Here is a 113,331-nt window from a genome sequence, read left to right on the forward strand (position 1 = left end):
GCGGACGCCGTCCTCCTTGTTCTTCACCTTGCGGATGAAGGAGTCGACATCGCCGCCGTCGGCGCGGATGCCCTCGAGCATCTCCAGCACCGACTGGTTGGCGCCGCCGTGCAGCGGGCCCCACAGGGCGGAGATGCCCGCGGAGATCGAGGCGAACATGTTGGCCTGCGAGGAGCCGACCAGGCGCACGGTGGAGGTCGAGCAGTTCTGCTCGTGGTCCGCGTGCAGGATGAGCAGCTTGTCCAGGGCGGCCACGACGACCGGGTCGAGGTCGTAGTCCTGGGCGGGGACCGAGAACGTCATGCGCAGGAAGTTCTCGACGTAGCCGAGGTCGTTGCGCGGGTAGACGAACGGGTGGCCGACCGACTTCTTGTACGCGTAGGCCGCGATCGTCGGAAGCTTGGCGAGCAGGCGGATGGTGGAGAGGTTGCGCTGCTGCTCGTCGAACGGGTTGTGACTGTCCTGGTAGAACGTGGACAGCGCGGAGACGACCGACGACAGCATCGCCATCGGGTGGGCGTCGCGCGGGAAGCCCTTGTAGAAGTTCTTGACGTCCTCGTGCAGCAGGGTGTGCTGCGTGATCTCGCCCTTGAACGTGGCCAGCTCGTCGACCGTCGGCAGCTCGCCGTTGATCAGCAGGTAGGCGACCTCCAGGAAGGTGGAGCGCTCCGCCAGCTGCTCGATCGGGTAGCCGCGGTACCGGAGGATGCCGGCCTCGCCGTCGAGATAGGTGACACCGGATTTATAGGCCGCGGTGTTGCCGTAGCCGCTGTCCAGCGTCACCAGACCGGTCTGGGCGCGGAGCTTTCCGATGTCGAAGCCCTTGTCACCGACGGTGCTGTCGATCACCGGGTAGGTGTACTCGCTGCCGTTGTACCGCAGTACTACAGAGTTGTCGCTCACGTCTTCCCTCACCGACGTTGTGCCTCATCTTCGAGGTGCCCTGACTGTCTCTACCATCCCCCACTCGGCTCAGGAGAGTGCACTCGGGGTCGACCATCGGGCCTATCGGCGGCACTGAGTGCCGCCAACTTGCCCATCCTGCCCGCTGTGTTCCTCTTCCGGAAGGCCTCTGTGACCTTCGTGACTCATTTGATCGATCATTTTTTGATGACGGACCGCTCACAGCGGTGATTCACCCGTTCGAGAGGCGGGCTCCGGCGAGCCGGAAGTCCAGTGCCGTGCACCGGCGGCCCGCGGAGACCGTGCGCACCGCCTGTCCGATCGCCTTGCGGGACCCGACGAGGACGACCAGCTGCTTGGCCCGGGTGACCGCCGTGTAGAGCAGGTTGCGCTGGAGCATCATCCAGGCGCCGGTGGTGACCGGGATGACGACCGCCGGGTACTCGCTGCCCTGGGAGCGGTGGATGGTCACGGCGTAGGCGTGCGCCAGTTCGTCCAGCTCGTCGAAGTCGTACGGCACCTCCTCGTCCTCGTCGGTCAGCACCGTCAGGCGCTGGTCGACCGGGTCGAGCGAGGTGACCACGCCCACGGTGCCGTTGAAGACCCCGTTCTCCCCCTTCTCGTAATTGTTGCGAATCTGGGTCACCTTGTCGCCGACGCGGAAGACCCGGCCGCCGAACCGCTTCTCGGCGAGGTCGGGGCGGCCGGGGGTGACGGCCTGCTGGAGCAGCCCGTTGAGCGTGCCCGCGCCGGCCGGGCCGCGGTGCATGGGGGCGAGGACCTGCACGTCCCGGCGGGGGTCGAGGCCGAACTTCGCCGGGATGCGGCGGGCCGCGACGTCGACGGTGAGCCGGCCGGTCTCCTCGGTGTCGTCCTCGACGAAGAGGAAGAAGTCCTTCATGCCGTCCGTGACGGGGTGCTGCCCGGCGTTGATCCGGTGCGCGTTGGTCACCACGCCGGACTGCTGGGCCTGGCGGAAGACCCGGGTGAGCCGGACGGCGGGGACGGGACCGCCGTCCGCGAGCAGGTCCCGCAGCACCTCCCCCGCGCCGACGCTGGGCAGCTGGTCGACGTCCCCGACGAAGAGCAGGTGGGCGCCCGGCGGGACGGCCTTGACCAGCTTGTTCGCGAGGAGCAGGTCCAGCATGGACGCCTCGTCGACCACGACCAGGTCGGCGTCGAGCGGACGGTCCCGGTCGTAGGCCGCGTCGCCGCCGGGCCTGAGCTCCAGCAGCCGGTGGACGGTGGAGGCCTCCGCGCCGGTCAGCTCGGCGAGCCGCTTGGCGGCGCGGCCGGTCGGGGCGGCCAGGACGACCTTGGCCTTCTTGGCGCGGGCCAGCTCCACGATCGACCGGACGGTGAAGGACTTGCCGCAGCCGGGTCCGCCGGTGAGGACGGCGACCTTCTCGGTCAGCGCCAGCCTGACGGCGGCCTCCTGCTCGGGGGCGAGGTCGGTGCCGGTACGGCCCCTCAGCCAGCCGAGGGCCTTGTCCCAGGCGACGTCCCGGAAGGCCGGCATCCGGTCCTCGTCGGTGCGCAGGAGCCGCAGCAGCTGGGCGGAGAGGGCGAGTTCGGCGCGGTGGAAGGGGACCAGGTAGACGGCGGTGACGGGGTCACCGCCCTCCGGGTCCGGCACCCTCTCGCGCACGACACCGGGGTCCTCGCCGTCCTCCGGCTCGGCGGCCAGCTCGGCGAGGCACTCGATGACGAGGCCGGTGTCCACCTGGAGGAGCTTCACGGCGTCGGCGATCAGCTTCTCCTCGGGGAGATAGCAGTGCCCCTGGTCGGTGGCCTGCGACAGCGCGTACTGCAGTCCCGCCTTGACCCGGTCCGGGCTGTCGTGCGGGATGCCGACGGACTGGGCGATCCTGTCGGCGGTGAGGAAGCCGATGCCCCAGACGTCGGCGGCGAGCCGGTACGGCTGGTTCTTGACCACGGAGATCGAGGCGTCGCCGTACTTCTTGTAGATGCGCACGGCGATGGAGGTGGAGACCTCGACGGTCTGGAGGAAGAGCATGACCTCCTTGATCGCCTTCTGCTCCTCCCAGGCGTCGGCGATCTTCCTGGTCCGCTTGGGCCCGAGCCCGGGAACCTCGATGAGCCGCTTGGGCTCCTCCTCGATGATGGTGAGCGTGTCGACGCCGAAGTGCTGGGTGATGCGGTCGGCGAAGACCGGGCCGATCCCCTTGACCAGGCCCGAGCCCAGGTAACGGCGGATGCCCTGCACCGTGGCCGGCAGCACGGTCGTGTAGTTCTCCACGTGGAACTGCTTGCCGTACTGCGGGTGCGACCCCCAGCGCCCCTCCATCCGCAGCGACTCCCCCACCTGCGCACCGAGCAGCGCGCCGACGACGGTGAGGAGGTCACCGGCGCCTCTGCCGGTGTCGACCCTGGCGACGGTGTAGCCGTTCTCCTCGTTGGAGTACGTGATGCGTTCCAGGACGCCTTCGAGGATGGCGAGCCGGCGCTCGCCGGGGGTGTCGCCCGCGGACTGGGTGGCCATGATCCGACGTTACCGGTGGGGTGTGACAGGGGACGCCCCGGACCGGGTCTGCTCGGTACTCTTGGGGCATGGACTACGCAAGGATGCGCGCCCTCGCCCAAGACCTTGGGGCTTACGCAGAGCAGCTCGAAGGGTCCTGGAGTGTCGAGATCGGGCCGTCGGGTCCGATACTGGCGATGATGTGCCCGTCGAAGCGGCACGAGGGAGCAGTCCGCCGCATCTGCAAGCAGTTGGACGCGCAACTCCTCAACACCCACCCCGGGTACATCTGCGCGAACGGCCCCGAGATCGAGCATCCGGCCCTCGGACGCATGCGGCGCCCCGACGCGGTCGTGATCCCCGAAGCCACCCTTGACGAAGAGGGCCTGGCCGTCGACGCGACGCAAGTGCTGGCCGCCGTCGAGATCGTCTCGCCGTCCAACCCGAGCAACGACTACGACGAGAAGCTGGCTGACTATCCGGCCATGGGCATCCCGCACTACATGATCGTCGACCCGCGCACCGGCACGATCCAGGTGCACTCCGAGCCGTGCAAGGGCCGCTACAGCAGCAAGGAGCCGTACATCTTCGGCGACTCGGTGCCGTTCGGCCCGTGGACGGTGGAGACTTCGGAGTTCCGCCGGTACGGCAAGGACGGCTGACGGTCGGGCCGGCGCCCGGTCAGGTTCGTAGCTGTACGAGTTCGTCCGCTCGGCGGTGGTCCTTCGGCCGGCCGAGAGCTCGCCGCATACGGATCAGATCGTCGAGTGCGGCGTAGCGGATGGCGAAGCCCTCCGGGTCACGAGTGGTCTCCGCCCGGGTGAGGCACGTCGTGACGTCCATGTCGCCCCAAGGGAGAGCGGGGGTGCACAGGTCTCCACCGGCACCGGTGACCCGGTACCCCACCTGTTCGCGGGTGAGATCGGGCAATTCGGTGCAGCCGCACCGGGCAAGGGCGTCACGCAAGGCGTCCGCCTCGTCGGAGGTGCCGTCCCACAGCAGGTCGAGGTCCCCGGTCAGTTCGGTGGAGCCGTGCATGATGCCGGCGACCTGGCCGATGACCATCGCACGCGAGCCGACGGCGTGGAGCGCTCGGAGGAAGGGGAAGGGGTCGAAGCCGAGGGCGCCGTCCGTGGCGAAGGTGCCCAGCACATCGTCGGCCTCCTCCGGGTGACGCCCGACGGGGGTCCGCTCTCGCGTCACGTCCTCTGTCCGGGCGATCGCCTGCCGCAGGCGCAGGGCAGCGGCCTGACCCTGGCAGCGATCACCGTTGGCGAAGGCGTACGGCACCGGCCCGTTCAGAGGACGCCGTCCATGCTCGGGGCCTTCTTCAACGCCCCGACGAAGAGGGCGAAGGCGGCGGCCGGGAAGGCGAGGGTGGCGCGGGTCGGGGCCTTGCTGTCGCGGACGGCTGTGTGGGTGGGTGAGTTCGCGATTTCTACGCACTCGTTGCCGTCACCGGGGCCGGAGTAGGAGGACTTTCGCCAGTTGTCAGGTGCGGTGGGGTGCCTCACGGCTGCTTCACGGCTTCCAGGAAGGGGGCGAAGGCTTCCGCGCGGAAGGTCAGGGTGGCCCGGGTGGGGGCCTTGGAGTCGCGGACGGCTATGTAGGTGGGTGAGTGGGCGATCTCCACACAGTTGTTGCCGTCGCCGCCGCCGGAATGGGATGACCTGCGCCAGTTGTCAGGGGTAGACACGGAGCCTCACAGTTCCTTGGCCAGTCTGTGGATGAGGTCCCGCGACTTGCCGGGGTCGAGGGACACGTCCACCACTCTACGGAACACCGTTCGAAAGACGCCGAGTTGTGCCTCGGAGTCGATGAACCCGGTGCCGTGGGGTGCGTCGCGAACGGCTGTGTCCAGCTTGGGCACCGTCGCGCCCGCCAGCATCATGGGGCTCCAGGCACCACCGAAGCCGTCCAGGTCGAACGGGATGACACTCACGCTGATGTGATCGGCCTCGGAGAGTTCCAGGACGCGAGTGAGCTGCGCCCGCGCGGTGGCTCGGTCCCCGACCCTGATGCGCAGCGCTGCTTCGTGGATCACGGCCTGGTACGGGGCCAGGGATTCGAGGATCACCTTTCGCTGCATCCGGTGGCGCACTCGCAAGTCCAACTCCGCTGGAGGAAGCTCGGGCACCCGAGAGGAGAAGGCGGCGCGGGCGTAGTCCTCCGTTTGAAGCAGGCCAGGGATGAACAGGAACTCGACGTCGCGCCGGTATGTGGCGTGGTACTCCAACTCGGCGAGATCCAGGAACGCTGTAGGCAGTAGACCCCGGTACTCCTCCCACCACCCACGAGTCCGGTCCGTCGCCATGACGACGAGGGCGTCGATGAACGCCTCGTCCGTGCACGAGTAGTGCGCAGCGAGACGGCGTAGGCGTTCCTCACTCACACCTGCAAGTCCGGACTCGATGTGGCTGATCTGAACGCGGTTCACTCCAAGCAGTGCCGCCGCCTCGATGGCAGAGAGTCCTGCCGCGTCTCGCAGCCTGCGCAATTCGACCGCCAGTCGCAACTGACGTGCGGTGCATTCGCGCCTCAAGACCATGCAGGGCTCCCTCCGTTCAACGGGCCGATCCGCGCGACCCGTTCGGGGTCAGATTAGGGGATCAGCTTGCCCCGTATGACATGTTAGCCCTACCGTCAGTGATGCCGCGCACACCGTGCGCGATCGGAAGCGCACCGCTCCGTCCTGCCATGGCGGCTGCGGCGACGACACCGAGGCTTGCCTCCAACCACCCCCACCTGAAACGGAGTTCCGCATGCCCGAAAACGAACCGTGGGAGTACTCCCTGCACATCCCCAACGACCTCCGCGCCGTCACCGTCAGCCGCCGCACCCTGCGCCTGATCCTGACCATGCACGGACTGATCCGCCTCGTCGACGTGGCCGAACTGCTCGCCACGGAGCTGGTGTCCAACGCCGTGCGGCACACCAAGGGCCCCGCCGCCCTGCGCGTGCGCTGGTCGCCGCCGGGGACGTTGCGGATCGGGGCGTGGGACGCGGACCCCGGGCCTCCGGAGCCGCCGCGGCCCTTCGGGCAGGCGGCGGAGCGGGAGGACGGGCGGGGCCTCGCCCTGGTGCGGGCGTGCGCCGACGTGTGGGGCTGGCAGCCGCTGGCCAGGGAGGGCAGCCGGGGCAAGTACGTCTGGTGCGAGCTGGGCGCCGCCTAGGCCCGCCGGAGGATCCCCTCGACGCCCGCCAGGAAGGTCTCGGTGACCAGGTCGGGGTCGAAGAGGCAGCCGGCCGCCATCGCACCGTCCCGCAGCATGACGAGGTGCCGGCCCGCCTCGTCCCCGGGCTCGCGGCCGGCCCGCGCCAGCAGGTCCGTGACGGTTTCCAGGAACCACTGACGGTGCGCCAGCACGGCCTGGTGGACGGGGTGGGCCGGGTCCGGGTACTCGGCCACCGCGTTGAGGAAGGCGCATCCGCGGAACCCCGGGGACCGGATGCCCTCGGCGATGGACCGGGCGACGACCCTGACCTCGTCGGCGGCCGTCCCGGCACCCTCCCGCGCGGCAGCGACCTGCCCCCGGATGCCCTGGTCGGCCACGTCGAGGTAGGCGAGGACGAGGGCCTCCTTGCCCGTGAAGTGCCGGTAGAGCGTCGCCCGGGTCACCTGCGCCTCAGCGATGATCCGGTCGACGCCGACGGAGTGGATCCCCTCGGCGTAGAAGATCCGTGTCGCCGTGCCGAGCAGCCTCGCCCGCGCCTCGGATGTGCTGCCGCCCGCTGTGCCCCGACTCATGGGGCCGAGGCTACCAAAGCGTGAGGGAGAACGTTCGGTCTTGACAACGGCCACGACCGCCCTCTTTGATGCACAGGTAGACCGAACGTTCTCCCTCACCCTCGCCGGGAAGGCACCCCATGGACACCCTCGTCGCCACCACCCCCGCCACCGATGCCCCCGCGGCCCTGCGCAGGCTGTACTTCCTGCGCTTCGCGTTCGCCGCGGTCTGGGCCGCCCTGCTGTTCGCGACCGCCGACGAGCTCACCGCGCCGAGCGCGGTGCTGCTGGTGGTCTATCCGCTGTTCGACGTGGCCTGCGCCGTCGTCGACGTCCGGTCCGCCAGGGCGCACGGCGGCCCGGTGCGCCATCTGTACCTGAACATCGCGCTCAGCGCCCTCACCGGCGTCGGGCTCGCGGTCGCCGCCACGTCCGGGATCCCGGCGGTGCTGCGCGTCTGGGGCGTCTGGGCCGTCACCGCGGGTCTCGTGCAGCTGCTCGTCGGCGTCGCCCGCCGCCGGCTGGGGGGACAGTGGGCGATGATCGCCAGCGGCGGCATCTCCACCCTCGCCGGCGCCTCCTTCTTCGCGCAGGCGGGCAAGGAGGGCGCCTCCCTGAGCGGTCTGGCCGGCTACGCCTTCCTCGGCGGCGCCTTCTTCCTCGTCTCCGCCCTCCGCCTGGGGCGCGCGAGCAAGGGCGCGTGACCGGCGGGCTCCGGGCGGCGCAGACCACCGGGTGGCCGGCGGGAGCCGGGCCGCCCGGTGGTCACGATTCGGTTTCGGCCACCCGTCAGCCTCTTGCCATCCGCCCGTGTAATCGTTTCCAATCCTCCGTGTAATCGATTCCACGAGGAGGTGGAAACGGCGATGGCGAGCATCAAGGACGTCGCTGCCGAGGCGGGGCTGTCCGTCGCCACGGTGTCGCGGGTGCTGAACGACCACCCGTCGGTCAGCGAGGACGCCCGCAGACGGGTGACGGCCGCCGTCGAGCGGCTGGGCTACCGGCCGAACGCCGTCGCCCGCTCCCTGCGCACCGACCAGACCCGCACCCTCGGCCTGGTCATCAGCGACGTGATGAACCCGTACTTCACCGAGCTGGCCCGCTCCGTGGAGGAGGAGGCCCGCGCGCTCGGGTACAGCGTGATCATCGGCAACGCCGACGAGCGGCCCGACCTCCAGGACCACCACGTCACCACCCTGCTGGACCGCCGTATCGACGGCCTGCTCGTCTCCCCCACCGACGGCGGGTCGCCCGGCATGCTGGGCGCCGCACGTGCCGGGACGCCGATGGTGTTCGTCGACCGGTGGATCCCGGGCGTGGACGTGCCGGTCGTCAGGTCGGACGGGCGGGCCGCCGTACGGGACCTCGTCGCGCACCTGTACGCCCTCGGTCACCGGCGGCTCGCGATCATCGCCGGGCCCGCCGCGACCACCACCGGCCGCGAGCGCGTGGACGCCTTCCGGGAGGCGCTCGGCGCGTACGGGCTCGACCTCCCCGACGCCTACACCGGCCAGGGCGACTTCCAGGCCGACAGCGGACGCCGGGTCACCGAGGGGTTCCTCGACCTGGCCGAGCCGCCCGAGGTCGTGTTCGCGGCCGACAACCTGATGGCGCTCGGCGCCCTGGACGCCATCCGCGCCCGCGGACTGCGGGTGCCCGACGACATCGCGCTGGCCGCCTTCGACGACGTGCGCTGGTTCGTGCACACCGATCCGCCGGTCACCGCGATCGCCCAGCCCACGGGCGCGCTCGGCCGGGCCGCCGTACGCGCGCTCGTCGAGCGGATCGAGGGCGGGCCCGGAGAGTCCGTCACCCTTCCCGCCCGGCTCGTCGTACGCCGCTCGTGCGGCGAGCCGGCACCGTCCCCGTCCCCCGTACGAAGGAGTACGCCGTGAGCAGCCCGGACGAGTTGCTGCGCATCGAGGGCATCCGCAAGACCTTCCCCGGCGTGGTCGCGCTCGACAGCGTCGACTTCGACCTGCGCCGGGGCGAGGTGCATGTGCTCCTCGGTGAGAACGGCGCGGGCAAGAGCACGCTGATCAAGATGCTCTCCGGCGCCTACACGCCCGACACCGGCCGCATCGTGGTCGGCGGCGAGGAGGTGCGCATCCACGGTGCGCAGGACTCCGAGCGGCTCGGGATCGCCACCATCTACCAGGAGTTCAACCTCGTACCCGATCTGTCGGTGGCCGAGAACATCTTCCTGGGCCGGCAGCCGCGCCGGTTCGGGATGATCGACCGGAAGAGGATGGACGCCGACGCCGAGGTGCTGCTGAAGCGCGTCGGGGTCGACGTCTCCCCCCGGGCACTGGTGCGCGAACTCGGTATCGCGCGGCTCCAGATGGTCGAGATCGCCAAGGCGCTCAGCCTGGACGCGCGGGTGCTCATCATGGACGAGCCGACCGCCGTGCTGACCTCCGAGGAGGTCGAGAAGCTGTTCGCGATCGTGCGGCGGCTGCGCGAGGACGGCGTCGGGATCGTCTTCATCACGCACCACCTGGAGGAGATCGCCGCCCTGGGCGACCGGGTCACCGTCATCCGGGACGGCAGGAGCGTCGGCCAGGTGCCCGCGTCCACGCCCGAGGACGAGCTCGTACGGCTCATGGTCGGGCGGTCCATCGAGCAGCAGTACCCGCGCGAGCGTGCCGACGCCGGGGCCGCGCTGCTCACGGTGGAGGGGCTGACCCGGGACGGGGTCTTCCACGACGTGAGCTTCGAGGTGCGGGCCGGTGAGGTCGTCGGCATCGCGGGGCTCGTCGGGGCCGGGCGGACCGAGGTGGTCCGGGCGGTGTTCGGGGCCGACCCGTACGACGCCGGGGCCGTGCACGTCGCGGGGGCGCCGCTGCGCCGCCACGACGTGAACGCCGCCATGGCGGCCGGGATCGGGCTGGTGCCCGAGGACCGCAAGGGGCAGGGGCTCGTCCTGGACGCCTCCGTCGAGGAGAACCTCGGCCTGGTCACCCTGCGGTCCTCCTCCCGCGCGGGGCTCGTCGACCTCAAGGGGCAGCACGAGTCGGCCGGGCGGATCGCCGGGCAGCTCGGCGTGCGGATGGCCGGGCTCGGCCAGCACGTGCGCACGCTCTCCGGCGGCAACCAGCAGAAGGTCGTCATCGGCAAGTGGCTGCTGGCCGACACCAAGGTGCTCATCCTCGACGAGCCGACGCGCGGCATCGACGTCGGCGCCAAGGTCGAGATCTACCAGCTCATCAACGAACTGACGGCCGCCGGCGCCGCGGTGCTCATGATCTCCAGCGATCTGCCGGAGGTGCTGGGCATGAGCGACCGGGTGGTGGTCATGGCGCAGGGCCGTGTCGCGGGCGAACTCACCGCCGCGCAGGCCACCCAGGACGCCGTGATGGCCCTCGCCGTCAGCACTCCCCACACGAACGGAACGGAGGCCTCCGGTGGCCACTGACACGCTCAAGAGCAAGCCGGGCGCGCAGGGCGGCGCCACGGGCGGCCTGCGCCGCCTGCTCCTCGACAACGGCGCGCTGACCGCGCTGATCGTCCTCGTGATCGCCATGTCGGCGCTGTCCGGGGACTTCCTGACCGCCGACAACCTCCTCAACGTCGGCGTCCAGGCCGCCGTGACCGCGATCCTCGCCTTCGGCGTCACCTTCGTGATCGTCTCGGCGGGCATCGACCTGTCGGTCGGCTCGGTCGCCGCGCTGTCCGCGACCGTGCTGGCGTGGAGCGCGACCGAGGCCGGTATCCCGGTCGTCCTGGCGGTGCTGCTGGCCGTCGCGACCGGCATCGCCTGCGGCCTGGTGAACGGCTTCCTCATCTCGTACGGGAAGCTGCCGCCGTTCATCGCGACGCTGGCCATGCTGTCGGTGGGGCGCGGTCTGTCGCTCGTCATCTCGCAGGGCTCGCCCATCGCCTTCCCCGACTCGGTCTCGCACCTCGGTGACACGCTGGGCGGCTGGCTGCCGGTGCCGGTGCTCGTGATGATCGTGATGGGGCTGATCACGGCCTTCGTCCTCGGCCGGACCTACATCGGGCGTTCCATGTATGCCATCGGCGGCAACGAGGAGGCCGCGCGCCTCTCCGGTCTGCGCGTGAAGCGGCAGAAGCTCGCCATCTACGCCTTCTCCGGCCTCTTCGCCGCCGCCGCGGGCATCGTGCTCGCCTCCCGGCTGTCCTCCGCGCAGCCGCAGGCCGCGCAGGGCTACGAACTGGACGCGATCGCCGCCGTCGTCATCGGCGGCGCCTCCCTGGCGGGCGGCACCGGCAAGGCGTCGGGCACGCTGATCGGCGCGCTGATCCTCGCGGTGCTGCGCAACGGGCTCAACCTCCTGTCGGTGTCCGCGTTCTGGCAGCAGGTCGTCATCGGCGTGGTCATCGCGCTGGCGGTGCTGTTCGACACGCTGCGCCGCAAGGCGGGCGCGACCACCCCGGCGGCCGGGACGTCCGGAGGCGGGAACCGGCGCAAGCAGGCACTCACGTACGTGATCGCCGCCGTCGTCGCCGTCGCGGTCGTCGGCGCCACCTCGCTGCTGCACAACGGGTCCTCGGCGGCCAAGACGCAGAAGATCGGTCTGTCGCTGTCGACGCTCAACAACCCGTTCTTCGTGCAGATCCGGGCCGGCGCCGAGGACGAGGCGAAGAAGCTGGGCGTCGACCTCACGGTCACCGACGCGCAGAACGACGCCTCCCAGCAGGCCAACCAGCTGCAGAACTTCACCAGCGGCTCGCTCTCCGCGGTCGTCGTCAACCCGGTGGACTCCGACGCGGCCGGTCCCGCGGTGCGCGGCGCGAACAAGGCGGGCATCCCCGTCGTCGCCGTGGACCGCGGTGTGAACAAGGCGGACACGGCGGCGCTCGTCGCCTCCGACAACGTCGAGGGCGGCGCGCTGGGCGCCAAGGCGCTCGCCGAGAAGCTCGGCGGCAAGGGCACCATCGTCATCCTCCAGGGCCAGGCCGGCACCTCCGCCAGCCGCGAGCGCGGCGCGGGCTTCGCCGAGGGCCTGAAGGACTACCCGGGCATCAAGGTCGTCGCCAAGCAGCCCGCGGACTTCGACCGCACCAAGGGCCTGGACGTGATGACGAACCTGCTGCAGGCGCACCCGGACGTCGACGGCGTCTTCGCCGAGAACGACGAGATGGCGCTCGGCGCGATCAAGGCGCTCGGCTCGAAGGCCGGGAAGTCCGTCCAGGTCGTCGGCTTCGACGGCACGCCTGACGGGCTCAAGGCGGTCGAGGCGGGCACGCTGTACGCGTCCGTCGCGCAGCAGCCGTCGGAGCTCGGCAGGATCGCGGTGCGCAACGCGCTGCGGGCCGCCGAGGACAAGAAGACGGAGAACATGGTGAAGGTGCCGGTGAAGGTGGTCACCAAGGACAACGTGGCCGGCTTCGAGGGCTGACGCCGGGATTCGGGAGCGATTCATGTACGACTACGACCTCCTGGTCGTCGGCTCGGCCAACGCCGACCTGGTGATCGGTGTCGAGCGCCGGCCGGGCGCCGGGGAGACGGTCCTCGGTTCCGACCTGGCCGTCCACCCGGGCGGCAAGGGCGCGAACCAGGCCGTCGCGGCCGCCCGGCTGGGCGCCCGTACGGCCCTGCTGGCCCGGGTCGGCGACGACGGGCACGGCCGGCTGCTGCTGGAGTCCCAGCGGGCGGCCGGGGTGGACACGGCGGGCGTGCTGGTGGGCGGGGCCCCGACCGGGGTCGCGCTGATCACGGTGGACCCGTCCGGCGACAACAGCATCGTCGTCTCGCCGGGCGCCAACGGCCGGCTGACGCCGGCCGACGTCAGGGCGGCCGGGGACCTGTTCCGCGCCTCCCGGGTGGTCTCCACGCAGTTGGAGATCCCGCTGGAGACGGTCCTGGAGGTGGCCCGGAACCTGGCGCCGGGCACCCGCCTGGTGCTGAACCCGTCCCCGCCGCAGCCGCTTCCGGCGGAGGTCCTGGCGGCCTGCGACCCGCTGATCGTCAACGAGCACGAGGCGAAGGTGATCCTCGGCGACACCGCCGGGGCGGGCGACCGGCCCGAGGACTGGGCGCGGCTGCTGCTCGAGAAGGGCCCGCGTTCGGTGGTCGTGACCCTGGGCGGCGAGGGCGCGCTGGTGGCCTCCCCGGAGGGGGTCGCACGGGTGCCCTCCGTCAAGGTGCGCGCCGTGGACACCACCGGTGCCGGTGACGCGTTCACCGCCGCGCTGGCCTGGCGGCTGGGCGCGGGCGAGCCGCTCGCCGAGGCCGCGGCGTACGCCGCCCGGGTGGGCGCGGTGGCGGTCACCCGGGAGGGCGCCCAGGTGTCCTACCCGACGGCGGCGGAGGTCGCCGCGCTGTGAAGAAGCACGGAATACTCAACCGCCACCTCTCCGGCGCGCTGGCCGCACTCGGTCACGGGGACGGGGTGCTGGTGTGCGACGCCGGGATGCCGATACCCGACGGTCCCCGCGTGGTGGACCTGGCCTTCCGGGCCGGGGTGCCGTCATTCGCCGAGGTCCTGGACGGGCTGCTGGCCGAGCTGGTGGTGGAGGGCGCTACGGCGGCGACCGAGGTACGGGACGCCAATCCGGCGGCGGCGGAACTGCTGGACGGTCACTTCCCCACGCTCGCGCTGGTCCCGCACGAGCGGCTGAAGGAGCTGAGCGCCGGGGCGCGGCTCGTGGTCCGCACCGGTGAGGCGCGGCCGTACGCGAACGTGCTGCTGCGCTGCGGCGTGTTCTTCTGACGCGGGGAAACTTCGAGGGGGCCCGGTCCGTCGACCGGGCCCCCTCGGCTCCCTCCCCCTGCCAGAACCCCTCAAGTCCCCCCCGGGTCCCCCCCCCAGAGGTCCTGACACCAAGTACGACCCGCGAGGTGGGGGGAGGGTTGCACGGGCTCCGCGAATTTTTTCCGGGGCCCGCTCACGCTCCCTGTCGGGTGTGCTCCACGAAGCGTGCCGCGGTCTCGGCGAGCAGCTCACGGCCGTCGCGGGCCCACAGTTCGTCGTTGAACAGTTCCACCTCGATGGGGCCGGTGTAGCCGGCCGCCTCGACGTGGCCCTGCCACTCGCGCATGTCGATCGCGCCGTCGCCGATCTGGCCGCGGCCGTTGAGGACGCCCTCGGGCAGCGGGGTGGTCCAGTCGGCGAGCTGGAAGGTGTGGATGCGGCCTTGGGCGCCCGCGCGGGCGATCTGCGCGGGGGCGGTGTCGTCCCACCAGATGTGGTACGTGTCGACGGTGACGCCGACCTGGTGGGCGGGGAAGCGTTCCGCGATGTCCAGGGCCTGGGCGAGCGTCGAGACCACGCAGCGGTCGGAGGCGAACATGGGGTGGAGCGGCTCGATGGCCAGTCTCACCCCGTTCTCCTCGGCGTAGGGGCCGAGTTCGGCGAGGGCGTCCGCGATGCGTTCGCGGGCGCCGCGCAGGTCCCGGGAGCCGGCCGGGAGTCCGCCGGAGACCAGGACGAGGGTGTCGGTGCCGAGGGTGGCGGCCTCGTCGACGGCGCGGCGGTTGTCGGCCAGGGCGGCGGCGCGCTCGGCGGGGTCGGTGGCGGTGAGGAAGCCGCCGCGGCAGAGCGTCGTCACCGCCAGGCCCGCGTCCCGGACCAGTTTCGCGGCCGCGTCGAGCCCGTACGCCTGGACGGGCTCGCGCCACAGGCCGACGCCCGGCACGCCCAGGTCGCGGCAGGCGTCGACGAGTTCCGGCAGCGACAGCTGCTTGACGGTCATCTGGTTGATGCTGAAGCGCGCGAGGTCGGTCACGGGGTCACTCCGTACAGGTGCAGCAGGGTCCTCATGCGTTCCTCGGCGAGCTTGGGGTCGGGGAACAGGCCCAGGCCGTCGGCGAGTTCGTAGGCGCGGGAGAGGTGCGGCAGGGAGCGCGCCGACTGCAGGCCGCCGACCATGGTGAAGTGGCTCTGGTGGCCGGCCAGCCACGCCAGAAAGACCACGCCCGTCTTGTAGAAGCGGGTGGGGGCCTGGAAGAGGTGGCGGGAGAGCTCGACGGTGGGGTCGAGGAGGGCGCGGAAGCCCTCCGTGTTCCCGGTGTCGAGGACCCGGACCGCCTCCGCGGCCAGCGGGCCGAGCGGATCGAAGATGCCCAGCAGGGCGTGGCTGAAGCCCTGCTCGTCGCCGGCGATCAGCTCGGGGTAGTTGAAGTCGTCGCCGGTGTAGCAGCGCACGCCCTGCGGGAGACGGCGGCGCAGGTCGACCTCGCGCCGGGCGTCCAGCAGCGAGACCTTGATGCCGTCGACCTTGTCGGGGTGGGCGGCGATGACCTCGAGGAAGGTGTCGGTGGCCGCGTCCAGGTCGGACGAGCCCCAGTAGCCCTCCAGCGCCGGGTCGAACATGGGGCCGAGCCAGTGCAGCACGACCGGTTCGGCGGCCTGGCGCAGGAGGTGGCCGTAGACCTCCAGGTAGTCGTCCGGGCCCTGCGCCGTCGCGGCGAGGGCGCGGGACGCCATCAGGATGGCCTGCGCGCCCGACTCCTCGACCACCGCGAGCTGTTCCTCGTACGCCGCCCGGACCTCGGCGAGGGTGCCGCCGGTGATCTGGTCGGTGCCGACGCCGCAGGCGATGCGGCCGCCGACCGCCTTCGCCTCGGCGGCGGAGCGGCGGATCAGCTCGGCCGCGCCGGCCCAGTCCAGGCCCATGCCGCGCTGGGCGGTGTCCATGGCCTCGGCGACGCCCAGGCCGTGCGACCACAGGTGGCGGCGGAAGGCGAGGGTGGCGTCCCAGTCGACGGCGGCCGGTGAGTCGGGGGTGGTGTCGGCGTACGGGTCGGCGACGACGTGCGCCGCGGAGAAGACCGTACGGGAGGTGAGGGGCGCGCCGGGGGTGAGGGCGAGGGGCTCGGTGCGCGGCTCGTAGGCGCGCAGGGCGCCGTCGGCGCCGGGGAGGTGGAGGGTCACAGCGCGATCTCCGGCACGTCGAGGCGGCGGCCCTCGGCGGAGGACTTCAGGCCCAGCTCGGCGAGCTGGACGCCGCGGGCGCCGGCCAGCAGGTCCCAGTGGTAGGGGGCGTCGGCGTAGACGTGGCGCAGGAACAGCTCCCACTGGGCCTTGAAGCCGTTGTCGAACTCGCCGTTGTCCGGGACCTCCTGCCACTGGTCGCGGAAGACCTCGGTGGCGGGGATGTCCGGGTTCCACACCGGCTTGGGGGTGGCGGAGCGGTGCTGGACGCGGCAGTTGCGCAGGCCGGCGACGGCGGATCCCTCGGTGCCGTCCACCTGGAACTCGACGAGTTCGTCGCGGTTGACGCGGACCGCCCAGGAGGAGTTGATCTGGGCGATCGCGCCGCCGTCCAGCTCGAAGACGCCGTAGGCGGCGTCGTCGGCGGTGGCGTCGTAGGGCTTGCCGTTCTCGTCCCAGCGCTGCGGGACGTGGGTGGCGGTGAGGGCCTGCACGGACTTCACGCGGCCGAACAGTTCGTGCAGCACGTACTCCCAGTGCGGGAACATGTCGACGACGATGCCGCCGCCGTCCTCCGCGCGGTAGTTCCAGGACGGGCGCTGGGCCTCCTGCCAGTCGCCCTCGAACACCCAGTAGCCGAACTCGCCGCGCACGGAGAGGATGCGGCCGAAGAAGCCGCCGTCGATGAGGCGCTTCAGCTTGAGCAGGCCGGGGAGGAAGAGCTTGTCCTGGACGACGCCGTGCTTGATGCCGGCCGCGTTCGCCAGGCGGGCGAGCTCCAGGGCGCCGTCGAGGCCGGTGGCGGTCGGCTTCTCGGTGTAGATGTGCTTGCCCGCCGCGATCGCCTTCTTGAGGGCGTCCTCGCGGGCGGAGGTGACCTGCGCGTCGAAGTAGATGTCGACGCTGTCGTCGGCGAGGACGGCGTCCACGTCGGTGGAGACGTGCTCAAGTCCGTGGCGGTCGGCCAGCGCCTTCAGGGCGTGCTCCCGGCGGCCGACCAGGATCGGCTCCGGCCACAGCACGGTGCCGTCACCGAGGTCGAGGCCGCCCTGTTCGCGGAGGGCCAGGATGGAGCGGACGAGGTGCTGGCGGTAGCCCATGCGCCCGGTCACACCGTTCATGGCGATACGCACCGTCTTGCGTGTCACGTCATTCCCTTCGTACGCGGTTCGCCCGCCGGGTACGCCCCACTGACGAGCGTGACAGCAAGCGCTTTCTATGTAGGGAGAAGCTAGCCTCTGAACGGCTCCGGGGACAAGACCGCGGCCAACCGGACTTGTTCGAGGGGGCGAACAGCCGCACGGATGGCCGTAGGGTCTGCTCGGAACCACGGGTGTGGGCGTGGGTGTGTACGACGGCGTACGGCGGGACGCTCGAGGCGGAGGACGAGACATGACGGTGACCCTGGCGGACGTGGCGGCTCGCGCGCAGGTCTCCCCCGCGACGGTGTCGCGCGTGCTCAACGGGAACTATCCCGTGGCCGCGACCACCCGGGAGCGGGTGCTGAAGGCCGTGGACGAGCTGGACTACGTCCTCAACGGGCCCGCGAGCGCGCTGGCCGCCGCCACCTCCGACCTCGTCGGCATCCTGGTGAACGACATCGCCGACCCGTTCTTCGGGATCATGGCGAGCGCGATCCAGGCGGAGATCGGGGGGCCTGGCGGGCGCGCGGGCGGGGAGAGACTCGCCGTCGTGTGCAACACGGGCGGATCGCCCGAGCGCGAACTGACCTATCTCACGCTGCTCCAGCGGCAGCGGGCGGCGGCGGTGGTGCTGACCGGCGGCGCGATCGAGGACGCGCCGCACAAGGCGGCGATGGACGCGAAGCTGCGCAAGCTGGCGGACGCGGGGACCCGGGTGGTGCTGTGCGGGCGGCCGCAGGCGCCGGAGACCGGGGCGATCGCGCTGACCTTCGACAACCGGGGCGGCGGGCGGGAACTCACCGAGCACCTGATCGGGCTGGGGCACCGGCGGCTGGGGTACATCGCGGGGCCGCAGGAACGGACCACGACGCGGCACCGGCTGGAAGGCCACCGGGAGGCGCTGGCCGCGCACGGCATCGAGGAGGACCCGCGGTGGACCGTGCACGGGCGGTACGACCGGGGGTCGGGGTACGAGGCGACGCTCGAACTCCTGCGGCGGGATCCGTCGTTGACGGCGATCGTCGCGGCGAACGACTCCGTCGCGCTGGGGGCGTGTGCGGCGCTGCGGGACTCGGGGCTGCGGATTCCGGACGACGTGTCGGTGGCGGGGTTCGACGATCTGCCGTTCAGCATCGACGCGGTGCCGGCGTTGACGACGGTGCGGTTGCCGTTGGCGGAGGCGGGGGGCAGGGCGGGGCGGATCGCCATGGGGCGGGAGGAGGCGCCGGTGGGAGGGGTTGCGGGGGTGCGGGGGGAGTTGATGGTGCGGGGGTCCACCGCGGGGCCGCGGGATTGATCTGACCTGGAGGTCTGGGGGTTGGGGGGCTCTTGTGGCCCTGGGGGGCTGAGGTGCGTGGGTTGGTGCCGGCCGTTGGGGGTTTTCGCGCAGTTCCCCGCGCCCCTAGGGGGTGTCGTGGGGGGTGGTTTCGGTGTGGGGGAGGAGTCAGGTTGGGGGGCGTGGGTAGGGTCCGTTTTTATGAAGCTCGCGTTCTCCACGCTCGGTGTTCCCGGGCTGCCGCTCAATGACGTGCTGGCCCTCGCGACCGCACACGGTTACCACGGGGTCGAGCTGCGCGCCCACCCCGAGGAACCCGTCCACCCCGGGCTCACGCCCGCTCAACGCTCCGACGTCGTCGCCGCGTTCAAGGCGTCCGGGGTCGAACTCCTCGGCCTCGCCGGATACGCCCGGGTCGCCGCGCCGGGTGAGGACGAACCCGTCCTCACCGAGATCCGGGCGCTCCTCGACCTCGCCCGGGACCTCGGCGCGCCGTTCGTCCGGGTCTTCCCCGGCGGCGGCACCGAGCAGAGTCCCGAGGAGGCGGACGCGACGGCCGCCCGACGGCTGGGCACGGCCGCCGAGTACGCCGCCGACCTGGACGTACGGATCCTGCTGGAGACCCACGACTCGCACCGCACCGGCGCCGACGCCATGCGGATCCTCGGCCTGGTCGGCCACCGGCAGGTCGGCGCGCTGTGGGACGTGATGCACACCTGGGTCGGCGGCGAGCAGCCCGTGGAGAGCTACGCGGCGCTCTCCCCGCACCTCGGCTACGTCCAGGTGAAGGACATCGCCTCCGCCGACGAGACGGCCCCGCTCCCGCTCGGCGACGGTGTCCTCCCGCTCAGCGACGTCGTGGAGGTCCTCTCCCGGCACGCCTGGGACGGCTGGCTGTGCTGGGAGTACGAGAAGCGCTGGTACGAGGACGCCGCCCCGCTTCCCGGCCTCCTCACACCCGGCCGTGAGCACCTGACCAGGCTGCTGAACGAGTCGGCCTGACGGACACGGAAATTCACTGGCCGGGGCGGCGGGCGGCCGGATAGCGTCTTCCGCCGTGTCTCAGCCCGTGCCCCGCCCCGCCGTCCCCCGTTCGTGAGCCTGTCCCGCACGCTGATCGACGTGCGTCCGCTGCGTACCTCGCCGGTCTTCCGGCGGCTGCTGATCGGGCGCACGGTGTCCGTGCTCGGCAGCTTCATGACCATGGTCACCGTCATGTACCAGGTCTGGGAGATGACGCACAGCGCGGCCTGGAGCGGCGCGGTGGGTCTCGCGCAGGCGCTGCCGCTGGTGTGCTTCGGCCTGTTCGCCGGGGCCTGGGTCGACCGGGGCGACCGGCGCCGGATCTATCTGGCGGCGACGGTGGGCCAGGCGCTGTTCTCGCTGCTGCTGGCGGTACAGGGCTTCACCGGGCAGGTGCCGGTGGGCGGGGTGCTCGCCCTGGTCGCCGCCCAGTCCGCCTGCGCGGCGGTCGGCGGCCCGGCGGCCGGTGTGTTCGTCCCCCGACTGCTGCCCAGGGAGCAGGTGGCCTCCGGTCTGGCGCTGTACCAGGTCACCGCGCAGTCGATGATGCTGGTCGGCCCCGCCCTCGGGGGTCTGATGCTCGGCTGGTTCGGCATCGGCGTCTGCTACCTGGTGGACGCGCTGAGCTTCCTCATCGCCTTCTACGGCGCGTTCGGGCTGCCCGCGCTGCCGCCCGAGGGGGAGCCGTCGCGGGCCGGGCTCCACGGGGTGCTGGACGGGCTGCGCTTCCTGGCCGGCCACCGGGTCGTGCGCGGCGCGCTGGTCACCGACCTCGCCGCCACCGTGCTGTCGATGCCGGTCAGCCTGTTCCCGCTGATCAACGAGGAGCGGTTCGGCGGCGATCCGCGCACGCTGGGCCTGTTCCAGTCGTCGGTCGCGATCGGCGGCGTACTGGCGTCGGCGTTCTCCGGGGCGGTGACACGGCGGGGGCGTCCCGGTCTCGTCATGCTCTGCGGCGCCGCCGTCTGGGGGGCCGCGCTGGCCGCGTTCGGTGTGATGAGCAGTCCGTGGGTGGGGCTGGGGCTGCTGACGCTGGCCGGGGCGGCCGACGCCCTCTCGGTGCTCTCCCGCACCACGATCGTGCAGACCCGTACGCCCGACGCGCTGCTGGGCCGGGTCACGGCCGCGGAGCAGATCGTCGGGCAGGCGGGACCGCACCTCGGCAACATGCGGGCGGGACTGGTGGCGGGCGCGACCTCCGGCGCGACGGCCCTGGTGACGGGCGGTCTGCTGTGCCTGCTCGCGGTGGTCTGGGTCGCCTCGGGCACGCCGGAGCTGCGCGAGGGGGCCCCTCCGGGGCACATGTGAGTGGGGTGCCTTGTCGGGCGGGTGCGGGTGGGTGGGGGCTGGTCGCGCAGTTCCCCGCGCCCCCAGGGGGGTTTCGCTTCCCGGTGTCTTAGGGCTTGGTGGGGACCGGTCGGCACGGGTGTGCGGGAGTCGCGCACCGGGCCTTGTCGGGCGGGTGCGGGTGGGTGGGGGCTGGTCGCGCAGTTCCCCGCGCCCCCAAGGGGGTTTCGCTCCCCGGCGTCTCAGGGCTCGGTGGGGACCGGTCGGCACGGGTGTGCGGGAGCGCGCACCGGGCCTAGTCGGGTGGGTGGGGGCTGGTCGCGCAGTTCCCCGCGCCCCCAGGCCAGGGGGGTCGCTCACCGGCGTTTCAGGGGCGGGTGAGGAGCGGATCCGGGGTCGGGGCCGGGGTTTGTCGCCCGGGCCGCGTGACCGAGGCGAGGGCCACGCCGCCCACCAGCAGTGCCGCCGCGCACCAGCGCAGCGGGGTGACCGACTCGCCGAGGAACAGCGCGGCCGACGACATCCCGAACACCGGTACGAGCAGGGAGAACGGCGCGACCGTGGAGGCGGGGTGGCGGCGGAGCAGCCAGCCCCAGGCGCCGAAGCCGAACACCGTGGCGGCCCAGGCGACGAAGAGCACCGTGCCCACGCCCGCCGGGTCGAGGCCCCGCAGCGCGTCCAGGTCCGCCGACGGGCCCTCCAGCAGCAGGGAGAGGACGAGCAGCGGGAGGACCGGCACCGTGCTCACCCAGATCATGAAGTTCAGCGCGTCCGGGGGCGCCGCCTTGCGGGTGAGGATGTTGGAGACGCCCCAGCAGGCGGCCGCCGCGACGACCAGGGCGAAGCCGAGCAGCGGGCCCGAGGCGCCCTCGTCGACCGCCGCCACGCCGATCCCGGCCAGCGCCACCGCCATGCCCACCAGACGTCTGCCGGAGGGGCGTTCGCCGAGGAGGGCGAAGGCGAACAGGGCGGTGAACACCGCCTGGATCTGGAGCACCAGGGAGGACAGGCCGCCCGGCATCCCCGCGTTCATGCCGACGAAGAGCAGCCCGAACTTGGCGACCCCCAGCGCCAGCCCCACGCCCACGATCCACTTCCACGCCACCTTGGGCCGCCCCACGAGGAACACCGCGGGCAGCGCCGCCACCAGGAACCGCAGCGCCGAGAAGAGCAGCGGCGGGAAGTGGTCGAGGCCGACCTCGATGACGGTGAAGTTCACCCCCCACACGGCGGTGACGAGGACGGCGAGGAGCACGTGGGAAGGTCGCATACGTCGAGGATCACCGGCTTCACTCTTCAGCACCAGCGATGATTCCTGCATGGTTGGATGAAGCATCGCTAACCGATCGGGGAGCCGCCGCCATGCTCGACCTGCAGCGTCTGCGCGCCCTGCACGCCGTCTCCGTGCACGGCACCGTCGGCGCGGCCGCCGTGGCGCTCGGGTACACCTCCTCCGCGGTCTCCCAGCAGATCGCCAAGCTGGAGCGGGAGACCAGGACGGTGCTGCTGGAGCGGGAGGGCCGGGGTGTGCGGCTGACCGACGAGGCGCATCAACTGGTGCGCGCCGCCCGGGAGCTGATCGCCATCGTGGAGCGGGCCGAGACGGAACTGGAGCAGCGGCGCGGGGTGCCGGCCGGGCGGCTGACCATCGCCGCGTTCGCGTCGGCGGCCCGCGGGCTGATGCCGCCCGTGCTGGCCGACCTGGCCCGCCGGCACCCCGCGCTCGACACCCGGCTCACCGAGATCGACCCGCACCTCTCCGTGGACCTGGTCGCCAAGGGCGCGGTGGACCTGGTGGTCGCGCACGACTGGGACATCGCCCCGCTGCCCGCGCCGGCGGGCGTGGAGCAGGCGGTCGTCGGTGACGACCTGTGCGATCTGCTGGTGCCCGAGGGGCATCCCTTCGCGGGGCGTACGGCGGTGCGGCGGGAGGAGCTGGGCGGTGAGCGGTGGATCTGTCAGCCGCCGGGGCGGGTCTGCCACGAGTGGCTGGTGCGCACCCTGCGGGCGGCCGGGCACGAGCCGGAGATCGTCCACCAGGCCGACGAGAACCCGACCCTGGTCGCCCTGGTCGCGGCCGGGCTCGGCATCGCGCTGATCCCCCGGCTGGGGCGCGGCCCGCTGCCCGCGGGGGTGGTGGAGGTGCCGCTGGACCCCATGCCCGTACGGCGGCTGTACGCGCTGTGGCGCACCGGCGCGGCCCGCCGCCCGGCGATCGCGGAGACCGTCCGCACCCTGGGCGCGCACTGGCCCGCCGTGTCGGCGCACACACCCCGCTGACTGCCGGCACACGCCCCGCCGACCCCGCCCGGCCCCGGTGCCCCGACTTCGGGGAGGGCCGGTCCGAAAAGGGAACCCGGACCCGCCGCCGTCCGTCCCAGGGGCAGGCTGCCGGATGAGTCTCCGCGGCGCGGTGTCGGCACTCGCCGGCTGCGATCGCCGACCCACCCCTCTCCGCCGTGCCGCGGCCGGCAGCACGCCGTCACCGGCGCGCCCCCTCCCGCTGCGCCGGTGACGGCCCCTCACCCCTCACCCGATGCTGCGCACCGTCTTGACTGGCAGTCTTGACTGGCAGAAACTTCCCGGACATTGGTCACCTCCTGGCAGTTTCCTTCAAGCGGATCCCGGGTCCCCGGGGATCACCTTCCAAAGGAGCGCACGTGCCCGACAGCAGCAACGGAAGCACGGGAAGCACCGCGCGTCCGTCGAGACGCACCGTCCTCGCCGCGACGGCGGGTGTCACCACGGCCCTGGCGGCCGGCGGCACCGTCCACGCGGCCACCGGCCCGTCCGCCCCCGACGACAGAAAGCTGCGCGCCCTCATCTCCCGCATGACGCTGGAGGAGAAGGTCGGCCAGCTGTTCGTGATGCGGGTCTACGGCCACTCGGCCACCGACCCGGACCAGGCCGACATCGACGCCAACCTCAAGGAGATCGGCGTCCGCACGGCCGCCGAGATGCTCGCCCGGTACCGGGTCGGCGGCATCATCTACTTCGCCTGGGCGCACAACACCCGTGACCCGCACCAGATCGCGGACCTGTCCAACGGCATCCAGAAGGCGTCCCTCGGCCTGCCGCGCGGGCTGCCCGTGCTGGTCTCCACCGACCAGGAGCACGGCATCGTCGCCCGGGTGGGCGAGCCCGCCACCCTGTTCCCCGGGGCGATGGCCGTCGGCGCGGGCGGTTCGCGGGCCGACGCCCGCACCCTCGGCCGGATCGCGGGCCTCGAACTGCGCGCGCTGGGCATCCGCCAGAACTACTCACCGGTGGCCGACGTCAACGTCAACCCGGCCAACCCCGTCATCGGCGTGCGCTCCTTCGGCTCCGACCCGCAGTCCGTCGCGGACCTGGTGGCGGCGGAGGTCAAGGGCTACGAGTCGTCCCACATCGCCTCGACGGCCAAGCACTTCCCCGGACACGGCGACACCGTCGACGACAGCCACGCCAAGCTGCCGTACATCCACCACACCCGCGACCAGTGGGAGCAGCTGGACGCGCCGCCGTTCGAGGCCGCGATCGCCGCCGGCATCGACTCGATCATGACGGCCCACATCGTCGTGCCGGCGCTCGATCCCTCCGAGGACCCCGCCACCCTCTCCCGCCCGATCCTCACCGGCATCCTGCGCGAGGAACTGGGCTACGACGGCGTCGTGGTGACCGACTCCCTCGGCATGGAGGGCGTACGCACCAAGTACGGCGACGACCGGGTGCCGGTGCTGGCGCTGAAGGCGGGCGTCGACCAGCTCCTCAACCCGCCGTCCCTGGACGTCGCCTGGAACGCGGTCCTGAACGCCGTACGGGACGGCGAGCTGACCGAGGACCGGCTCGACGAATCGATCCTGCGGGTGCTGCGGATGAAGGCGAAGCTGGGCCTGTTCAAGGACCCGTACGTCACGCACGCCGGCGTCGACCGCACCGTGGGCACACGCTCGCACCTGGCCACCGCCGACCGGATCACCGAGCGGACCACCACCCTGCTCGTCAACGAGGGCGGCCTGCTGCCGCTGTCCCGCCGCAGGACGCCGAAGCTGCTGGTGGTCGGCGCCGACCCGGCCTCCCCGTCCGGCACGACGGGACCGCCGACCGGGGTCCTCGCGGGCGCCCTGACCGAGCTGGGCTTCACGGCCACCGCCCTGTCCACCGGCACGGCGCCGTCCGCCGCCACCGTCGCCAAGGCGGTCGCGGCTGCCGGGGACGCGGACGCGGTGGTCGTCGCCACGTACAACGTCACCGCCTCCAGCAGCCAGAAGACGCTCGTCGAGCAGTTGCTGGCGACGGGGAAGCCGGTCGTCGCGGTGGCGGTCCGCAACCCCTACGACGTGGCGCACCTGCCCGGCGTGAAGGCGTACCTGGCGACGTACTCCTGGACCGACGTCGAACTGCGGGCGGCGGCACGGGTGATCGCGGGCAAGGTGGACCCGAGGGGCAAGCTGCCGGTGCCGGTGCAGCGCGCGGACGACCCGGCGACGGTGCTCCACCCGGTCGGGTACGGGCTGACGTACTAGGAGCCGCCGACGCCACGTCACCCTCGGACGGGTGATGGTCCGAGGGTGACGTGGTGTGCGGACAGCCCTACGTGACGGGGCAGTTGGCGACGAGGGCGTTGTCAGATACCTGCTCTAGCGTGTTGACCGGGCACCGGGCCACGTCCGCGCGGTGCCGGTCAACCGCTCCCCCGGCAGAAAGCGACATCGTGAGCAACTGGGACAGCACCGCCGGCCCCTCCGGCGATCCCGTGGGGCAGACGTCCCGCAGCAGCGCCTTCCGCGCCTTCGCCCGGCGGCACGGGGTGTCCGACGACGCCATCACCCGCCTGCTGTGGAGCATGGAGCCGGCGGTGCACTTCGACTGGAAGGCCCCGGAGAGCGTCCGGCCCGGCGACCGGGTGATCGGTCACATCGGAGGGGCGCCGGCGCTGCCCCTGGACGTGGAGTGGGAGATGGGCGACATCTTCGTCGCGTCCTTCGACCTCGCGGCGGTGCCCCGGACCCTCTTCGACGACGGGCTCCCACGGGAGGGGCACCTCCTGCTGTTCACCTGGTCGGACGCCGGCGGCGGCAAGGCGCTCCACATACCGCCCGGGATCGAGACGACCGTGCGCCCGGTACCCGTCCCGAGCGAACTGGACCTGCAGTTCGGGTCCTCCCACAGGGTGCTGGACCGCTGGGCCATGGTCGCCTCCCGTGACGACGCCTGGGACGCCCACGCCTGGCTCATCGGCGAGGACCACGGGGGCATCTGGGGCGAGGCGGAAGGCGAAGAGGCCGAGTGGCACGCTCGGCTAGAGGCCGCCGTCGAGGAGTACGCCGCCAAGGTCGGCGTCAGGCCGGCCATGGACAACAGCACCGACAAACTGCGGGGAGTGCAGCGGAACGTCCACCGCAGCTGGGACAAGAGCACCGACGCGTTCCAGCGCCTGCGGGAGGAGGCGGTCCTCGAACTCAGGGACGCCCCGGAGCGGTTCGACGAGGTCTACGACCGGGCGTGGCGGGAGCTGCCCGGACAGCCGCTGTTGCACCTCGCGACCTTCAACATGGAGGCGCTCCAGTACGACTGGATGGACGGCGACATCAGCTGGTTGATCAGCCGCGACGCCCTCCGCGCCGGACGGCTCGACGAGGCCGAGCACCACTGGCTGGGCTGACCCCGGCGGCTCGCGCACACGCCCCCGCCTGGCCGGGCGGGCGTAGAACCGGTACGTCACCCGCGCGGGCCGACCGACCCCATACGAGCGAACCATCCCACATGTCCGGCGTGTCCCGTGATCGACCGGCCACACTGGACCGGGGGTCTGCCAGGGGGTCGACGATGCGTGTGAGAACCAGGTGGGTGGCGCCGGCCACGCTCGCGGCGGTGGGCGCGGCGCTGCTCACCGGCTGCCAGAGCGCACCGGGCGGCGCGGCCGAGGAGCGCGGGCGCGCGAGCGGGGAGACGGCGAAGGTGACACCGGAGGCGGTCAGGCCGTCCGGGTACGGGGCGGAGTTCCTCGGGGTCGACGAGTGCAGCTCCTTCGGCCGTACCAGCTTCACCGAGGCGTCCTGCGCCGGTGAGCGTGCCGCGGCCCGCGTGATCGCCCGTCACGACGGCACCGCCCGCGACGGGCCGCGCTGCCCGGCGACCACGGACTTCGTGCTGCACATCAGCGAGCAGCACCCCTCCTCCGACGAGGACGGCGACGGCGTGGTGCCGCGCGGCTACGCCTGCATGCGCCATCTCCAGCCGCCGCACCCCGGCGACCCGGGCGGCGGGGGCGGGCCGCGCACCATCGTCGGCGACTGCGTCTACGACCTGGGCGACGGCCGGGTCCGCGAAACGGCCTGCGACGGCGGCGCCGAGCGGAAACCGGAGTTCAAGGTGACGAAGGCCGTGGACGACCGGTCGGATTGCCCGGCGTCCACGGCCCTCTACGTGCGGCTCGGCGGCGCCTCACCGGTGGGCTGCGCCCGCCCGGTGTAGTGCCGCCCCGCCCCTGCTACGGACGCAGCGTCCGCTCCCGCTCGACGTCCCGCTTGTCCAGCTTGGCGTCGAACTTCGCCAGCGGCTTCGCCGCCGCCGGGTTCTCCTGCACCTTCGCCGGGGCGACATCAGCCCAGTCGAGGATGCGGGCGGTGGCGAACGCCTTCTCGTCGGCGACCAGACCGGCCACGTTCGCGCCGTGGTTCATGCCGGGCGCGGTGAACACGTAGGAGTCGCGCGCGCCGTGCCCGACGCGGAACGGCTCGGCGCCCCACGGGTCGTTCTCGCCGTACACGAACAGCATCTGCCGGGCGTTGTGCCGGACCCAGGTGTCGACGTCCCGCATGACCGACGGCTGGAACCTCATGTCGATCGAGCGCGGCACGAAGTTGCGCGGCGGCTGGTAGCCGTAGCGGACGTACTTCTTCTCGATGTGCGGGAACTGGATCGTCGGGGCGCCCAGCTGCGTACCGGCCTGGTAGTAGTACGGCGTGTACGGGCTGAGGCCCTGATCCGTGTAGAACGAGAAGCCGGAGATCGTGTCGACCGAGGTCCAGATCTCCTCGTCGGTCGCGTTCCTGGCGTCCGCCGGGATGTCCGCGCAGTCGGCGACGGTGCTGTACTGCCAGAAGCCCCACACGTAGTCGAGGACGACGGCCTCGTACGCGCGGTCCAGGCTGCCGATGGTGTCGAAGGTGTAGCCGTTCTCGGCGGCGTACGCCTCGTACTTCTTCTCCAGCGGCGCCCGGCGCACCAGCGCCTCGCGCTGCACCCCGTTCAGCCGGTCGCGGCACTCCTTGGTGCCGACGCCCGCGAAGAACCGGTCGTAGGCCGAGTCCTCCTTGTTCACCACGTCGTTGGGCGCCACGTAGGCGACCACGCCGTCCATGTCGCGGGGGTAGAAGCGCTCGTAGTACGTGGCGGTCATGCCGCCCTTGGAGCCGCCGGTGGAGATCCAGTTCTGGGAGTAGATCTTCTTCAGCGCGGTGAAGATGCGGTGCTGGTCGCTGGCGGCCTGCCAGATGTCCAGCTTCGACCAGTCGGCCGGCTCGGGCCGGGACGGCGTGAAGAAGCGGTACTCCATGGAGATCTGGTTGCCGTCCACGATCTGGGTCGGCTCGGAGCGGCGGGGCGTCGTGGAGACGCTGTAGCCGCCGGTGTAGAAGACGGTCGGCCGCGCGGTGTCCTTGTGCAGCACGGTGATCCGCTGCTCGAACGTGCCCTTGGAGGGCCTGCGGTGGTCGACCGGCTGGGTGTAGTTGAGGACGAAGAAGCGGTACCCGGTGTACGGCTTCTCCTCGATCAGGCTCATCCCCGGTACGGAGAGCAGCCTCTCCTTGATGTCAGTGGTGCCGGTGGCCTCCGGCTCGGCGGCGGTGGCCGCCCCGGCCGTACTCAGTGTGCCTATGAGCACCGTGAGCGCCAGCAGCCATCTGAGCGCCTTGCGCATGCGCACTCCCCTGTGAGACAGATGTGCGCCGGAAGCTATCCGATCAGGTCACCGCGGCAACAGGGGACATGGGGATAACCCTCGGTCAAGGGGCCGTCGGCGTAAGGCTGTCAGCACAGGATCCAGCCGGAGCTGACGGACCCTCCGCCGACCCTGCCCTTCACCCACACGCAGCGGCGCCCGGCGTGCACGGTCACCGGACCGGCGTGGTGCTTGAAGTTGCCCTCGTCGACGACCGGGCGGCCACCGCGCGCCCGGACGCTCACCGACATCTTCCGCTTGGTGCCGGGCTTCTTGGCGAGGGTGACGGCGCAGACGTAGCCGCCCCGCTTGTAGACCACCACCGAGCCGGTGGAGAAGGGCAGCGTGCGCACCTTGCGCCCGGCGCAGGAGGCGGCGGCGTGCGCGTCGCCCGGCGCGGCGACGGCGAGCAGCCCCGCGGCGGTCACCACCGCGAGGCCGAGCGAGAATCGCCGGCGTATCGCTCCACTGCCCACAGTCGTCCTCCCGTACGGCTACGGCGTCTGCCGCGCCAGGCGGCGTACGCGTGTACGGACGCCTGACGTATGCCGGATGGTTGCGTGCCCGGACGGTCTCTCACGCGGGCGCCGGGACGTCCTCCCCTATGAACGTCCGCCACAGCGCGGCGTACTTGCCGTCGAGCCGGAGCAGTTCGTCGTGCGTGCCGTCCTCCGCGACCCTGCCGTGGTCCATGACGACCACCCGGTCGGCGCGGGCGGCCGTGGTGAGGCGGTGCGCGACGACCAGCGTCGTACGGCGGCCCGCCAGCCGGTCCGTCGCCTGGTTGACCTGCGCCTCGGTGGCGAGGTCCAGCGCGGCGGTGGCCTCGTCGAGCAGCAGCACGTCCGGGGCGACGAGTTCGGCCCGGGCGAGCGCGATCAGCTGGCGCTGTCCGGCGGACAGGTTGCGGCCCCGCTCGGCGACCTCGTGGAGGTAGCCGCCCTCCAGCGTGGCGATCATGTCGTGCGCGCCGACCGCGCGGGCGGCGGCCTCCACCTCGGCGTCGGTGGCGTCCGGGCGGCCGTAGGCGATGGCGTCCCGGAGGGTGCCCGGGAAGAGGTACGCCTCCTGCGGCACGACCCCGAGCCGGTGCCGGTAGGCGGTGAGGTCCAGGTCCCTCAGGTCCGTGCCGTCGACGGTGACCCGGCCGCCGGTCGGGTCGTAGAACCGGGCGACCAGCTTGACCAGAGTGGACTTCCCCGCTCCGGTCTCGCCGACGAAGGCGACGGTCTGCCCGGCGGGAATGGTGAGGTCGATGCCGTCGAGCGCCTCCTCGCCGTCCCCGTACGCGAAGCGCACGTCCTCGAAGGCGATCTCGCCGCGCAGCGACGGCACGTCCAGCGGCTCGGCGGCGGGCCGGGTGGAGGCCGGCTCGCGCAGCAGCTCCTGGATGCGGCCCAGCGAGACGGACGCCTGCTGGTAGCCGTCGAAGACCTGGGAGAGCTGCTGCACCGGGGCGAAGAACAGGTCGATGTAGAGCAGGTACGCCACCAGCGAGCCGATCGCCAGCGTCCCGTCGTCGACCCGGCCCCCGCCCACGACCAGCACCGCCACGGCCGCGACCGACGACAGGAACTGCACGAACGGGAAGTACACCGAGATCAGCCACTGGCCCCGGATGCGGGCGCTGCGGTAGCTCGCGCTGCGCTCGCCGAACCGGCGCCTGCCGTCGCTCTCCCGGCGGAACGCCTGCACGATCCGCAGCCCGGACATCGACTCCTGCAGATCGGCGTTGACGCCCGAGACCCGCTCCCGCGCCAGCTCGTACGCCTTCACGCTGGCCCGGCGGAAGAAGAAGGTGCCGATGATCAGCGGGGGCAGCGTGGCGAAGACGACGAGCGCGAGCCCGACGTCGAGGACCAGCAGGGCGACCATGATGCCGAAGAAGGTGACCACCGAGACGAACGCGGTGACCAGGCCGGTCTGCAGGAACGTCGACAGCGCGTCGACGTCGGTCGTCATCCTGGTCGTGATCCGGCCGGTCAGCTCGCGCTCGTAGTAGTCGAGGCCGAGCCGCTGGAGCTGGGCGAAGATCTTCAGCCGCAGCGAGTACAGGACGCGCTCGCCGGTGCGCCCGGTCATCCGGGTCTCGCCGATCTGCGCCGCCCACTGGACGATCACGGTGACCAGGCCCAGCAGGGAGGCCGCCCAGACCGCGCCGAGGGCCGCCTGGGTGACGCCCTGGTCGATGCCGTGCCGGATCAGCACCGGCAGCAGCAGGCCCATGCCGGCGTCGACGGCGACCAGGCCGAGGCTGATGAGCAGGGGGGTGCGGAAGCCGCGCAGCAGACGGCGCAGGCCGTAGGAGTCCTCGGGGCGGACGGCACGCTCCTCGTCGACGTCGGGGACGTCGACGGCCGGGGGCAGCGCCGCGACCTGGGCGAGCAGCTCCGGGGTGGCCGGGGCGCCGGCCAGGGCGGTGTCCTTGGGCTCGCGGTCGCCGGTCCACAGATGGGGGGTGACCCCGCGTTCGGCGTCGAACTCGGCGTCCAGCTCCGCGCGGACCGAGGTGTCCTCCTCCCGCGGTCCGGCGGGCGGGGTGTGGCCCGGGGAGACGCCGCCCAGTTCGTCGGGGTCGGTGAGCAGCCTGCGGTAGAGGGCGGAGCGCCGCTGCAGCTCCTCGTGGGTGCCGAGGTCGGCGAGGCGGCCGTCGTCGAGGACGGCGATGCGGTCGGCGAGGTTCAGGGTGGAGCGGCGGTGGGCGATCAGCAGGGTGGTGCGGCCCCGCATGACGCTCTTCAGCGCCTCGTGGATCTCGTGCTCGACGCGGGCGTCCACGGCGGAGGTCGCGTCGTCCAGGACCAGCAGGCGCGGGTCGGTGAGGATGGCGCGGGCCAGGGCGACGCGCTGGCGCTGGCCGCCGGAGAGGGTCAGTCCGTGCTCGCCGACGGCGGTGTCGTAGCCGTCGGGCAGCTCGGCGATGAACCGGTCCGCCTGGGCCGCGCGGGCGGCGGCGGTGATCTGCTCGTCGGTGGCGTCCGGGCGGCCGTAGGCGATGTTGTTGCGCACGGTGTCGGAGAAGAGGAAGGAGTCCTCGGGCACCAGCCCGATCGCGGCGCGCAGCGACTCGGTGGTCAGCTCGCGCACGTCGTGGCCGCCGACCAGGACGGCGCCGTGCGTCACGTCGTAGAAGCGCGGCAGCAGCAGGGAGACGGTGGACTTGCCGGAGCCGGAGGCGCCGACGACGGCGAGGGTCTCCCCGGGGCGGATCTCGAAGGAGAGGCCGTCCAGGACCGGCCGGCCGGGGTCGTAGCCGAAGGAGACGTCGTCGAACTCGACGGTCGCGGGCGCGTCGGCGGGCAGTTCCTTGGTGCCGTCGGTCAGCGACGGCTCGGTGTCGATCAGCTCCAGGACGCGTTCGGTGCCGGCGCGGGCCTGCTGGCCGACGGTGAGGACGACGGCGAGCATCCGGACCGGGCCGACGAGCTGGGCGAGGTAGGTGGAGAAGGCGACGAAGGTGCCCAGCGTGATGTGCCCGCCCACCGCGAGCCAGCCGCCGAGCGCCAGCATGGCCACCTGGCCGAGGGCCGGGACGGCCTGCAGGGCCGGGGTGTAGCGCGAGTTCAGCCGGATGGTGCGCAGCCGTCCCGCGTACAGCCGCCGTCCGACCTCGCGCAGCTTGCCGGTCTCCTGCGCCTCCTGCCCGAAGCCCTTCACCACGCGTACGCCGCCGACCGCGCCGTCGACCACGCCGGCGACGGCTCCCGCCTGCGCCTGCGCGTACCAGGTGGAGGGGTGCAGCCGGGTGCGGCTGCGCTTGGCGATCCACCACAGGGCGGGCGCGACGGCGACGGCCACGGCCGTCAGGGGCAGCGACAGCCACGCCATGATCACCAGGGAGATCAGGAACAGCAGGAGGTTGCCGAGGGTCATCGGCAGCATGAAGAGCAGGCCCTGGATCAGCTGGAGGTCGCTGGTGGCGCGTCCGACGACCTGACCAGTGGACAGCTCGTCCTGGCGTCTGCCGTCGAGCCGGGTGATCGTCCCGTACATCTCGGTGCGCAGGTCGTGCTGGACGTCGAGGGCGAACCGGCCGCCGTAGTAGCGGCGGATGTAGGTGAGGACGTAGACGGCGAGGGCGGCGACGAGGAGGAGGCCGGCCCAGGTGGTCATGGACCGGGTCTTGGCGCCGATGACGTCGTCGATGATCACCTTGGTGATCAGCGGGACCAGCGCCATCACGGCCATGCCGCCGAGGGACGAGCCCAGCGCGAGGACGACGTCCCTCGGATGACGCCACGCGTATGCGGCCAGTCGCCGTGCCCATCCCCGTTGCGGTGTCACGCGGGTGCCCTCCGATCGTCCTGATCTGCCGCAAGGCACCAACGCGGTGAGCGGCGGATTTCATCCCGCCGCAACGTTCGGGGGCGTTTCTCGTCGTATCCGCCGCCCTCTGTGCCGGTCACTTCTCACCGACACATGACCGACACCTTTCCTTCACCCCTACGCCTACATGTCCATGTCACGCTTCAAGCGGCCACTCCATCAACCCGCGTAGATCGGACGTCCCCACATGCCCGTGACACCCATGCGCCGCCACTGGAAGAGCCTCGCCCTGGCCACCTCGGCCGTCCTGGTAGGTCTGTCCGTCCCGGCGCTGACCGCGCCGCCCGCCGGCGCCGCGACGTCCGCGACGTCCGCGACCACGGCGACCACAGCGACCTCGGCGTACGACGCCTCGTACTACGACGGCGCGACCGGCAAGACCGGTACGGCGCTGAAGGACGCCCTCAACACGATCATCAGCGACCAGACGAAGATCTCGTACTCGGCGGTCTGGAACGCCCTGAAGGTCACCGACCAGGACCCGAACAACAGCAACAACGTGATCCTGCTGTACTCGGGCATCTCCCGCAGCAAGTCCCTCAACGGCGGCGACGTGGGCGACTGGAACCGCGAGCACGTGTGGGCCAAGTCCCACGGCGACTTCGGCACCGCCACCGGACCCGGCACCGACCTGCACCACCTGCGCCCCGAGGACGTCCAGGTCAACTCCATCCGCAGCAACAAGGACTTCGACAACGGCGGCAGCTCGTTCACCAACAGCGGCGGCAGCCTGACCGACTCGAACTCCTTCGAGCCCCGCGACGCCGTCAAGGGCGACGTGGCCCGCATGATCCTCTACATGGCCGTCCGCTACGAGGGCACCGACGGCTGGCCGGACCTGGAGCCCAACGACTCCGTCACCAACGGCAGCAACCCGTACCACGGCCGCCTCTCGGTCCTGAAGCAGTGGCACGAGCAGGACCCGCCGAGCGCCTTCGAGAAGAACCGCAACGACGTCATCTACAACTCCTACCAGCACAACAGGAACCCGTTCATCGACCACCCTGAGTGGGTCGAGTCGATCTGGTAGCGCCGGGCGCCGGTGCTCCGGGGGCGCGCACGCCCCGCGCGGCCGCGCCCTCCGCCCGGCGGGGAACGCTCCGCCGGGCCCCGGGTTCGCTCCATCAGGTGGTGTGGGCGGCGGACCGGGGCGACCGGTCCGGCGCGCCGTGACCATGGAATCGCCCCGGCACGTCCGCCGGGGCGATTCCCTGTCCGCGACGCCATGCCGGAGAGTGCCGTGAAGACCCGTTCCTGGTCCCTTGCCGCCGTCCTCGCCCTGACCGCCCTGCTGCTGCCCGCCCACGCGGCGTCCGCCGCGCCCGCCGCGCCCCCGTCCTGCCCCGACGGGTCGGTGTGCTTCTGGAGCAAGGAGGGCTTCGGCGGCGACTACTGGGAGTGGACGGCCCGCAGCGGCTACCGCGACATGCCGCCCCGCCTGCACGACCACGTCGGCTCGGTGGTGGCGAGCACCCGGGCCTGCTTCGTGAACTGGCAGCCGGTCGAGAGGCGTGACGTCTTCAACGGCGACTGGCGCTCCCGCTACCTCGGCGACTTCGGCGGCCGGATCGACGGGGTGGGCCCGGGCGCCTGCTGATCCGCCCGGCTCAGCCCCGGTGCGTCGGCGCGAACATGCGCAGGACGGCGGGGAGCACGACGACCGCCGGGCCCGGGGTGGACAGCGCCTCGGCGAGGTCGCGTTCCAGGGTCTCGGGGGTGGTGCGCAGGCCCGGGACGCCGAACGACTCGGCGAGGGCCACGAAGTCGGGGCCGGTCAGCTCCGTCGCCGTGGGTTCGCCGAAGGCGTCGGTCATGTACTCGCGGAGGATGCCGTAGCCGCCGTCGTCGACGATGAGCCAGGTGACGTCGAGGCCGTACTGGCGGGCGGTGGCCAGTTCGGCGACCGAGTACGGGGCGCCGCCGTCGCCGGAGACCGCGAGGACGGGGTGGGTGGGGTCGGCGACGGCCGCGCCGAGGGCGGCCGGGAAGGCGTAGCCGAGGCCGCCGGCGCCCTGCGCGGAGTGCAGATGGTTGGGGCCCATGGCGTCGAACGCGGACCAGGCCCAGTAGGCCAGGATCGTCATGTCCCAGAAGGACGGCGAGCCGGTGGGCAGGGCGCGCCGGACCGCGGTCAGCACCTGCTGCTCCAGGCCGAGTTCCTGGGAGGCGAGGCGCTCACGGACACGGTCCAGCACTCCCCGTACCCGCTCGGGCGCCGTCGCGTCCTCGCGCGGCTGCACCGTCTCGAGGAGCGCCTGGAGCGCGAGCCGGGCGTCGGCGTGGATGCCGAGGCCCGGGTGGTTGGACTCCAGCTTGCCGAGGTCGGCCTCGATCTGGACGACCCGGCCGCGGGGCCTGAACGTGTGGTAGTTCGAGGAGAGTTCGCCGAGGCCCGAGCCGACGACGAGGAGGACGTCCGCGTCCTCCAGGAAGTCGGTGGTGTGCCGGTCCTCCAGCCAGGACTGGAGCGACAGCGGGTGGGTCCAGGGGAAGGCGCCCTTGCCGCCGGGGGTGGTGACGACGGGGGCCCGGAGGCGCTCGGCGAGCTGCCTCAGCTTCCCGGAGGCGTCCGAGCGGACCACTCCCCCGCCCGCGATGATCGCCGGACGGTCGGCGTTCGCCAGCAGATGGGCGGCGAGCGCGGTGAGTTCGGGGCGCGGGGGCAGCTCGTCGGGGGTGGCGTCCATCGCGGTCACCACCGGCAGCATCGTCTCCGCGAGGAGGACGTCCTGCGGGATCTCCACCCACACCGGGCCGTGCGGGACGGTCAGCGCCGACTTCCAGGCCCCGGCGATCGCCGAGGGGATCTGGGACGCCGTGCGCGCGGTGTGCACGGACTTGACGACGCCCCGGAACGAGGCCGCCTGGTCGGGGAGTTCGTGCAGATAGCCGTGGCGGCCACCGCCGAGCCCGGGCGTCGGGACCTGACTGCTGATCGCCAGGACGGGCGCGGAGGCCGCGGCGGCCTCCTGGAGCGCGGCCAGGGAGGTGAGGGCTCCGGGTCCGGTGGACAGCAGGAGCGGGGCGGCCTCGCCGGTGATCCGGCCGTAGGCGTCCGCCGCGAAGGCGGCGTTGTTCTCCACCCGCAGGCCGACATAGCGCAGGTCGGAGCGGCGCAGGGCGTCGAACACGCCGAGGGCGTGCTGGCCGGGCAGGCCGAAGACGGTGGTCGCGCCGAGCCCGGCCAGGGTCTCCACGACCAGGTCCCCGCCGGTGCGCCCGGGCGGAGGATTCAGCGCGGCCTCCGTCTGCGCGGCGGTCGGGCGGAGCACCAGGTCGTGGTCGTGGGTCACTGCGCGCGGGCCTCCGCAATCTGACGGGACATGATCGTGGTCAGCTCGTACGCCGTGTGGGACGCGGCGACCGAGGTGATCTCGGCGTGATCGTAGGCCGGGGCCACCTCGACGACGTCCGCCGACACCAGGTTGCACGAGGCCAGCCCGCGCAGGATCTCCAGCAGCTCGCGGGAGGTCATGCCGCCGGCCTCGGGGGTGCCGGTGCCGGGGGCGTGCGCCGGGTCGAGGCAGTCGATGTCGATGGAGATGTACAGCGGGCGGTCGCCGATGCGCTGACGCAGCTGGTCGGCGACCTCGTCGGCGCCCCGGCGGTAGACGTCCGCGGAGGTGACGATGCCGAAGCCCATCTTCTCGTCGTCGGTGAGGTCCTGCTTGCCGTAGAGCGGGCCGCGGGTGCCGACGTGGGAGAGGGCGGAAGTGTCGAGGATTCCCTCCTCCACGGCCCGGCGGAACGGGGTGCCGTGGGTGTACTCGGCGCCGAAGTAGGTGTCCCAGGTGTCCAGGTGGGCGTCGAAGTGGAGCAGGGCGACCGGGCCGTGCTTCTTCGCGACCGAGCGGAGCAGCGGCAGGGCGATGGTGTGGTCGCCGCCGAGGGTCATCAGCCGGGCGCCGGTGCCGAGGAGGTCGTCGGCGGCGGCCTCGACCGTCTCCACGGCCTCGTTGATGTTGAACGGGTTCACGGCGATGTCGCCGCCGTCCGCGACCTGGGCGAGGGCGAAGGGCGAGGCGTCCTGCGCGGGGTTGTAGGGGCGCAGCAGCCGGGACGCCTCACGGATGGCGTTGCCGCCGAAGCGGGCGCCCGGCCGGTAGGAGACGCCCGAGTCGAACGGCACGCCCACCACGGCGACGTCGGCGCGGCCCACCTCGTCGAGGCGGGGCAGCCGGGCGAAGGTCGCGGGGCCCGCGTAGCGGGGGACGCGGGAGGAGTCGACGGGACCGCGGGGCGTCTCGTTACTGCTCATGGGGGCTGCCTTCTTTCCTGCTCTTCGCCTCGGCGCATCCATCCGCCCGCACGCGCGGGCTGCCGCTCTGTCCCGACCATAGAGGGGCGGAAAGCATCTGCGAAGTGTACGTTTCCTCCATTCCCGCCGCACGGACTGGAGGAAGTGTCCAGCATGACGGACCCCACGGTTCCGCCCACGCCACCCGTGCACCTGCAGGCGCTCCTGGCGCGCGAGGACCTCGGACTGCGCCGGATCGCCGGGCCCGACGACCCCGGCACCGTCATCCGCTGGGCGCACGCCTCCGAGATGGCGGACCCGTATCCGTACCTGCTGGGCGGTGAGCTGCTGCTGTCGGCGGGGGTGCACATCCCGGAGGGGGCGGGGCCGGGGTATTTCGACGCCTACGTCTCACGGATCGTGGCGGCGGGCGGGGCGGCGCTCGGGTTCGGCGTGGCGCCGGTGCACGAGGCGGTGCCCAAGGCGCTGGTGGAGGCGTGCGAGATGCACGGGCTGCCGCTGCTGGAGGTGCCGCCCCGGACCACCTTCTCGGCGGTGGCGCGGGCGGTCTGGCAGCTGATGGCGCAGGCCCGGCTGGCGGAGCTGCGCCGGGTCACGGAGGCCCAGCAGAGCCTCGCCGCGGCGGCGACACGCCCCGACCCGCTCCGTCCGGTACTCCGCCGGCTGGCCCAGCGGCTCAACGGCTGGGCCGCCCTCTACGCCCCGGACACCACCGAACTCGCCGCCTCGGGCCCCCCTCCACCCCCAACCGCCCACCATGCCCTCACCAACCTGACCCAGGCACTACGCCCCTCCGACCCCACCACCCCGGCCGCGGGCAGCCCTCCCCCCGCGGCCGTAGGCAGCCCTCCCGCCGCAGCCGCGGGCAGTCGTGCCGCCGCAGCTGCGGGCAGTCGTGCCGCCGCAGCTGCGGGCAGTCGTGCCGCTGGGGCGGCACGGGTGGGCGCAGCTGCGCCCGGAAAGCACCGGCAAGCGACACCCACCCCCGGCGAGCACCGGCAGGCGCCCCCCACCCCCACCTCCGCCAGCGACACAGTCGACGGCACCCACCTCGCCGCCTACGCCCTCGGCACAGGCCACGGCTTCGTCCTCGCCGTGGCCACCCCCCACCGCACCCCCGGCGACCACACCATCGCCTCCGTGGCGGCCGCCCTGCTCACCCTCCTCACCGGCCAGCTCCAGAGCAGCACCGCAACAGCCAGATCGTCCGCACTCGTACGCCTGCTCCTCGGCACCCCGCCCCCGGACGTGGCCCCCCTGCTCGGCGCGGAGCGGTGGCACATGGTGCACGCCCGCCCGGACGGCCAGGCACCCCCGGACCCCCTCGCCGCCGCCGCGCTGGGCACGGCCCTGGGGTCCGCCCTGGTGGACCCGGCGGGCGAGACCGTACGGGTCCTGGTGCCCGCCGACCACCCCGTGGAGCCACTGCCCGGCTGGACCCTGGGCGTCAGCACCGCCGTCGCCCCGGAGGACTGGCCGGCCGCCGACACCCAGGCCGCCCGCGCCCTGGCCCGCGCCCGCGCCACCCGCACCCGGCTGCTGCGGCACGGCGACCGCCCCGCCCTGGCCGACCTCGTCCCGCCGCACGACGCGGACGCCCACGCCCGGTCGCTGCTCGCCCCGATAGCCACCCCCGCACTCACCGACACCCTGCGCACCTGGCTCTCCCTGCACGGCAGCTGGGACCGTACGGCGGTGGCCCTGTCCGTGCACCGCAACACCGTGCGGCAGCGGATCGCCCGGTGCGCGGCCCTGCTGGACGCGGACCTGGACGACCCGGACGTGCGGATGGAGCTGTGGTTCGCGCTGCGGCGCACCTGAGCCGTACCGGCGGGCACTGAGTAGCCGTACGGAGTCGGCTGAGTACGTGACGCACGTCCCAGCGCGCGATACGCCAGGGACGCCCACAGTGCGCTGCCTCACAATGGGGGGCATGCCGATACCCGGGACACCCAGCCGCGCCGAACTCCTCGAACACCTCGTCGCCACGCGCATCGCGGGCGATGTCGCCACGCCGCGCGAGAACAACCTCTCCCACTACCGCAAGCTGGCGAACGGCGACCGCCACTTCTGGCTCGGCCTGGAACTCGGCGACCGCTGGACCGACGAGCAGGACGTGCTCGCGGTGATGGCGGAACGGGTCGGCGTCAACGACGATCCCGAGCACCGGTACGGGCAGGACACCATCGACCCGGAGCTGACGGTCGCCGGGCTCGAGCGCATGGCCGGGCGGCTGCGCAAGGCGGCGGACGGGCAGCAGCGGGTGCTGTTCGCGACCGGCCACCCGGGCGGGCTGCTGGACGTGCACCGGGCGACGGCCGACGCGCTGCGGGCGGCCGGCTGCGAGATCGTGGTCATCCCGGACGGGCTGACCACGGACGAGGGCTATGTGATGCAGTTCGCGGACGTGGCGGTGCTGGAGCACGGCGCCACGCTCTGGCACACGCACTCCGGCGAGCCGATGAAGGCGATCCTGACGGCGCTGGAGCGCGCGGGCCGCCCGCTGCCGGACCTGGTCGTCGCCGACCACGGCTGGGCGGGGTACGCCGGACAGCACGGCGTCGACTCCGTCGGCTACGCCGACTGCAACGACCCGGCCCTCTTCGTCGCCGAGTCCGAGGGCACCGTCCAGGTCACGGTCCCCCTCGACGACCACGTCACCAGCCCCCGCCACTACGACCCGATGACGGCCTACCTGCTGACGGAGGCGGGGCTCGTCTGAACGGTCACCGCGGGACGCGGACCACGCCCTCCTGGATGACCGTGACCGCGAGGCGGCCGTCGCGGGTGTGGATGCGGGCCTGGCCCAGACCCCGGCCGCCGTGGGCGGACGGGGACTGCTGGTCGTACAGCAGCCACTCGTCGGCGCGGAACGGGCGGTGGAACCACATGGCGTGGTCCAGGGACGCGCCGACGACGTCGCCGACGGCCCAGCCGCCGCGCCCGTGGGCGAGGAGGACGGAGTCGAGCAGCGTCATGTCGGAGACGTACGTGGCGAGGACGACGTGCAGCAGGGGGTCGTCCGCGAGCTTGCCGTTGGTGCGGAACCACACCTGGGAGTGGGGTTCGCGGGGCTCGCCGAAGCGGCCGTAGGGCGGCTCGTCGACGTAGCGAAGGTCGACGGCGGCACGGGCCTCGAGGAAGCGTTCCACGACCTCGGGGGCGAGGTGGGAGTAGCCGCGCAGCCGTTCCTCCGAGGTGGGCAGCGTCTCCGGGTCGGGGGACGGCGGCATCGGCTCCTGGTGGTCCAGGCCCTCCTCGTACGTCTGGAAGGACGCCGAGAGGTGGAAGATCGGCTTTCCGTGCTGGACCGCGACCACCCGCCGGGTGGTGAAGGAGCGGCCGTCGCGGATCCGGTCGACGGTGTAGACGATCGGAGCGCCGGGGTCGCCGGGGCGCAGGAAGTACGCGTGCAGGGAGTGGGCGGGCCGGTCCTCGGGGACGGTCCGCCCGGCGGCGACGAGCGCCTGCGCGGCGACCTGCCCGCCGAAGACGCGGGGGACGACGGCGGAGCGCGACCGGCCGCGGAAGATGTTCTCCTCGATCTGCTCGAGGTCGAGCAGATCGAGGAGATCCTGGAGTGCCTGACTCATGAGGTCAGTTGTATACGGCAGGGATTTCCGGGACCTTACAGCCCCATGTCCTTGGCGATGATCGACTTCATGATCTCGCTGGTGCCGCCGTAGATGCGGTTGACGCGGTTGTCCGCGTACAGGCGGGCGATCGGGTACTCGTTCATGTAGCCGTAGCCGCCGTGCAGCTGGAGGCAGCGGTCGATGACACGGTGCGCCACCTCGGTGCAGAACAGCTTGGCGGAGGCGGCCTCGGCGGGGGTGAGCTCGCCGGCGTCCAGGGCCTCGGTGGCGCGGTCGGCGACGGCCTCGGCGGCGTCCACCTCGGCCTGGCAGGCGGCCAGCTCGAACTTGGTGTTCTGGAAGTGGGCGACCGGCTTGCCGAAGACGGTGCGCTCCTGCACGTACTGCTTGGCGAACCGGACGGCGGCCTTGGCCTGGGCGTAGGCGCCGAAGGCTATGCCCCAGCGCTCGGAGGCCAGGTTGTGGCCGAGGTAGTAGAAGCCCTTGTTCTCCTCGCCGAGCAGGTCCTCGACGGGGACCTTGACGTCGACGAACGCCAGCTCGGCGGTGTCGGAGGTCTTCAGGCCGAGCTTGTCGAGCTTGCGGCCGACGGAGTAGCCCTCGGACTTGGTGTCCACGGCGAACAGCGAGATGCCGTGGCGGCGGTCCTCGGCCGTCGGGGCGGCGGTGCGGGCGCAGACGATCACCTTGTCGGCGTGGACGCCGCCGGTGATGAAGGTCTTGGCGCCGTTGAGGACGTAGTGCGTGCCGTCCTCGCTGAGCTTGGCGGTGGTCTTCATGCCCGCGAGGTCGGAGCCGGTGCCCGGCTCGGTCATCGCGATGGCCCACATCTCCTCGCCGGAGACGAACTTCGGCAGGAAGCGCTTCTTCTGCTCGTCGGTGGCGAGCATCTTGAGGTACGGCAGGGCGAGCAGCACGTGCACGCCGGAGCCGCCGAACTGGACGCCGGCGCGGGCGGTCTCCTCGTAGAGGACGGCCTCGAACTTGTGGGTGTCCATGCCCGCGCCGCCGAACTCCTCGGGCACGCTGATGCCGAAGATGCCCAGCTCACCGAGCTTGTAGTAGAAGTCGCGGGGCGCCTGGCCCGCCGCGAACCACTCGTCGTAGACGGGCACGACCTCGGCCTCGATGAAGGCGCGGATCGTCTCCCGGAACGCCTCGTGATCCTCGTTGAAAACCGTACGGCGCACTGTCCGCCACCTCCATAACCCGGGCATGTCTAAGCGCTTGCTCAGATCAAAGGTACCGGCGAGTATCCACAGCCGTCCAGGGCCCCCGCCCCGTAACCCTCGTCACTCCCCCGGGGTCATCGCGCGCCCGCCGCCGCGAACGCCCCGCGGGCCATCCGGTGCAGCAGCTCGGCGGTCCCCGCGCGGCCGGGCAGCGAGCCGGGGCGGGTCAGGTGCGGAGTGGAGTTGAGCAGGCCGAACACCGAGTGGACCGCCGAGCGGGCGGCCGGCTCGGCCAGCTCCGGGTACAGCTCGCGCACCACCCCGACCCACAGCTCGACGTACTGCCGCTGCAGCTGGCGGACCAGCTTGCGGTCGGTGTCCCGCAGGCGGTCCAGCTCACGGTCGTGCAGGGTGATGAGCGGGCGGTCGTCGAGAGCGAAGTCGATGTGCCCCTCGATCAGCGAGTCGAGGACCGCCTCGGGGGCCGCCGCGCCGTCGGCCTCCTGCAGGCGCCGCTTCGCGCCGGTCAGCAGCTGGCCGCTGATCCCCACCAGCAGTTCCGCGAGCATCGCGTCCTTGCCCGGGAAGTGCCGGTAGAGCCCGGGTCCGCTGATGCCGACCGCGGCGCCTATCTCGTCGACCCCGACACCGTGGAAACCGCGCTCGGCGAAGAGCCGGGCGGCCTCCTTGAGGATCTGCTCGCGGCGGGTGGGGGCGTCGGTTCTGGTGGCCATGAAGACGATTCTAGACAGCGAGGTTAGCGGTCGTTAACCTGGAGGAAATGCGTTAACGCTCATTAACAAGGTGAGGGGACCCGCAGGATGCATGAGGCACCGGAGCTTCACAGCGCGGCCGATCCCGCGTCCGAGGCCTTTCGGGCCAACGAGGAGGCGCACCGCGCGCTCGTCGAGGAGCTGCGCGGCAAGCTCGCCGCCGCCGCGCTCGGCGGCGGCGAGCGGGCGCGGGCGCGGCACACCGCGCGCGGGAAACTGCTCCCGCGCGACCGGGTGGACACCCTCCTCGACCCCGGCTCGCCCTTCCTGGAGCTGGCCCCGCTGGCGGCCGACGGGCTGTACGAGGGGCAGGCCCCGGCGGCCGGGGTGATCGCCGGGATCGGCCGGGTCAGCGGCCGGGAGTGCGTGGTCGTGGCCAACGACGCCACCGTCAAGGGCGGCACCTACTACCCGATGACGGTGAAGAAGCACCTGCGCGCCCAGGAGGTGGCCCTCGACAACCGGCTGCCCTGCGTCTACCTGGTCGACTCGGGCGGCGCCTTCCTGCCGATGCAGGACGAGGTCTTCCCGGACCGCGACCACTTCGGGCGGATCTTCTACAACCAGGCCCGGATGTCCGGCGCCGGCATCCCGCAGATCGCGGCGGTGCTCGGCTCGTGCACGGCGGGCGGCGCGTACGTCCCGGCGATGAGCGACGAGGCGGTCATCGTGCGCGGCCAGGGCACGATCTTCCTCGGCGGTCCCCCGCTGGTGAAGGCGGCCACCGGCGAGGTGGTCACGGCGGAGGAGCTGGGCGGCGGCGAGGTGCACTCGCGGGTGTCGGGTGTGACCGACCACCTCGCGGAGGACGACGCGCACGCGCTCAGGATCGTCCGCACCATCGTCTCCACGCTCCCCGCGCGCGGCTCCCTCCCCTGGGGCGTCGAGCCGGCCGCGGAGCCCAAGGTGGACCCGGCGGGGCTGTACGGGGCGGTGCCGGTCGACTCCCGCACCCCCTACGACGTGCGCGAGATCATCGCGCGGGTCGTGGACGGCTCCCGCTTCGCCGAGTTCAAGTCGGAGTTCGGGCAGACCCTGGTCACCGGCTTCGCCCGGATCCACGGCCACCCGGTGGGGATCGTCGCCAACAACGGCATCCTGTTCTCCGAGTCCGCCCAGAAGGGCGCCCACTTCATCGAGCTGTGCGACCAGCGCGGCATCCCGCTGGTGTTCCTGCAGAACATCTCGGGCTTCATGGTGGGCCGGGACTACGAGGCGGGCGGCATCGCCAAGCACGGCGCCAAGATGGTCACGGCGGTCGCCTGCACCCGGGTGCCGAAGCTGACGGTCGTGGTCGGCGGGTCGTACGGGGCGGGCAACTACTCGATGTGCGGGCGGGCGTACTCGCCCCGGTTCCTGTGGATGTGGCCCAACGCCAAGATCTCGGTGATGGGCGGCGAGCAGGCCGCCTCGGTGCTCGCCACGGTCAAGCGGGACCAGCTGGAGGCGCGCGGCGAGGAGTGGCCGGCCGGGGACGAGGACGCCTTCAAGGCCCCGATCCGTGCGCAGTACGAACATCAGGGGAACGCTTACTACGCGACGGCCCGCCTCTGGGACGACGGCGTGATCGACCCGATGGAGACCCGGCAGGTCCTGGGCCTGGCCCTGACCGCGTGCGCCAACGCGCCCCTGGGAGACCCCCAGTTCGGCGTCTTCCGGATGTGAGGGGACCCCTGACGATGACTGAGCAGATGTTCGAGACGGTGCTGGTGGCCAACCGGGGCGAGATCGCGGTCCGCGTCATCCGCACCCTGCGGTCGATGGGCGTGCGCTCGGTGGCCGTGTACTCCGACGCGGACGCCGACGCCCGGCACGTCCGGGAGGCCGACACGGCGGTGCGGATCGGACCCGCGCCGGCCGGGGAGAGCTATCTGTCGGTGGAGCGGCTGCTGGAGGCCGCCGCCCGCACCGGCGCCCAGGCGGTCCACCCGGGGTACGGGTTCCTCGCCGAGAACGCCGGGTTCGCGCGGGCGTGCGCCGAGGCGGGGCTGGTCTTCATCGGGCCCCCGGCGGACGCGATCGCCCTGATGGGCGACAAGATCCGCGCCAAGGAGACGGTGAAGGCGGCCGGGGTCCCGGTCGTGCCCGGCTCCAGCGGCAGCGGGCTGACCGACGGGCAGCTCGCCGAGGCGGCCCGGGAGATCGGTGTGCCGGTGCTGCTGAAGCCGTCCGCGGGCGGCGGCGGCAAGGGCATGCGCCTGGTGCGGGACGTCTCCGTGCTGGCCGACGAGATCGCCGCCGCGCGCCGCGAGGCCCGCGCCTCCTTCGGCGACGACACGCTGCTGGTCGAGCGGTGGATCGACCGCCCCCGGCACATCGAGATCCAGGTACTGGCCGACGGCCACGGCAACGTGGTGCACCTCGGCGAGCGCGAGTGCTCGCTGCAGCGCCGGCACCAGAAGATCATCGAGGAGGCGCCCAGTGTGCTCCTCGACGAGGAGACCCGCGCCGCGATGGGCGAGGCGGCGGTCCAGGCGGCCCGCTCCTGCGGCTACCGGGGCGCGGGCACGGTGGAGTTCATCGTCCCGGGCAACGACCCGTCGTCGTACTACTTCATGGAGATGAACACCCGCCTCCAGGTGGAGCACCCGGTCACCGAGCTGATCACCGGGCTCGACCTGGTGGAGTGGCAGCTCCGGGTGGCGGCGGGCGAGCCGCTCGGCTTCGGGCAGGACGGCGTCACGCTCACCGGACACGCGGTCGAGGCCCGTATCTGCGCCGAGGACCCGGCGCGCGGCTTCCTCCCCTCCGGCGGCACGGTGCTGAGGCTGCGCGAACCGCGGGGCGAGGGGGTGCGCACCGACTCCGGGCTGAGCGAGGGCACGGAGGTCGGCAGCCTCTACGACCCGATGCTGTCCAAGGTGATCGCGTACGGTCCCGACCGCGCGACGGCGCTGCGCCGGCTCCGGGCGGCGCTCGCCGGGACGGTCACGCTGGGCGTGCAGACCAACGCCGGGTTCCTGCGGCGGCTGCTGGCGCATCCGGCGGTGGTCGCGGGCGACATGGACACCGGGCTGGTGGAGCGGGAGGCGGAGGGCCTGGTCACGGCCGGCGTGCCCGAGGAGGTGTACGAGGCGGCCGCGGCTGTGCGTCTGGAGGCGCTGCGTCCGGGCGGGGAGGGCTGGACGGACCCGTTCTCCGTGCCGAGCGGCTGGCGCCTCGGGGGCCGGCCGCTGCCGGCCGCCTTCCCGTTGCGGGCGACGGGAGTCGACCCCGTCACGCACACCCCCCGGGGTTCCCACACGGTGGGCGAGGACCGGGTCTCCGTCACCCTGGACGGCGTACGCCACACCTTCCACCGGGCCGCCGACTGGATCGGCCGGGACGGCGACGCCTGGCACGTGCGCGACCACGACCCGGTCGCCGCGTCCCTCACCCGGGCCGGCCGGGCGGGCGCCGACTCGCTGACCGCGCCGATGCCCGGCACGGTGACGGTGGTGAAGGTCGCCGTCGGCGACGAGGTGGCCGCGGGCCAGAGCCTGCTGGTGGTGGAGGCGATGAAGATGGAGCACGTCATCTCCGCCCCGCACGCCGGCACGGTCGCCGAGCTGGACGTGGCGCCGGGCACGACCGTCGCCATGGACCAGGTGCTGGCGGTCATCGAGCCGGTGAAGCCGGTGAAGGAGGAGACGTCATGAACGCCCCGGAACTGGGCCTGCCGATGGCCGTGCCGGCCGGAGGGCTGCCCTCGCGGGTGCGGATCCACGAGGTGGGCGCGCGCGACGGGCTGCAGAACGAGAAGGCGACCGTGCCGACGGCCGTCAAGGCGGAGTTCATCCGCCGGCTGGCGGGCACGGGCCTGGGGACGATCGAGGCGACGAGCTTCGTGCACCCCCGGTGGGTGCCCCAGCTGGCGGACGCCGAGGAGCTGTACCCGGCGGTGTCCGACCTGCCGGTGTCGCTGCCGGTCCTGGTGCCCAACGCGCGCGGACTGGACCGTGCGCTGGCGCTGGGCGCCCGGCGGGTGGCGGTCTTCGCCAGCGCCACGGAGTCCTTCGCCAAGGCCAACCTCAACCGCACGGTGGACGAGGCGCTGGCGATGTTCGAGCCGGTGGTCGGCAGGGCGAAGGCGGAGGACCTCCATGTCCGCGGCTATCTGTCGATGTGCTTCGGCGACCCCTGGGAGGGCGCGGTCCCGGTCCCCCAGGTGGTCCGGGTGTGCCGGGCCCTGCTGGACATGGGCTGCGACGAGCTGAGCCTGGGCGACACCGTCGGGGTGGCCACCCCCGGCCATGTGACGGCCCTGCTCACCGCACTCACGGAGGCGGGCGTGCCGGTGTCCGCCCTCGGCGTGCACTTCCACGACACCTACGGACAGGCCCTCGCCAACACGCTGGCAGCGCTCCAGCAGGGCGTCAGCACGGTCGACGCCTCCGCCGGCGGCCTCGGCGGCTGCCCGTACGCGAAGTCCGCCACCGGCAACCTCGCCACCGAGGACCTCGTGTGGATGCTGCGCGGTCTCGGCATCGACACCGGGGTCGACCTCGGCCGTCTCGTCGCCACAAGCGTCTGGATGGCCGCCCACCTGGGACGGACCAGCCCGTCCCGCACCGTACGAGCCCTCTCCCACCAGGAGCAGTGAACGCCATGGACCACAAGCTCTCCCCCGAACTGGACGAACTCCGCCGCACGGTCGAGGAGTTCGCGCACGACGTGGTGGCGCCGAAGATCGGTGACTTCTACGAGCGTCACGAGTTCCCGTACGAGATCGTCCGGGAGATGGGCCGCATGGGTCTGTTCGGGCTGCCGTTCCCGGAGGAGTACGGCGGCATGGGCGGCGACTACTTCGCCCTCGGTGTGGCCCTGGAGGAGCTGGCCCGGGTCGACTCCTCGGTGGCCATCACCCTGGAGGCGGGGGTCTCGCTGGGCGCGATGCCGGTCCACCTCTTCGGCACCGAGGAGCAGAAGCGGGAGTGGCTGCCTCGGCTGTGCTCGGGCGAGATCCTGGGCGCGTTCGGTCTGACGGAGCCGGACGGCGGCAGCGACGCGGGCGCCACCCGTACGACGGCCCGGCTGGACGAGTCGACGGACGAGTGGGTCATCAACGGCGGCAAGTGCTTCATCACCAACTCGGGCACGGACATCACGGGCCTGGTCACGGTCACGGCGGTGACCGGGCGCAAGCCGGACGGCAAGCCGCTGATCTCGGCGATCATCGTCCCCTCGGGCACGCCGGGCTTCACGGTGGCGGCCCCGTACTCGAAGGTCGGGTGGAACGCCTCGGACACCCGGGAGCTGTCCTTCCAGGACGTCCGGGTGCCGGCCGCCAACCTCCTGGGCGAACAGGGGCGCGGCTACGCCCAGTTCCTGCGCATCCTGGACGAGGGCCGCATCGCCATCGCCGCGCTGGGCACGGGTCTGGCGCAGGGCTGCGTGGACGAGTCGGTGAAGTACGCCAAGGAGCGGCACGCGTTCGGCAGGCCGATCGGCGCCAACCAGGCCATACAGTTCAAGATCGCCGACATGGAGATGAAGGCCCACACGGCCCGTCTCGCCTGGCGCGACGCGGCGAGCCGGCTGGTGGCCGGCGAGCCCTTCAAGAAGGAGGCGGCGCTGGCGAAGCTGTACTCGTCCACGGTCGCCGTGGACAACGCCCGTGACGCCACCCAGATCCACGGCGGCTACGGCTTCATGAACGAGTACCCGGTGGCCCGCATGTGGCGCGACTCCAAGATCCTGGAGATCGGCGAGGGCACGAGCGAGGTCCAGCGGATGCTGATCGCGCGGGAGTTGGGCCTGGCGGGCTGACCCCTCCGGCCGAGCGGGCCGGTTCGAGAGGCCGTCCGGCCCGGGGATAGCCTGCGTCCTCATGATGCGCACGTGGATCTCGCCGGTACTGCTGCTGCTCTGCGGATCACTCGCCGCCACCGGGCTGGTCCGCGGCGGGAGCCCCGGCGAGGCCGCCGCGTTCCTGCTGATGTTCACGCTGCTCGCGGCGGTGCACTCGCCCCTGGTCTTCCCGAGGTCGGTGGGCGCGCCGGAGGCGGAGCGCCGCGGCGCGGCCGACGGCCGGCCGGTCGTCTACTGGCGGCCGGGCTGTGTGTACTGCCTGCGGCTGCGCTTCCGGCTGGGCCGTCGCGCCCGCCGGGCGCACTGGGTGAACATCTGGCGCGACCCGGCCGGGGCGGCAGCGGTGCGGGCGGCCAACGAGGGCAACGAGACCGTGCCCACGGTCGTCGTGGGCGGCCGGCCGCACACCAACCCCGATCCCGGGTGGGTGCGCGAACAGCTCGCCCCCTCCGCCTGATCGGGAGGGGCGCCCTGCCGGCGGGGCGCCCCTGCCCGGAAGACCGCCGGCCCGGGGCCGGGTGCGGGCTCAGGCCGTGTTGAGCAACTCCCGGCCGAGTGGCCGTCCCCCGGCCTCCAGGCCGTCGAAGAGGCCCAGTTCCTGCGCCCTGGCTCCCAGGGCCACCCGCCCCGGGACCCCCCAGCGTCTCATCAACTGCTGTATGCGCCGCTGCACGGTCCGGTGTCCGAGCCCCAGACGCCGGCCGATCGCCGCGTCCCCGAGCCCCTGGTACAGCAGGCGCACGATCACCACATCCACCTGACCAACCGTCATTTTTGTGACCATCAGTAGCCCCCACGGAGAGCGTAGCCAGAGCCACCTTGTGGATGGCCCTTATGGAACCCTAAGTTCCTGAACCCCTGGGAAAACCAGCCGTCTCCATGCAAAACAGGCACACTGACCACCGTTCAGTTGGCGTGAATACGCCAAACCTCACGAGCGCGCGACCCTTCCCACACACCGGCACCGCACCGCCTCCACAGGCGGGACCCGGAGCCCCCTCTTTTTACGCGCCGCCGCGTTCAAACATTCCCGGCCAAACATTTCTGGCGTCATTGCGCCCACGCCTGGCATTCATTTCTCCGGGCATGCCGGGGACGGCGTAAATACGCCGCGCCATTCACACCCTTTGCCCGATTGTCCAGAAAAAGACGGCTGTCACTCCGCCCTCACCATCTCTAACTTTGCCCTGTTGACCGGCGTTTGCCGCGACCTTCCCCGCATCGAAAGAGAGCCGTCCATGGCCGACGAGATGGTGCTGCGTGCCCAGCGGTTCATCAACACGACCTACCCCAACATGCTGGGCATACCCAAGCTGGAGGAGAACGGTCAGACCAGTTGGACCGTGATGTACGCGCTCACCCGCGCTCTCCAGCTCGAGCTGGGCATCAGCTCGCTGTCCAACAATTTCGGCCCGACCACCCTGAACGCCCTGCAGTCAAAGTACCCGGTACTCAACGGCAGTACCGTACCCTCCGCCAATTTCGCCCGGATCATTCAGTCCGCCCTCTACTGCAAGGGATATGACGGCGGCGAGATCGACGGAAAGTACAACGACCGGGTCGCCGCCTCGGTGAGCAAGATGAAGTCGGACATGGGCGTCGCGGCGTCCTTCCCCGACTCCGGGAGCCTCTACCCCAAGGTGGTCAAGGGGCTGCTCAACATGGACCCCTATGTCACGGTGAACGGCGGAAGCGCGAAGATCCGCGAGATCCAGCAGTGGCTGAACGGGCGTTACATCGGCCGCCAGGACTTCTTCATCGTGCCGTGCGACGGCCACCACTCCCGCACCGTGGCCTCGTCCATGCTGTACGCCATCCAGTACGAGCTCGGCATGGCCGACGGAGTCGCCAACGGCAACTTCGGGCCGGGCACCAAGTCGGGCCTGGCCAGCCACACGCTCTCCGAGGGGTCCAGCGGCACCTGGGCGCAGCTCTACAGCGGCGCGCTGATCCTCAACCAGCGTGCGGCGACCCCGTTCACCTCCGTCTTCAACAGCACGGTCGCGAGCGAGACCGCCGCCTTCCAGGCGTTCGTGGCGCTCCCGGTGACCGGCAAGGGCGACTTCTCCACCTGGGCGTCGCTGCTGGTGTCGTACGGCGACCAGAACCGCAGGGGCGAGGCCTGCGACGGCGTCACGAAGATCACCCCGGCGCGCGCGGCGACCCTCAAGGCGGAGGGCATCAAGTACATCGGCCGCTATCTGATCAACCCGACGGGCGGCGCGCCCCTGGAGAAGGAGATCCAGGCCGGCGAGCTCCAGACCATCGCCGACAACGGGCTCCGCTGCTTCCCGATCTGGCAGACCTACGGCCGGGACGCCGAGGGGTTCAACTACCCGGCCGGCAACGCGGACGGCCTCGCCGCCGTCGCCGCCGCGCAGCGCCACGGCTTCAAGACGGGCGCCCGTATCTTCTTCGCGGTCGACTTCGACGCCTACGACTACGAGGTGACCGACGACATCCTGCCCTACTTCAAGGGCGTCGAGGACGCGATGGCGCTGTCCGGCAACCCCTACCGGGTCGGCGTCTACGGGCCGCGCAACGTGTGCATCCGGGTGTCCGAGGCGGGGCACGCCACGGCGAGCTTCGTCTCCGACATGTCCAGCGGCTTCTCCGGCAACTACGGCTACCCGCTGCCGGCGAGCTGGGCCTACGACCAGATCGTCACCCGGACCGTCGGCTCGGGCGACGGCGCCATCAACATCGACCACAACATCGCCTCGGGCCGTGACATCGGCGAGGGCTCCTTCAACCCCTCCCGCCTGGACAACGCGCCCGACGTCGCGTTCGACCTCTCGTCCTACTACCCGGCGATGCACACCGACATCAGCACCTACATGAAGTCGATCGGCTTCCCGGACTCGGACGCCAAGCGCATCTTCACGCACACCGAGTGCCTCGAGACGGTCATGGCCCACGACGCCCTGATCACGTCCCTGTCGAACACGTACAACATGCGCAAGGCGCTGATCCAGACCTCGGCCTACTGGGAGATGCGCCACTACGACGCGATCGACCTGACCGTGGACGCGGCGGTGACGTACTACCACACCGGGGTCGGGGGCGACGACATCTCCCCCGTCCGTGACTCCTCCACCGGCATCGCGCAGATCAGCGGCGACGTCGGCATCCGGGCCTGGAACTACTGCATCGGCAAGGGCTACGCCAGCGGCACCGTCCTCGACCCTGCCAAGGACGCGGACATCTGGACGATGTGGCACAAGGTCAACCAGGACAACGCCTACTCGGTCCGGACCGTGTCCCTCATCCACCTGTGGGACGCGGGCGGCAAGCCCGGCGGCAACAACGGCCCCGACGGCGAGACCGTGCTGCGCACCATGAGACTGGACTACACGCAGAAGGAGATCTTCGAGGTCCTGCGCCGCTATCAGGGCTGGGGAGACGAGGCCGAGGCGCACGCCACCAAGCGCATGGCGCTCTACCAGCTCTTCGAGAAGTACAACGGGCTGTCCCGGATGTACTAGGAGTAACAGTGGAAACCGATCCGTACGCGGGGCACAACCCCCTTGTCCTGCTTCTCGTCCTCCTCCTCTCCCTGGCGGCGGCCATCGCCCTGGCCGCCTACGGCTGCACGACGGCGGCCCGTCACGGTGCCGGACGCGGGGCTCCGCTGGTGCTGCTGCGGTCCTGCGGCGCGTTCGCGGCGGCCGGCGCGGCCTGCCTGTACGCCTGGGGCACCGTGCACCTGCTGACGCTGGACGAGACGAGGCGGGACGCCGCGTGCAAGGAGGCGGTGGGACCGGCGCACGTCATGGAGATCGACTCCTACCGGCCCACCTACATCCCGCTCGGTCTCGGTTGCCACGTCAGGAGCGGCACCACCCATTCGACGGGCGTGCCCGGCTATCTCAATCCCGCGGCGGGCGCCCTCGCCTTCACGGCCGTCGCGATGGGCGGCTTCAGCCTGCTGGAATCCGAACGCCGGGCCACCCGGGACTTCAAGAGAGAGACAAGGCGTCCATGACGACATCCCGCCGTACCTTCCTCGCCCGGACCGCAGTGATCGCGGGCGTCGCAGCAGCGGCCACGCTGCCCTTCTCCGAGTACCTCGCCTCTCCCGCCCACGCGGCGGACCGTTATGCCGAGCCGAAGCACGTCAGGGACGCGGCCCGGCGCGCCCTGGCCCGCCACAAGCGCACCCGCTCCGGGAAGCCGAGCCCCAACGGCTGGGAGATGGAACTGGCCGCCGACAAGGGCGGGTCGGTGTGGACGCGTCCGGTGCCCGGCACCCCCGTCGAGGGGGTCGCCGTGCGGATCGGCGATGTGGAGACCGTGCTGGTCCATGTCGTCCGCCGGTTCCACTACGAGGTGGACGAACTGCGCGGGGGCGACGTGGTCGGCTGGCGCAGCCCGGCCACGGTGCGCCGGGGGCTGGCGGAGGCCAACCAGGCCTCCGGCACCGCGGTGCAGATCAGACCGGGTCACTACCCGAGCGGCGTCAAGGGCGGCTTCTTCGCCCCGCAGCAGCTCGTCATCCGTGACATCCTCGCCGAGCTGGAGGGCGTCGTCCGCTGGGGCGGGGACGACAAGAAGCCCGACGAGTCGCTGTTCTACGTCGCCGTGAAGCCCGGCAGCCCGCTGCTGGCCGAGGTGGCGGGCAAGCTGCGCGGCTGGCGGGAGGAGCCGGGCAAGGGGGCCGGCGGCCCGGTGGACGTGCAGTCCGGCAAGCGCCGCAGCGCGGCCAGGGAACTGGCCCGGGAGCAGAAGGCGGCCGCCTAGTCGCGCACCGGGGGCGATTCCGCCCGGAGCGAGGCCCATCTTCCGTGCCGATCGGCGGAGTTGGGCCTCGCAGCGCGTTGTCGCGAGGCAGGCGGCCCACTCACGGAATTGCGCTGGTGAGGGGCCCACACCTGGACAACCATTGAGGTTAGGCTAACCTACCTTCGAATTGTCCGGCGGGTTATCCGCCCCGTTCGAAGGCAGCGTACCCATGTCCAACGCCAGAGCCACCCACCTCACCCGACGCGGCGTTCTCGCCGCGGGCGGCGCGCTCGGCCTCGGGGCCGTGCTCGCGGCCTGCGGAGACGGTGACGAGAAAAGCGCCGGCTCGGACAAGGACGCGAACCCCGCGAAGTCCGGCCCGTGGAGCTTCAAGGACGACCGCGGCACCACCGTGAAGCTCGACAAGGTCCCCACGGCCATCGTGGCGTTCACCGGTGTCGCCGCCGCGCTGTACGACTACGGCATCGAGGTCAAGGGCGTCTTCGGCCCGACGAAGACCCCGGACGGCAAGGCCGACGTCCAGGCCGGCGACATGGACGTCAGCAAGCTGACGATCTTCGGCAACAAGTTCGACAGCTTCAACGTCGAGCAGTACGCGGCCTTCGGGCCCGAGGTGCTCATCAGCACGACGTTCGACGACGCCGGGACGCTCTGGTACGTCCCGGAGGCCTCCAAGGACAAGATCGCCAAGCTGGCCCCGAGCGTGGCCGTCTCCGTCTACGACCGGCAGATGCCGGAGCCGCTGCAGCGGATGGCCGAGCTGGCCGAATCGCTGGGCGCCGACATGAAGTCCGCGAAGGTCGTCGAGGCGAAGAAGAAGTTCGAGGCCGCCGCCGAGCGGCTGCGCAAGGCCGCCAAGGCGCGCCCGGAGATCCGGGTCATGGCGGGCTCCGCGGCGCAGGACGTCTTCTACGTCTCGGGCTCGAACTTCTCCATCGACCTTGAGTACTTCAAGGCCCTCGGGGTGAACCTGGTGGAGCCCTCGGAGGAGGCCAAGAAGCCCACCGGCGGCTGGTTCGAGACCCTGAGCTGGGAGAACGTCGACAAGTACCCGGCCGACGTCATCATCATGGACGACCGCGCCTCGACCATCCAGCCCGCCGACATCACCGAGGCGACCTGGAAGAAGCTCCCCGCGGTCAAGGCCGGCCAGGTCATCGCCCGCTCGCCCGAGCCGATCCTCTCCTACGACAAGTGCACGCCCCTGCTCGACAACCTCGCGGAGGCCATCGAGAAGGCCAAGAAGGTCGGCTGACCCCTCCCGCCCGGCCCCCTCAGCCGCCGCCCCGCCCGTTCCGCCTCCCTCCAGGCGGCGCGGCGGGGCGGCTCGGCGTGCTCGCGTCCGGAACCCCGCGGCGGGCATGTCGCCGTCACACTGCCGCAGTCAACTCGCCGGCCACAAAACGGACTTGAGCCCGACTACTCCTCGCGAGTGAGTGATGACAGTCACGGCCGTAACAGGTTTGAGGCCGAAAAACTTAGGTTAGGCTCACCTAAGTTTTTCGCTACCGGCCCCTTCCCGCACCGGATAGTCCCCACCGGAGGACCCCCCCATGCGCTCGCACCTGCTCAACGACACCACCGCGGAGCACTACCGCCGCTCCGTGACCGAAGGAGTCGAGCGGGTGGCGGCCAAACTCGCCACCACCGACCGGCCGTTCACCGGAATCACCGTCGACGCCCTGGCCCCCCGCATCGACGGCATCGACCTCGACCAGCCGCTCCACGACACCACCGCCGTGCTGGACGAACTGGAGGACGTGTACCTCCGGGACGCCGTCTACTTCCACCACCCCCGCTATCTCGCCCACCTCAACTGCCCGGTCGTCATCCCGGCCGTGCTCGGCGAGGCGGTGCTCTCCGCCGTCAACTCCTCCCTGGACACCTGGGACCAGTCGGCCGGCGGCACCCTCATCGAGCGGAAACTGATCGACTGGACGGCCCGCCGCATCGGCCTCGGCCCGGCCGCCGACGGCGTCTTCACCTCCGGCGGCACCCAGTCCAACCTCCAGGCGCTCCTGCTGGCCCGCGAGGAGGCCAAGGCCGACGACCTCGCCAGACTGCGTGTCTTCGCCTCCGAGGCCAGCCACTTCAGCGTGAAGAAGTCCGCGAAACTGCTCGGCCTCGGACCGGACGCCGTGGTGGTGGTCCCCGTCGACCACGACAAGCGCATGCGGACCGTCGCGCTCGCCCACGAGCTGGAGCGCTGCGCCGAGGCGGGCCTGGTCCCCATGGCCGTCGTCGCCACCGCCGGCACCACCGACTTCGGCTCCATCGACCCGCTCCCCGAGATCGCCGAGCTGTGCGCCCAGTACGGCACCTGGATGCACGTGGACGCCGCCTACGGCTGCGGGCTGCTCGCCTCGCTGAGGCACCGGGACCGCATCGACGGCATCGAGCGCGCCGACTCCGTCACCGTCGACTACCACAAGTCCTTCTTCCAGCCCGTGAGTTCGTCCGCCGTGCTGGTCCGCGACGCGGCCACGCTGCGGCACGCCACCTACCATGCCGAGTACCTCAACCCGCGCCGCATGGTGACCGAGCGGATCCCCAACCAGGTCGACAAGTCCCTGCAGACCACCCGCCGCTTCGACGCGCTCAAACTGTGGATGACGCTGCGCGTGATGGGCGCCGACGGCATCGGGCAGCTCTTCGACGAGGTGTGCGACCTGGCTGCCGAGGGCTGGAAGCTGCTCGCCGCCGACCCGCGCTACGACGTGGTCGTCGCCCCCTCGCTGTCCACGCTCGTCTTCCGCTACATCCCGGCCGCCGTCACCGACCCCGCCGAGATCGACCGGGCCAACCTCCACGCCCGGAAGGCCCTGTTCGCCTCCGGTGACGCGGTGGTCGCGGGCACCAAGGTGGGCGGGCGCCACTACCTGAAGTTCACCCTGCTGAACCCCGAGACCACCGCCTCGGACATCGCCGCCGTCCTCGATCTGATCGCCGGCCACGCCGAGCAGTACCTGGGAGAATCCCTTGACCGCGCTTGCTGAAGCCCCGGACGTCACCTACGACTTCGTGGGGATCGGCCTCGGCCCCTTCAACCTCGGCCTCGCCTGCCTCACCGAGCCCATCGCCGAACTGAACGGCGTCTTCCTGGAGTCCAAGCCGGACTTCGCCTGGCACGCGGGGATGTTCCTCGACGGCGCCCACCTGCAGACGCCGTTCATGTCGGACCTCGTCACCCTCGCCGACCCGACCTCCCCGTACTCCTTCCTCAACTACCTGAAGGAGAAGGGCAGGCTGTACCCGTTCTACATACGCGAGAACTTCTACCCGCTGCGGGTCGAGTACGACGACTACTGCCGCTGGGCCGCGGCGAAGCTGAGCAGCATCCGCTTCGGCACGACGGTCACCGAGGTGACGTACGACGAGGCCGGCGGGCTCTACACGGTGGCGACGGCGGCCGGCGGGACGTACCGGGCCCGGCACCTGGTGCTCGGCACCGGGACCGTGCCGTTCGTCCCCGAGCCGTGCCGCGGCCTGGACGGCGGCCTGTTCCACAACGCGCAGTACGTGCAGCGCAAGGCGGAGCTGCTCGACAAGGAGTCGATCACGATCGTCGGCAGCGGGCAGAGCGCCGCCGAGATCTACTACGAGCTGCTCTCCGAGATCGACGTCCACGGCTACCGGCTCAACTGGGTCACCCGCTCCCCGCGGTTCTTCCCGCTGGAGTACACCAAGCTGACCCTGGAGATGACCTCCCCGGACTACATCGACTACTTCCGCGCGCTGCCCGAGGACACCCGCTACCGGCTGGAGAAGCAGCAGAAGGGCCTGTTCAAGGGCATCAACTCGGAGCTGATCGACGCGATCTTCGACCTGCTGTACCAGAAGAACGTCGAGAGCGGCGACCGGCCGGTCCCCACCCGGCTGCTCACCAACTCCTCCCTCACCGCGGCCCGGTACGAGAACGGCGGCTACACGCTCGGCTTCCACCAGGACGAGCAGGGCAAGGACTTCGAGATCCGCACCGAGGGCCTGGTGCTGGCCACCGGCTACCACTACGAGCCGCCGGCCTTCCTCGAACCGGTCCGCGACCGGCTCCGCTTCGACGGCCACGGCCGCTTCGACGTGACCCGCGACTACGCCGTCGACGTCACCGGCCGCGGTGTCTTCCTGCAGAACGCCGGCGTCCACACGCACAGCATCACCAGCCCCGACCTGGGCATGGGCCCGTACCGCAACAGCTGCATCATCCGCGAGCTGCTCGGCACCGAGTACTACCCCGTCGAGAAGTCCATCGCGTTCCAGGAGTTCGCCGTATGAGCATCGGCACGTTCACCTTCCGCCCCCTCGACCCGCTGCGGGACGCCGAGCTGCTGCACGGCTGGGTCACCCATCCCAAGGCGGCGTTCTGGATGATGCAGGACGCCAGGCTCCAGGACGTCGAGCGCGAGTACATGCGGATCGCCGCGGACGAGCACCACCACGCCCACCTGGGCCTGCGCGACGGCGAACCGGCCTTCCTGATGGAGAGGTACGACCCCCGGTACGTCGAGCTCGCCGGCCTGTACGAGCCCGAGCCCGGCGACGTCGGCATGCACTTCCTGGTCGCGCCGGCCGACCGGCCCGTCCACGGCTTCACCCGGGCCGTCATCACCGCCGTGATGGAGGAGCTGTTCGCCGACCCGGACACCCGGCGGGTCGTGGTCGAGCCGGACGTGGGCAACAAGGCCGTGCACGCGCTGAACGAGGCCGTGGGCTTCGTGCCCGCACGGGAGATCGACAAGCCGGAGAAGCGCGCGCTGCTGAGCTTCTGCACCCGCGAACAGTTCCTGCGCGCCCGAGGAGTGACCGCATGACCCCGTCCGACGCCGTGGCACATCTGTCCCCCCACCGCTGGGCGCGGGCCAACCGCCTGCTGATCCGCAAGGCACTCGCCGAGTTCGCGCACGAGCGGCTCCTCGCACCGGAGCCCACCGGTGACGGCGGATACGCCGTCCGCAGCGACGACGGCGCGACCCGGTACACCTTCACGGCCACGCTCCGCGGCCTGGACCACTGGGGCATCGACGCCGACTCGATCACCCGTCACCGCGACGACGCCGCACTCCCCCTCGCCGCACTCGACTTCTTCATCGAGCTGCAGAAGTCCCTGGGTCTGAGCGAGGAGATCCTGCCGGTGTACCTGGAGGAGATCTCCTCCACCCTCTCCGGCACCTGCTACAAGCTCACCAAGCCGCAGATCCCGGTCGCCGAGCTGGTGGACGCCGGCTTCCAGGCCATCGAGACCGGGATGACCGAGGGCCATCCCTGCTTCGTGGCCAACAACGGACGGCTCGGCTTCGGCATCCACGAGTACCTGTCGTACGCGCCGGAGACGGCGAGCCCGGTACGGCTGGTGTGGCTGGCCGCGCACCGCTCGCGGGCCGCGTTCACGGCCGGGGCGGGGATCGAGTACGAGCCGTTCGTCCGGCAGGAGCTGGGCGAGGAGACCGTCGAGGGCTTCCACGGGGTGCTGCGCGACCGGGGCCTCGACCCCTCCGACTACTTCCTCGTGCCCGTCCACCCCTGGCAGTGGTGGAACAAGCTGTCCGTCACCTTCGCCGCCGAGGTCGCCCGCGGGCACCTGGTCTGTCTGGGCGAGGGCGAGGACGAGTACCTGGCGCAGCAGTCCATCCGTACCTTCTTCAACACCTCGCACCCGGAGAAGCACTATGTGAAGACGGCCCTGTCCGTCCTCAACATGGGCTTTATGCGCGGCCTGTCCGCCGCCTACATGGAGGCGACCCCGGCGATCAACGACTGGCTGGCCCGGCTCATCGAGGGCGACCCGGTGCTGCGGGCGACGGGGCTGTCGATCATCCGGGAGCGGGCCGCCGTCGGCTACCGGCACCTGGAGTACGAGCGGGCCACCGACCGCTACTCCCCGTACCGCAAGATGCTGGCCGCGCTGTGGCGGGAGAGCCCGGTGCCGTCCCTGAAGGACGGCGAGTCCCTCGCCACCATGGCGTCCCTGGTCCACGTCGACCACGAGGGGAAGTCCTTCGCGGGCGCGCTGATCGCGCGCTCGGGGCTCGCTCCGGCGCAGTGGCTGCGGCACTACCTGCGGGCCTACTACGTGCCGCTGCTGCACAGCTTCTACGCCTACGACCTGGTCTACATGCCGCACGGCGAGAACGTGATCCTGGTGCTGGAGGACGGGGTGGTGCGGCGGGCCGTCTACAAGGACATCGCCGAGGAGATCGCGGTGATGGACCCGGACGCGGTGCTCCCGCCGGAGGTCTCCCGCATCCGCGTGGAGGTCCCGGACGACCAGAAGCTGCTGTCGGTCTTCACCGACGTCTTCGACTGCTTCTTCCGCTTCCTCGCCGCGAACCTCGCGGAGGAGGGCGTCATGGACGAGGACGCCTTCTGGGGCACGGTCGCCGAGGTCACCCGCGAGTACCAGGCGTCGGTGCCCGAACTCGCCGACAAGTTCGCCCGCTACGACATGTTCGCCCCCGAGTTCGCGCTGTCCTGCCTCAACCGCCTCCAGCTCCGCGACAACAGGCAGATGGTCGACCTCACGGACCCGTCCGGAGCGCTCCAGCTGGTCGGCACCCTGAAGAACCCGATCGCCGGGTTCTGACCCCACCGACGGGCGGGCACCCCGGAGTACGGTCCTCCGGGGTGCCCGCCGCCGCGCGCGTCCCCCTCAACACCCCTGCCGCGCAAGGGAAGCCGGTACGGGTACGGGCCACTCTCCGGGGATGTCGGTGAAACAATCCCCTCATGGCGGAAATCATCCAGAAGGACGGCACCTGGACGTTCGACGGGGACACCCTGCGGCTGACCCCCGGACGGGACAAGAACGTCGGACTGCTCCGCAGGACCCTGGGTGAACTGGTGCTCCCGCTGAAGGCGCTGGCGGGCATCTCCCTGGAGCAGGGGAAGCGGGCGGGACGGCTCAGGCTGCGGCTGCGCGACGGCGCCGACCCGCTGCTGCACGCGACCGGCGGCCGGCTCGGCGAGCCGCACGACCCGTACCAGCTGATCGTCGAGTCCGACCGCTTCGGTGTCGCCGAGTACTTCACCGAGGAGGTCCGCACCGCGCTGCTGCTGGACCAGATCCCCTCCGAACCGGTCTCCGAGTACCTGCTGCCCGGCCCTTCCGTGCCGCTGTCCGTCTCCGCCGGGGACGGCACGGTCAGCTTCGACGGCGAGCGCGTCCGGCTGGAGTGGAACTGGAAGACGGAGGACGCCAAGGCCGCCGCCGGCACCCGCACCCTCGCGGTGACGGAGCTGACCGGCGTGGAGTGGCAGCCAGCGGCCGGACTGGAGAACGGCCACCTCCGCTTCACCGTGCGCCACGCACCCACCAAGGCCCCGGCCAAGTACGACCCGAACGCGGTGGAGCTGTGGGGCTTCAAGAAGGACCCGCTGATGGCGCTCGTCGCCGCCGCCGTCCAGGCCCGTCTGCCGCACCCGGCGGCCCCCGCCGGCGAACGGCCCGGCGAGCCGGAGCCCGCCCTGCCCCTGGCCGCCGCCCCCGCGCCCGCCGAGGACGACCACGACGCCCTGCTGCGCCGGCTGCGGGAGCTGGGCGAGCTGCACCGGTCCGGGGTGCTCACGGACGAGGAGTTCACCCTCGCCAAACAGGCGGTCCTCAAGCGCATGTGAGCCGATCCTGGGCTCCGCCTGTGAGTCCTGCCCGAAATCGGGCACGTTTCTTGCGAAACAACCTCCGGTACCTCAGGATCAACGGGTGCACGACGAACTTGTTGATCATCTGACGCGGTCCACGCCCCTCAGCCGGGGCGAGGCGCTGCGCGTGGTCCAGGACGTGCTCGCCTACTTCGACGAGACGACCGAGGAGTACGTCCGTCGCCGCCACCGCGAGCTCCAGGCCCAGGGCCTGGTGAACGCGACGATCTTCGAACGGATCGAGGCGGACCTCAGATACCGCGCGGTGGCCCCGCCGGAGCTCTCGCTCCGGCAGCTGCGCCGCATCGTCTACGGCTAGGAACTACATCCATGTGCGGAATCGTCGGATACATCGGCAGGCGTGAGGTCGCCCCCCTGCTGCTGGAGGGACTGCAGCGTCTGGAGTACCGCGGCTACGACTCGGCGGGCATCGCCGTCACCTCCCCGAAGGCGTCCGGCCTGAAGATGGTCAAGGCCAAGGGCCGGGTGCGCGACCTCGAGGCGAAGGTCCCGGCGCGCTTCAAGGGCACCACCGGCATCGCCCACACCCGCTGGGCCACCCACGGCGCCCCGTCCGACGTCAACGCCCACCCGCACCTGGACGCGGAGGGCAAGGTCGCCGTCGTCCACAACGGCATCATCGACAACGCCACCGACCTGCGCCGCAAGCTGGAGGCGGACGGCGTCGTGTTCCTCTCCGAGACGGACACCGAGGTCCTCACCCATCTGATCGCCCGCTCGAGCGCCGAGAAGCTGGAGGACAAGGTCCGCGAGACCGTGCGCCTCATCGAGGGCACCTACGGCATCGCCGTGCTGCACGCCGACTTCCCGGACCGCATCGTGGTGGCCCGCAACGGCTCCCCGGTCGTCCTCGGCATCGGCGAGAAGGAGATGTTCGTCGCCTCCGACATCGCCGCGCTGGTCGCCCACACCCGGCAGATCGTCACCCTCGACGACGGCGAGATGGCCACCCTCAAGGCCGACGACTTCCGCACCTACACCACCGAGGGCACCCGCACCACCGCCGAGCCGACCACCGTGGAGTGGGAGGCCGCCTCGTACGACATGGGCGGCCACGACACCTACATGCACAAGGAGATCCACGAGCAGGCGGAGGCCGTGGACCGCGTGCTGCGCGGCCGGATCGACGACCGCTTCTCCACCGTGCACCTGGGCGGCCTCAACCTGGACGCCCGCGAGGCGCGCCGGATCCGCCGCGTGAAGATCCTCGGCTGCGGCACCTCGTACCACGCCGGCATGATCGGCGCGCAGATGATCGAGGAGCTGGCCCGCATCCCCGCCGACGCCGAGCCGGCCTCCGAGTTCCGCTACCGCAACGCGGTCGTGGACCCCGACACCCTGTACGTAGCGGTCTCCCAGTCGGGCGAGACGTACGACGTGCTGGCGGCCGTGCAGGAGCTGAAGCGCAAGGGCGCGCGGGTGCTGGGCGTGGTCAACGTCGTCGGCTCCGCGATCGCCCGCGAGGCGGACGGCGGCGTCTACGTGCACGCCGGGCCCGAGGTCTGCGTGGTGTCCACCAAGTGCTTCACCAACACCACGGTCGCCTTCGCCCTGCTCGCCCTGCACCTGGGCCGCACCCGTGACCTGTCGGTGCGCGACGGCAAGCGGATCATCGAGGGCCTGCGCAGGCTGCCCGGCCAGATCGCCGAGATCATGGAGCAGGAGGAGGAGATCCGGAAGCTGGCCCTGGAGTACGCCGAGGCCCGCTCGATGCTCTTCATCGGCCGCGTCCGGGGCTACCCGGTGGCCCGCGAGGCGTCCCTGAAGCTCAAGGAGGTCTCGTACATCCACGCCGAGGCCTACCCGGCCTCCGAGCTGAAGCACGGCCCGCTGGCGCTGATCGAGCCGGCCCTCCCGACGGTGGCGATCGTCCCCGACGACGACCTGCTGGAGAAGAACCGGGCCGCGATGGAGGAGATCAAGGCCCGCAGCGGCAAGATCCTCGCGGTGGCCCACCAGGCACAGGAGAAGGCCGACCACACCCTCCTGGTCCCGAAGAACGAGGACGAACTCGACCCGATCCTGATGGGCATCCCCCTCCAACTCCTCGCCTACCACACGGCCCTGGCCCTCGGCCGCGACATCGACAAGCCCCGCAACCTCGCCAAGTCCGTCACGGTCGAGTAGCAACAACCCCCAAAGGACGACGCAGTTGCCCGAGCCCCTGAGGGGCTCGGGCAACTGCGTCGTTCGTTTCTTGGGGGCGCGGGGAACTGCGCGACAAGCCCCCACACGGGGACCCGTGACGACCTACGGAATGACCACAACCGGCCGCTGCGCCCGCTTCGCCAACCTCCCCGCCACGGACCCGAAAAGCCGCCCCACGAGCCCGTGGGTAGAACCCACGACGATCGCATCGGCGGCGTACTCCCGCCCCACCTCTTCGAGTTCGTGGCAGATGTCCCCGCCCCGCTCGACAAGGATCCACGGCACCTCGGCCAGATAATCCGCACAGGCCAGCTCGAGTCCGAGCACCTCCGTGCGGTGGTCCGGCACGTCCACGAAGACCGGGGGCTCGCAGCCCGCCCACACCGTGGTCGGCAGCCGGTTGGCGACATGGACGATGATCAGGCCCGACCCGAAGCGACGGGCCATGCCGATCGCGTAGGCGAGGGCGCGTTCACTGGAGGTGGAGCCGTCGAAGCCGACGACCACCCCGTGCCGGAACGCGGGGTCGCAGGAATGGCGTGGCTCCTCCGCCGCCAGGGGTTCGGCCGCCGTGGGATCGGCGACGGGCCGCTTGCGGTCCGCGGGTTCGAAGAATTCGTGACCGGCCATGGCTGTCTCGGGGTTGTGATCCTTATGTGGGGGACGACAGTGTGCGGCGGAGCTGTGTCCGGGAATTATCTTCCCAACCCCATACCCCCAAGGGTACGGCGGCACGCCTCCTCAGCCCATATCCCGCGCATACCAGCAGGCGGGTTCCCCGGAGCATGCACGAGGGGCCGCCCGTCACGCAACGGTTGCTGCCCCGTACAGGCGGTTTGCGCGGGATTCACTTGCGCGCCAGAGTGGACGTCCGAGCGCCGGCCCGTGAGCCACGCCACACGTGCCGGGCCGTGCCCCGCCCCGGCCCCGCGCCCCCTGCACCGCCACCGGCGTGCGCCGGGACACCAGCGGGCGGGCCCCACGCCGGCCCCTGCCGGGCCCGGTGGGGGCCCGCTGCGGAGCCGACGGCCGGGCGGCCGGGAGACACCGGTCGGCTGACCGGTTTCCGCGCCCCCGTCCGCATCTTTTCAGCCAACTTCTGGCCGGTGTGCATCCCCCGCCGCAACCACCCCCCAACCCCCGTTCGACCTGCACGAAAAGGGTCCAGGGGCCCCCGCGCGCCCTACGTGGATTGGCCACCGCGACAAGGCGCACTTCCCCACACGGCCCACGAGTGCAACGCTTCGTGATCGAATGCTTCACGCCAAGTTGCCAAGTCGACAATGCACCGGGTGGCGAACCGGCCACCGGTGCGCGACGGGACGCAGTAGATTCGATCTTGATGTCTTACGGCGGGGGACTCGTGCAGGACCGAGGGGAAACGTGCAGGAGCGACACAACCGAGGAGCCGCGACCACCAAGGGGGGCTTAGCAGTATGAGCCACGACTCCACTGCCGCGCCGGAAACCGCGGCCCGGAAACTCTCCGGGCGCCGCCGCAAGGAGATCGTCGCGGTGCTGCTGTTCAGCGGCGGCCCCATCTTCGAGAGTTCCATACCGCTGTCGGTGTTCGGGGTTGACCGCCAGGACGCCGGCGTACCGCGCTACCGCCTGCTGGTGAGCGGGGGTGAAGAGGGCCCGCTGCGCACCACGGGTGGGCTGGAACTCACCGCGCCACATGGCCTGGAGGCGATATCCCGGGCGGGCACCGTCGTGGTGCCGGCCTGGCGCTCGATCACCTCGCCACCGCCGGAGGAGGCCCTGGAGGCACTCCGCCGGGCCCACGAGGAGGGCGCCCGCATCGTAGGACTGTGCACCGGCGCCTTCGTCCTCGCGGCGGCGGGACTGCTGGACGGCCGTCCGGCGACCACACACTGGATGTACGCGCCGACGCTCGCGAAGCGCTATCCGTCGGTGCACGTCGATCCGCGGGAGCTGTTCGTGGACGACGGTGACGTGCTGACCTCCGCGGGCACGGCGGCGGGAATCGATCTGTGCCTGCACATCGTGCGCACGGACCACGGCAACGAGGCGGCCGGCGCGCTGGCCCGCCGCCTGGTGGTGCCGCCCCGCCGGAGTGGAGGCCAGGAACGCTACCTGGACCGCTCTTTACCGGAGGAGATCGGCGCCGACCCGCTCGCCGAGGTGGTCGCCTGGGCGCTGGAGCACCTCCACGAGCAGTTCGACGTGGAGACGCTGGCGGCACGCGCGTACATGAGCCGTCGTACGTTCGACCGCCGGTTCCGCTCGCTGACCGGGAGCGCGCCGCTGCAGTGGCTGATCACGCAGCGGGTGCTCCAGGCGCAGCGCCTGCTGGAGACGTCGGACTACTCGGTGGACGAGGTCGCCGGCCGCTGCGGCTTCCGCTCGCCGGTCGCGCTGCGGGGCCACTTCCGGCGCCAGCTGGGTTCGTCCCCGGCCGCCTACCGGGCCGCGTACCGCGCGCGGCGTCCGCAGGCCGACCGGAACCAGGACCCCGAGGGCGGTCCGCACTCCGCGGGAGCGCTGCCACCCGGCCAGTCCGGACATCCGGGGCACGCGCCGGTACCGCTGCACCCGGAGAACGCGCTGCCGCACCAGTCCCGCCGCACCGCGGCGGCCGGAGCCCTGGGCCCGTCCCTGACGGCCCCGGTGCTCCCGGGCCAGCGCAGCGCGCCGTGAGCTGACACCGGCGAAACGACGGGCCGGAGGCCACTCGGTCTCCGGCCCGTCGGCGTGCACGGACGCCCGCCGCGGGAAGCCCCGCTCCACCGTCCGGCCCGGCACGGCGCGGCGCCCCGTAAGGTTAGACACATGAACGATCGCATGGTGTGGATCGACTGCGAGATGACCGGCCTCTCGCTGTCGGACGACGCGCTCATCGAAGTGGCCGCCCTCGTCACCGACTCCGAGCTGAAGGTGCTCGGCGAGGGTGTGGACATCGTCATCCGCCCGCCGGACCGGGCCCTGGAGACGATGCCGCAGGTGGTGCGGGAGATGCACACCGCCTCGGGGCTGCTCACCGAACTGGAGGGCGGCACGACGCTCGAGGAGGCCGAGCAGCGGGTCCTCGACTACATCAGGGAACACGTCAAGGAGCCCGGCAAGGCGCCCCTGTGCGGCAACTCCGTCGGCACCGACCGCGGTTTCCTGCTGCGGGACATGCCGACCCTGGAGGACTATCTCCACTACCGCATCGTCGACGTGTCCAGCATCAAGGAGCTGGCCCGCCGCTGGTACCCGAGGGCGTACTTCAACAGCCCCGAGAAGAACGGCAACCACCGCGCCCTCGCCGACATCCGCGAGTCCATCACGGAGCTGCGCTACTACCGCGAGGCCGTCTTCGTGCCGCAGCCGGGACCCGACTCGGACACCGCGAAGAAGATCGCCGCGAAGCACGTCGTGCCCGGTCAGTAGGCGGATCGGCGGGCCGCCGGGGGGCGCCCCGGAAAGCCGTGCGCGAGCACCCCTTCGGACCCTGTACACTTTTTCTCGGCCGGTCGGAGAAGTCACTGACCTCCACCGACAAGGCCATGGTGGGTGTAGCTCAGCTGGTAGAGCACCTGGTTGTGGTCCAGGATGCCGCGGGTTCGAGTCCCGTCACTCACCCTCACCAGTCAGCCGGTGACCTTGTTCCGAGGTCACCGGCTGAACTCGTTTCCGGGCCCGGCGGACGCCGGGGCGGGCGGGCAAGGGACCGGCGCCCCCGGCGGTCACGACGAGGCGCGGCCCACCAGTTCGGTGGCCAGGACCATCTGGCGGCGCTCCAGGCCCCGGGAGGCCGGCGGGCGGCGGTCGGCGACCTCCGCCAGGAGCAGGTCGATCATCGCGCGGCCCATCTCCTGTATCGGCTGGCGCACGCTGGTCAGCGGCGGGTCCATGTGGCGGGCGATCGCCGAGTCGTCGTAGCCGACCAGGGCCACGTCGTCCGGGATGCGGCGGCCCGCGTCGCGCAGGGCGTGCCGGGCGCCCGCCGCGGTGACGTCCGAGGCGGCGAAGACCGCGTCCAGGTCCGGGCGGCGCTCCAGCAGCGCCGCCATCGCGCGCCGGCCGCCGTCCTCGGAGAAGTCGCCCGGCTCGATCAGCAGCTCGTCCACCTCGCGGCCGGCCTCGCGCAGGGCGTCGCGGTAGCCGTCGATACGCCGCTGGGCGCCGTACACGTCGAGGCGGCCGGTGATGTGGGCGATGGTGCGCCGGCCCCGGCCGATCAGGTGCTCGACGGCCTGCCGGGCGCCGCCGTAGTTGTCCGAGTCCACCGAGGTCAGCGTCTCGGAGGCCGAGCGGGGGCCGCTGATCACGGCCGGGATCTCCAGCTGGGACAGCATGTCGGGCAGCGGGTCGTCGGCGTGCACCGAGACCAGCAGCACCCCGTCCACCCGGTGCGCGGCGAGGTACTGGGCCAGCCGGTTCCGCTCCCGGTCGCTGCCCGCGAAGATCAGCAGCAGCTGCATCTCGGTGTCGGACATCGCCGCGCCGACGCCCCGGAGCATGTCCGAGAAGTAGGGCTCCGCGAAGAAGCGGGTCTCCGGCTCGGGGACGACGAGGGCGATGGCGTCGGTGCGGTTGGCGGCCAGGGCGCGGGCGGCCGTGTTCGGGACGTAACCGAGTTCGGCGACCGCGGCCTCCACGGCGGCGCGCGTGGCGTCGCTCACCCGGGGCGAGCCGTTGATCACCCGGGAGACCGTGCCGCGGCCCACACCGGCGCGCGCGGCCACCTCTTCGAGGGTGGGCCGGCCGCCGCTGCGGCCCCGCGCTCCGTGGCTTGCCATCGGCCCCGCCTTCCTTCGAACGTCGCACCGGCCTGGAATGTAACAGCCCCGTCCGTGACGGTGACCACCGCCGGGAGGGCGGCGGGCGGACTCCGTGCTTCCGTATGGCGGCTCCGGTGTGTCCAGTTAACAGGCAGATAACTGAAGGCACTTCGCGGCGTCTGTTCCCTTGACACCCTCGCCCGGACCCGCGACTCTTCAACACATCACTTGTGGGAGCGCTCCCACAGTACCTGACACATACACAACCCGCACGTTCCCCGCCCGAGCCGCAACGCGCAAGCAACGGGTCCAACAAAGCCGTTGGCCGGGGGGTCGGCACGTCAGGGCAACAGGAGGACGCAATGCGAGCACGTACCCTCCCCCTCTCCCGTCAGCGGTCGGGCGGGGGGAAGCCGATCGCCCGTAAGGCACTGGCCATCGCGGCAGTGGTGTCGCTGGGCACCGGTCTGCTGGCCGGCTGTGCCGACGACGGTGGAGACGACGACTCCGGATCCTCGTCCGGTGGTGAGGGCAAGACCACTATCACGCTCGGCCTGTTCGGCACCATGGGCTTCAAGGAAGCCGGTCTCTACGCCGAGTACGAGAAGCTGAACCCGGACATCAAGATCGCCGAGAACGTCGTCGAGCGCAACGAGAACTACTACCCCGCGCTCGTCAACCACCTCACCACCAACAGCGGTCTGATGGACGTCCAGGCCATCGAAGTCGCCAACATCGCCGAGGTCGTCGGCACCCAGGCGGACAAGTTCACGGACATGTCCAAGGTCGAGGGCGTGAAGAAGGACGGCTGGCTGCCCTGGAAGTGGGAGCAGGCCACCGCCAAGAGCGGCCAGACGATCGGTCTCGGCACCGACGTCGGCCCGATGGCCATCTGCTACCGCAAGGACCTCTTCGAGAAGGCCGGTCTGCCGACCGACCGCGAGGAGGTCGGCAAGCTGTGGGCCGGCGACTGGAAGAAGTTCATCGAGACCGGTGAGAAGTACAAGAAGAAGGCCGGCAACGACACCTTCTTCATGGACTCCCCCGGTGGCCTGATCAACGCCGTCCTCAGCAGTGAGGAGCAGAAGTTCTACGACGCCTCCGGCGAGGTCATCTACAAGACCAACCCGGCCGTCAAGGACGCCTTCGACCTGACCGCGGAGGCCGCCGAGAAGGGCCTGGTGCAGTCGCAGACCCAGTTCCAGCCGGCCTGGGACACGACGATCGCCAACAGCAAGTTCGCCACCATCGCCTGCCCGCCGTGGATGCTCGGCACCATCAAGGGCAAGTCGAAGCCGGACTCCGCCGGCAAGTGGGACGTGGCCGTCGCGCCGAAGTCCGGCAACTGGGGCGGCTCCTTCCTGGGCGTGCCGAAGAGCGGCAAGAACGTCGAGGAGGCGCAGAAGCTGGTGGCGTGGCTGACCGCGCCCGAGCAGCAGGCGAAGCTCTTCAAGGTGCAGGGCAGCTTCCCGAGCGCCCCGGCCGCGTACGAGAGCGCCGAGGTGACCGGTGCGAAGAACGAGATGACCGGCGACTCCCCGATCGGTGAGATCTTCTCCGAGGCCGCCAAGCAGATCCCGGTCCAGGTCATCGGCCCGAAGGACCAGATCATCCAGCAGGGTCTGACGGACAACGGCGTCATCCTGGTGACCAAGGGCAAGTCCGTCGAGGAGGCCTGGGAGACGGCCACCAAGACCATCGACAACAACCTGGACAAGTGACCCGAATGGCCACCCGCCCCGACACCGCCGCGCTCCCCTCCAAGGGGGGCGCGGCCCCGGGCCGTCCGCCCGGGAGCCCCGCGCCCACGGACCAGGAGAAGCGACGCCGGGCGAAGCTGTCCCGCCGCTGGCAGCGGGACATGCGCTGGAGCCCGTACGCCTTCGTCGCGCCGTTCTTCCTGCTGTTCCTGGCCTTCGGCCTGTTCCCGCTGATCTACACGGGCTGGGCCTCGCTGCACCAGGTGGAGCTGACCGCCCCGACCGACATGAACTGGGTCGGGCTGAAGAACTACACCCGGATCTTCGACGACGACTTCTTCTGGAACGCGGCGAAGAACACCCTGACCATCGGCATCATCTCGACCGTCCCGCAGTTGCTGATGGCGATGGGCATCGCGCACATCCTCAACTACAAGCTGCGTGCCTCGACCTTCTACCGGGTCGCGATGCTCGCGCCGTACGCCACCTCGATCGCCGCCGCCTCCCTGGTCTTCGTGCTGCTGTTCGGGCGCGACTACGGCATGATCAACTGGGCGCTCGACTTCGTCGGGATCGACCCGGTCGACTGGCAGGGCGAGAAGTGGCCCTCCCAGTTCGCCGTGTCGACGATCATCATCTGGCGCTGGACCGGCTACAACGCGCTGATCTACCTGGCCGCGATGCAGGCGATCCCGCAGGACCTGTACGAGTCGGCGGCGCTGGACGGCGCCAGCCGCTGGAGGCAGTTCCTCCACGTGACGCTGCCCTCGCTGCGGCCGACGATCCTGTTCACCGTGGTGGTCTCCACCATCGGCGCCAGCCAGGTCTTCGGTGAGCCGCTGCTGTTCGACGCCAACAAGGGCGCGTCCGGCGGCGCGGAGCACCAGTTCCAGACGCTCGGCCTGTACCTGTACGAACAGGGCTGGGTGAACCAGCACCTGGGCCGTGCCTCGGCGATCGCCTGGACGATGTTCGCGATCCTGATCGTCGTCGGCATCATCAACCAGCTCATCTCGCGCCGGCTGCGCGCCAGCAGTTAAGGAGGTGTGGCCGTGACGACGACTGTGACGCCCCCCGAGACATCGCCCGCGACGGCGCAGAAGCGTTCGCTCCTGCCGAAGTCGGCGCGAGCCGGCGGCACGCTGCACGGCGGTCCGATCGCGTACGCGATCCTGATCGTGTTCACCATCGTGTCGCTGTTCCCGCTGATCTGGACCGCGATCGCCGCGTCCCGGGACAATCAGCGCCTGGCGGAGAACCCCCCGCCGTTCTGGTTCGGCGCCAATCTGTTCAAGAACCTGGAGATCGCCTGGAAGGACGCCAACCTCGGTGAGGCGTTCCTCAACACCACGATCGTGGCGGGCATCTCGGCGGGGACCATCGTCGTGCTGTCGACGATCGCCGGGTTCGCCTTCGCCAAGCTGCGGTTCCGGGGCCGCAACGCGCTGATGCTGATCGTGATCGGCACGATGATGGTGCCGCCGCAGCTCAGCGTGATCCCGCTGTACATGATGGTCGCCAAGCTGGACTGGACCGACCAGCTGCAGGCGGTCATCTTCCCCTCGCTGGTGAGCGCGTTCGGCGTGTTCTTCATGCGGCAGTACCTGCTGCAGGCGCTGCCGGACGAGGTCATCGAGGCCGCCCGGGTGGACGGCGCCAGCAGCTGGCGCGTGGTGTGGCACGTGGTGTTCCCGGCCGCGCGGCCGGCCATGGCCGTGCTCGGCATGCTGACGTTCGTGCAGACCTGGAACGACTTCCTGTGGCCGTTCCTGGTGCTGACCCAGACCGGGAACCCGACCGTGCAGGTGGCGGTCGCCGGCCTCGGCCGGGGCTACACCCCGGACCAGTCCCTGATCATGGCGGGTGCGCTGCTGGGTACGCTGCCCCTGCTGCTGGTCTTCGCGATCTTCGGCAAGCAGATCGTGGGCGGCATCATGCAGGGCGCGGTCAAGGGCTGAAGCCCGCTCCGTCCACGTACCCCTGGGGGCCGGGTCACCGCCGCCTCGGCCCCTCCCCCCTCCTTTTCCGTACTCGTCGGTCTTCCACGACCTCCTATGGGAGCGCTTCCATGTCTGACTCCGCAACGCCGGCGACCCCGGTGACCTTTCCTCCCGCCTTCCTCTGGGGCGCCGCGACCTCCGCGTACCAGATCGAGGGGGCGGTGCGGGAGGACGGGCGTACCCCCTCCATCTGGGACACCTTCAGCCACACGCCGGGCAAGACGGCCGGCGGCGAAACCGGTGACATCGCTGTCGACCACTACCACCGCTACCGCGACGACGTGGCCATGATGGCGGACCTCAACCTGGGCTCCTACCGCTTCTCCGTCTCCTGGTCACGGGTGCAGCCGACCGGGCGCGGCCCCGCCGTGCAGCGCGGCCTGGACTTCTACCGCAAGCTGGTCGACGAGCTGCTGGCGAAGGGCATCAAGCCGGCCGTCACCCTCTACCACTGGGACCTGCCGCAGGAGCTCGAGGACGCGGGCGGCTGGCCGGAGCGCGACACCGCGTACCGCTTCGCCGAGTACGCGGCCATCGTCGGTGAGGCGCTCGGCGACCGGGTGGAGCAGTGGATCACCCTCAACGAGCCGTGGTGCAGCGCCTTCCTGGGCTACGCCTCCGGTGTGCACGCCCCCGGCCGCACCGACCCGGCGGCCGCGCTGAAGGCCGCCCACCACCTGAACCTGGCGCACGGACTGGGCGCCAAGGCGCTGCGCTCGGTGATGCCGGCCCGCAACCAGATCTCGCTCAGCCTCAACACCTCGGTGGTCCGGCCGCTTTCGCCGAGCGACCCGGCGGACCAGGCGGCGGCGCGCAAGATCGACGACCTGTCCGGCGGCATCTTCCACGGCCCGATCCTGCACGGCGCCTACCCGGAGACGCTGCTAGAGGCGACCTCGTCGCTCACCGACTGGTCGTTCGTCCTCGACGGCGACCTGGACCTCATCCACCAGCCGCTGGACGCGCTCGGCCTCAACTACTACACGCCCACCCTGGTCTCGGCGGCGGACCCCAACGACAAGGGCCCGCGGGCCGACGGCCACGGGGCGAGCGAGCACTCTCCGTGGCCCGCCGCGGACGACGTCGCCTTCCACCAGTCGCCGGGCGAGCAGACCGAGATGGGCTGGTCGGTGGACCCGACGGGCCTGCACGAGCTGATCATGCGCTACAACCGCGAGGCCCCCGGACTGCCGCTCTACATCACCGAGAACGGCGCGGCCTACGACGACAAGCCGGACGCCGACGGCACGGTGCACGACCCGGAGCGGGTCGCCTACCTGCACGGGCACCTCTCGGCGGTGCGGCGCGCCATCACCGACGGCGCGGACGTGCGCGGCTACTACCTGTGGTCGCTGATGGACAACTTCGAGTGGGCCTACGGCTACGACAAGCGCTTCGGCGCGGTGTACGTCGACTACGTGACGCAGCAGCGGACCCCGAAGTCCAGCGCCCTGTGGTACGCGCGGGCCGCGAAGGCGGGAGCCCTCCCGGAGCCGGAGCACATCTGACCGACTCCGGTTCCGGGAGACGGGGGCGGGGGACGGGGGGCGGGGCGCGGCGGCCTGGGGGGCGCCGCGCCCCGTTCCGCCGGGCGGACTAGCGGTAGGCGGCGAACGCCTTCGTGAAGGCGAACCGGTCCTGGAGGATCGAGCTGCAGGTGGCGTCGGCGGACGGCTTGGCGCCGCCGGGGCACTGCTGGTCGCGGGTGCCGGACCACATGGACAGCCCGCCGAGGCCCTTGGCCTCGGCGAAGTTCACCAGCTGGGTGGCGTCCTGGACCGTGAAGATCTCGGTGACGACGTCGTTGACGCCGATCATCGGGGTGACCGCGACCGTCTTCCAGGCGTCGGCGTCGCTCAGCCCGAGGACGCCCTTCAGCTGGGCCTGGGTGGCGGTGGCGGCCTGCTCGGCGTAGGTGCCCATGTCGCCGCTGTACGCCGGTCCGTAGTCCATCGCCATGATGTTGACGGCGTCGATCCGTACGCCGTTCTTCCTGGCGTCGGCGAGCAGGTTCACTCCGTCCTGGGTGAGGCCTTCGGGCATCACCGGGAGCGTGAAGGAGACGTCCAGGTCCGGGTGGGCCTTCTGCAGCGCGGCGATCGCCTGGGCGCGACGGGTGTTGGCCGCCGCGTTCGGCAGGGCGCCGCCCTCGACGTCGAAGTCGACCTTGGTGAGCCGGTAGGCGCTCACGACCTTCTCGTACGCCGCGGTCAGCGCGTCCGCCGAGGCGCAGGTGGTGCCGAGTTCGGAGCCGGTCGCGCCGCCGAAGGAGACCCGGACGTCGCCGCCCCGGGCGCGCAGCGCGCCGATCTGTCCGGCCACCGCGTTGCCGCCGAGGTCGCCGACGCCGCCCCACTTGGGGGTGCAGCCGCCGCCGTCGGTGACGAAGGCGAGGTTGTAGTTCTCCACGCCGGTCGCCTCGGCGCTCGCGACCAGGTCGAAGGCGGGGAAGAGGGAGGTGTCGACGTACGGCGCGAAACCGGCCTCGGCGCCGGTCCCCGTGCCGGTGGTCGGGGTGGGTTCGGCCGTGGGCTCGGCGGTCGGTTCGGCGGTCCGGGTCGGTTCCCCGGTCGGGGCCGGCTCCGTGGTGGGGGCGGGGGCGTCGGTGGGGCGGCCACTGGGTTCGGGGGTGGCGCCGCCGTCCGCCGAACAGGTCGCGCCGTCGACCAGGCAACCGGTGGGGTCCCCGGTGCCCTTGGCGACGAAGCCGACGGTGACGGACTCGCCGGCGGCCAGGCCGTCGGTGTCCCACTTGGCGGCCCGTACGGTGACGTGCCGGCCGCTCACCTGCGACTCGGCGTTCCACAGCGAGCCGAGTCCGGTGCCGGCCGGCAGGTCGAACTCCAGCTTCCAGTCCTTGTTCCGTTCGCCGCTGTTGTTGGTCACGACGTACTGGGCGGTGTACCCGGTCGTCCACTCGCTGGTCTTGGTGTACGCGGCGCCGACGCCGGCCGCCTGGGCGGTGCCGGTGAACAGGAACGCGCCGCCGCCGGCCACGGCCGCGGCGACCACCGCGCCGATCGCCTTGTTCCTGCCGCTGACCCTGCGCCGGTGGGTGCTCATCGCGTGCCTGCCTTCGTTGCCGTACGGGGGGGGTGTGCGGCAGCACGCTAGCGATGCGGAACCGGACAAACTTCTTGATCCGGGAGGCCGTTGGGGATCTTAGGGTGCGCTTAAGGAAGGGATCGGGGACGGTTAAAGGATGCGGTCAGCCGGCTCGGTCCGCGGCGGCGGCGCACGGTTCCGCGGTGTCCGCGCCGCCGGGGCGCCCGCTCGCGTCCGTCGAGCTGGAGCCAGATCCGCACCTCGGTCCCGCCGAGCACGGACGAGCCGATCCGTACGTCCCCGCCGGTCGACTCGGCGAGCCGGCGCACGATGTCCAGGCCGAGCCCGGTGGAGCCGTCGCTGCCGGAGCCACGGCCGCGGGCCATCGCCCGCTCGGGGTCGGGTATGCCGGGGCCCGCGTCGGAGACCAGCACGATCACCGCGTCCTCGCCGTTGTGCACGTCGACCGCGAAGGCGGTGCCCTCTGCGGTGTGCCGGAAGACGTTGCCGAGCAGCGCGTCGAGGGCGGCGGCCAGGTCGGCACGGGCCACGGGTATCCGCACCGGCCGGTCGGCGCCGGCCACCCGCCATTTGCGGCCCTCGTCCTCGGCGAGCGCCGACCAGAACGCCATCCGCTCGCGCACCACCTCGGCCGCGTCACAGCCGGCGCCGGGTCCGGCGGCGGCCGTCTGCGGCTTGGCGTCCCGGGCGGTGCGGATGATGGTGTCCACCTCCCGCTCCAGCTGCTCCACCGCGGCCCGGGTCTGCTCGGCGGCCGGACCGTCCCCGAGGGAGGCGGCGTTGAGCCGCAGCACGGTCAGTGGTGTCCGCAGCCGGTGGGACAGGTCGGCGGCCAGCTCCCGCTCGTTGGCCAGCAGCTGGACGACCTGGTCGGCCATGGAGTTGAACGCCACCGCCGCCAGCCGCAGTTCGTTCGGCCCCTCCTCGGGCACCCGCGCCCCCAGCTTCCCCTCCCCCAGTTCGTGCGCCCCCTCGACCAGCCGCTGCGCGGGCCGCACCATCCGCACGCCCAGCCGGTCGGCGACCGCGACGGAGCCGAGGATCAGCGCGACCCCGACCCCTGCGAGCACCGCCCAGGCCGTGCCGACGCCGTTGGTGACCTCGGACTCGGGGACGAACACCTCGACCACGGCGATCTTGCCGGTGCTGAGCGCGACCGGCTGGAGGAGGGCCGAGCCGCCGGACACGGTGGAGGTGGAGGCCCGGCCCAGCTTCCGCACGGCGGCGATGTCCTCCGCGGCGGCCCGCCGCTCCCCGATGTCGAGGGCGCCGCTGCCGTCGCCCGCCGGGATGTGCACGGCCATCGCGGCGTCGGAGCCGGCCGAGGCGACGACCCGTTCGAGCTGGTCGCGGTCGGTGGTGATGGACAGCGCGGGGGCGACGGCCGCCGCCTCCCGTTCGGCGTTGGAGAAGGCGCGGTCGCGGGCCATCTCCCGGATGACCAGGCCGAGCGGCACCGCGAAGGCGACCACGACCATGGCGGTCACCGCCAGCGACACCTTCACCAGCGCCCATCTCATCGCGACGGCTCCGCTCCGGGCGGCTCCAGCTTCACGCCGACGCCCCGCAGGGTGTGCAGATAGCGGGGCCGGGCGGCGGTCTCGCCCAGTTTCCGGCGCAGCCAGGAGAGATGGACGTCGATGGTCTGGTCGTCGCCGTAGGACTGCTGCCACACCTCGGCGAGCAGTTCCTTGCGGGGGACGACCACGCCGGGACGTCCTGCGAGGAAGGCGAGCAGGTCAAACTCACGCCGGGTCAGGTCGAGGCGTATGCCGTCCAGTTCGGCCTGGCGGCGCAGCGGGTCCACGGTCAGGCCGCCCACCCGGATGACCGGGGAGGGCGCCGCCTCCCCTCCGCCGGCCCGCGCCCGGCGCAGCACGGCGGCCATCCGGGCCGAGAGGTGCTCCACCGAGAAGGGCTTGGTCAAGTAGTCGTCCGCACCGGCGTTGAGCAGCCGGACGATCTCCGTCTCGTCGTCCCGGGCGGTGGCGACTATCACCGGTACGTCGGTGATGCCGCGCAGCATCTTCAGGGCCTCGGAGCCGTCGAGATCGGGCAGTCCGAGGTCCAGGACGACCACGTCGAAACGGTGGTGGGCGACCTCGCGCAGCGCCTCCAGCGCCGTGCCCACGCTGCGCACGGTGTGCGAGGCGTCGGTGAGCTGCCGGATGAGCGCCGAGCGTACGAACTGGTCGTCCTCGACCACGAGAACACTTGCCATGCGCCGCACCGTACGCCATGGCGGGCGGGCGGGTGCGGGCCTGTGGACAACTCCGGAGACCGCCGCAACCGCGACACCCCTGAGGGGATGAGGCAGTATGGGCCGACGATGCGCAGAGGACTCGTACACGTACTGGCCTGGCTGCTCGCCACGGGCGCGGCGGTCACGCTGTCCTGGTGGGGTGTCAGCACGGTGATGACGGGCACCGCCTACGACCCGCCGCGCGCCCTGCCCGTCGCGGCGGCCGACGCGGCCGACGAGCAGTCGCCGCCGGTGTCGTCGTCGACGCGGCGGCCGTCCGCGACGCCGAGTCCGAAGCCCTCGCGGGAGCCTCGGACGCCGTCGGCGGAACCTGACGAGGCGTCCACCGCACCGGACCCGGTCCCGTCCCCTTCCGTGTCCCGGTCGGCCGCTCCCCCGTCTCCCCCCGCCCCGACGGCCTCCGGCGACGTCAAGAGCTATGACACCGAGGGCGGCAGGGCCGTCTTCGACCTCGGCGAGACCTCCGCGTCGCTGGTGTCGGCGACGCCGGGCGCCGGCTGGTCGATGCAGGTGTGGAAGACGGAGACGTGGATCAGGGTGGAGTTCAGCTCGGGCGCGGACCGGGTGTCGGTCTTCTGCACCTGGCACGACGGCCCGCCGCGGGTGGAGATCGGCACGTACTGACGGGCTTCGTCAGCGGAACACGGACGCGGGTGGCGCGGGTGACGCGACGGCCGCCAGGTCCGTCACGGGGGCGGCCCCGCCGGTGAAGTCGAGGAGTTCCCTGCCGTGCTGGACCCGGCCGGACTGCGGGTCGGACGCCGCCCTGCGGGTCAGCTCGGCGATCGGCAGGGGTGCGTCGGAGGCGACCAGGACGGCGTTGCCGAAGCGTTTGCCGCGCAGCACCGCGGGGTCGGCGATCAGCGCGAGTTCGGCGAACCGGGCGGCGGCGGTGGCGATCTGGCCGCGCAGATGCGCGAGCGGCGACCCGTCGGCGAGGTTGGCGGCGTACACCCCGCCCGGGGCGAGGGCCCTGCGGACCTCGTCGAGGAACTCGGCCGAGGTGAGGTGGGCAGGGGTGCGGGCCCCGCTGAAGACGTCGGCGACGACGAGTCCGGCCCAGCCGTCGGGCACCTTGGCGAGCCCTTCGCGGGCGTCGGCCGTACGGACCCGGATGCGTGCCTTCGCGTCCAGCGGGAGTTCCCGCCGGACCAGGCGCACCAGCGCGGCGTCCCGTTCGACGATCTGCTGGGTGGAGCGGGGGCGGGTCGCGGCGACGTACCGGGCGAGGGTGAAGGCGCCGCCGCCGAGGTGCACTGCCTGCAGGGGCTTGCCGGGCGGGGCGACGAGGTCGACGACGTGCCCGAACCGGCGCTGGTACTCGAAGGAGAGGTGGGTCGGATCGTCGAGGTCGACGTGCGACTGCGGCGCGTCGTCGATCAGCAGCGTCCAGGCCCGCGACCGCTCCCGGTCGGGAACGAGCCGCGCGAGCCCGCCGTCCACCTGCTCGACCACGGCCTCCGCCCCACGCCCACCACTACGCGCCCTTCCCATTCCCCCATTGTCCCAGGCGGTGGACCGAGCTTCTCCGGCGGAGACTCAGCCCCTCCGGCGCTTGAGGAGCGGGGGTCCGGGGGCAGAGCCCCCGTGAGTGACGGGAACGGGTAAGGGCGGCGGGGGCGACAACCCCTCACGAACGCCCGTCCGCCGCCTCGATCATCCGCTGCGCCTCGTCCAGCGCCTCCCGCAGAACCGCGGGATCCGTCGCCGGCTCAGCCTCCCCCGGCGGCAGCAACCAGTCCGCCCCGTCCGCCGAGGACTCCGGCGCGAGTCTCAGCCCCCGGCCGTCCGTCTCCGTACACGTGCTTCCCGGCACGTCCCAGCCCGCCGCCGTCCCCGGCGGCACCAGGAAGCCGAGGGTGTCGCACCCGTCGTCGTGCAGCACCGGCCCCACCGCGTCCCCGGCTCCGCGCCGAAGGATGTCGACCGCCTCCAGACCCTGCCTCGCCGGAACCGTGACCACGTCACACTCCGTATCCGGAAGCTCCGACGAAGAATCCTTGCTCCGACTGCTCCGACTGGTCATCATCCCGGCCTCCACCACACGCACAGGACCCTCGGTACACAGAGCCCAACGAGCCGGAACGTCAACAGCTACGCCGAAAGTCCGCCGCAAAGGATGGCAGTTCATGGCAGATCACGGACGACATATCCGGATTGTTGCCAAACTCCGCGTGGTGACTCCGTCACAGCAGGTACGTTCTAGCCCGCCGGAAACAGGGAAGCACACGGACAACTCACCCCGAATCCGGCATGGTTCGACGGTTCGCAGAGAGGACCCGGCCATGGCGTCGTCAACGGTGCCCTCGTCCCAGCCCCATCGGCCCCCGCGGCCGAACCTCGTCTTCCGGCGACTGCGCGGACCGCGCTCGCCGGCCGAGTTCGCCGCGGCGGTCCGCCGGGCCGCCCGCGACATCGGCGAGCGGGTCAGCTGTGACGCTCGGTACGTGCACCGGGTTGAGGCGGGCGAGATCCGCTGCCCCAACTACGCCTACGAACGGGTGTTCCTGCACATGTTCCCCGGCCGCACGCTGACCGACCTGGGCTTCGCGCCCCGCTCGTCGGTCCGCGGGCGCGGGGCTCGGGCCGCCGGGGACCCACCCCCGGCCCCCACCGAGAACCCGGCGAACGCCACGAGTGAGAACAGCGGGGCGTACGGGCCGTATGGGACGCAGGACCGGTACGACACGTACGACACGCACGACCACGAGGAGAGCGACGTGCTGCGTCGCGCATTCATGACCGGCGGGGGCGCCACGGTGGCCGCCGCCTCGCTGAACCCCTACGGGCTCGCCCCGGACGCCTCGGCGCCACAGCGCGCCGTACGCCGCGCGGGCGCGAGCGACGCGGGCGCCCTGGAGGAAGCCGTCCGCCAGATCCGGCTGCTGGACGACCGGCACGGGGCGGACGGGCTGTACCGCCGCGCGGCGGCGCCCCTGCGCGCCGCCTACGCGCTGCTGGACGCGGGGACGACCCGGCAGCGGACGGCGGACCGGCTGTACTCGGGCGCCGGTGAACTGGCCATCTCGGTGGGATGGCTGGCGCACGACTCGGGCCGCTTCGACGACGCGCGCTCGCACTACGCGGAGGCGCTGGCGACCGCGAGGGTGACGGGCGATCCGGGAGTGGAGGCGCACGCCTTCTGCAACACGGCGTTCCTCGCGCGGGACACCGGCCGGCCGCGGGAGGCGGTGCGGGCGGCGCAGGCCGCACAGCGGGTGGCCCGGCCGCTGGGTTCGCCCCGGCTGATGTCGCTGCTGGCGCTGCGGGAGGCGGGCGGCTGGGCGGGGCTCGCCGACCGCACGGGGTGCGAGCAGGCGCTGGTCCGCGCGGGGGCCTACTTCGAACGCGGGCCGTCGGAGGCGGACCCGGAGTGGATGTCCTTCTACGGCGAGGCGGAGCTGGAGGGGCTGGAGGCGCAGTGCTGGTCCACCCTGGGCGACTGGCCGCGGGCCGCACGGCACGCGCGCCGGGCGGCGGAGCTCCAGGACCCGCACTTCACCCGCAACATCGCGCTGTACACGGCCGAGCTGGCGGACGACCTCGCGCGCGGGGGCCGGCCGGACGAGGCGGCGGAGGCCGGGATGCGGGTGCTGGACCTGTTGAACGAGGTGCAGTCCTCCCGGGTGCGCACGATGCTGGCGGGCACCAGCCGCGTCCTGCTCCCCCACCGCCGCGCCTCAGGAGTGTCGGCCTTCCTCGACCGCCACGGCACCCCACCCAGAACCGTCTAGTCCAAGTGCCCCGTCTCGTTCCAGCTCTCGATCGCCGGCTCCCCGTACGCCCACCCGAGCACCGACAGCGACGTCGGGTTCAGCCGGATACGCGCCGCGAAATCGAGCGGCAGCCCCAGCCACCGCGCCCCGATGGAACGCAGCACATGCCCGTGCGCGAACACCAGCACGTCCCGCTCACCGGAGCGCGCCCACTCCACCACCTCGTCCGCACGAGCGGTCAGCTCCGCCAGCGACTCCCCCTCGGGAACCCCGTCGCGCCAGATCAGCCACCCCGGCCGCACCGCCTGTATCTCCGCCGGCGTCATGCCCTCGTACGCCCCGTAGTCCCACTCCATGAGCGTGTCCCAGGTCTCCGCGCGCTCACCGAAGCCGGCCAGCTCGCAGGTCTCCCGCGCGCGTGACAGCGGGCTGGTGCGCACCTCGACGCCGGCCAGCCCGTCGTACGGCGCCCGGTGCAGCCGCTCGCCGAGCAGCTTGGCGCCGCGACGGCCCTCCTCGAGGAGCGGCACATCGGTCCTCCCGGTGTGCTTGCCGGACAGCGACCACTCGGTCTGTCCGTGCCGGGCCAGCAGGATGCGCGGTGCCATGGGAGGACCTTGACCTTCCAGGAGAAAATTCGCAGGCGGAACTCCTCCATCATCGCGCACCCCTCCGGCGGGCAACCCGGGGGGCGATCTTCGCGTCTCACAGGGCCGAGGGCGTGTCACGGGGGACGCGCGCACACCGTAGAGTGGCTGGCCGCCGACGGAGCGCCGCGCGAGGACGTAGTAGGGGGAGCGATCGGATGCCGCACACCGAGACACCGGGCACCGAGGTCGCCCAGTCGCCCCGGCTGCGCTGGTGGACGGAGCTGCCGCTCATCGTGCTGGTGTACGCCTGCTACTCGGCGGGCCGGCTGGTCGTCCGGGGCGACGTCTCCGACGCCGTCGACCACGGCCTGGCGATCCTGCGCATCGAGAAGGCGCTGTACCTCAACGCCGAGCACCCGCTGAACCGGCTCTTCACCCGTGAGCCGTGGCTCGGGATACCGGCCGACTTCTGGTACGCGTCCCTGCACTACCTGGTGACCCCGGCGATCCTCGTCTGGCTCTTCCGGTCCCGCGCCGTGCACTACCGCGCCGCCCGCACCTGGCTGATGACGTCCACCTTCATCGGCCTGATCGGCTTCACGCTGCTGCCCACCTGCCCGCCCCGGCTGCTCGACGCGAGCCACGGCTTCGTCGACACGATGGCGTACTACAGCTCGTACGGCTGGTGGGGCGGCGAGGCGAGCGCCCCGCGCGGGCTCGGCGGGATGACCAACCAGTACGCGGCGATGCCGAGCCTGCACGTGGGCTGGGCGCTGTGGTGCGGTGTGATCCTGTGGCGGTACGGGCGCTCGCGCTGGACGAAGACGGCCGCCGTGGTCTACCCGCTGGTGACCACGATCGTGGTGATGGGCACCGCGAACCACTACTTCCTCGACGCGGCGGCGGGCGCCGCGGTCATGGGCGCCGGTCTGCTGCTGGCGCCGTTCGTGACGCGGTACGCGGACCGGGCGAAGGCCCGCTTCCTGCCCCGCCCGGCAGCCGTCCCGGCGGCCGTCCCGGCCGACTCCGCCGTCACTGGTTCCCCGATTGTCAGTGCCGGATGCCAGACTTCCGCGGGTGAGCGATTTCCACGGCAGCGGCACCCCGAGCCACGGTACGGAGCAGGGACCGAACCGGGTGCCTCCCCCTCGGACGCGGGAGAAGGCGCTCCGGCAACGGCTCGCTGAGCTGCGCGGCCCGGAGGTCCAGGCCAAGGCGCTGGACGCGCGGGCCCTGGCCGCCCTCGCCGCCAACCCGGGCTGCAGACGGCGCGCGATCCTCGACGGCGCCGGGGTGGACAAGGCGGTGCTGGCGGACGCGCTGGGCTCCCCCTCGGTCTTCGGCCAGTCCCAGTTCGCGTTCGTACGGGGCAACGCGTTCGAGGCGAAGGTCAAGGCGGACGGCGGTACGGAGCTGCTGCGCCTCGCCCACGAGAAGCTGGACCGCGCGGCCGAACCGCCCGCCGGCGCGCACGTGCCCGACCTCACCGCGCAGGGCCCGCACGGCCGCACGGCGCGTACGGAGCTGGCGCTGCGCGAGGCCACCGAGGCGGCCGGCGCCTGGACGCTGCTCGACCACCCCATGCTCGCCCTGGACGTCGCCGGCTCCCCCGCGTTCCTGGAGCCGGACGCGGTGGTGGTGCACCCCGACGGCAGCTGGACGGTCGTGGAGATCAAGTCGTTCCCGATGCTGGACGGCGCCGCGGACCCCGCGAAGGTCGGCGCGGCGGCACGCCAGTCGGCGGTGTACGTGCTGGCCCTGGAGCAGGTCGCCGCGCGGCTGGAGTCCGCCCCGCGGGTGCGGCACCGGATCCTGCTGGTGTGCCCGAAGGACTTCTCCAACCTGCCCACCGCGTCCGCCGTGGACGTGCGCAAGCAGCGCGCGGTGACCGCCCGCCAGCTGGCCCGGCTCACCCGGATCGAGGAGATCGCCGACACCCTCCCGGAGGGCACCTGCTTCTCCCCCGAGCTGCCGGCCGAGCGGCTGACGGAGGCCGTCGAGTCGGTCCCGGCCAGTTACGCGCCGGAGTGCCTGTCCGCGTGCGAGCTGGCCTTCCACTGCCGGGACCGCTCCCGCGCGGAGGGCGCGGTGACCCGGCTGGGCCGTCCGGTCCGGGCGGAGCTGGGCGGCCTGACGACGGTCGGGGACGTGCTGGCGGCGGCCCGCGGCGAGGCCGGCGACCCGGACGACCCCGCGGTGGCGGCACTGCGGCGCGCGGCGGCCCTGCGCGCCGAGGCGCTGGCGACGGCCGCCCCGGAGGTGGCCCCTTGTCCCTGATCGCCACCCTCGCCCGCCTCGAGGCCGTCAGCACCGGCCGCGCCCAGCCCGCCGCCACCGTCCGCCACCGGCACCTCTCCGAGCGGCCCCTCGTCTTCGTGCCGCTGATCACAGCCGGTGAGGCGGGCGCCCCGCTCGGCGCGCTGGTGGGCACCGACCGGGACGCGCCCCGGCTGCTGGCCGTGCCGCAGCCGCGCGACCGCGATCTGCGGTTCGCGTTCCTGGCCGAGCTGGCCGACGTGGTGCTGCCGTACCTCGACGGTTTCGCGGACGCCGTGGAGGCCGCCGAGCGCTCCGAGACCGACCCGGAGACCGGCAAGCGGGTCAAGGTCGAGGTCGAGCTGTGCGCGGACGCGCCCCAGCTGATCGTGCCGAGCCGGGCCGGCGTCGACCTGGTCAGGCTGCTCGGGCGGTCCACCCGGTTCCGGCGCACGGCGGAGCAGGATCCGGAGGCGCCGTTCCCCGCGCCGCCCCGGGTGCCGCTGCTCGGGCGGTGGCTGACGCACTTCGGGGAGCGGGCCCGGGTGCCCGGCTCCTCGCTGCTGCTGGCCATGAGCGATGTGCTGGCCCGGCACTGGGCGACCGGGCAGTCCTCCCTGGAGGACCAGCACCTGGGGGCGCTGCTCGCCTGGATCGACCCGCCCGGGGGCCGCTCCGGCGCGCAGGCCGCGCGGGAGGCCGAACTGGCGCGGGACGCCGACGGCCAGTTGGTGTGCCCGCCCGCGGGCCCGGCGACGGACCCGGCGTTCGACAACAAGCTGCTCGCCCCGGCGATCGAGCGCTACGACCGTGCCCGTACGGCGTTCGCCGCCGCGGAGGACGGTCTGGAGGCCGACGACCGCCTGGGCGCCCTGACCGCGGCCGAGCGGGAGATCCGCGCGCTGGTGGAGAGCCGTACCCGGCCCACCTGGGACGCGGTGTGGCGGGGCCTGGACCTGCTGGCGGAGCTGCCGGAAGGTGCGCGGGTCGAGGAGCGGTGGACGCGTGACCGCTGGTCGTTCACCGGTCACCGGGACCGCGTCCTGGCGGGCGAGCCGCCGCAGCCGCGCCGCGACGACGCGGTCACGGCGGCGAACAAGCTCGCCACCCGCGAGCGGGAGCAGGCCCGGCTGGAGGCGCAGGAGGCGCTCGACGACCCGCTGGTGATGGCGGCCCGGCGGCTGTCCGGGGAGGCGTTCGCGGGCGAGGTGGTCGACGTGGTGATGGCGTACAGCGAGAGCAAGCGCCCGGGCCCCCGCCCGCTGGTCACCGTCCGCACGGACGACCGCCCGCACCTCGGCGAACGGGCCAGGGCTTACCGCTCGCTGGGCGGGAAGCCGCAGACCGCGGAGTTCGTCGGCTACGAGGCGGGACCGGAGGGCGGCCTGCTGGTCCTCCGGGTGCTGGACAAGATGGGCCGGGGCAAGGAGCCGGAGGAGGGGTCGGTCCCGGAGAAGGGCGACCGCCTCTGCTTCACGCTGTTCGAGCACGAACCGCGCGGCGGGGCGAAACTGCCCGACCCGGAGGAAACGCCGTGGACCCATGGCGGCCCGCCCGGCGAGGAGGCCGTACCGGAGCCCGCCGACCCGGTGACCGAGGAGGACGTACTGTGACCGCGCCCGCCCAGCAGGCCGTGTTCGACCCGGGTGCGGCGGCCGGCCGCGCCACGGACGCGATCCTCCGCGACACGCTGCGCGGCTCGGCGCGCGGGGTCGTCGTCGACTCCCCGCCCGGCGCCGGCAAGTCCACGCTGGTGGTGCGGGCGGCGCTGGAGCTGGCGGAGGCGGGCCGCCCCCTGATGGTGGTGGCGCAGACCAACGCGCAGGTGGACGACCTGGTCCTGCGCCTCGCCGAGAAGAACCCCGGCATGCCGGTCGGCCGGCTGCACAGCAGCGACACCGACCCCTACGACAAGGCGCTCGACGCGCTGGACACCGTGCGCAAGTCGGCGAAGGCCGCCGACCTCGCCGGCCTGCCCGTCGTGATCTCCACGGCGGCGAAGTGGGCGCACGTCAAGGGCGTCGAACCGTGGGAGCACGCGATCGTCGACGAGGCGTACCAGATGCGCTCGGACGCGCTGCTCGCCGTGGCGGGACTGTTCGAGCGGGCCCTGTTCGTCGGCGACCCCGGCCAGCTGGACCCCTTCTCCATCGTGGGCGGCGAACAGTGGGCGGGCCTGTCGTACGACCCGTCCGCCTCGGCCGTGACGACCCTGCTCGCCCACAACCCGGACCTGCCGCAGCACCGTCTCCCGGTGTCCTGGCGCCTCCCCGCGTCGGCGGCCCCCCTGGTGTCCGACGCCTTCTACCCGTACACCCCGTTCCGCAGCGGCACGGACCACGACGACCGCCGGCTCTCCTTCGGCGTCCCGTCGGACGGCTCGGGCCCGGACCGGGTGATCGACGAGGCGGCGGAGTCCGGCTGGGGCCTGCTGGAACTCCCCGCCCGGCACACCCCGCGCACGGACCCGGAGGCGATCCGCGCGGTGGCCCTGGTCGTCCGCCGCCTCCTGGACCGGACCGGCACGTCGACCTCCGAACGCTCCCCGGATCCCGCCCCCCTCACCGCCGACCGCATCGCGGTGGGCACCGCCCACCGCGACCAGGCCGCCGCCGTGCGGGCGGCGCTCACCGAACTGGGCGTCACGGACGTCACCGTCGACACGGCCAACCGCCTCCAGGGCCGCGAGTACGACGTCACCGTCGTCCTGCACCCCCTCTCCGGCCGCCCCGACGCCACCGCCTTCCACCTGGAGACGGGCCGTCTGTGCGTCCTGGCCTCCCGCCACCGCCACGCCTGCATCGTGGTCTGCCGCGAGGGGGTGACCGACCTGCTGGACGACTACCCGTCCACGGAACCGGTCCAGTTGGGCACGCTCGTCAAGTTCCCGGACGGCTGGGAGGCCAACCACGCGGTCCTCTCCCACCTCACCGAACACCGCGTGCCCTGGCGACCCTGACACCCCCCGGCTCCCCTTCGCCCCCGCACCCGTAGCGGGCCGCGCGCATACAGGTCCGTCGGCTGGGAAGCCATTCACGCGGTGCCCGGGGGCCGAGCCCCGGGGGCCCCTTGCGGGGGCGCGGGACAATGGACGGTGGCCCGCGTTCCTGGGGGTCGACCACGACGTACGAATGGAGAAGTCATGGCGGAGCACACGCCGCGCCGGGAGCAGCCGCGGCTACGCCCCGCGCCCCTGCTGTTCGAGCCCGCGGAGGCGGCCTCGGATCCCGAGCACTTCTTCGACCTGGAGTCGATCGAGGATCCGCGTGCGCTCCTTGAGCGGGCGACCGAGCTGACGCTCGCGTTCCGTGCCGCGGCGGACCGGGCGACGGAGTTCCAGGCGGTGGCGGCGGCCCAGCTGGCCGACCCGCGCCGCTTCGACCGGCTGACGCCGGCGGACATCGCCGAGCGCGCCGAGTGGACCGAGGACTACGCGAAGAAGATGGTCGAGTTCGGCCGGGACCTGATGCGGGGCGGCGAGGGCGGCCCCGGGCACGCCGATCCCGTGTAGGCGGCACGACCCGGACGGGCGCGCGTGCGCATATGCCGAGCGGGCAAGATACCCCCTTTTCCACCCGCGCGTCCTCGATTCCGGCAACTCTGCGGAACCGTTCCCTCACCAACGGTAGACCTGTCCGTCATGAGCAGCCCACGGAACGCCTCCGACGTCAGCGGCGTCACCCCCGACGGTGCCGCCTGGCTCGCCTCGGCGGGCAGGTATCCGCGCAGCGCGCTCTCGCACTGGCGGGAGCGGCCGGAGGCCCCGGTGGTGCTGCCCTGCGGCGTGGTCTTCGACGTGGTGAGCGCGCCCGCGGTCTTCGGGCGGCGGATGCTGGACCGGATGTGGGGCGAGGGCCCGGGATCGGGTCCGGTGGCGGAGTTCCGGGGGCGGATGCTGCTGTTCGCCGCGCCCGGCACCGCCCAGCGGCTCCCCGCCCTCATGGAGTGGGAGGAGTGGGGCGCGCACGGCGCGGACGCGGCGCGCACGGACGGTGTCCCGCCGCTGCTGTGCCACGGCACCGGCGACGCGGTGACCGTGCCCGCGCCGACCGGCCGCTCCGGGTCCCGCTGGCTGGTCGCCCCGGACACCCGTCATCCCTGGCTGCCGGGCCCGGAGGTGCTGCTGTGGGCGGCCGTACGGGCGGCCCGCGCGGCCGTGCGGATATCGATTTTTCCTCCCGCCGATCGTGGTGCTAATGTCTACGACGTCAGCAGGCGCCGCTAGCTCAGTTGGTTAGAGCAGCTGACTCTTAATCAGCGGGTCCGGGGTTCGAGTCCCTGGCGGCGCACAGACACGGTGAAGGCCCCTCGCGCGAGCGGGGGGCCTTCGTCGTACCCGGGCGCTCACCCCGTGGTGATCCGTACCGTCCAGGCCCCCGACGCCGTACGCCCCTCCACCTCCACCCGTACGGACTCCCCGGGCACGGTGAAGCTCTCGCCGGGGGCCACCGGCGCGTCGGCGAGCGGCGGATAGACGGAGTCCTCCCAGCAGGCCTCGGTGTGCGGGTGGGCGTCGACGACCTCGATGGGGCCGCGCCCGGACCGGGTGCCGCTGCTGACCCTGTACACCAGCACACCCTGCCGGCATGCCTTCGTGTCGTTGCCGACCTGCCCGCGGGCCTCGAAGGCGAGCACGCTGTCGGGGCCGGTGCGCACCACGGCGAGCTTGGTGCCCCGCCCCAGCCCGAAGGACGGCGCCCCGGCCGCGCCCGTCACCGGCGTCTTCGGCCCCGCGCCCAGCGGCTCCAGCGTCAGCCGCACCGGCCCGGCCTCCTGCACGCACCGCACCTGCCGGGGGTCCAGCCAGCCCAGCTTCCACTTGTGCCAGCCGAAGAGATCGGGGGCGAGGGCGAACTGGCTGCCCATCAGGTCCCAGTCGCCGACATGGGTGTCCCAGTCGCCCTTGCCGTCCACGGGCCGGTGGTAGAGGTCGGGCAGGTCGAAGACGTGTCCGGTCTCGTGGGCGAGGACTAGCTGGTCCGGGGGGTGGTTCTCGAACGCGGTGACGACCCGGCGGATGTCGGTGCCGTCGGCGCGCAGCGGGCGGTCCAGGTTGACGACCTTGGTGGCGTCGGAGTCCACGCCCGGGGCGTCCGGGTCGGCGACGAGGTAGACGATGTCGTAGCGCGAGAAGTCGACGTGCCGGTCGGTCACGGAGAGCGCGTCGCGCAGATAGGCGGCCCGGTGGGCGACGGTCCAGTCGCGCTGTATGGCGTACTCCGTGGAGGGGCGCGGCATCCGGAACCACTGCCGCACGGGGTGCGGGCGCAGGGTGAACCTGCCGTAGGAGGCCCGCTCGAAGAAGTCGCTGGTGGCGGGGAAGTGGTCGGCGGCGAGTTCGCCGGGCGTGGTCAGGGGGTGGGAGTCGGGGAAGGACAGGAACAGCATCACCGCGTTCAATCGGCGGGAGGGGCGCGGGTAGGCGGCGTTCCAGGTGTCCAGACCCTCGGAGTGGTGGGCGTCGGTGCGGGTGAGGGCGCAGGGCTCGGCGGAGAAGGGCTCGGTGGCGGAGGGGACGCTCACCATCGAGGTCGCGGCCAGCGCCGACATGGTGGTGCACATGGCGGCGGTGCTGCGCAGCCGGGGACGCACACCGGACGGCACACCCCGTACACCCGATCGGCTCAGTCGTTCCCGGAGGGCCGCACGGCCGAGTCCTCTCGGGATGAGCTGACGCCGCACGGGGGACCTCCGGGTGACGGTTCACGGGACACCGCACCCAGATTGGGAGGATTTGTCGTACCGCGCCCTGTTCGGCTGCACCGGACGGGTGAGAAGGGAGGGCAACCGGGCGACACCGGCCAGGACCGGCACTCCGCGCACTCACGGAACGTCACAACTGGTCGGAGGCTCGCAGAAGGCGTCCGATCACGAGCAGAAACGATCGGGCAGAGATGCGGATCCGCCCCGCGGACCGGACAGTGGCTGGAAGGCCCCGACGCGGGCCTCTATGATCGGCACACTTTCCTGAGACTCTTAGACTTTCTGCACGGACAGCGATCGAGTGCACTGCGGGAGCGAGCGGTGAGCGGAACGTCCGAAGGGCCGGCGCCCGCGACAGAACACGACCGGCCGATCGTCACAGAGAGTGAGATTTCCACGTCTCCCCGTACGGAAGCCCCGTCCCCGCCGCCCCCCTCGACCTCGACGTCGCCCCCGCCGTCCGCGTCGTACCGCTCGGTCTTCACGGCCGCGCCGCTCGCCATGGCCGTGGTCGACCGGGAGGGCATGGTGACCGGCGCCAACGCGGCCCTGGCCGCCCTGCTGGGCCACGACCAGGAGACCCTGACCGGCGCCGTCGCCGCCGACCTGGTGGACCTGGCCTCCGACGCCCGTACCTGGCACGCCTACCGGGAACTGCTGCGCGGCCGGCGGGCCAGGCTGCGCTGCACGCGCCGGCTGAAGCATCCCGAGGGGCACGCGCTGTGGGTGCGGGTGACGGTCTCCCCGCTGCCCGCCGACGACGGGGGCGTACTGCTGTCGGTCGCCGACATCAGCGACCGCCGGGAGCTCCGGGCCGAGCTGCGGCACGCACGGATGCACGACCCGGTGACCCGGCTGCCCAACCGCGCCCTGTTCTTCGAACGGCTGACGGCGGCGCTGGACGCGGAGTCGTACGAGGAGAGCGGCACCGGCCGGATCGGGCTGTGCTACCTCGACCTGGACGGGTTCAAGGCCGTCAACGACACCCTGGGCCACCGGGTGGGCGACCGGCTGCTGGCCGCCGTCGCCGAGCGGCTGACCCGCTGCGCCGAGGCGGCCGGACGGACCAGGACCGGCACCCCGCTGGTCGCCCGGCTCGGCGGGGACGAGTTCGCGCTGCTGGTCGAGGACTCCACCGGCACCGAACAGCTCGCCGACCTCGCCGAGTCCCTGCTCGACACCATCCAGGCGCCCTTCGACCTCTCCGGCCGGCGGCTGTCGGTCTCCGCGTCGATCGGGGTGGTCGAGCGGCACGCCGCCGGGACCACGCCCACCGCGCTGATGCAGGCCGCCGACACCACGCTGTACTGGGCGAAGGCGGACGGCAAGTCCCGCTGGACGCTGTTCGACCCGGAGCGCAACGCCTCCCGGGTGACCCGTCAGGCCCTCGCCTCCACGCTGCGCCCGGCCATCGACCGGGGCGAGTTCGCGCTGGAGTACCAGCCGCTGGTGGGCATGGAGGACGACCGGGTGCACGGGGTGGAGGCCCTGGTCCGCTGGCACCACCCGCGGTTCGGCACGCTGACGCCGAATCGGTTCATCTCACTGGCGGAGGAGGACGGCTCGATCGTGCCGCTCGGCCGCTGGGTGCTGCGCACCGCCTGCCGGCAGGCCCGCGACTGGCAGGTGGCGCACCCGGACGAGCCGCCGATCTTCGTCAGCGTGAACGTGGCGGTCCGTCAGGTCTGGGACTCCGACCTGGTGGCGGACGTCGCCGCCACCCTCGAGGAGACCGGTCTCGCGCCCCGGCTGCTCCAGCTGGAGCTGACCGAGTCGGCGGTGATGGGCTCGTCCGGCCGGCCCATCCAGGCCCTGAAGGCGCTCAGCGACATGGGCGTGCGCATCGCCATCGACGACTTCGGCACCGGCTACTCGAACCTGGCATACCTCAGCCGGCTGCCGGTGTCGGTGCTGAAGCTGGACGGCTCCTTCGTACGGGGCTTCCAGTACGAGGAGCGCGCCGCGGCCCCGCCGAACCCGGCCGACGAGGTGATCGTCGAGGCGATGGTGCAGCTCGCCCACCGGCTCGGGCTGACGGTCACCGCGGAGTGCGTGGAGACGTCGGCGCAGGCCACCCGGCTGCGCCGGATCGGGTGCGACACCGGCCAGGGCTGGCTGTACTCCCGGCCGGTGTCGCCGGACCGCATCTCCGAGCTGCTGGGGACGCCCGGTGTTCAGGCGGGCGTGGGCAAGCCGTAGGCGTCGGCGATGAGTTCGTAGGAACGCAGGCGTACGTCGCCGCCGTGGGCGTTGGCGGTGAGCATCAGCTCGTCGGCGCCGGTGCGCTTCTGCAGCTCGTCGAGGCCGGTGCGGACCTCGTCGGGGGTGCCGTGGATGACGTTGGCGTTCCAGGACTCGACGAACTCCCGCTCCATCGGGCTGAAGTCGTACGCCTCCGCCTCCTCCGGCGTGGGCACCAGGCCGGGGCGGCCGGTGCGCAGCCGGACCATGTTCAGCGCGGCGGCCAGCACCTGGCGGCGGGCCTCCTTCTCGTCGTCCGTGGCGAGCGCGGAGACGCCGATGAGGGCGTAGGGCGCGTCCAGGACCCCGCTCGGACGGAAGGACTCGCGGTAGAGGTCCAGCGCCGGGACGGTGTTCTGCGCCGAGAAGTGGTGGGCGAAGGCGAACGGCAGGCCGAGCATGCCGGCCAGCCGGGCACTGAAGCCGGAGGAGCCGAGCAGCCAGAGGGGCGGCCGGTGCGGGGACTGCACGCCGCCGGGCGAGGTGGCCTGCACCGGGCCGGGGACGGCGTGGATCCGCCGGTAGGGGTGGCCGTCGGGGAAGTCGTCGTCGAGGAAGCGGGTGAGCTCGGCGAGCTGCTGGGGGAAGTCGTCGGCGCCCTCGTTGAGCCGGTCGCTGCGGCGCAGTGCGGCCGCCGTGGCGCCGTCGGTGCCGGGGGCACGGCCGAGGCCGAGGTCGATCCGGCCCGGCGCCATGGCCTCCAGGGTGCCGAACTGCTCCGCGATGACGAGCGGCGCGTGGTTGGGCAGCATCACCCCGCCGGAGCCGAGGCGGATGCGCCCGGTGTGGGCGGCGAGGTGCGCGAGGATCACGGCGGGCGAGGAGGAGGCCACGCCCGGCATGGAGTGGTGCTCGGCGACCCAGTAGCGGTGGAAGCCGCGGGACTCGGCGAGGCGCGCGATGTCCACGCCGGTCCGCAGGGCGTCGCTCGCGGTCCGGCCCGCGCCGACGGTCACCAGGTCCAGCACGGAGAGCGGGACGGGTGCGGTGCCGTGGGCGGTGCCCCGGATCTCGTCTGCGGCGTCTGCGGACATGGTGGGATGCCTCCTGTGGGGTGCGGCGGTCGCTGCGCGACGTAACAGGAGACAGTCCCCGCTTATTCCCGACCCGGGTCCGGCACGGAATCCCACGCGGAAGCGGGCGCCCCAACCGGGCACGGCCCCCCACGCGGGAGTGGGCGCGGGCGGGGGCAGAGAATCCGGCACCGGCACGGGTAGCGGGGCGGGGGGACGGGAGCCGAGCGCGACGAGGGCTCGGCTCCGACGCCGGCACGGGCGCCCTGACCTGACGCGGGAGCCAGGCCCCACGTGGGCGCGGAGCCGGGAGCCGGCATAGGCGGCCCGGCCGGGCGCGGAGCCGGGTGCGGGGTCGTGGGTGTGGGGTGGGGGTTGGGGTGGGGTATGATCATCATGTCAGGTCGCGGGGCGAAACCCCGGAGACCGACAGTGCGTTGGTGGTCCAAGGAAAGACGTCCCGCTTCCTGCGGGGAGATGCAGGTGCAAGGCCTGCCCGGCGCTCGACAAGGAACCCCGGCCCGCGAAAGCGGGACCGGGGTTCTTTCATGGGCCGGGCGGTCAGACCTGGACGATCGGCTCCCGCGTGAACAGCGCGCCCAGTCCCGGGGCGTTCACCCGGCGGTCCGTCAGACGCAGGCACTCCCAGGCGGTGACCTGGTTGGCGGTGAGCACCGGCTTGCCCAGCTCCTTCTCCAGCGCGGGGATGTGGGCGACCGTGTGCAGCGCCGTGTCCGGCAGAAGCATCACGTCCGCGTCCGGGGTGTCGGCGGCGCGGGCCAGCGCGAACACCTCCTCCTCGCCCCAGGTGCCGACCTCCGCCGCCGTGATGACGCCGGAGCTGCGCACCCCGGTCACCTCCACCCCGCCGGCCCGCAGGAAGTCGGCGAAGAGCCCGGCCACGTCCTCCGGGTAGGTGGCGCCGACGGCGGCCCGCCGCGCCCCGACCTCCCGCAGCGCGTGCACGAAGGCGAACGAGGTGGAGGACGCCGGCATGCCCGCCGCGACGGCGAGGCTGCGCACCTGCTCGTGGGCGCCGTCCCAGCCGTGCACGAAACTGCCGCTGGTGCAGGCCCACACCACCGCCTCGGCGCCCGACAGGCGCAGCTGCTGGAGGCCGGCCGCCAGCCGCTCGGGCGCGCCCATCTGCAGCAACGCGTCGACCCGGTGCGCGTCCTCACCGATGTCGGTGTGCACCAGGTCCACCCGGATGTCGCTGCCCAGCAACTGCTCGATACGCGGATAGTCGTCCTCTGCGGAGTGGCCCGGATAGAGGATTCCCAGTGCGGTCATGTCCAGCCTTCCTGCTGCTTCTCTTCCGATACGTCCGCAACCTCCGGCAGTACGGAGCCGGACGCCTGGCCCGGCAGTACGGTCCCGGAGCGCGCCGACTCGTCGATCAGCGCCTGATACGGTCCCACCGCACGGGTACCCAATCGGCGCAACGCCGCCCACATGGTCACCTGGTTGGCCGAGATGACCGGTATGCGCAGTTCGGCTTCGAGCTGCGGGATGACGTCGTAGGTCGGCAGATTGGTGCAGGAGAGGAACAGCGCGTCCGCCGCGCCGAGCCGGCCGCGGGCCGCCGCCTGCCGCGCCATGTCCACCACCTCCCGGTAGGTGACCTTCCAGATGTGCCGGGTCAGTCCCATGTACGCGCACCCGGTGACCGTCACGCCGGCCCGCGCGACATAGTTCTCCAGGGCCCGGGTGACCGACACGGTGTACGGCGTGACCAGCGCGACCCGGCGGACGTCCAGCTCCACCAGCGCCTCGAGGAGCGCGCCCGAGGTGGTGAGGGCCGGGACCGCGCCGGCCCTGCTCATCGCCTCGCAGGTGGCGCGCTCGCCGACCACCCCGCCGACGAAGCTGCCGGACGTGCAGGCGTAGGCGACGACCTCGGGCGCGACCGCGGTGAGGGTGCGCACGGCGTCGCCGAGGGTCTCGTGCTCGCTGACCATCCTGGCCAGGTCGAGGCTCACCTCGACCGGCACGTAGGGCGTTCGGGTCAGATGCAGGGACACCTCGTCGGGGACCCACCGCCACAGCTCGCGGTCGAGCGCGAAGTCGAACGGGGCGACGACGCCGACACCGCGTTGCGGCCCGGGTCCGCCGAGGAAGGAGACGTCCATGTCAGCACCGGCCTCACCCTGGGAGACGAGCACGCAACGGATCGGGGAACGTCCGTGTTGACGACGGTAGGTTCGGGTGCCAGCGTGGTCAATCGGCCCGAGTCACCCGCCGGTCAACACCCGGTTAATTCGCCGTCACCCGCCCCGCGGGGGCCGAGCACTCTGGAGATGCGGCTGCTCATGACCACCCCCACGCTGCTCGTCCTGGACGCCGATCCGCTTCCGCGCCTCGGCGCCCTCGCCGGCCGGGTGCGCGTCGAGCACACGGACGAGGCGCACCTCGCCGAGCGCCTTCCGGCCGCCGACGTCCTGCTGGTGTGGGACTTCGCCTCGCACGCGGTGCGCGGGGCGTGGCCCGGCGGCGGCCCACGGCCGCGCTGGGTGCACACGGCGAGCGCGGGCGTGGATCATCTGCTCTGTCCGGAACTGGCCGCCTCCGACACCGTGGTCACCAACGCGCGCGGAATCTTCGACCGGCCGATCGCCGAGTACGTCGCCGCCCTCGTCCTCGCCTTCGCCAAGGACCTGCCGCGGACGCTGGAGCTCCAGCGGGAGCGCTCCTGGCGGCACCGGGAGTCCCGCACCGTCGCCGGCACCCGTGCCGTGGTGGTCGGCTCCGGGCCGATCGGCCGGGCGATCGCCGGCACCCTCACCGCGCTGGGCGTGCGGACCGCCCTGACCGGGCGCACCCCCCGCCCGGGCGTGCACGGCCCCGAGGAACTGGACCGGCTGCTCGCCCGCGCGGACTGGGTGATCGCCGCCGCGCCGCTGACGGAGTCGACGCACGGCATGTTCGACGCCCGCCGGTTCGGGGTGATGCAGCCGTCCGCGCACTTCGTCAACGTCGGCCGGGGCGGGCTGGTCGTGGAGGACGCGCTGGCCGAGGCGCTGCGCCGGCGCTGGATCGCGGGGGCCGCGCTGGACGTGTTCGAGGAGGAGCCGCTCTCCCCCGACAGCCCGCTCTGGGACCTCCCCGGGCTGGTCGTGTCGCCGCACATGAGCGGGGACACGGTCGGCTGGCGGGACGAACTCGGCGCGCAGTTCGTGCAGTTGTACGAGCTGTGGGAGGCCGGCGAGCCGCTGCCGAACGTGGTGGACAAACAACGTGGGTATGTACCGGGTCACTGACGTTCCCAGGAGGGTGGATGTCCGACGTCACCGAGCTCACCGAACTGACCGCGCTACGGCTCCTCGACGGCTACCGCAGGGGCGAGTTCGGCCCGGTGGAGGCGACCCGGGCGGCGCTGGAGCGGGCCGAGGCGGTGCAGCCGGAGGTGAACGCGTTCGTCCGGCTGCTCGCCGAGGACGCGCTGGAGCGGGCCGCCGAGGCACAGGAGCGGTGGCGGCGCGGCGAGCCGCGCGGGCTGCTCGACGGGGTGCCGGTCACCGTGAAGGACATCCTGCTGCTGCGCGGGGCGCCCACCCTGAAGGGTTCGCTGACGATCGACCCGGCGGGCCGCTGGGACGAGGACGCGCCCGCGGTGGCCCGGCTGCGGGAGCACGGCGCGGTGTTCCTGGGCAAGACGACCACCCCCGAGTTCGGCTGGAAGGGCGTGACGGACTCGCCGCTCAGCGGCGTCACCCGCAATCCGCACGACCCGGCGCGCACCGCGGGCGGCTCCAGCGGGGGCGCGGCGGCGGCCGTGGCGCTGGGCGCGGGACCGCTCGCCCTGGGCACGGACGGCGGGGGCAGTGTCCGCATCCCGGCCGCGTTCTGCGGGATCTTCGCGCTGAAGCCGACGTACGGGAGGGTGCCGCTGTATCCGGCGAGCGCCTTCGGCACGCTGGCGCACGTCGGCCCGATGACGCGGGACGCGGCGGACGCGGCGCTGCTGATGGATGTGATCGGCGGTCCGGACTCCCGTGACTGGTCGGCGCTCGGACCGGCCGCCGGGTCCTTCTCCGAGGGGCTCGCGGGCGGGGTGCGCGGGCTGCGGGTGGCGTACTCGCCGTCACTGGGCGGGCAGGTGCGGGTGGTTCCGGAGGTCGCGGCGGCGGTGCGGCGGGCGGTGGAGCGGCTGGCCGGGCTCGGCGCGTACGTCGAGGAGACCGACCCGGACCTCGCCGACCCGGTGGAGGCCTTCCACACCCTGTGGTTCGCCGGGGCGGCGCGGGTGACCCAGCACCTCGGCCGGGACCAGCGGGCCCTGCTCGACCCCGGGCTGCGGGAGATCCGCGCCGCCGGGGCGCGCCACTCCGCGCTGGACTACCTGGCCGCGGTGGACGTCCGCATGGACCTCGGCCGCCGGATGGGCCGCTTCCACGACACCTACGACCTGCTGGTCACCCCGACGATGCCGATCACGGCGTTCGAGGCGGGCGCGGAGGTGCCGAAGGGGTCCGGTCACCACCGCTGGACGGGCTGGACCCCGTTCACCTACCCCTTCAACATGACCCAGCAGCCCGCCGCGACCGTGCCGGTGGGCGCCGACGCCGACGGGCTGCCGATCGGGCTCCAGCTGGTGGCCGCCCGCCACCGCGACGACCTGGTCCTGCGGGTGGCCCACACGCTGTACGAGGCGGGGGTCACGCTCTCCGGAAGCTGAGGGTCTCCCCCGCCGCGCCCGTGCGCCACAGGTCGTTGCAGCCGTCGGCCATGGCGTCGAGGCCCTCCACCACCTGGCCCCAGACGATGCCGGGCACCCAGCCCACGTCGCCGTTGAGGAGCAGGTTGTTCCGCTCGTAGAACAGGGCCAGGTCGACGACCGTGGTGCCGGGGCGGACCTCGCGGTCGTAGCCGTAGGACTTGGCGCCCAGCTCGGCACCCGCGAAGGAGAAATAGCACAGATCACCCGGAATGGGGGTGACTGTCGGGTTCTCCAGGGGCGGCTCCGCCTCCACGAAGGGCGGAAAGAGGGCATAGATCTCGTTGCGGGCGTATTTGGCGTGGTAGACGTCACCGGACAGCGGGAGGGATTTCCAGACGGCTTCGCAGGTGATCGGCGCGCGGTCGTCGAGCAGCCGGGCCGTGCAGGTGATTCCACGCTTGACCAGGGAGATCTCGAGGTATCTGTCTGCCATGCCCCCCATCGTCCCGCGCCGGTCAAGACCGCCGGACCACCGAACGGGGCCGAAACTGGCCGGAATAACTCGCATCTCTTCGGGTAGCCGCGCCGCCATGGCTCCACCACTGCAACCACTGAGACGATTCCGAGAGAGCTCCGGGCCCTCACGCCGATCGCTGCTCGCGGGGGTCGCGGCGCTCGGCGCACTGGGTGCCGCGGGCTGCTCCCGGGTCCCGACGGCGGCGACCACGGGCGGCGGCGACCTGCTGGACCGGCTCAAGGCGGCCGGTGTCGTCCGCCTGGGCATCGCGGGTGAGATCCCGTTCGGCTACATCGGCAAGGACGGCCAGCTGACCGGCGAGGCGCCGGAGCTGGCGAAGGCGATATTCAAGCGGCTGGGCGTGGACCGGGTGCAGCCCGTGCCCACCGAGTTCGGCTCCCTGATACCCGGGCTGAACTCGCAGCAGTTCGATGTCGTGGCCGCCGGGATGTACGTCAATCCCGAGCGCTGCGAGCAGGTCATCTTCTCCGACCCCGACTACCAGATGCTCGACTCGTTCATCGTGCGCAAGGGCAACCCGCTGGGGCTGCGCTCGTACCAGGACGTCGTCGAGAAGAAGGCGAAGTTCGCCACCGGCACCGGCTACGCGGAGATCGCGTACGCCGTCGAGGCCGGGTACAAGGAGAGCGACATCCTGATCGTCCCCGATCAGGTCGCCGGCCTGAACGCCGTCGAGGCCGGACGTGTCGACGTCTTCGCCGGGACCGCGCTCACCACCCGCGAGGTGGTGAAGAAGTCGCGCAAGGCGGAGGTCACGGAGCCCTTCAAGCCGATCGTCGACGGGAAACCGCACGTCGACGGCGGCGCCTTCGCGTTCCGCCCCACCGAGACGAAGCTGCGGGACGCCTTCAACGCCGAGCTGGCCAAGCTCAAGAAGAGCGGCGAGCTGCTCCGCATCCTCAAGCCCTTCGGTTTCACCGAGGACGAGATGACGGATCTGACCGCGAAGGAGCTCTGCGGCGGATGACATCGGGACTCTGGGAACTGGTACTCCACGGCGTCTGGGTCACGATCCAGCTGCTCGTCCTCAGCTCGCTGCTGGCGACGGCGGTCTCCTTCGTGGTCGGCGTCGCGCGCACCCACCGGCTGTGGATCGTCCGCTTCCTGGCGGGCTTCTACACCGAGGTGTTCCGCGGGACCTCGGCGCTGGTGATGATCTTCTGGGTGTTCTTCGTGCTGCCCCCGGCCTTCGGCTGGCAGCTGGTGCCGCTGTGGGCGGGCACGCTGGCACTCGGCCTGACCTACGGGGCGTACGGCGCGGAGATCGTGCGCGGCGCGCTCGCCGCGGTCGACCCGGCGCAGCGTGAGGGCGGTATCGCGCTCAGCTTCACGCCGTGGCAGCGGATGAAGCTGATCCTGCTGCCGCAGGCGGTGCCGGAGATGATCCCGCCGTTCTCCAACCTGCTGATCGAGCTGCTCAAGGGCACCGCGCTGGTGTCGATCATGGGCATGGGCGATCTGGCGTTCAGCGGCAACCTGGTGCGTCTGGCGCTGCAGGAGAGCGCGGAGATCTACACGTACATCCTGCTCATCTACTTCGTCATCGCCTTCCTGCTGACCCGTTCGATGCGCGGTCTGGAGAAGAAGCTGAAGGCCGGGGTCGGCAAGGCGCCGAAGAAGAAGACCGCCGCCGTGCGCGTGCCCGAGGGAAGTGGTGTCTCGTGAAGTGGGACTGGAGCGCCGTCTCCGACTTCATGCCGTACTTCTGGGACGGTCTGCTCGTCACGCTGCAGATCCTGGTCCTCGGCTCGCTGATCTCGTTCGTGCTGGGACTGGTGTGGGCGCTGCTGATGCGGGTGCCGACGCGCTGGGTGACCTGGCCGGTCGGCGCCGTCACGGAGTTCGTCCGCAACACCCCGCTGCTGGTGCAGCTGTTCTTCCTCTTCTACGTGCTGCCCGAGTGGGGGATCACCTTCTCGGCGCTCACCACCGGTGTCTTCGCCATCGGGCTGCACTACTCGACGTACACGATGCAGGTCTACCGCGCGGGCATCGAGGCCGTGCCGGTGGGCCAGTGGGAGGCGGCGACGGCGCTGAACCTGCCGCTGCGCCGGACGTGGACCGCGGTGATCCTGCCGCAGGCCGTGCGCAGGGTGGTGCCCGCGCTCGGCAACTACGTCATCTCGATGCTGAAGGACACGCCGCTGCTGATGGCCATCACCGTGCTGGAGATGCTCGGTGAGGCACGGCTGTTCTCGCAGCAGAACTTCCAGTTCACCGAGCCCCTGACGGTGATCGGCTTCGCCTTCATCGTCATCTCCTACCTGGCCTCCCTTGCCCTGCGAGCCCTGGAGCGACGCCTTGTCCACTGACACCCACGCCCCGTTCGAGAAGAAGCCCGGGACCCCGCGCGGCACCGGCGAGCTGATCCGCCTGGAGCGGGTCACCAAGCGGTTCGGCGACCACACGGTCCTGGACAACCTGGACTTCTCCGTGAACGCCGGCAAGCACGTCACCCTGATCGGCCCCTCCGGCTCCGGCAAGACGACGATCCTGCGGCTGCTGATGACGCTGCTCAAGCCGGACGAGGGCACCATCACCGTCGACGGCGAGCAGCTGTTCCCGGCGCCGGAGAAGCAGGTCCGCGAGGTCCGCAAGAAGATCGGCATGGTCTTCCAGCAGTTCAACCTGTTCCCGAACATGACGGTGCTGCGGAACATCACCGAGGCCCCGGTCACCGTGCTCGGCATGTCCAAGGACGAGGCCGAGGAGCGGGCGCGGGAGCTGCTGGAGATGGTCGGCCTGACCGACCACCTCGACAAGCACCCCGCGCAGCTGTCCGGCGGTCAGCAGCAGCGGGTGGCGATCGCGCGGGCGCTGGCGATGCGGCCCCAGGTGCTGCTGCTGGACGAGGTGACCTCGGCCCTGGACCCGGAGCTGGTCGCCGGCGTGCTGGACGTGCTGCGGGACATCGCCCGTTCCACCGACATCACGATGCTCTGCGTGACCCACGAGATGAACTTCGCCCGGGACATCTCGGACCAGGTACTGATGTTCGACTCGGGCCGGATCATCGAGGCCGGTTCGCCGGAGAAGATCTTCAGCGAGCCGGAGCACGACCGGACCCGGGAATTCCTCAGCGCGGTCCTGTAGCTACGGGGCGTACACGGGGCGATGCCCGAGGTCAGCTCCCCGGAGCGCGCCTCGGGCATATGCCACGCCGCCTGCGCCGGGCGGCGCCGCGGTGGTCCGGAGCACCCCCGTGGACCGGGTAGTATTTTCCCTGTCGCCGACCGCGGAAGCGGACGGCGGGAGTCATGCGCCGCTAGCTCAGTTGGTTAGAGCAGCTGACTCTTAATCAGCGGGTCCGGGGTTCGAGTCCCTGGCGGCGCACACCGAAGGGCCTCTCGTGGGAGCGAGAGGCCCTTTTGCGCGCTCGGGGTCAGAAGGTCACGTCCGAGCAGGCGTAGAACGCGTTGCCCGTGTCGTTCACCGTCCACACCGCGAGGATCACGTGGTGCCCGCTGAGCCCGGACGGCAGCCGGCCGCTGTGCGAGAGGGTGGCCGGCGGACGCTGCCCGTTGTAGGGCACCGTCAGGAACGGGGTGAGGTTGAGGTCGGACCGGGACAGGTTGTGGTTCTGGTTCCAGCCCGCCTTGGTGACGTAGTACTTGAAGTCGGTGGTGGCGTGCATGGCCGTGAACTGCCACCGGAAGGTGTAGTTCTGGCCGCCCGACACCCGGGTGGTCGGCCAGGCGCCGCCCGAGGGGGTCTTCGGGCTGTCGAGCTGGGCGAAGCGCGTGTTGTTGGCCGAGCAGAGCTGCCCGTCCGCGGGACCGGAGGCGGGGAAGCCCTTCGGGCCCTCGACGCTCTGCGGCTCCCACTGGATGGATCCGCAGTTCGCCACCGCGCCGTTCTGGCAGAGCTTCTGCCGGCTGACCGGCAGGTCCGTGTAGCCGTGGCCGCTGGCACCACCGGAGGAGAGCACAAGCGCTCCGGTCGTGGCCAGTCCCACCGCGGCTGCGTACATCTTGGTCCGTGTGCGCATGCTGCCGCTCCTGGAGAACGTGGGGGAGGTTTCAGTGAGGCGTGCAGGTCTAGACCAAGTGCAGAGTATTGCCGTCAGTTGAACATGTCCATACCAATCGCAGGGGCCGTTCCCCGCGCGTTCACGGCCCCGTCTCCCCCCGTCCCGCGCAGAACGCCACCGTCAGATCCTTCACCAGTGCCTTGCGTTCGTAGTCGTCCAGCTCCACCAGCCCTCGCATGGTGAGGCGGGTCACCGTGTCCTCCACCGAATCCACGACCGAGCCGAGCACGCTCGCCCGGTGCTGGGCGTCCAGCGCGGCGATCCGGCGCCGGTGCATCGCGGCGGCCACCTCGGGCGCGTACTCCACCCGCACCGGCCGCACCGCGAACACCTCCACCCCCACCGGCGCGGTGTCCTCCGCCACCAGCCGGGTCAGCGCGTCCTGCGCCGAGTCCACCGACCCCCTGCTCGCGCCCGGCGCCGCCACCGGCACCCGCAGCAGCGCCGCCTCGACGCAGGCGCGCAGATACGACTCGTGGTCCTCGACGCTCAGCGTCGCCCGCGCGGTGTCCCGCACCCGCCACACCACCAGGACGGCCACCCGCAGCGCCACCCCGCTCCGGTCGGCCGCCTGCATCGGCTCACCGCGCCAGTGCCGCAGCCGCACGTCCACCCGGCGGCGCAGCAGCAGCGGGTTGACCCACAGCAGCCCGGTCCGCCGGACGGTCCCCCGGTAACGGCCGAACAGACCGAGCACCCAGGCCCGTCCGGTCCGCCCGCGGGCCAGCCCGCCGAAGCCGAACAGCCCGAGCGCCCCGGCCCCCGCGTACGCCGCCCACTGCGCGGGACCGAGCCCGCCCGCGCCCGCGTGCGCCGCCGCGGGCCCGAGCACCTCCGCCGCGACCGGCGGCAGCACCCCCGCCCACCACGAGGTGGCCGCACAGCCGGCCGCCCCGCACAGCCCCGCGAACACCCCCACGACGCCCGGGAGCACCCGGGCGGGCCGCTCCACCAGTTCGGGGTCGATCCGCGGCACGGCGGGCCGGGCCCGCTCGGCGGCCGGGCCGCGCGGTCGCGGGCGTCCGCCCGTGCCCTGCCCGCCCTCGTCCGCACGGCGGGCGACGACGGCCGGCCGCAGCCGCACCGACGCCGGCTCGGGGGCGTCGCGGAACAGCAGGTGGACGGGGATCTCGGTGGTGGACTCGGTGTGGATGAGCCGGACCGGCCGGGCCGCCGCGCCGTCCGGCGGGGCGTCGTCCGCCGGGCCGCCGGGCTCGGGGATGTTCTCGGGGATCGGGGATGTCGTCGTGGTCATGCGTGCCTCCAGCCTCCGCGCCAGATGCGTCACATCGGTCGTCCGGGGACGTCGTGGGTTCCCGGGACGTCATGGGTCGGGGACGTCGTGGGTTCCCGGGACGTCAGGAGAGGAAGAGCCGCCGCCAGGTCTCCGGGCCCGGGTAGCCGTCGGCCGCTCCGCCGCGCCAGCCCTGGGCCCGCTGGAAGGCCTCCACGTTGCGGCGGTCCGCCTCGCTCCAGCGCGGCCCGGGCCCGTCCGCGTAGTACCGGCCGAACCCCTTGCGCACCAGCTGCTCCCCGAGCCGCGTCACCTGGTCGTTGACGGCTCCGGGACGGAACAGCGCCCGGCCCGGATAGCCCCTCACCCCGTGCGGGGAGGACCCGGACGGAGGGCCCCCGGCAGCGGAAGCGGAATCTCCGCTATGAACGTCCCGGCCACCGCCGGAGACCAGCAGCCCCCAGGTCAGCGGCCCCGGCAGCCCGTCCGCCGCCGCCCCCCGCCACCCCTGGGCCTCCTGGAACGCCCGGACCGCCCGGCGCACCCCGTCCGTCCAGCGCGGTCCGTCAGCTGCGGGGTGGAAGCGCCCGGCACCGCGGCCGGCGAGCAGTCGGCCGAGCTCGGCGACGTGCCGGTTGTCCGCGCCGGGGCCGAAATAGGCCACTCCGGGGAACGGGATACGGCCCTCCGCGGCGGGCGGCCCCGCGGCCTCCGTGCTCCGCGCCGCGCCGTCGGTCACCCCTTTGTAGCGGTACGGGACGTAGCGCGAGGAGTTGTTCCAGTAGGCGTACGGGGTGGTCCTGCGACGCGTGTGCGGGACGGTCTGCTCGTAGGCGGTGTACTGGGAACGGGAAGCGTCTGTCCAGCCCCCGAATAGGACGACATGGGATCCGCCGTACGGGTCGCCCGCGTTGTGGTAGAGCAGCACGTCACCCGGCTGGAGTTCCGCCTTGGTGATTCTCTCGGCGTAATCGCCGAGGCTTCCGGTCCATTCGTTCCCGGGCAGCCCCCAGGCCATCGAGACATAACCCGAGCAGTCCTGCCGGTAACCGTCGGACCAGTAGGAGGTCACGCCGTACGGGACCTTCCGGGTGACCCATGTCCGGGCCCGCGCGATGATGTCCGCCCGGGTGGTCGCGGGCAGCCGCGCGGGGCGCTCGGCGCCCGCGGGCGGGCCCGCCTGGCCGCCGGGGCCGTGCAGCGGGGAGCGGGGACCCTGCGGAGTCCCGGGCTCCTCACCTGCGAAGACGTCCGGACCGGCGGGCGGGAGGACGGCTGCGGGGGCCGCGTGGGCGGCGAGGGTGGTGGAGGCCACGGCGGCCACGACGAGAGCGGTCCCGCGGGCCGCCGGATGGCCCGGGAAACGGCCGCTGCGGGATTGCGGCAGCACCCGCCGCCAGTGCGCGCAGCCGGGACAGTCGCAGTCGCCCGCCGGATCGATCTCCTCGAATACCGGAGGCTCCATGCGATTCCCCTCACGCTCCCGGTCGAATTCTCCGCTTCCGTGCACGAGGGCAGTTTCGCAACCCTGTTCCGGGCGCGCATGTTGACGGTCCGAATGATGTACGCGCGGTGGACCGGGGCCGTGGCCGGCGTGGCCCCCGTAAGGCGGCCGGGTGGCCGGCGGTCGGGGGCACCCTCCGGGGTCCTGTAGAGTTGCGCCGTCAGCGCGCGCCGCTAGCTCAGTTGGTTAGAGCAGCTGACTCTTAATCAGCGGGTCCGGGGTTCGAGTCCCTGGCGGCGCACCTGCGGACGGGCTCCTCGTGCACACGAGGGGCCCGTCGGTTTTTGGCCGGATACCCTCTCGCGCCCCTTGAACGCAACCCACTCGGCGCACGTATGGAACTTCGGCCCCACGGACCTCCCCCACCCTTCACAATGGACCCGTATGGCCGGTGAACACCGTGTTTCGCATCTTGCGATCATGATGGGCACCGTAGAACCTGGGTTCTTCAAGTTGCTGCGCTTTCGCGGCGGTTGGGGGGAAAGAAACCGGTTGCCGACGATGCGGGACGAGGGATCCCGCTTCGGGCGGCGATGCCGAGGGGGGCATCATGCAACCGGAACAGCGCTGTGCCGTGTCTATAAGGTGTGCGTGATGTGGTGACAGCGGTTGACCACTGACACGTCTGTGGCGGTCGAGGGGTACCGGAGCGGACGTACGGAAGCGACCAGAACACGCGGGGACCACCGCGTGTTGGGGGGATGACTCATGACGTCGACGCCTACGGGCGCCCACCGGGACGACGACCCGTCCCAGACCACCCAGCTCAGGGTGCCGCCACACCGGAACTGGAACACGGGCGCGTTCCGGCGGATCAAGAAGACGCTGCCGAGATACGACTACGAGCACTACAGCCGGCTCGCGGGCCCCCTCACCCAGCCCGACCCGGGCAAGCCCTACAAGGTCCAGTACCGCTCGCTGATCGGCCAGGAGCCGCACCGCATCCGCATCGCGCTGATGCTGGCCGCGGCCCCGGTGCTCTCGCTGGTCCTGCTGGTGTGGCTGCTGCAGCCCTCGCACTGGACCGAGCGGGACTACGTGGAGTTCGAGTGGCTGCCGGCCCTCGACATCGTCATGCTCGTCTCGATCGGTCTGATCGAGCTCTTCCGCTGTCTGAACGTGCTGTCCAACGCGCACGCCACGCTGGTCGCCCGCGACCCGATCCCGGTGGTGCCCGAGACCGGCACCCGGGTCGCCTTCCTCACCTCCTTCGTGCCCGGCAAGGAGCCGCTGGAGATGGTGACGAAGACCCTGGAGGCGGCCGTCAAGATCCGCCACCGGGGTCTCATGCACGTCTGGCTGCTCGACGAGGGCGACGACCCGGAGGTGAAGGAGGTCTGCGCCCGGCTCGGCGTGCACCACTTCTCCCGCAAGGGCGTCGCCAAGTGGAACCAGAAGAAGGGCGCGCACCGGGCGAAGACCAAGCACGGCAACTACAACGCCTGGCTGGACGCGCACGGCGACGACTACGACTACTTCGCCTCCGTCGACACCGACCACGTGCCGCTGCCGAACTACCTGGAGCGGATGCTCGGCTTCTTCCGCGACCCGGACGTCGGCTTCGTCATCGGCCCCCAGGTCTACGGCAACTACGACAACTTCGTCACCAAGGCCGCCGAGTCCCAGCAGTTCCTCTTCCACGCCCTGATCCAGCGCGCCGGCAACCGCTACGGCTCGCCGATGTTCGTGGGCACCTCCAACGCCGTGCGCATCACGGCGCTGAAGCAGATCGGCGGTCTGTACGACTCGATCACCGAGGACATGGCGACCGGCTTCGAGATGCACCGCCACAAGAACCCGGCGACGGGGAGGAAGTGGCGCTCGGTCTACACCCCGGACGTGCTCGCGGTCGGTGAGGGCCCCAACGCCTGGACCGACTTCTTCACCCAGCAGATGCGCTGGTCGCGCGGTACGTACGAGACGATCATCGGGCAGTACTGGAAGGGCTTCTACTCGCTCCCGCCGAGCAAGCTCTTCAACTACACGATGATGATCATCTTCTACCCGATGTCGGCCCTCAACTGGATCCTCGCGGCGATCAGCTGCGCGCTGTTCCTGGGCCTGGGCGCCTCGGGCGTGAACATCGACCCCACCATCTGGCTGATGCTCTACGGCAACGCCTCCGCGCTGCAGATCGGCCTGTACATCTGGAACCGCCGGCACAACGTCTCGCCGCACGAGCCGGAGGGCTCCGGCGGTGTGGCCGGCATGGTGATGTCCGCGCTGTCGGCGCCGCTCTACGCGAAGGCGCTGATCGACTCCGTCCTGCGCAAGAAGAGCAAGTTCGTGGTCACCCCGAAGGGCGACTCGGCCAGCCCGGACACCTGGTTCGGAACCTTCCGCTACCACTGGTACTTCATCCTGATCTTCGCCGGTTCCCTCACCGCGGGCTTCGTCTACGGCCACTCGCACCCGGCGATGGTCATCTGGGCGACCTTCGCCCTGCTGATCACCGCCGCGCCGATGTTCGCCTGGCGCCACGGCATGCGGCAGGACCGGAAGAAGCCCGGCGCGCACGCCGCGGGCGGCCGGCCGGACGCCGGGCAGGAGCCCCGGACGCAGCAGCCGCCGCAGATGCCGCAGCAGCAGCAGGCCCCGTACCAGCACGCCCACCAGCCGCACGCCCGGCCCACCTGGGCCAGCTCGCACGGAGCGCCGGGCGGAGCGGGGGGTCCCGAAGGGCCGGGCGGGCCCGGGGGCGGCAACCCCGGCAACGACCAGACCATGCAGATCGCCCTTGGTGGACTTGGGGGACGTAAGGAATGAAGGACCGTGCAGGCCGCCGTCGGGCCCGTCGTCTCGCGATAGGCACGGCGGTGGTACTGGCGCTGGCAGGAATGAACGGGCCGTGGCTGTACCGCTTCGGGACCGAGAAATACCACCAGTACAAGATCGATCAGCCGGAGTACAAGGCCGCGAACGGCAAGTGGGAGATCGTCGAGTTCCCCGAGGAGTACCGGCAGAACACCATCCACGCGGCGCTGCTGCGCACCGGCAAGGTGCTGCTCGTCGCGGGGTCGGGCAACGACCAGGACAACTTCGACGCGAAGAGGTACGACACCCGGATCTGGGACCCGGTCAAGGGGACCATCAAGAAGGTGCCGACCCCCTCCGACCTGTTCTGCACCGGCCACACCCAGCTCGCCAACGGCAATCTGCTGATCGCCGGCGGCACGAAGCGGTACGAGAAGCTCAAGGGTGACGTGAAGAAGGCCGGCGGCCTGATGCTCGTCCACAACGAGAACCCGGACAAGCCGATCACCCTGCCCGCGGGCACGAAGTTCACGGGCAAGGAGAACGGCAAGACCTTCGTCTCGAAGGACCCGGTGCTCGTCCCGCGCGCCGAGAAGGACTTCGACCCGGTCACCGGCGAGTTCCTGGGCACCACCGCGGGCGTGGGCCGCATCTACGTCGAGGCGCAGCAGGAGGGCGCCAAGTACGAGACCGGCACGCAGGACAACTACACGGTGCGGGGCCTGTCCGGCGCCGACGCGCGCAACACGTACGGCATCGCGGAGAAGCTCGCCCTGGACAAGAAGGACTTCCAGGGGATCCGGGACGCCTTCGAGTTCGACCCGGTCGCCGAGAAGTACATCAAGGTCGACCCGATGAAGGAGGCCCGCTGGTACCCGACGCTCACCACCCTGAGCGACGGGAAGATCCTCAGCGTCTCCGGACTCGACGACATCGGGCAGCTGGTCCCGGGCAAGAACGAGGTCTACGACCCGGAGACCAAGGAGTGGACCTACACCGACAAGGTCCGCCAGTTCCCGACGTACCCGGCGCTGTTCCTGATGCAGAACGGCAAGGTGTTCTATTCGGGTTCGAACGCCGGCTACGGGCCGGACGACGTGGGCCGCGAGCCGGGCGTCTGGGACGTGGAGACCAACAAGTTCGAGAAGATCCCCGGGCTGAGCGACCCCGACATGATGGAGACGTCCGGCACGGTGCTGCTGCCGCCGGCGCAGGACGAGAAGTACATGGTGATCGGCGGCGGCGGGGTCGGCGAGTCCGAGCTGGCAAGCGAGAAGACCAGGATCGTCGACCTCGGGGCCGACGACCCGGAGTTCGTCGACGGGCCCTCCCTGGAGAAGGGCACCCGCTACCCGCAGGCCTCGGTGCTGCCCAACGACGAGGTGCTGATCTCCGGCGGCTCGGAGGACTACCGCGGCCGCGGTGACTCCAACATCCTCCAGGCGCGGATCTACGACACGAAGAAGAACGAGCTCAGGCGGGTCGCCGACCCGCTGGTGGGCCGCAACTACCACTCGGGCTCGATCCTGCTGCCCGACGGCCGGGTGATGTTCTTCGGCTCCGACTCGCTCTACGCCGACAAGGCCAACACCAAGCCGGGCGAGTTCGAGCAGCGCATCGAGATCTACACGCCGCCGTACCTGTACGGGGAAAACGAGCAGCCTGATCTGTCGGGGGGCCCGAAGACCGTGGCCCGCGGCGGCAGCGCGACGTTCACCTCGAAGGACGCGGCGTCGGTCAAGAGCGTCCGGCTGATCCGGCCGAGCGCCTCGACCCATGTCACCGACGTGGACCAGCGGTCGATCGCGCTGGACTTCGAGGCCGACGGCGACAAGCTGACGGTGACGGTGCCGAAGGGGCGGAACCTGGTCCAGGCGGGCTGGTACATGCTCTTCGTCAACGACGGCGACGGCACGCCCAGCAAGGCCCAGTGGGTCAGGGTGCCGTAGGACACGGCGCAAACAAGGGGCGTCCTCCACCACGGAGGACGCCCCTTTCGCGTACGGCGGCAGTGGGGGTGACCGTCCCGGCGGTCACCCCCGACGCCCCGTCAGCCGGTGGACCTGGCGAGCTTCAGGGCGTAGTCCGCCCACCACTGGCCCGCCTTGGGGCCGCCCTTGCACTCGCCGTCCGACTCCCCCGGCCGCTTGACCCAGAGGTAGGCGTCGACCAGGGGGTCGGCGGTCTTCGTCGTCGGGGTCTCGCCGAGCGCGCGGCCGGGCGGGTTGCACCAGCGTTCGTCGGCGGCGCCTGCGGTGTAGGGGCCGTTGCCGTTGCGGCTGGTGTCGATGACGAAGGGCTTGCCGCCGGTCTTGGCGGAGAGCCGCTTGCCGTAGGCGATGGACTCCTCGGTGGAGTAGAAGTTGGAGACGTTCACCGAGAAGCCGTCGGCCTGGTCGACGCCGGCCCACTTGAGCGGTTCGTGGATCTGGTCGGGGTTGCCCCAGCCGGCGTTGCCCGCGTCCAGGTAGACCTTGGTGTTCTTCAGGCCCTTCAGCTTGGCGACGGCGCCCTTGAGGAGGTCGTAGCGCTCCTCGTGGAACTCTTCCGGGGTGCAGCCGTCCACCAGGTGCAGCACCGCGTCCGGTTCGAGGATCACGGTCGCCGGACGGTCCCCGATGCCCTTGGCGACACCGTCGACGAAGTCGCGGTAGGCGTTGCCGTCGGAGGCGCCGCCCTGTGAGTACTGGCCGCAGTCGCGGTGCGGGATGTTGTAGAGGACCAGCAGCGCCGTGCGGTCCGCCTTGTCCGCGGCCTCGGTGAAGCCGCGGGCCTGCTCCTCGGGGTTCTCGGGGCTGATCCACTCGGCGACGGGCTGCTCGGCTATCTTGCGGATCTGGCCGGCCTCGGCCTTCCTGCCGTCCTTCTCCAGTGCGGCGACCTGCCGCGCGGCGTTGCCGTCCGGGTTGACCCAAAACGGGTCCGAGTCCTTCGGCTGCTGGGTGATCCCCGCGCCGGCGTCCGGCTCGCCCCCCTTGTCGTCGGAGGAGGAACACCCCGTGATCAGCAGTGCCGCCCCCAGCACCACCGCGGACGCCCGCTTCCTCCCGGCGAACGCCCCGACCCCCCTGCTGCCGTGCATCAAGCCCCCCTTGGGTGCACTTGTTCCATGTGCTCCGAGCCCCAATCCTGACATACGTCCCGCGACGCCACCGAGGCCGAGCCCGCCTTGTCCGTGACCTGTTACAGCACGGCTCCACGGGGCCGCAGGGCGGTGGTGGCGCGTGCGGGCGGCCGAGTCACCTGCGGAGATCACGGACCGCTGTCGGCACGGGACTTGGCGTCATTCGCCCCTTGGGCCGGGCACGTCTTTCGTTCTACAGTCGTGCCGACCGTCCGGCCGGTGCCCCGCGCACCACGACTCCCCCGCTGCCTCCCGCGCCGGCGGCCCGGGCCACTCCCGCGGCCCGGGCCCCGCGCGGTCGAGGACCGGCCCGGTCGGCGGCCTCCGGGGAGCGGGCCGCCGGCCGGGTCAGGTGTGGGGCGTGGCTTCTGCCGGGTCGGTTCAGGGCCCGGTTGCGGTCAGATACGCCGAGACGACCGCGTCGGCCGTGCAGCCGCCGCCGGTCGGGCCGGGGTCCTCGCCGCAGACCACCAGCAGGAGTTCGGCCCGTCCCGCGCGGCGCGGCTCGTGGGCCTGCCGGGCGTCGAACCGTTCGCCGGGGCGGACTTGGACGTCCTCGACGGTGAACTCGGCGGTCGCGGCGTTCGCGCGGGCCACCCGGATCTTCCGGCCGGGCTCGAGCGTGCCCGCCCCCCGAAGGCCGGAGGACGCCGTCATCAGCGCGGCGCCCGGCTCGCCCGGCGCGACCCCGTCCGCGTGCCAGCCGACCGCACCGGGCCGGCCGTGCCCGTCCTGTGTCACCGGCAGCCGGATGCCGAGGGCGGGGATGTCGAGCCGCCGTGGCTCGGCGGCGGCCCGGGGCGGGTGGGCGGGCGGCAGTACGACCCGGGGCGGGCGCCCGGCCGCCGCCATGTCGCCGACGGCGGTCCCGGCCGCCCCGGCGGGTACGTCGCCCGGCCCGCGGCCCCACAGCCACAGCCCGAGCAGCAGCACCACCCAGGCCACACCGGCGAGCAGCCGCCCGGTACCGGACGGGAAGCGTTCCGTTTCGGACATGATCAGTCCGTGCGGAGAGCGACTAGCTGGGAACACATCGTGAACCTCCAGACACCTGGAGCCTGCCGCGCGTTCTGCGGCGCCGCATCCCCGGACGTGCGGCGATTGCGCCGTACGGGTGAGGGTGGGGGCGGATGAGGTTTGCGCGGCGACTGCATAGCATGAGGCGTCCCATGGCCCACGCACGGCAGGAGTCCGCCACCATGACAGAGCGCAAGCCCATCACCTCGTGGCTCACCGACATGGACGGCGTCCTGATGCACGAAGGGGTGCCGGTGCCCGGCGCCGATGCCTTCATCAAGAAGCTGCGGGACTCGGGGCGGCCGTTCCTGGTCCTCACCAACAACTCGATCTACACGGCCCGGGACCTGCACGCCCGCCTGAACCGGATCGGGCTCGAGGTGCCGGTGGAGAACATCTGGACCTCCGCCCTCGCCACGGCGACTTTCCTGGACACCCAGCACCCGAACGGCACCGCCTATGTCATCGGCGAGGCCGGCCTGACGACGGCCATGCACGAGGCGGGCTACGTCATGACGGACACCGACCCCGATTTCGTCATCCTGGGTGAGACCCGTACCTACTCCTTCGAGGCGCTGACCAAGGCCATCCGGCTGATCAACGACGGGGCCCGGTTCATCGCCACCAACCCGGACAACACCGGCCCCTCGCCCGAGGGCGCGCTGCCCGCGACGGGTTCCGTGGCCGCGCTGATCACGAAGGCCACGGGGAAGGAGCCGTACTTCGTCGGCAAGCCGAACCCGCTGATGATGCGGACCGGTCTGAACGTCATCGGGGCGCACTCCGAGAGCAGCGCCATGATCGGTGACCGGATGGACACGGACGTGCTGGCCGGGCTGGAGGCCGGCATGGAGACGTTCCTCGTCCTCACGGGCCTGACGACGAAGGACGACATCGGCCGCTACCCGTACCGCCCGACCCGCGTAGTGGACTCCATCGCCGACCTGGTCGACCTCGTCTGACCCCACCCCAACCCCCGCCCCCGCCCCCGCGGGCACCCCGCGCCCCCGCACCCGCGCCCGCCCCGCGCCCTCGCGTCCCCGCTTCCGCGGGCAATCGTGCCGCAGGGCGGCACGGGTGGGCGCGACGGCACCCCGCAAGCGCCGGGCCGTGCGAACCCACCCCCGGCCCACCCCCGCGCCGGGCACCAGGCACCGCGAGGGCGCTACCCGTCCCCCCGCCCGAACACCGGCGCCAGCACCAGCTGCGCCGCCCCCTCGGCGACCTCGCCCCCGACCACCCGTACCGGCACCGCCGCGTCCCCGGTCCGCCGAGCCCGCGCATCCAGCACCCCCCGCACCCCCCGCAGGAACACCTCCGGCTCCCCCTCCACCGTCCGCCCCCCGAGCAGCACACGATCGATGTCCAGCAGCCCCACCAGATTCGCCGCCCCCACCCCCAGCACCCGAGCCGCCTCCCCCGTCTCCCCCCGGCCGACCGCCGCGAGGCACAACGCCTCCACGCACCCCCGGTCACCGCACCCGCACCGCGGCCCGTCCAGCTGCACCACCTGGTGCCCGAACTCCCCCGCCCCGGTCCGCGGCCCCCGGTGCACGCTCCCCCCGATCACCAGCCCCGCCCCCAGCCCCGTACCGAGGTGCAGATAGGCGAAGGAGCCCCCTTCGCCGCCCGCCGCGAGCCCCAGCGCCGCCGCGTTGGTGTCCTTGTCGACGACCACCGGCACACCGAGCCGCCGCGCCAGCGCGTCCCGCAGCGGGAAGCCGTCCCACGCGGGGAAGCCGGTGACCCGGTGCAGCACGCCCCTCCCGTGGTCGAGCGGCCCGGGCAGCGCGACCCCGACCCCGAGCGGGGACCGGCCCGCCCCGGCCGGCCGCCCCGGCGCCCGCAGCTCCTCGACCATCCCGGCCACCCGCGCCAGTACCGCCTCCGCCCCCGCGCCCAGGTCCAGCGGCCCCCCGCGCCGGTCCACCACCGTCCCGTCGAGGTCGACCAGCACCGCCCGCACCTCGTCCCGGTCCAGATGCACGCCCACCGCGTGCCCGGCCTCCGGCACCAGGCGCAGCACCGTGCGCGGCTTGCCGCCCGTGGACGCCCGGCGCCCCGCCTCCGCCGCCAGCCCGTCCTCCCGCAGCCGCGCCGTGATCTTGCTGACCGCCTGCGGGGTCA

General features: G+C 71.9%; 98 protein-coding genes and 4 tRNA genes (2 of these 102 cut by a window edge). 63 read left to right on the forward strand and 39 right to left on the reverse strand.

Going from position 1 to position 113,331, the window contains the following annotated elements; translation table 11 throughout:
• Positions 1-903 carry the 5' portion of a citrate synthase gene (locus CNQ36_RS12470; protein WP_004931196.1) on the reverse strand. Its footprint begins 387 nt before the window's first position, so 903 of the gene's 1,290 nt are visible here — the first part of the coding sequence; it begins with the start codon at positions 901-903; the stop codon falls past the left edge of the window.
• A 232-nt stretch (positions 904-1,135) separates the two neighbouring features.
• The gene (gene recD2, locus CNQ36_RS12480; protein ID WP_121546044.1) at positions 1,136-3,406 is read right to left on the reverse strand and encodes an SF1B family DNA helicase RecD2; all 2,271 of its coding nucleotides are present in this window, start codon (positions 3,404-3,406) and stop codon (positions 1,136-1,138) included.
• 68 nt (positions 3,407-3,474) lie between these two features.
• Between recD2 and CNQ36_RS12485 the strand changes: the two genes are divergently transcribed.
• Complete coding sequence (locus CNQ36_RS12485) at positions 3,475-4,047, forward strand: Uma2 family endonuclease (protein ID WP_121546045.1); 573 nt, start codon at positions 3,475-3,477, stop codon at positions 4,045-4,047.
• A gap of 19 nt (positions 4,048-4,066) precedes the next feature.
• On the opposite strand, the gene CNQ36_RS12490 is transcribed toward CNQ36_RS12485, so the two are convergent.
• From CNQ36_RS12490 to CNQ36_RS12505, 4 genes are all read right to left on the reverse strand, one after another.
• Positions 4,067-4,588, reverse strand: coding sequence for a hypothetical protein (locus CNQ36_RS12490; protein ID WP_228312960.1), 522 nt, complete (start codon positions 4,586-4,588; stop codon positions 4,067-4,069).
• Between the two features lie 95 nt (positions 4,589-4,683).
• A complete protein-coding gene (locus CNQ36_RS12495) occupies positions 4,684-4,899 on the reverse strand; it encodes a DUF397 domain-containing protein (protein ID WP_121546047.1) in 216 nt (71 codons plus the stop codon).
• Entirely contained in the window at positions 4,896-5,081 is a 186-nt protein-coding gene (locus CNQ36_RS12500) for a DUF397 domain-containing protein (RefSeq protein WP_121546048.1), read from the reverse strand. Before CNQ36_RS12500 ends, CNQ36_RS12495 begins: the two co-directional genes overlap by 4 nt.
• Before the next feature lie 6 nt (positions 5,082-5,087).
• Positions 5,088-5,933: a helix-turn-helix domain-containing protein gene (locus CNQ36_RS12505; RefSeq protein ID WP_121546049.1), complete on the reverse strand. Its 846-nt coding sequence runs from the start codon at positions 5,931-5,933 to the stop codon at positions 5,088-5,090.
• 214 nt (positions 5,934-6,147) lie between these two features.
• On the opposite strand from CNQ36_RS12505, the gene CNQ36_RS12510 reads away from it, so the two are divergent.
• Positions 6,148-6,558 carry an ATP-binding protein gene (locus CNQ36_RS12510; RefSeq protein WP_121546050.1) on the forward strand — a complete coding sequence of 137 codons (411 nt, stop codon included), beginning with the start codon at positions 6,148-6,150 and terminating at the stop codon, positions 6,556-6,558.
• On the opposite strand, the gene CNQ36_RS12515 is transcribed toward CNQ36_RS12510, so the two are convergent.
• Complete coding sequence (locus CNQ36_RS12515) at positions 6,555-7,133, reverse strand: TetR/AcrR family transcriptional regulator (protein WP_121546051.1); 579 nt, start codon at positions 7,131-7,133, stop codon at positions 6,555-6,557. The two genes, CNQ36_RS12510 and CNQ36_RS12515, sit on opposite strands and share 4 nt — an antisense overlap.
• Positions 7,134-7,252: 119 nt before the next feature.
• On the opposite strand from CNQ36_RS12515, the gene CNQ36_RS12520 reads away from it, so the two are divergent.
• From CNQ36_RS12520 to rbsD, 6 genes are all read left to right on the forward strand, one after another.
• Positions 7,253-7,816 (forward strand): hypothetical protein, encoded by a 564-nt coding sequence (locus CNQ36_RS12520; protein ID WP_121546052.1) that lies wholly within the window; start codon positions 7,253-7,255, stop codon positions 7,814-7,816.
• Between the two features lie 162 nt (positions 7,817-7,978).
• Complete coding sequence (locus tag CNQ36_RS12525) at positions 7,979-9,007, forward strand: LacI family DNA-binding transcriptional regulator (protein WP_040907135.1); 1,029 nt, start codon at positions 7,979-7,981, stop codon at positions 9,005-9,007.
• The gene (locus CNQ36_RS12530) at positions 9,004-10,527 is read left to right on the forward strand and encodes a sugar ABC transporter ATP-binding protein (RefSeq protein ID WP_121546053.1); all 1,524 of its coding nucleotides are present in this window, start codon (positions 9,004-9,006) and stop codon (positions 10,525-10,527) included. Before CNQ36_RS12525 ends, CNQ36_RS12530 begins: the two co-directional genes overlap by 4 nt.
• Positions 10,517-12,475, forward strand: coding sequence for an ABC transporter permease/substrate-binding protein (locus CNQ36_RS12535; protein WP_121546054.1), 1,959 nt, complete (start codon positions 10,517-10,519; stop codon positions 12,473-12,475). Before CNQ36_RS12530 ends, CNQ36_RS12535 begins: the two co-directional genes overlap by 11 nt.
• 22 nt (positions 12,476-12,497) lie before the next feature.
• Positions 12,498-13,403 carry a ribokinase gene (gene rbsK / locus CNQ36_RS12540; protein ID WP_121546055.1) on the forward strand — a complete coding sequence of 302 codons (906 nt, stop codon included), beginning with the start codon at positions 12,498-12,500 and terminating at the stop codon, positions 13,401-13,403.
• Positions 13,400-13,789: a D-ribose pyranase gene (gene rbsD / locus CNQ36_RS12545; RefSeq protein ID WP_121546056.1), complete on the forward strand. Its 390-nt coding sequence runs from the start codon at positions 13,400-13,402 to the stop codon at positions 13,787-13,789. The genes rbsK and rbsD overlap by 4 nt, the downstream gene beginning before the upstream one ends.
• 175 nt (positions 13,790-13,964) lie before the next feature.
• Here rbsD and CNQ36_RS12550 read toward each other — a convergent pair whose 3' ends face one another.
• Genes CNQ36_RS12550 through CNQ36_RS12560 form a run of 3 tightly spaced genes read right to left on the reverse strand, consistent with a single transcriptional unit; the run spans position 13,965 to position 17,100 of the window.
• On the reverse strand, positions 13,965-14,804 hold the full coding sequence (locus CNQ36_RS12550; protein ID WP_121546057.1) for a sugar phosphate isomerase/epimerase family protein: 840 nt from the start codon (positions 14,802-14,804) through the stop codon (positions 13,965-13,967).
• Positions 14,801-15,952, reverse strand: a complete 1,152-nt coding sequence (locus tag CNQ36_RS12555) for a dihydrodipicolinate synthase family protein (RefSeq protein WP_004931177.1) — start codon at positions 15,950-15,952, stop codon at positions 14,801-14,803. Before CNQ36_RS12555 ends, CNQ36_RS12550 begins: the two co-directional genes overlap by 4 nt.
• Positions 15,949-17,100 (reverse strand): Gfo/Idh/MocA family protein, encoded by a 1,152-nt coding sequence (locus CNQ36_RS12560; RefSeq protein ID WP_163013251.1) that lies wholly within the window; start codon positions 17,098-17,100, stop codon positions 15,949-15,951. Before CNQ36_RS12560 ends, CNQ36_RS12555 begins: the two co-directional genes overlap by 4 nt.
• A gap of 244 nt (positions 17,101-17,344) precedes the next feature.
• Between CNQ36_RS12560 and CNQ36_RS12565 the strand changes: the two genes are divergently transcribed.
• The 3 genes from CNQ36_RS12565 (at position 17,345) to CNQ36_RS12575 (ending at position 20,701) form a co-directional block, all read left to right on the forward strand.
• The gene (locus CNQ36_RS12565; protein ID WP_121546058.1) at positions 17,345-18,391 is read left to right on the forward strand and encodes a LacI family DNA-binding transcriptional regulator; all 1,047 of its coding nucleotides are present in this window, start codon (positions 17,345-17,347) and stop codon (positions 18,389-18,391) included.
• 180 nt (positions 18,392-18,571) lie between these two features.
• Positions 18,572-19,372: a sugar phosphate isomerase/epimerase family protein gene (locus CNQ36_RS12570; protein WP_121546059.1), complete on the forward strand. Its 801-nt coding sequence runs from the start codon at positions 18,572-18,574 to the stop codon at positions 19,370-19,372.
• A 93-nt stretch (positions 19,373-19,465) separates the two neighbouring features.
• Entirely contained in the window at positions 19,466-20,701 is a 1,236-nt protein-coding gene (locus tag CNQ36_RS12575) for an MFS transporter (protein ID WP_121546060.1), read from the forward strand.
• A gap of 346 nt (positions 20,702-21,047) precedes the next feature.
• On the opposite strand, the gene CNQ36_RS12580 is transcribed toward CNQ36_RS12575, so the two are convergent.
• On the reverse strand, positions 21,048-21,950 hold the full coding sequence (locus CNQ36_RS12580) for an EamA family transporter (RefSeq protein ID WP_121546061.1): 903 nt from the start codon (positions 21,948-21,950) through the stop codon (positions 21,048-21,050).
• A gap of 92 nt (positions 21,951-22,042) precedes the next feature.
• Between CNQ36_RS12580 and CNQ36_RS12585 the strand changes: the two genes are divergently transcribed.
• The 4 genes from CNQ36_RS12585 to CNQ36_RS12600 all read left to right on the forward strand — a co-directional run bounded on the left by CNQ36_RS12585 (position 22,043) and on the right by CNQ36_RS12600 (position 27,136).
• A complete protein-coding gene (locus tag CNQ36_RS12585; protein WP_121546062.1) occupies positions 22,043-22,960 on the forward strand; it encodes a LysR family transcriptional regulator in 918 nt (305 codons plus the stop codon).
• Between the two features lie 380 nt (positions 22,961-23,340).
• Positions 23,341-25,185: a glycoside hydrolase family 3 protein gene (locus tag CNQ36_RS12590; RefSeq protein WP_121546063.1), complete on the forward strand. Its 1,845-nt coding sequence runs from the start codon at positions 23,341-23,343 to the stop codon at positions 25,183-25,185.
• Between the two features lie 188 nt (positions 25,186-25,373).
• Entirely contained in the window at positions 25,374-26,324 is a 951-nt protein-coding gene (locus CNQ36_RS12595) for a YwqG family protein (protein WP_121546064.1), read from the forward strand.
• A 164-nt stretch (positions 26,325-26,488) separates the two neighbouring features.
• A complete protein-coding gene (locus CNQ36_RS12600; protein WP_121546065.1) occupies positions 26,489-27,136 on the forward strand; it encodes a hypothetical protein in 648 nt (215 codons plus the stop codon).
• 16 nt (positions 27,137-27,152) lie between these two features.
• Here CNQ36_RS12600 and CNQ36_RS12605 read toward each other — a convergent pair whose 3' ends face one another.
• From CNQ36_RS12605 to CNQ36_RS12615, 3 genes are all read right to left on the reverse strand, one after another.
• Complete coding sequence (locus tag CNQ36_RS12605) at positions 27,153-28,586, reverse strand: S28 family serine protease (RefSeq protein WP_121546066.1); 1,434 nt, start codon at positions 28,584-28,586, stop codon at positions 27,153-27,155.
• A 110-nt stretch (positions 28,587-28,696) separates the two neighbouring features.
• The gene (locus tag CNQ36_RS12610) at positions 28,697-29,083 is read right to left on the reverse strand and encodes a hypothetical protein (protein ID WP_040907124.1); all 387 of its coding nucleotides are present in this window, start codon (positions 29,081-29,083) and stop codon (positions 28,697-28,699) included.
• Between the two features lie 100 nt (positions 29,084-29,183).
• Complete coding sequence (locus tag CNQ36_RS12615; RefSeq protein ID WP_121546067.1) at positions 29,184-32,891, reverse strand: ABC transporter ATP-binding protein; 3,708 nt, start codon at positions 32,889-32,891, stop codon at positions 29,184-29,186.
• 229 nt (positions 32,892-33,120) lie between these two features.
• Between CNQ36_RS12615 and CNQ36_RS12620 the strand changes: the two genes are divergently transcribed.
• Both CNQ36_RS12620 and CNQ36_RS12625 read left to right on the forward strand, forming a co-directional pair.
• Positions 33,121-33,963, forward strand: coding sequence for an endonuclease I family protein (locus CNQ36_RS12620; RefSeq protein WP_121546068.1), 843 nt, complete (start codon positions 33,121-33,123; stop codon positions 33,961-33,963).
• Positions 33,964-34,173: 210 nt separating this feature from the next.
• A complete protein-coding gene (locus CNQ36_RS12625; protein ID WP_228312961.1) occupies positions 34,174-34,530 on the forward strand; it encodes a peptidase inhibitor family I36 protein in 357 nt (118 codons plus the stop codon).
• A gap of 10 nt (positions 34,531-34,540) precedes the next feature.
• Here the strand turns inward: CNQ36_RS12625 and CNQ36_RS12630 are convergent, their stop codons facing one another.
• Both CNQ36_RS12630 and speB read right to left on the reverse strand, forming a co-directional pair.
• A complete protein-coding gene (locus CNQ36_RS12630) occupies positions 34,541-36,226 on the reverse strand; it encodes a thiamine pyrophosphate-binding protein (protein WP_121546070.1) in 1,686 nt (561 codons plus the stop codon).
• The gene (speB, locus tag CNQ36_RS12635) at positions 36,223-37,191 is read right to left on the reverse strand and encodes an agmatinase (RefSeq protein WP_004931144.1); all 969 of its coding nucleotides are present in this window, start codon (positions 37,189-37,191) and stop codon (positions 36,223-36,225) included. The genes CNQ36_RS12630 and speB overlap by 4 nt, the downstream gene beginning before the upstream one ends.
• Before the next feature lie 153 nt (positions 37,192-37,344).
• Between speB and CNQ36_RS12640 the strand changes: the two genes are divergently transcribed.
• Both CNQ36_RS12640 and CNQ36_RS12645 read left to right on the forward strand, forming a co-directional pair.
• The gene (locus tag CNQ36_RS12640; protein ID WP_121546071.1) at positions 37,345-39,012 is read left to right on the forward strand and encodes a PucR family transcriptional regulator; all 1,668 of its coding nucleotides are present in this window, start codon (positions 37,345-37,347) and stop codon (positions 39,010-39,012) included.
• A 112-nt stretch (positions 39,013-39,124) separates the two neighbouring features.
• Entirely contained in the window at positions 39,125-39,913 is a 789-nt protein-coding gene (locus CNQ36_RS12645; protein ID WP_004931141.1) for a phosphatase, read from the forward strand.
• Between the two features lie 4 nt (positions 39,914-39,917).
• On the opposite strand, the gene tesB is transcribed toward CNQ36_RS12645, so the two are convergent.
• The 3 genes from tesB to CNQ36_RS12660 all read right to left on the reverse strand — a co-directional run bounded on the left by tesB (position 39,918) and on the right by CNQ36_RS12660 (position 42,693).
• Positions 39,918-40,784 (reverse strand): acyl-CoA thioesterase II, encoded by an 867-nt coding sequence (gene tesB / locus CNQ36_RS12650; RefSeq protein ID WP_121546072.1) that lies wholly within the window; start codon positions 40,782-40,784, stop codon positions 39,918-39,920.
• 35 nt (positions 40,785-40,819) lie between these two features.
• Positions 40,820-41,977: an acyl-CoA dehydrogenase family protein gene (locus tag CNQ36_RS12655; protein WP_004931138.1), complete on the reverse strand. Its 1,158-nt coding sequence runs from the start codon at positions 41,975-41,977 to the stop codon at positions 40,820-40,822.
• 116 nt (positions 41,978-42,093) lie between these two features.
• Complete coding sequence (locus CNQ36_RS12660; RefSeq protein ID WP_004931137.1) at positions 42,094-42,693, reverse strand: SACE_7040 family transcriptional regulator; 600 nt, start codon at positions 42,691-42,693, stop codon at positions 42,094-42,096.
• A gap of 87 nt (positions 42,694-42,780) precedes the next feature.
• On the opposite strand from CNQ36_RS12660, the gene CNQ36_RS12665 reads away from it, so the two are divergent.
• The 5 genes from CNQ36_RS12665 (at position 42,781) to CNQ36_RS12685 (ending at position 48,979) form a co-directional block, all read left to right on the forward strand.
• A complete protein-coding gene (locus CNQ36_RS12665) occupies positions 42,781-44,397 on the forward strand; it encodes a carboxyl transferase domain-containing protein (RefSeq protein ID WP_004931133.1) in 1,617 nt (538 codons plus the stop codon).
• A gap of 26 nt (positions 44,398-44,423) precedes the next feature.
• Entirely contained in the window at positions 44,424-46,370 is a 1,947-nt protein-coding gene (locus tag CNQ36_RS12670) for an ATP-binding protein (protein WP_121546073.1), read from the forward strand.
• On the forward strand, positions 46,367-47,314 hold the full coding sequence (locus CNQ36_RS12675; protein ID WP_121546074.1) for a hydroxymethylglutaryl-CoA lyase: 948 nt from the start codon (positions 46,367-46,369) through the stop codon (positions 47,312-47,314). Before CNQ36_RS12670 ends, CNQ36_RS12675 begins: the two co-directional genes overlap by 4 nt.
• Positions 47,315-47,319: 5 nt before the next feature.
• Positions 47,320-48,480 (forward strand): acyl-CoA dehydrogenase family protein, encoded by a 1,161-nt coding sequence (locus tag CNQ36_RS12680; RefSeq protein ID WP_004931128.1) that lies wholly within the window; start codon positions 47,320-47,322, stop codon positions 48,478-48,480.
• 61 nt (positions 48,481-48,541) lie between these two features.
• On the forward strand, positions 48,542-48,979 hold the full coding sequence (locus CNQ36_RS12685) for a glutaredoxin domain-containing protein (RefSeq protein WP_121546075.1): 438 nt from the start codon (positions 48,542-48,544) through the stop codon (positions 48,977-48,979).
• A gap of 69 nt (positions 48,980-49,048) precedes the next feature.
• Here CNQ36_RS12685 and CNQ36_RS12690 read toward each other — a convergent pair whose 3' ends face one another.
• Positions 49,049-49,294 (reverse strand): helix-turn-helix domain-containing protein, encoded by a 246-nt coding sequence (locus CNQ36_RS12690; protein WP_086014764.1) that lies wholly within the window; start codon positions 49,292-49,294, stop codon positions 49,049-49,051.
• 466 nt (positions 49,295-49,760) lie between these two features.
• Here CNQ36_RS12690 and CNQ36_RS12695 point away from each other — a divergent pair, with 466 nt between their 5' ends.
• The 11 genes from CNQ36_RS12695 (at position 49,761) to glmS (ending at position 63,045) form a co-directional block, all read left to right on the forward strand.
• On the forward strand, positions 49,761-52,007 hold the full coding sequence (locus CNQ36_RS12695; protein ID WP_121546076.1) for a glycoside hydrolase domain-containing protein: 2,247 nt from the start codon (positions 49,761-49,763) through the stop codon (positions 52,005-52,007).
• Between the two features lie 8 nt (positions 52,008-52,015).
• The gene (locus CNQ36_RS12700) at positions 52,016-52,507 is read left to right on the forward strand and encodes a hypothetical protein (RefSeq protein ID WP_228312962.1); all 492 of its coding nucleotides are present in this window, start codon (positions 52,016-52,018) and stop codon (positions 52,505-52,507) included.
• Positions 52,504-53,262, forward strand: a complete 759-nt coding sequence (locus CNQ36_RS12705) for a twin-arginine translocation signal domain-containing protein (protein WP_121546077.1) — start codon at positions 52,504-52,506, stop codon at positions 53,260-53,262. The genes CNQ36_RS12700 and CNQ36_RS12705 overlap by 4 nt, the downstream gene beginning before the upstream one ends.
• Before the next feature lie 211 nt (positions 53,263-53,473).
• Positions 53,474-54,520 (forward strand): ABC transporter substrate-binding protein, encoded by a 1,047-nt coding sequence (locus CNQ36_RS12710; protein WP_121546078.1) that lies wholly within the window; start codon positions 53,474-53,476, stop codon positions 54,518-54,520.
• Between the two features lie 298 nt (positions 54,521-54,818).
• Positions 54,819-56,261, forward strand: a complete 1,443-nt coding sequence (desA, locus tag CNQ36_RS12715) for a lysine decarboxylase DesA (RefSeq protein ID WP_121546079.1) — start codon at positions 54,819-54,821, stop codon at positions 56,259-56,261.
• Entirely contained in the window at positions 56,245-57,537 is a 1,293-nt protein-coding gene (locus CNQ36_RS12720) for a lysine N(6)-hydroxylase/L-ornithine N(5)-oxygenase family protein (RefSeq protein WP_121546080.1), read from the forward strand. The genes desA and CNQ36_RS12720 overlap by 17 nt, the downstream gene beginning before the upstream one ends.
• Complete coding sequence (locus CNQ36_RS12725; protein WP_121546081.1) at positions 57,534-58,073, forward strand: GNAT family N-acetyltransferase; 540 nt, start codon at positions 57,534-57,536, stop codon at positions 58,071-58,073. Before CNQ36_RS12720 ends, CNQ36_RS12725 begins: the two co-directional genes overlap by 4 nt.
• Entirely contained in the window at positions 58,070-59,842 is a 1,773-nt protein-coding gene (locus tag CNQ36_RS12730) for an IucA/IucC family protein (RefSeq protein ID WP_121546082.1), read from the forward strand. The genes CNQ36_RS12725 and CNQ36_RS12730 overlap by 4 nt, the downstream gene beginning before the upstream one ends.
• A 143-nt stretch (positions 59,843-59,985) precedes the next feature.
• Positions 59,986-60,873: a DUF4429 domain-containing protein gene (locus CNQ36_RS12735; RefSeq protein ID WP_121546083.1), complete on the forward strand. Its 888-nt coding sequence runs from the start codon at positions 59,986-59,988 to the stop codon at positions 60,871-60,873.
• Positions 60,874-60,958: 85 nt separating this feature from the next.
• The gene (locus tag CNQ36_RS12740; RefSeq protein ID WP_030217181.1) at positions 60,959-61,216 is read left to right on the forward strand and encodes a hypothetical protein; all 258 of its coding nucleotides are present in this window, start codon (positions 60,959-60,961) and stop codon (positions 61,214-61,216) included.
• An 11-nt stretch (positions 61,217-61,227) separates the two neighbouring features.
• Complete coding sequence (glmS, locus tag CNQ36_RS12745) at positions 61,228-63,045, forward strand: glutamine--fructose-6-phosphate transaminase (isomerizing) (protein ID WP_121546084.1); 1,818 nt, start codon at positions 61,228-61,230, stop codon at positions 63,043-63,045.
• Between the two features lie 123 nt (positions 63,046-63,168).
• Here the strand turns inward: glmS and CNQ36_RS12750 are convergent, their stop codons facing one another.
• On the reverse strand, positions 63,169-63,696 hold the full coding sequence (locus CNQ36_RS12750) for a universal stress protein (RefSeq protein WP_004931105.1): 528 nt from the start codon (positions 63,694-63,696) through the stop codon (positions 63,169-63,171).
• Between the two features lie 806 nt (positions 63,697-64,502).
• On the opposite strand from CNQ36_RS12750, the gene CNQ36_RS12755 reads away from it, so the two are divergent.
• The 3 genes from CNQ36_RS12755 (at position 64,503) to CNQ36_RS12765 (ending at position 66,653) form a co-directional block, all read left to right on the forward strand.
• Positions 64,503-65,726, forward strand: a complete 1,224-nt coding sequence (locus CNQ36_RS12755; protein WP_121546085.1) for a helix-turn-helix domain-containing protein — start codon at positions 64,503-64,505, stop codon at positions 65,724-65,726.
• 132 nt (positions 65,727-65,858) lie between these two features.
• Positions 65,859-66,461, forward strand: coding sequence for an oligoribonuclease (orn, locus tag CNQ36_RS12760; protein ID WP_121546086.1), 603 nt, complete (start codon positions 65,859-65,861; stop codon positions 66,459-66,461).
• A 119-nt stretch (positions 66,462-66,580) separates the two neighbouring features.
• Positions 66,581-66,653 (forward strand) — tRNA-His (locus CNQ36_RS12765).
• Between the two features lie 104 nt (positions 66,654-66,757).
• Here the strand turns inward: CNQ36_RS12765 and CNQ36_RS12770 are convergent.
• Positions 66,758-67,813: a LacI family DNA-binding transcriptional regulator gene (locus CNQ36_RS12770; protein WP_121546087.1), complete on the reverse strand. Its 1,056-nt coding sequence runs from the start codon at positions 67,811-67,813 to the stop codon at positions 66,758-66,760.
• 344 nt (positions 67,814-68,157) lie between these two features.
• On the opposite strand from CNQ36_RS12770, the gene CNQ36_RS12775 reads away from it, so the two are divergent.
• The 4 genes from CNQ36_RS12775 (at position 68,158) to CNQ36_RS12790 (ending at position 73,003) form a co-directional block, all read left to right on the forward strand.
• Entirely contained in the window at positions 68,158-69,516 is a 1,359-nt protein-coding gene (locus tag CNQ36_RS12775; protein ID WP_121546088.1) for an ABC transporter substrate-binding protein, read from the forward strand.
• Positions 69,517-69,521: 5 nt separating this feature from the next.
• The gene (locus CNQ36_RS12780) at positions 69,522-70,535 is read left to right on the forward strand and encodes a carbohydrate ABC transporter permease (RefSeq protein ID WP_121546089.1); all 1,014 of its coding nucleotides are present in this window, start codon (positions 69,522-69,524) and stop codon (positions 70,533-70,535) included.
• A 12-nt stretch (positions 70,536-70,547) separates the two neighbouring features.
• Positions 70,548-71,453: a carbohydrate ABC transporter permease gene (locus CNQ36_RS12785; protein ID WP_040908700.1), complete on the forward strand. Its 906-nt coding sequence runs from the start codon at positions 70,548-70,550 to the stop codon at positions 71,451-71,453.
• A 110-nt stretch (positions 71,454-71,563) separates the two neighbouring features.
• The gene (locus CNQ36_RS12790) at positions 71,564-73,003 is read left to right on the forward strand and encodes a GH1 family beta-glucosidase (protein ID WP_121546090.1); all 1,440 of its coding nucleotides are present in this window, start codon (positions 71,564-71,566) and stop codon (positions 73,001-73,003) included.
• A gap of 88 nt (positions 73,004-73,091) precedes the next feature.
• Here the strand turns inward: CNQ36_RS12790 and CNQ36_RS12795 are convergent, their stop codons facing one another.
• The 3 genes from CNQ36_RS12795 to CNQ36_RS12805 form a co-directional block, all read right to left on the reverse strand.
• Positions 73,092-74,558 carry a cellulose binding domain-containing protein gene (locus tag CNQ36_RS12795; RefSeq protein WP_121546091.1) on the reverse strand — a complete coding sequence of 489 codons (1,467 nt, stop codon included), beginning with the start codon at positions 74,556-74,558 and terminating at the stop codon, positions 73,092-73,094.
• Between the two features lie 110 nt (positions 74,559-74,668).
• On the reverse strand, positions 74,669-76,081 hold the full coding sequence (locus CNQ36_RS12800) for a sensor histidine kinase (protein WP_121546092.1): 1,413 nt from the start codon (positions 76,079-76,081) through the stop codon (positions 74,669-74,671).
• A complete protein-coding gene (locus CNQ36_RS12805) occupies positions 76,078-76,782 on the reverse strand; it encodes a response regulator transcription factor (protein WP_040907104.1) in 705 nt (234 codons plus the stop codon). Before CNQ36_RS12805 ends, CNQ36_RS12800 begins: the two co-directional genes overlap by 4 nt.
• Before the next feature lie 108 nt (positions 76,783-76,890).
• On the opposite strand from CNQ36_RS12805, the gene CNQ36_RS12810 reads away from it, so the two are divergent.
• Positions 76,891-77,448: a hypothetical protein gene (locus CNQ36_RS12810; RefSeq protein WP_121546093.1), complete on the forward strand. Its 558-nt coding sequence runs from the start codon at positions 76,891-76,893 to the stop codon at positions 77,446-77,448.
• Positions 77,449-77,457: 9 nt separating this feature from the next.
• On the opposite strand, the gene CNQ36_RS12815 is transcribed toward CNQ36_RS12810, so the two are convergent.
• Together CNQ36_RS12815 and CNQ36_RS12820 are read right to left on the reverse strand one after the other, a co-directional pair.
• A complete protein-coding gene (locus tag CNQ36_RS12815) occupies positions 77,458-78,318 on the reverse strand; it encodes a spermidine synthase (protein ID WP_121546094.1) in 861 nt (286 codons plus the stop codon).
• A gap of 136 nt (positions 78,319-78,454) precedes the next feature.
• Complete coding sequence (locus tag CNQ36_RS12820) at positions 78,455-78,853, reverse strand: hypothetical protein (RefSeq protein WP_121548442.1); 399 nt, start codon at positions 78,851-78,853, stop codon at positions 78,455-78,457.
• A gap of 256 nt (positions 78,854-79,109) precedes the next feature.
• Between CNQ36_RS12820 and CNQ36_RS12825 the strand changes: the two genes are divergently transcribed.
• Positions 79,110-80,558, forward strand: coding sequence for an NsdA family TPR-like regulatory protein (locus tag CNQ36_RS12825; protein ID WP_121546095.1), 1,449 nt, complete (start codon positions 79,110-79,112; stop codon positions 80,556-80,558).
• Here the strand turns inward: CNQ36_RS12825 and CNQ36_RS12830 are convergent.
• Positions 80,555-81,148, reverse strand: a complete 594-nt coding sequence (locus CNQ36_RS12830) for a histidine phosphatase family protein (RefSeq protein ID WP_121546096.1) — start codon at positions 81,146-81,148, stop codon at positions 80,555-80,557. The two genes, CNQ36_RS12825 and CNQ36_RS12830, sit on opposite strands and share 4 nt — an antisense overlap.
• A 197-nt stretch (positions 81,149-81,345) precedes the next feature.
• Between CNQ36_RS12830 and CNQ36_RS12835 the strand changes: the two genes are divergently transcribed.
• The 7 genes from CNQ36_RS12835 (at position 81,346) to CNQ36_RS12865 (ending at position 87,675) form a co-directional block, all read left to right on the forward strand.
• Positions 81,346-82,317, forward strand: coding sequence for a phosphatase PAP2 family protein (locus tag CNQ36_RS12835; RefSeq protein WP_121546097.1), 972 nt, complete (start codon positions 81,346-81,348; stop codon positions 82,315-82,317).
• Complete coding sequence (locus tag CNQ36_RS12840) at positions 82,268-83,407, forward strand: hypothetical protein (protein ID WP_176117318.1); 1,140 nt, start codon at positions 82,268-82,270, stop codon at positions 83,405-83,407. The genes CNQ36_RS12835 and CNQ36_RS12840 overlap by 50 nt, the downstream gene beginning before the upstream one ends.
• Entirely contained in the window at positions 83,398-84,999 is a 1,602-nt protein-coding gene (locus CNQ36_RS12845) for a hypothetical protein (protein WP_121546099.1), read from the forward strand. Before CNQ36_RS12840 ends, CNQ36_RS12845 begins: the two co-directional genes overlap by 10 nt.
• Positions 84,996-86,345: an AAA domain-containing protein gene (locus CNQ36_RS12850; RefSeq protein ID WP_121546100.1), complete on the forward strand. Its 1,350-nt coding sequence runs from the start codon at positions 84,996-84,998 to the stop codon at positions 86,343-86,345. The genes CNQ36_RS12845 and CNQ36_RS12850 overlap by 4 nt, the downstream gene beginning before the upstream one ends.
• Before the next feature lie 183 nt (positions 86,346-86,528).
• Positions 86,529-86,897 carry a hypothetical protein gene (locus tag CNQ36_RS12855; RefSeq protein WP_004931064.1) on the forward strand — a complete coding sequence of 123 codons (369 nt, stop codon included), beginning with the start codon at positions 86,529-86,531 and terminating at the stop codon, positions 86,895-86,897.
• 129 nt (positions 86,898-87,026) lie between these two features.
• Positions 87,027-87,611: a bifunctional DNA primase/polymerase gene (locus CNQ36_RS12860; protein ID WP_004931062.1), complete on the forward strand. Its 585-nt coding sequence runs from the start codon at positions 87,027-87,029 to the stop codon at positions 87,609-87,611.
• Positions 87,602-87,675: transfer RNA gene (locus tag CNQ36_RS12865), tRNA-Lys, on the forward strand. Before CNQ36_RS12860 ends, CNQ36_RS12865 begins: the two co-directional genes overlap by 10 nt.
• Positions 87,676-87,730: 55 nt before the next feature.
• On the opposite strand, the gene CNQ36_RS12870 is transcribed toward CNQ36_RS12865, so the two are convergent.
• The gene (locus CNQ36_RS12870; RefSeq protein ID WP_163013252.1) at positions 87,731-89,068 is read right to left on the reverse strand and encodes a M6 family metalloprotease domain-containing protein; all 1,338 of its coding nucleotides are present in this window, start codon (positions 89,066-89,068) and stop codon (positions 87,731-87,733) included.
• A 342-nt stretch (positions 89,069-89,410) separates the two neighbouring features.
• On the opposite strand from CNQ36_RS12870, the gene CNQ36_RS12880 reads away from it, so the two are divergent.
• The gene (locus CNQ36_RS12880) at positions 89,411-91,288 is read left to right on the forward strand and encodes a putative bifunctional diguanylate cyclase/phosphodiesterase (protein WP_121546102.1); all 1,878 of its coding nucleotides are present in this window, start codon (positions 89,411-89,413) and stop codon (positions 91,286-91,288) included.
• Here CNQ36_RS12880 and CNQ36_RS12885 read toward each other — a convergent pair.
• The 3 genes from CNQ36_RS12885 to CNQ36_RS12895 form a co-directional block, all read right to left on the reverse strand.
• Positions 91,264-92,364 carry an LLM class flavin-dependent oxidoreductase gene (locus tag CNQ36_RS12885; RefSeq protein WP_121546103.1) on the reverse strand — a complete coding sequence of 367 codons (1,101 nt, stop codon included), beginning with the start codon at positions 92,362-92,364 and terminating at the stop codon, positions 91,264-91,266. The two genes, CNQ36_RS12880 and CNQ36_RS12885, sit on opposite strands and share 25 nt — an antisense overlap.
• 540 nt (positions 92,365-92,904) lie before the next feature.
• A complete protein-coding gene (locus CNQ36_RS12890; RefSeq protein ID WP_121546104.1) occupies positions 92,905-93,636 on the reverse strand; it encodes a maleate cis-trans isomerase family protein in 732 nt (243 codons plus the stop codon).
• Positions 93,633-94,475: a maleate cis-trans isomerase family protein gene (locus CNQ36_RS12895; RefSeq protein ID WP_121546105.1), complete on the reverse strand. Its 843-nt coding sequence runs from the start codon at positions 94,473-94,475 to the stop codon at positions 93,633-93,635. The genes CNQ36_RS12890 and CNQ36_RS12895 overlap by 4 nt, the downstream gene beginning before the upstream one ends.
• A 180-nt stretch (positions 94,476-94,655) precedes the next feature.
• Between CNQ36_RS12895 and CNQ36_RS12900 the strand changes: the two genes are divergently transcribed.
• Both CNQ36_RS12900 and CNQ36_RS12905 read left to right on the forward strand, forming a co-directional pair.
• Positions 94,656-95,603, forward strand: coding sequence for a D-2-hydroxyacid dehydrogenase (locus CNQ36_RS12900; RefSeq protein ID WP_121548443.1), 948 nt, complete (start codon positions 94,656-94,658; stop codon positions 95,601-95,603).
• 17 nt (positions 95,604-95,620) lie between these two features.
• Entirely contained in the window at positions 95,621-97,021 is a 1,401-nt protein-coding gene (locus CNQ36_RS12905) for an amidase (RefSeq protein ID WP_004931049.1), read from the forward strand.
• Here the strand turns inward: CNQ36_RS12905 and CNQ36_RS12910 are convergent.
• Positions 97,002-97,496: a DUF3830 family protein gene (locus tag CNQ36_RS12910; RefSeq protein ID WP_163013253.1), complete on the reverse strand. Its 495-nt coding sequence runs from the start codon at positions 97,494-97,496 to the stop codon at positions 97,002-97,004. The genes CNQ36_RS12905 and CNQ36_RS12910 overlap by 20 nt on opposite strands.
• A gap of 97 nt (positions 97,497-97,593) precedes the next feature.
• Between CNQ36_RS12910 and ehuB the strand changes: the two genes are divergently transcribed.
• The 5 genes from ehuB (at position 97,594) to CNQ36_RS12935 (ending at position 100,874) form a co-directional block, all read left to right on the forward strand.
• Positions 97,594-98,508: an ectoine/hydroxyectoine ABC transporter substrate-binding protein EhuB gene (gene ehuB, locus CNQ36_RS12915; RefSeq protein WP_121546107.1), complete on the forward strand. Its 915-nt coding sequence runs from the start codon at positions 97,594-97,596 to the stop codon at positions 98,506-98,508.
• The gene (gene ehuC / locus CNQ36_RS12920; protein WP_004931043.1) at positions 98,505-99,206 is read left to right on the forward strand and encodes an ectoine/hydroxyectoine ABC transporter permease subunit EhuC; all 702 of its coding nucleotides are present in this window, start codon (positions 98,505-98,507) and stop codon (positions 99,204-99,206) included. Before ehuB ends, ehuC begins: the two co-directional genes overlap by 4 nt.
• Positions 99,203-99,853, forward strand: a complete 651-nt coding sequence (gene ehuD, locus CNQ36_RS12925) for an ectoine/hydroxyectoine ABC transporter permease subunit EhuD (RefSeq protein ID WP_121546108.1) — start codon at positions 99,203-99,205, stop codon at positions 99,851-99,853. Before ehuC ends, ehuD begins: the two co-directional genes overlap by 4 nt.
• Positions 99,843-100,634, forward strand: coding sequence for an ectoine/hydroxyectoine ABC transporter ATP-binding protein EhuA (ehuA, locus tag CNQ36_RS12930; RefSeq protein ID WP_121546109.1), 792 nt, complete (start codon positions 99,843-99,845; stop codon positions 100,632-100,634). Before ehuD ends, ehuA begins: the two co-directional genes overlap by 11 nt.
• 166 nt (positions 100,635-100,800) lie before the next feature.
• Positions 100,801-100,874: transfer RNA gene (locus CNQ36_RS12935), tRNA-Lys, on the forward strand.
• A gap of 49 nt (positions 100,875-100,923) precedes the next feature.
• On the opposite strand, the gene CNQ36_RS12940 is transcribed toward CNQ36_RS12935, so the two are convergent.
• The 3 genes from CNQ36_RS12940 to CNQ36_RS12950 form a co-directional block, all read right to left on the reverse strand.
• The gene (locus tag CNQ36_RS12940; protein ID WP_004931038.1) at positions 100,924-101,529 is read right to left on the reverse strand and encodes a lytic polysaccharide monooxygenase auxiliary activity family 9 protein; all 606 of its coding nucleotides are present in this window, start codon (positions 101,527-101,529) and stop codon (positions 100,924-100,926) included.
• A 121-nt stretch (positions 101,530-101,650) separates the two neighbouring features.
• The gene (locus CNQ36_RS12945) at positions 101,651-102,826 is read right to left on the reverse strand and encodes an SPFH domain-containing protein (RefSeq protein ID WP_121546110.1); all 1,176 of its coding nucleotides are present in this window, start codon (positions 102,824-102,826) and stop codon (positions 101,651-101,653) included.
• A gap of 103 nt (positions 102,827-102,929) precedes the next feature.
• On the reverse strand, positions 102,930-104,270 hold the full coding sequence (locus CNQ36_RS12950) for a peptidoglycan-binding protein (protein ID WP_121546111.1): 1,341 nt from the start codon (positions 104,268-104,270) through the stop codon (positions 102,930-102,932).
• Between the two features lie 206 nt (positions 104,271-104,476).
• Here CNQ36_RS12950 and CNQ36_RS12955 point away from each other — a divergent pair.
• From CNQ36_RS12955 to glxA, 3 genes are all read left to right on the forward strand, one after another.
• Positions 104,477-104,550, forward strand: a tRNA-Lys gene (locus tag CNQ36_RS12955).
• A 467-nt stretch (positions 104,551-105,017) separates the two neighbouring features.
• Positions 105,018-107,075: a glycosyltransferase family 2 protein gene (locus CNQ36_RS12960; protein WP_121546112.1), complete on the forward strand. Its 2,058-nt coding sequence runs from the start codon at positions 105,018-105,020 to the stop codon at positions 107,073-107,075.
• Positions 107,072-109,012: a radical copper oxidase GlxA gene (glxA, locus tag CNQ36_RS12965; RefSeq protein ID WP_121546113.1), complete on the forward strand. Its 1,941-nt coding sequence runs from the start codon at positions 107,072-107,074 to the stop codon at positions 109,010-109,012. The genes CNQ36_RS12960 and glxA overlap by 4 nt, the downstream gene beginning before the upstream one ends.
• Before the next feature lie 101 nt (positions 109,013-109,113).
• Here the strand turns inward: glxA and CNQ36_RS12970 are convergent, their stop codons facing one another.
• Positions 109,114-110,145, reverse strand: a complete 1,032-nt coding sequence (locus CNQ36_RS12970) for a glycoside hydrolase family 6 protein (RefSeq protein ID WP_121546114.1) — start codon at positions 110,143-110,145, stop codon at positions 109,114-109,116.
• Between the two features lie 423 nt (positions 110,146-110,568).
• On the reverse strand, positions 110,569-111,183 hold the full coding sequence (locus tag CNQ36_RS12975) for a class F sortase (RefSeq protein WP_121546115.1): 615 nt from the start codon (positions 111,181-111,183) through the stop codon (positions 110,569-110,571).
• A gap of 203 nt (positions 111,184-111,386) precedes the next feature.
• Here CNQ36_RS12975 and CNQ36_RS12980 point away from each other — a divergent pair, with 203 nt between their 5' ends.
• On the forward strand, positions 111,387-112,166 hold the full coding sequence (locus tag CNQ36_RS12980) for an HAD-IIA family hydrolase (protein ID WP_040908697.1): 780 nt from the start codon (positions 111,387-111,389) through the stop codon (positions 112,164-112,166).
• 203 nt (positions 112,167-112,369) lie between these two features.
• Here CNQ36_RS12980 and CNQ36_RS12985 read toward each other — a convergent pair whose 3' ends face one another.
• On the reverse strand, positions 112,370-113,331 hold the 3' portion of the coding sequence (locus CNQ36_RS12985) for an ROK family transcriptional regulator (RefSeq protein WP_228313130.1). The gene runs 115 nt beyond the window's last position; only the last 962 of its 1,077 coding nucleotides appear in the window; the start codon falls outside the window, past its right edge; it ends in the stop codon at positions 112,370-112,372.

The sequence above is a fragment of the Streptomyces fungicidicus genome (assembly GCF_003665435.1).
In the GTDB taxonomy this organism is placed as follows: Bacteria; Actinomycetota; Actinomycetes; order Streptomycetales; family Streptomycetaceae; genus Streptomyces; species Streptomyces fungicidicus.

What these genes read in the sequence shown, in the direction of transcription:
- CNQ36_RS12605 (WP_121546066.1), bottom strand. Translation starts at nt 28,586, where the DNA reads ATGCGCAAGGCGCTCAGATGGCTGCTGGCGCTCACGGTGCTCATAGGC.
- CNQ36_RS12640 (WP_121546071.1), top strand. Translation starts at nt 37,345, where the DNA reads ATGACGGACCCCACGGTTCCGCCCACGCCACCCGTGCACCTGCAGGCG.
- CNQ36_RS12970 (WP_121546114.1), bottom strand. Translation starts at nt 110,145, where the DNA reads ATGCACGGCAGCAGGGGGGTCGGGGCGTTCGCCGGGAGGAAGCGGGCG.
- speB (WP_004931144.1), bottom strand. Translation starts at nt 37,191, where the DNA reads ATGAGCAGTAACGAGACGCCCCGCGGTCCCGTCGACTCCTCCCGCGTC.
- CNQ36_RS12485 (WP_121546045.1), top strand. Translation starts at nt 3,475, where the DNA reads ATGGACTACGCAAGGATGCGCGCCCTCGCCCAAGACCTTGGGGCTTAC.
- CNQ36_RS12780 (WP_121546089.1), top strand. Translation starts at nt 69,522, where the DNA reads ATGGCCACCCGCCCCGACACCGCCGCGCTCCCCTCCAAGGGGGGCGCG.
- CNQ36_RS12520 (WP_121546052.1), top strand. Translation starts at nt 7,253, where the DNA reads ATGGACACCCTCGTCGCCACCACCCCCGCCACCGATGCCCCCGCGGCC.
- CNQ36_RS12620 (WP_121546068.1), top strand. Translation starts at nt 33,121, where the DNA reads ATGCCCGTGACACCCATGCGCCGCCACTGGAAGAGCCTCGCCCTGGCC.
- CNQ36_RS12835 (WP_121546097.1), top strand. Translation starts at nt 81,346, where the DNA reads ATGCCGCACACCGAGACACCGGGCACCGAGGTCGCCCAGTCGCCCCGG.
- CNQ36_RS12665 (WP_004931133.1), top strand. Translation starts at nt 42,781, where the DNA reads ATGCATGAGGCACCGGAGCTTCACAGCGCGGCCGATCCCGCGTCCGAG.
- rbsK (WP_121546055.1), top strand. Translation starts at nt 12,498, where the DNA reads ATGTACGACTACGACCTCCTGGTCGTCGGCTCGGCCAACGCCGACCTG.
- CNQ36_RS12945 (WP_121546110.1), bottom strand. Translation starts at nt 102,826, where the DNA reads ATGACCACGACGACATCCCCGATCCCCGAGAACATCCCCGAGCCCGGC.
- CNQ36_RS12895 (WP_121546105.1), bottom strand. Translation starts at nt 94,475, where the DNA reads ATGGACGTCTCCTTCCTCGGCGGACCCGGGCCGCAACGCGGTGTCGGC.
- CNQ36_RS12730 (WP_121546082.1), top strand. Translation starts at nt 58,070, where the DNA reads ATGACCCCGTCCGACGCCGTGGCACATCTGTCCCCCCACCGCTGGGCG.
- CNQ36_RS12525 (WP_040907135.1), top strand. Translation starts at nt 7,979, where the DNA reads ATGGCGAGCATCAAGGACGTCGCTGCCGAGGCGGGGCTGTCCGTCGCC.
- CNQ36_RS12905 (WP_004931049.1), top strand. Translation starts at nt 95,621, where the DNA reads ATGTCCGACGTCACCGAGCTCACCGAACTGACCGCGCTACGGCTCCTC.
- ehuB (WP_121546107.1), top strand. Translation starts at nt 97,594, where the DNA reads ATGGCTCCACCACTGCAACCACTGAGACGATTCCGAGAGAGCTCCGGG.
- orn (WP_121546086.1), top strand. Translation starts at nt 65,859, where the DNA reads ATGAACGATCGCATGGTGTGGATCGACTGCGAGATGACCGGCCTCTCG.
- CNQ36_RS12815 (WP_121546094.1), bottom strand. Translation starts at nt 78,318, where the DNA reads ATGGGAAGGGCGCGTAGTGGTGGGCGTGGGGCGGAGGCCGTGGTCGAG.
- recD2 (WP_121546044.1), bottom strand. Translation starts at nt 3,406, where the DNA reads ATGGCCACCCAGTCCGCGGGCGACACCCCCGGCGAGCGCCGGCTCGCC.
- CNQ36_RS12755 (WP_121546085.1), top strand. Translation starts at nt 64,503, where the DNA reads ATGAGCCACGACTCCACTGCCGCGCCGGAAACCGCGGCCCGGAAACTC.
- CNQ36_RS12940 (WP_004931038.1), bottom strand. Translation starts at nt 101,529, where the DNA reads ATGCGCACACGGACCAAGATGTACGCAGCCGCGGTGGGACTGGCCACG.
- CNQ36_RS12860 (WP_004931062.1), top strand. Translation starts at nt 87,027, where the DNA reads ATGAGCAGCCCACGGAACGCCTCCGACGTCAGCGGCGTCACCCCCGAC.
- CNQ36_RS12770 (WP_121546087.1), bottom strand. Translation starts at nt 67,813, where the DNA reads ATGGCAAGCCACGGAGCGCGGGGCCGCAGCGGCGGCCGGCCCACCCTC.
- CNQ36_RS12825 (WP_121546095.1), top strand. Translation starts at nt 79,110, where the DNA reads ATGGCGTCGTCAACGGTGCCCTCGTCCCAGCCCCATCGGCCCCCGCGG.
- desA (WP_121546079.1), top strand. Translation starts at nt 54,819, where the DNA reads ATGCGCTCGCACCTGCTCAACGACACCACCGCGGAGCACTACCGCCGC.
- CNQ36_RS12570 (WP_121546059.1), top strand. Translation starts at nt 18,572, where the DNA reads ATGAAGCTCGCGTTCTCCACGCTCGGTGTTCCCGGGCTGCCGCTCAAT.
- ehuC (WP_004931043.1), top strand. Translation starts at nt 98,505, where the DNA reads ATGACATCGGGACTCTGGGAACTGGTACTCCACGGCGTCTGGGTCACG.
- CNQ36_RS12670 (WP_121546073.1), top strand. Translation starts at nt 44,424, where the DNA reads ATGTTCGAGACGGTGCTGGTGGCCAACCGGGGCGAGATCGCGGTCCGC.
- CNQ36_RS12820 (WP_121548442.1), bottom strand. Translation starts at nt 78,853, where the DNA reads ATGATGACCAGTCGGAGCAGTCGGAGCAAGGATTCTTCGTCGGAGCTT.
- CNQ36_RS12685 (WP_121546075.1), top strand. Translation starts at nt 48,542, where the DNA reads ATGATGCGCACGTGGATCTCGCCGGTACTGCTGCTGCTCTGCGGATCA.
- CNQ36_RS12505 (WP_121546049.1), bottom strand. Translation starts at nt 5,933, where the DNA reads ATGGTCTTGAGGCGCGAATGCACCGCACGTCAGTTGCGACTGGCGGTC.
- CNQ36_RS12975 (WP_121546115.1), bottom strand. Translation starts at nt 111,183, where the DNA reads ATGTCCGAAACGGAACGCTTCCCGTCCGGTACCGGGCGGCTGCTCGCC.
- CNQ36_RS12805 (WP_040907104.1), bottom strand. Translation starts at nt 76,782, where the DNA reads ATGGCAAGTGTTCTCGTGGTCGAGGACGACCAGTTCGTACGCTCGGCG.
- CNQ36_RS12750 (WP_004931105.1), bottom strand. Translation starts at nt 63,696, where the DNA reads ATGGCCGGTCACGAATTCTTCGAACCCGCGGACCGCAAGCGGCCCGTC.
- CNQ36_RS12960 (WP_121546112.1), top strand. Translation starts at nt 105,018, where the DNA reads ATGACGTCGACGCCTACGGGCGCCCACCGGGACGACGACCCGTCCCAG.
- CNQ36_RS12800 (WP_121546092.1), bottom strand. Translation starts at nt 76,081, where the DNA reads ATGAGATGGGCGCTGGTGAAGGTGTCGCTGGCGGTGACCGCCATGGTC.
- CNQ36_RS12675 (WP_121546074.1), top strand. Translation starts at nt 46,367, where the DNA reads ATGAACGCCCCGGAACTGGGCCTGCCGATGGCCGTGCCGGCCGGAGGG.
- CNQ36_RS12600 (WP_121546065.1), top strand. Translation starts at nt 26,489, where the DNA reads ATGCGTGTGAGAACCAGGTGGGTGGCGCCGGCCACGCTCGCGGCGGTG.
- CNQ36_RS12580 (WP_121546061.1), bottom strand. Translation starts at nt 21,950, where the DNA reads ATGCGACCTTCCCACGTGCTCCTCGCCGTCCTCGTCACCGCCGTGTGG.
- CNQ36_RS12885 (WP_121546103.1), bottom strand. Translation starts at nt 92,364, where the DNA reads ATGTCCGCAGACGCCGCAGACGAGATCCGGGGCACCGCCCACGGCACC.
- CNQ36_RS12680 (WP_004931128.1), top strand. Translation starts at nt 47,320, where the DNA reads ATGGACCACAAGCTCTCCCCCGAACTGGACGAACTCCGCCGCACGGTC.
- CNQ36_RS12795 (WP_121546091.1), bottom strand. Translation starts at nt 74,558, where the DNA reads ATGAGCACCCACCGGCGCAGGGTCAGCGGCAGGAACAAGGCGATCGGC.
- CNQ36_RS12645 (WP_004931141.1), top strand. Translation starts at nt 39,125, where the DNA reads ATGCCGATACCCGGGACACCCAGCCGCGCCGAACTCCTCGAACACCTC.
- CNQ36_RS12775 (WP_121546088.1), top strand. Translation starts at nt 68,158, where the DNA reads ATGCGAGCACGTACCCTCCCCCTCTCCCGTCAGCGGTCGGGCGGGGGG.
- CNQ36_RS12710 (WP_121546078.1), top strand. Translation starts at nt 53,474, where the DNA reads ATGTCCAACGCCAGAGCCACCCACCTCACCCGACGCGGCGTTCTCGCC.
- CNQ36_RS12585 (WP_121546062.1), top strand. Translation starts at nt 22,043, where the DNA reads ATGCTCGACCTGCAGCGTCTGCGCGCCCTGCACGCCGTCTCCGTGCAC.
- CNQ36_RS12900 (WP_121548443.1), top strand. Translation starts at nt 94,656, where the DNA reads ATGACCACCCCCACGCTGCTCGTCCTGGACGCCGATCCGCTTCCGCGC.
- CNQ36_RS12705 (WP_121546077.1), top strand. Translation starts at nt 52,504, where the DNA reads ATGACGACATCCCGCCGTACCTTCCTCGCCCGGACCGCAGTGATCGCG.
- CNQ36_RS12690 (WP_086014764.1), bottom strand. Translation starts at nt 49,294, where the DNA reads ATGACGGTTGGTCAGGTGGATGTGGTGATCGTGCGCCTGCTGTACCAG.
- CNQ36_RS12980 (WP_040908697.1), top strand. Translation starts at nt 111,387, where the DNA reads ATGACAGAGCGCAAGCCCATCACCTCGTGGCTCACCGACATGGACGGC.
- tesB (WP_121546072.1), bottom strand. Translation starts at nt 40,784, where the DNA reads ATGAGTCAGGCACTCCAGGATCTCCTCGATCTGCTCGACCTCGAGCAG.
- CNQ36_RS12910 (WP_163013253.1), bottom strand. Translation starts at nt 97,496, where the DNA reads ATGGCAGACAGATACCTCGAGATCTCCCTGGTCAAGCGTGGAATCACC.
- CNQ36_RS12725 (WP_121546081.1), top strand. Translation starts at nt 57,534, where the DNA reads ATGAGCATCGGCACGTTCACCTTCCGCCCCCTCGACCCGCTGCGGGAC.
- CNQ36_RS12660 (WP_004931137.1), bottom strand. Translation starts at nt 42,693, where the DNA reads ATGGCCACCAGAACCGACGCCCCCACCCGCCGCGAGCAGATCCTCAAG.
- CNQ36_RS12695 (WP_121546076.1), top strand. Translation starts at nt 49,761, where the DNA reads ATGGCCGACGAGATGGTGCTGCGTGCCCAGCGGTTCATCAACACGACC.
- CNQ36_RS12735 (WP_121546083.1), top strand. Translation starts at nt 59,986, where the DNA reads ATGGCGGAAATCATCCAGAAGGACGGCACCTGGACGTTCGACGGGGAC.
- CNQ36_RS12510 (WP_121546050.1), top strand. Translation starts at nt 6,148, where the DNA reads ATGCCCGAAAACGAACCGTGGGAGTACTCCCTGCACATCCCCAACGAC.
- CNQ36_RS12830 (WP_121546096.1), bottom strand. Translation starts at nt 81,148, where the DNA reads ATGGCACCGCGCATCCTGCTGGCCCGGCACGGACAGACCGAGTGGTCG.
- CNQ36_RS12565 (WP_121546058.1), top strand. Translation starts at nt 17,345, where the DNA reads ATGACGGTGACCCTGGCGGACGTGGCGGCTCGCGCGCAGGTCTCCCCC.
- CNQ36_RS12810 (WP_121546093.1), top strand. Translation starts at nt 76,891, where the DNA reads ATGCGCAGAGGACTCGTACACGTACTGGCCTGGCTGCTCGCCACGGGC.
- CNQ36_RS12950 (WP_121546111.1), bottom strand. Translation starts at nt 104,270, where the DNA reads ATGGAGCCTCCGGTATTCGAGGAGATCGATCCGGCGGGCGACTGCGAC.
- CNQ36_RS12515 (WP_121546051.1), bottom strand. Translation starts at nt 7,133, where the DNA reads ATGAGTCGGGGCACAGCGGGCGGCAGCACATCCGAGGCGCGGGCGAGG.
- CNQ36_RS12790 (WP_121546090.1), top strand. Translation starts at nt 71,564, where the DNA reads ATGTCTGACTCCGCAACGCCGGCGACCCCGGTGACCTTTCCTCCCGCC.
- glxA (WP_121546113.1), top strand. Translation starts at nt 107,072, where the DNA reads ATGAAGGACCGTGCAGGCCGCCGTCGGGCCCGTCGTCTCGCGATAGGC.
- CNQ36_RS12890 (WP_121546104.1), bottom strand. Translation starts at nt 93,636, where the DNA reads ATGACCGCACTGGGAATCCTCTATCCGGGCCACTCCGCAGAGGACGAC.
- glmS (WP_121546084.1), top strand. Translation starts at nt 61,228, where the DNA reads ATGTGCGGAATCGTCGGATACATCGGCAGGCGTGAGGTCGCCCCCCTG.
- CNQ36_RS12855 (WP_004931064.1), top strand. Translation starts at nt 86,529, where the DNA reads ATGGCGGAGCACACGCCGCGCCGGGAGCAGCCGCGGCTACGCCCCGCG.